This window comes from Samsonia erythrinae, from assembly GCF_004342665.1.
In the GTDB taxonomy this organism is placed as follows: Bacteria; Pseudomonadota; Gammaproteobacteria; order Enterobacterales; family Enterobacteriaceae; genus Samsonia; species Samsonia erythrinae.
In genome coordinates, this window is record NZ_SMBY01000001.1 from 530,621 (window position 1) to 645,963 (window position 115,343).

General features: G+C 54.4%; 92 protein-coding genes, 1 tRNA gene and 4 pseudogenes (1 of these 97 cut by a window edge). 58 read left to right on the top strand and 39 right to left on the bottom strand.

Annotated features, from left to right (window positions below; translation table 11 throughout):
- The 9 genes from EDC54_RS02405 to iolG all read left to right on the top strand — a co-directional run.
- A protein-coding gene (locus EDC54_RS02405) for a sugar phosphate nucleotidyltransferase (protein ID WP_132452864.1) crosses the window boundary here: on the top strand, positions 1-574 show its 3' portion. Its footprint begins 323 nt before the window's first position; 574 of the gene's 897 nt are visible here — the last part of the coding sequence; the start codon falls outside the window, past its left edge; its stop codon occupies positions 572-574.
- A 216-nt stretch (positions 575-790) separates the two neighbouring features.
- Positions 791-2,197 carry an NADP-dependent phosphogluconate dehydrogenase gene (gene gndA / locus EDC54_RS02410; RefSeq protein ID WP_132452866.1) on the top strand — a complete coding sequence of 469 codons (1,407 nt, stop codon included), beginning with the start codon at positions 791-793 and terminating at the stop codon, positions 2,195-2,197.
- Positions 2,198-2,622: 425 nt separating this feature from the next.
- Entirely contained in the window at positions 2,623-2,892 is a 270-nt protein-coding gene (locus tag EDC54_RS02415; RefSeq protein ID WP_132452868.1) for a hypothetical protein, read from the top strand.
- A gap of 75 nt (positions 2,893-2,967) precedes the next feature.
- On the top strand, positions 2,968-3,645 hold the full coding sequence (locus EDC54_RS02420; protein WP_196238429.1) for a YjbF family lipoprotein: 678 nt from the start codon (positions 2,968-2,970) through the stop codon (positions 3,643-3,645).
- A 9-nt stretch (positions 3,646-3,654) separates the two neighbouring features.
- Complete coding sequence (locus EDC54_RS02425) at positions 3,655-4,437, top strand: capsule biosynthesis GfcC family protein (protein ID WP_132452870.1); 783 nt, start codon at positions 3,655-3,657, stop codon at positions 4,435-4,437.
- Entirely contained in the window at positions 4,434-6,557 is a 2,124-nt protein-coding gene (locus EDC54_RS02430) for a YjbH domain-containing protein (RefSeq protein WP_132452872.1), read from the top strand. The genes EDC54_RS02425 and EDC54_RS02430 overlap by 4 nt, the downstream gene beginning before the upstream one ends.
- Positions 6,558-6,957: 400 nt before the next feature.
- The gene (locus tag EDC54_RS02435) at positions 6,958-7,536 is read left to right on the top strand and encodes a chorismate mutase (RefSeq protein ID WP_132453628.1); all 579 of its coding nucleotides are present in this window, start codon (positions 6,958-6,960) and stop codon (positions 7,534-7,536) included.
- 316 nt (positions 7,537-7,852) lie between these two features.
- Complete coding sequence (gene iolD, locus EDC54_RS02440; protein WP_132452874.1) at positions 7,853-9,784, top strand: 3D-(3,5/4)-trihydroxycyclohexane-1,2-dione acylhydrolase (decyclizing); 1,932 nt, start codon at positions 7,853-7,855, stop codon at positions 9,782-9,784.
- Between the two features lie 612 nt (positions 9,785-10,396).
- Positions 10,397-11,380 (top strand): inositol 2-dehydrogenase, encoded by a 984-nt coding sequence (iolG, locus tag EDC54_RS02445; protein WP_132452876.1) that lies wholly within the window; start codon positions 10,397-10,399, stop codon positions 11,378-11,380.
- A 16-nt stretch (positions 11,381-11,396) separates the two neighbouring features.
- On the opposite strand, the pseudogene EDC54_RS18215 reads toward iolG, so the two are convergent.
- A pseudogene (locus EDC54_RS18215) lies at positions 11,397-11,594 on the bottom strand (transposase); the annotation flags it as partial.
- A gap of 179 nt (positions 11,595-11,773) precedes the next feature.
- On the opposite strand from EDC54_RS18215, the gene iolE reads away from it, so the two are divergent.
- Entirely contained in the window at positions 11,774-12,664 is an 891-nt protein-coding gene (iolE, locus tag EDC54_RS02455) for a myo-inosose-2 dehydratase (protein WP_132452878.1), read from the top strand.
- A 72-nt stretch (positions 12,665-12,736) separates the two neighbouring features.
- Here the strand turns inward: iolE and EDC54_RS02460 are convergent, their stop codons facing one another.
- The 5 genes from EDC54_RS02460 to EDC54_RS02480 form a co-directional block, all read right to left on the bottom strand.
- On the bottom strand, positions 12,737-13,417 hold the full coding sequence (locus EDC54_RS02460) for an ABC transporter ATP-binding protein (protein WP_132452880.1): 681 nt from the start codon (positions 13,415-13,417) through the stop codon (positions 12,737-12,739).
- A 12-nt stretch (positions 13,418-13,429) separates the two neighbouring features.
- The gene (locus EDC54_RS02465; RefSeq protein WP_132452882.1) at positions 13,430-15,136 is read right to left on the bottom strand and encodes an ABC transporter permease; all 1,707 of its coding nucleotides are present in this window, start codon (positions 15,134-15,136) and stop codon (positions 13,430-13,432) included.
- Positions 15,120-16,166, bottom strand: a complete 1,047-nt coding sequence (locus EDC54_RS02470) for an extracellular solute-binding protein (protein WP_132452884.1) — start codon at positions 16,164-16,166, stop codon at positions 15,120-15,122. Before EDC54_RS02470 ends, EDC54_RS02465 begins: the two co-directional genes overlap by 17 nt.
- A gap of 273 nt (positions 16,167-16,439) precedes the next feature.
- The gene (locus EDC54_RS02475) at positions 16,440-16,727 is read right to left on the bottom strand and encodes a DUF1330 domain-containing protein (RefSeq protein WP_132452886.1); all 288 of its coding nucleotides are present in this window, start codon (positions 16,725-16,727) and stop codon (positions 16,440-16,442) included.
- Between the two features lie 2 nt (positions 16,728-16,729).
- Positions 16,730-17,407 carry a GntR family transcriptional regulator gene (locus EDC54_RS02480; RefSeq protein WP_132452888.1) on the bottom strand — a complete coding sequence of 226 codons (678 nt, stop codon included), beginning with the start codon at positions 17,405-17,407 and terminating at the stop codon, positions 16,730-16,732.
- A gap of 489 nt (positions 17,408-17,896) precedes the next feature.
- Here EDC54_RS02480 and EDC54_RS02485 point away from each other — a divergent pair, with 489 nt between their 5' ends.
- From EDC54_RS02485 to EDC54_RS02525, 9 genes are all read left to right on the top strand, one after another.
- The gene (locus EDC54_RS02485) at positions 17,897-18,499 is read left to right on the top strand and encodes an amino acid synthesis family protein (RefSeq protein WP_132452890.1); all 603 of its coding nucleotides are present in this window, start codon (positions 17,897-17,899) and stop codon (positions 18,497-18,499) included.
- A complete protein-coding gene (locus EDC54_RS02490) occupies positions 18,471-19,316 on the top strand; it encodes an alpha/beta fold hydrolase (RefSeq protein ID WP_132452892.1) in 846 nt (281 codons plus the stop codon). The genes EDC54_RS02485 and EDC54_RS02490 overlap by 29 nt, the downstream gene beginning before the upstream one ends.
- Complete coding sequence (locus EDC54_RS02495) at positions 19,303-20,223, top strand: flavin reductase family protein (RefSeq protein ID WP_132452894.1); 921 nt, start codon at positions 19,303-19,305, stop codon at positions 20,221-20,223. Before EDC54_RS02490 ends, EDC54_RS02495 begins: the two co-directional genes overlap by 14 nt.
- Positions 20,224-20,243: 20 nt before the next feature.
- Positions 20,244-21,281: an LLM class flavin-dependent oxidoreductase gene (locus EDC54_RS02500; RefSeq protein ID WP_132452896.1), complete on the top strand. Its 1,038-nt coding sequence runs from the start codon at positions 20,244-20,246 to the stop codon at positions 21,279-21,281.
- Positions 21,282-21,292: 11 nt separating this feature from the next.
- Positions 21,293-22,759, top strand: a complete 1,467-nt coding sequence (locus tag EDC54_RS02505; protein ID WP_132452898.1) for an aldehyde dehydrogenase — start codon at positions 21,293-21,295, stop codon at positions 22,757-22,759.
- A 194-nt stretch (positions 22,760-22,953) separates the two neighbouring features.
- Positions 22,954-24,348 (top strand): purine-cytosine permease family protein, encoded by a 1,395-nt coding sequence (locus EDC54_RS02510; RefSeq protein ID WP_132452899.1) that lies wholly within the window; start codon positions 22,954-22,956, stop codon positions 24,346-24,348.
- 119 nt (positions 24,349-24,467) lie between these two features.
- Positions 24,468-24,917 carry a peptidoglycan-binding protein LysM gene (lysM, locus tag EDC54_RS02515; RefSeq protein ID WP_132452901.1) on the top strand — a complete coding sequence of 150 codons (450 nt, stop codon included), beginning with the start codon at positions 24,468-24,470 and terminating at the stop codon, positions 24,915-24,917.
- Positions 24,918-24,976: 59 nt separating this feature from the next.
- Positions 24,977-25,372 carry a YidB family protein gene (locus EDC54_RS02520; protein ID WP_132452903.1) on the top strand — a complete coding sequence of 132 codons (396 nt, stop codon included), beginning with the start codon at positions 24,977-24,979 and terminating at the stop codon, positions 25,370-25,372.
- A 368-nt stretch (positions 25,373-25,740) separates the two neighbouring features.
- Positions 25,741-31,314 (top strand): DUF3320 domain-containing protein, encoded by a 5,574-nt coding sequence (locus tag EDC54_RS02525; protein ID WP_132452905.1) that lies wholly within the window; start codon positions 25,741-25,743, stop codon positions 31,312-31,314.
- 294 nt (positions 31,315-31,608) lie between these two features.
- Here EDC54_RS02525 and EDC54_RS02530 read toward each other — a convergent pair whose 3' ends face one another.
- Positions 31,609-32,529 (bottom strand): DMT family transporter, encoded by a 921-nt coding sequence (locus EDC54_RS02530; RefSeq protein WP_132452907.1) that lies wholly within the window; start codon positions 32,527-32,529, stop codon positions 31,609-31,611.
- A gap of 295 nt (positions 32,530-32,824) precedes the next feature.
- Here EDC54_RS02530 and EDC54_RS02535 point away from each other — a divergent pair, with 295 nt between their 5' ends.
- From EDC54_RS02535 to EDC54_RS02550, 4 genes are read left to right on the top strand one after another with little or no spacing between them, the layout of a single operon-like run.
- Positions 32,825-33,664, top strand: a complete 840-nt coding sequence (locus EDC54_RS02535) for an ABC transporter substrate-binding protein (protein ID WP_132452908.1) — start codon at positions 32,825-32,827, stop codon at positions 33,662-33,664.
- A 2-nt stretch (positions 33,665-33,666) separates the two neighbouring features.
- Entirely contained in the window at positions 33,667-34,374 is a 708-nt protein-coding gene (gene pxpB, locus EDC54_RS02540) for a 5-oxoprolinase subunit PxpB (RefSeq protein ID WP_132452910.1), read from the top strand.
- Positions 34,371-35,357, top strand: coding sequence for a 5-oxoprolinase subunit C family protein (locus EDC54_RS02545; protein ID WP_132452912.1), 987 nt, complete (start codon positions 34,371-34,373; stop codon positions 35,355-35,357). Before pxpB ends, EDC54_RS02545 begins: the two co-directional genes overlap by 4 nt.
- A gap of 10 nt (positions 35,358-35,367) precedes the next feature.
- Positions 35,368-36,138 (top strand): 5-oxoprolinase subunit PxpA, encoded by a 771-nt coding sequence (locus EDC54_RS02550; RefSeq protein WP_132452914.1) that lies wholly within the window; start codon positions 35,368-35,370, stop codon positions 36,136-36,138.
- A 238-nt stretch (positions 36,139-36,376) separates the two neighbouring features.
- On the opposite strand, the gene EDC54_RS02555 is transcribed toward EDC54_RS02550, so the two are convergent.
- The gene (locus EDC54_RS02555) at positions 36,377-37,579 is read right to left on the bottom strand and encodes a pyridoxal phosphate-dependent aminotransferase (protein WP_132452916.1); all 1,203 of its coding nucleotides are present in this window, start codon (positions 37,577-37,579) and stop codon (positions 36,377-36,379) included.
- Between the two features lie 362 nt (positions 37,580-37,941).
- Between EDC54_RS02555 and nac the strand changes: the two genes are divergently transcribed.
- From nac to EDC54_RS02585, 6 genes are all read left to right on the top strand, one after another.
- On the top strand, positions 37,942-38,865 hold the full coding sequence (gene nac / locus EDC54_RS02560; RefSeq protein ID WP_132452918.1) for a nitrogen assimilation transcriptional regulator NAC: 924 nt from the start codon (positions 37,942-37,944) through the stop codon (positions 38,863-38,865).
- 117 nt (positions 38,866-38,982) lie between these two features.
- Entirely contained in the window at positions 38,983-39,426 is a 444-nt protein-coding gene (locus EDC54_RS02565; RefSeq protein WP_230514450.1) for an acetyl-CoA carboxylase biotin carboxyl carrier protein, read from the top strand.
- A gap of 113 nt (positions 39,427-39,539) precedes the next feature.
- Positions 39,540-40,292: an SDR family oxidoreductase gene (locus EDC54_RS02570; protein WP_132452920.1), complete on the top strand. Its 753-nt coding sequence runs from the start codon at positions 39,540-39,542 to the stop codon at positions 40,290-40,292.
- Between the two features lie 23 nt (positions 40,293-40,315).
- Positions 40,316-41,011 (top strand): amino acid ABC transporter permease, encoded by a 696-nt coding sequence (locus tag EDC54_RS02575; RefSeq protein ID WP_132452922.1) that lies wholly within the window; start codon positions 40,316-40,318, stop codon positions 41,009-41,011.
- A 5-nt stretch (positions 41,012-41,016) separates the two neighbouring features.
- On the top strand, positions 41,017-41,778 hold the full coding sequence (locus EDC54_RS02580) for an amino acid ABC transporter permease (RefSeq protein WP_132452924.1): 762 nt from the start codon (positions 41,017-41,019) through the stop codon (positions 41,776-41,778).
- 9 nt (positions 41,779-41,787) lie between these two features.
- Positions 41,788-42,525, top strand: coding sequence for an amino acid ABC transporter ATP-binding protein (locus EDC54_RS02585; protein WP_132452926.1), 738 nt, complete (start codon positions 41,788-41,790; stop codon positions 42,523-42,525).
- Between the two features lie 473 nt (positions 42,526-42,998).
- On the opposite strand, the gene EDC54_RS17985 is transcribed toward EDC54_RS02585, so the two are convergent.
- Positions 42,999-43,229 carry a non-oxidative hydroxyarylic acid decarboxylases subunit D gene (locus EDC54_RS17985; protein ID WP_380895366.1) on the bottom strand — a complete coding sequence of 77 codons (231 nt, stop codon included), beginning with the start codon at positions 43,227-43,229 and terminating at the stop codon, positions 42,999-43,001.
- A gap of 17 nt (positions 43,230-43,246) precedes the next feature.
- Positions 43,247-44,038: pseudogene (locus EDC54_RS02595) on the bottom strand (UbiD family decarboxylase); the annotation flags it as partial.
- A 46-nt stretch (positions 44,039-44,084) separates the two neighbouring features.
- On the opposite strand from EDC54_RS02595, the gene EDC54_RS02600 reads away from it, so the two are divergent.
- Entirely contained in the window at positions 44,085-44,486 is a 402-nt protein-coding gene (locus EDC54_RS02600) for a MarR family winged helix-turn-helix transcriptional regulator (protein ID WP_132453634.1), read from the top strand.
- 36 nt (positions 44,487-44,522) lie between these two features.
- Here EDC54_RS02600 and EDC54_RS18170 read toward each other — a convergent pair whose 3' ends face one another.
- Positions 44,523-44,783: an Arm DNA-binding domain-containing protein gene (locus tag EDC54_RS18170; RefSeq protein WP_329957839.1), complete on the bottom strand. Its 261-nt coding sequence runs from the start codon at positions 44,781-44,783 to the stop codon at positions 44,523-44,525.
- A 394-nt stretch (positions 44,784-45,177) separates the two neighbouring features.
- Between EDC54_RS18170 and atzF the strand changes: the two genes are divergently transcribed.
- From atzF to urtE, 8 genes are read left to right on the top strand one after another with little or no spacing between them, the layout of a single operon-like run.
- Entirely contained in the window at positions 45,178-46,974 is a 1,797-nt protein-coding gene (atzF, locus tag EDC54_RS02610) for an allophanate hydrolase (RefSeq protein WP_132452928.1), read from the top strand.
- 2 nt (positions 46,975-46,976) lie between these two features.
- On the top strand, positions 46,977-50,594 hold the full coding sequence (gene uca, locus EDC54_RS02615; RefSeq protein WP_132452930.1) for an urea carboxylase: 3,618 nt from the start codon (positions 46,977-46,979) through the stop codon (positions 50,592-50,594).
- 9 nt (positions 50,595-50,603) lie between these two features.
- The gene (locus tag EDC54_RS02620; RefSeq protein ID WP_132452932.1) at positions 50,604-51,302 is read left to right on the top strand and encodes a GntR family transcriptional regulator; all 699 of its coding nucleotides are present in this window, start codon (positions 50,604-50,606) and stop codon (positions 51,300-51,302) included.
- Positions 51,303-51,329: 27 nt separating this feature from the next.
- Positions 51,330-52,598 carry an urea ABC transporter substrate-binding protein gene (gene urtA / locus EDC54_RS02625; RefSeq protein ID WP_132452934.1) on the top strand — a complete coding sequence of 423 codons (1,269 nt, stop codon included), beginning with the start codon at positions 51,330-51,332 and terminating at the stop codon, positions 52,596-52,598.
- Between the two features lie 55 nt (positions 52,599-52,653).
- Positions 52,654-54,216, top strand: coding sequence for an urea ABC transporter permease subunit UrtB (gene urtB, locus EDC54_RS02630; RefSeq protein ID WP_132452936.1), 1,563 nt, complete (start codon positions 52,654-52,656; stop codon positions 54,214-54,216).
- Positions 54,216-55,292 (top strand): urea ABC transporter permease subunit UrtC, encoded by a 1,077-nt coding sequence (gene urtC / locus EDC54_RS02635; protein WP_132452938.1) that lies wholly within the window; start codon positions 54,216-54,218, stop codon positions 55,290-55,292. Before urtB ends, urtC begins: the two co-directional genes overlap by 1 nt.
- On the top strand, positions 55,285-56,076 hold the full coding sequence (gene urtD, locus EDC54_RS02640; RefSeq protein ID WP_132452940.1) for an urea ABC transporter ATP-binding protein UrtD: 792 nt from the start codon (positions 55,285-55,287) through the stop codon (positions 56,074-56,076). The genes urtC and urtD overlap by 8 nt, the downstream gene beginning before the upstream one ends.
- A 1-nt stretch (position 56,077) precedes the next feature.
- A complete protein-coding gene (gene urtE, locus EDC54_RS02645; protein ID WP_132452942.1) occupies positions 56,078-56,776 on the top strand; it encodes an urea ABC transporter ATP-binding subunit UrtE in 699 nt (232 codons plus the stop codon).
- A gap of 137 nt (positions 56,777-56,913) precedes the next feature.
- Here urtE and EDC54_RS02650 read toward each other — a convergent pair whose 3' ends face one another.
- Positions 56,914-57,669 (bottom strand): SDR family NAD(P)-dependent oxidoreductase, encoded by a 756-nt coding sequence (locus tag EDC54_RS02650; RefSeq protein ID WP_132452944.1) that lies wholly within the window; start codon positions 57,667-57,669, stop codon positions 56,914-56,916.
- 165 nt (positions 57,670-57,834) lie between these two features.
- Between EDC54_RS02650 and EDC54_RS02655 the strand changes: the two genes are divergently transcribed.
- A complete protein-coding gene (locus EDC54_RS02655; RefSeq protein ID WP_132452946.1) occupies positions 57,835-58,725 on the top strand; it encodes an AraC family transcriptional regulator in 891 nt (296 codons plus the stop codon).
- Between the two features lie 325 nt (positions 58,726-59,050).
- Here the strand turns inward: EDC54_RS02655 and EDC54_RS02660 are convergent, their stop codons facing one another.
- Positions 59,051-59,971 (bottom strand): LysR family transcriptional regulator, encoded by a 921-nt coding sequence (locus EDC54_RS02660; protein ID WP_132453636.1) that lies wholly within the window; start codon positions 59,969-59,971, stop codon positions 59,051-59,053.
- A gap of 141 nt (positions 59,972-60,112) precedes the next feature.
- Here EDC54_RS02660 and EDC54_RS02665 point away from each other — a divergent pair, with 141 nt between their 5' ends.
- Together EDC54_RS02665 and EDC54_RS02670 are read left to right on the top strand one after the other, a co-directional pair.
- Complete coding sequence (locus EDC54_RS02665; protein WP_132452948.1) at positions 60,113-60,502, top strand: RidA family protein; 390 nt, start codon at positions 60,113-60,115, stop codon at positions 60,500-60,502.
- Positions 60,503-60,651: 149 nt separating this feature from the next.
- Positions 60,652-61,611, top strand: coding sequence for a quinone oxidoreductase family protein (locus EDC54_RS02670; protein WP_132452950.1), 960 nt, complete (start codon positions 60,652-60,654; stop codon positions 61,609-61,611).
- Between the two features lie 83 nt (positions 61,612-61,694).
- Here the strand turns inward: EDC54_RS02670 and EDC54_RS02675 are convergent.
- The 8 genes and pseudogenes from EDC54_RS02675 to EDC54_RS02710 form a co-directional block, all read right to left on the bottom strand.
- Positions 61,695-61,891 (bottom strand): annotated as a pseudogene (locus tag EDC54_RS02675) (Arm DNA-binding domain-containing protein); the annotation flags it as partial.
- A gap of 174 nt (positions 61,892-62,065) precedes the next feature.
- Positions 62,066-62,141: transfer RNA gene (locus EDC54_RS02680), tRNA-Asn, on the bottom strand.
- Positions 62,142-62,365: 224 nt separating this feature from the next.
- Positions 62,366-63,424: a ferric ABC transporter ATP-binding protein gene (gene fbpC, locus EDC54_RS02685; RefSeq protein WP_196238430.1), complete on the bottom strand. Its 1,059-nt coding sequence runs from the start codon at positions 63,422-63,424 to the stop codon at positions 62,366-62,368.
- Between the two features lie 5 nt (positions 63,425-63,429).
- On the bottom strand, positions 63,430-65,508 hold the full coding sequence (locus EDC54_RS02690) for an ABC transporter permease (protein WP_132452954.1): 2,079 nt from the start codon (positions 65,506-65,508) through the stop codon (positions 63,430-63,432).
- Between the two features lie 172 nt (positions 65,509-65,680).
- A complete protein-coding gene (locus tag EDC54_RS02695; RefSeq protein ID WP_132452956.1) occupies positions 65,681-66,715 on the bottom strand; it encodes an ABC transporter substrate-binding protein in 1,035 nt (344 codons plus the stop codon).
- A 301-nt stretch (positions 66,716-67,016) separates the two neighbouring features.
- A complete protein-coding gene (gene uhpC / locus EDC54_RS02700) occupies positions 67,017-68,342 on the bottom strand; it encodes an MFS transporter family glucose-6-phosphate receptor UhpC (protein WP_132452958.1) in 1,326 nt (441 codons plus the stop codon).
- 89 nt (positions 68,343-68,431) lie between these two features.
- On the bottom strand, positions 68,432-70,009 hold the full coding sequence (locus tag EDC54_RS02705) for an MASE1 domain-containing sensor histidine kinase (RefSeq protein WP_132452960.1): 1,578 nt from the start codon (positions 70,007-70,009) through the stop codon (positions 68,432-68,434).
- 3 nt (positions 70,010-70,012) lie between these two features.
- Positions 70,013-70,642: a response regulator transcription factor gene (locus tag EDC54_RS02710; RefSeq protein ID WP_132453638.1), complete on the bottom strand. Its 630-nt coding sequence runs from the start codon at positions 70,640-70,642 to the stop codon at positions 70,013-70,015.
- A 227-nt stretch (positions 70,643-70,869) separates the two neighbouring features.
- Between EDC54_RS02710 and EDC54_RS02715 the strand changes: the two genes are divergently transcribed.
- Positions 70,870-71,685 (top strand): MetQ/NlpA family lipoprotein, encoded by an 816-nt coding sequence (locus tag EDC54_RS02715; protein ID WP_380895363.1) that lies wholly within the window; start codon positions 70,870-70,872, stop codon positions 71,683-71,685.
- Between the two features lie 152 nt (positions 71,686-71,837).
- On the opposite strand, the gene cuyB (EDC54_RS02720) is transcribed toward EDC54_RS02715, so the two are convergent.
- Positions 71,838-72,554, bottom strand: a complete 717-nt coding sequence (cuyB, locus tag EDC54_RS02720; protein ID WP_132452964.1) for a cysteate racemase — start codon at positions 72,552-72,554, stop codon at positions 71,838-71,840.
- A 203-nt stretch (positions 72,555-72,757) separates the two neighbouring features.
- Between cuyB (EDC54_RS02720) and hypT the strand changes: the two genes are divergently transcribed.
- Positions 72,758-73,657: a hypochlorite stress DNA-binding transcriptional regulator HypT gene (gene hypT / locus EDC54_RS02725; RefSeq protein ID WP_132452966.1), complete on the top strand. Its 900-nt coding sequence runs from the start codon at positions 72,758-72,760 to the stop codon at positions 73,655-73,657.
- Positions 73,658-73,752: 95 nt separating this feature from the next.
- Here the strand turns inward: hypT and EDC54_RS02730 are convergent, their stop codons facing one another.
- From EDC54_RS02730 to EDC54_RS02740, 3 genes are all read right to left on the bottom strand, one after another.
- Positions 73,753-75,060 (bottom strand): dicarboxylate/amino acid:cation symporter, encoded by a 1,308-nt coding sequence (locus EDC54_RS02730; RefSeq protein WP_132452968.1) that lies wholly within the window; start codon positions 75,058-75,060, stop codon positions 73,753-73,755.
- A 613-nt stretch (positions 75,061-75,673) separates the two neighbouring features.
- Positions 75,674-76,567 carry a GntR family transcriptional regulator gene (locus EDC54_RS02735; RefSeq protein WP_132452970.1) on the bottom strand — a complete coding sequence of 298 codons (894 nt, stop codon included), beginning with the start codon at positions 76,565-76,567 and terminating at the stop codon, positions 75,674-75,676.
- Positions 76,568-76,678: 111 nt separating this feature from the next.
- Positions 76,679-77,992, bottom strand: a complete 1,314-nt coding sequence (locus EDC54_RS02740) for a CitMHS family transporter (protein ID WP_132453640.1) — start codon at positions 77,990-77,992, stop codon at positions 76,679-76,681.
- A 1,027-nt stretch (positions 77,993-79,019) separates the two neighbouring features.
- On the opposite strand from EDC54_RS02740, the pseudogene EDC54_RS02745 reads away from it, so the two are divergent.
- The 8 genes and pseudogenes from EDC54_RS02745 (at position 79,020) to EDC54_RS02780 (ending at position 88,907) form a co-directional block, all read left to right on the top strand.
- A pseudogene (locus EDC54_RS02745) lies at positions 79,020-80,704 on the top strand (methyl-accepting chemotaxis protein).
- A 483-nt stretch (positions 80,705-81,187) separates the two neighbouring features.
- Positions 81,188-83,092, top strand: coding sequence for an FTR1 family iron permease (locus EDC54_RS02750; protein WP_132453642.1), 1,905 nt, complete (start codon positions 81,188-81,190; stop codon positions 83,090-83,092).
- A gap of 118 nt (positions 83,093-83,210) precedes the next feature.
- Positions 83,211-83,738 (top strand): iron transporter, encoded by a 528-nt coding sequence (locus EDC54_RS02755; RefSeq protein WP_132452971.1) that lies wholly within the window; start codon positions 83,211-83,213, stop codon positions 83,736-83,738.
- Between the two features lie 148 nt (positions 83,739-83,886).
- Positions 83,887-85,284: a Fe-S-containing protein gene (locus EDC54_RS02760; protein ID WP_132452973.1), complete on the top strand. Its 1,398-nt coding sequence runs from the start codon at positions 83,887-83,889 to the stop codon at positions 85,282-85,284.
- Between the two features lie 2 nt (positions 85,285-85,286).
- A complete protein-coding gene (locus tag EDC54_RS02765) occupies positions 85,287-86,579 on the top strand; it encodes an ABC transporter permease (protein ID WP_132452975.1) in 1,293 nt (430 codons plus the stop codon).
- A 13-nt stretch (positions 86,580-86,592) separates the two neighbouring features.
- Entirely contained in the window at positions 86,593-87,705 is a 1,113-nt protein-coding gene (locus EDC54_RS02770) for an ABC transporter permease (protein ID WP_196238435.1), read from the top strand.
- A gap of 4 nt (positions 87,706-87,709) precedes the next feature.
- Positions 87,710-88,423, top strand: coding sequence for an ABC transporter ATP-binding protein (locus EDC54_RS02775; protein WP_132452977.1), 714 nt, complete (start codon positions 87,710-87,712; stop codon positions 88,421-88,423).
- Complete coding sequence (locus EDC54_RS02780) at positions 88,410-88,907, top strand: TlpA family protein disulfide reductase (RefSeq protein WP_132452979.1); 498 nt, start codon at positions 88,410-88,412, stop codon at positions 88,905-88,907. The genes EDC54_RS02775 and EDC54_RS02780 overlap by 14 nt, the downstream gene beginning before the upstream one ends.
- A 33-nt stretch (positions 88,908-88,940) precedes the next feature.
- On the opposite strand, the gene EDC54_RS02785 is transcribed toward EDC54_RS02780, so the two are convergent.
- Both EDC54_RS02785 and EDC54_RS02790 read right to left on the bottom strand, forming a co-directional pair.
- Complete coding sequence (locus EDC54_RS02785) at positions 88,941-89,918, bottom strand: DMT family transporter (RefSeq protein ID WP_132452981.1); 978 nt, start codon at positions 89,916-89,918, stop codon at positions 88,941-88,943.
- Between the two features lie 99 nt (positions 89,919-90,017).
- A complete protein-coding gene (locus EDC54_RS02790) occupies positions 90,018-90,851 on the bottom strand; it encodes an AraC family transcriptional regulator (protein WP_132452983.1) in 834 nt (277 codons plus the stop codon).
- Between the two features lie 359 nt (positions 90,852-91,210).
- Between EDC54_RS02790 and cbl the strand changes: the two genes are divergently transcribed.
- Positions 91,211-92,164 carry an HTH-type transcriptional regulator Cbl gene (cbl, locus tag EDC54_RS02795; RefSeq protein ID WP_132452985.1) on the top strand — a complete coding sequence of 318 codons (954 nt, stop codon included), beginning with the start codon at positions 91,211-91,213 and terminating at the stop codon, positions 92,162-92,164.
- A 400-nt stretch (positions 92,165-92,564) separates the two neighbouring features.
- Positions 92,565-93,872: a glutamate/aspartate:proton symporter GltP gene (gltP, locus tag EDC54_RS02800; RefSeq protein WP_132452987.1), complete on the top strand. Its 1,308-nt coding sequence runs from the start codon at positions 92,565-92,567 to the stop codon at positions 93,870-93,872.
- A gap of 90 nt (positions 93,873-93,962) precedes the next feature.
- Here the strand turns inward: gltP and EDC54_RS02805 are convergent, their stop codons facing one another.
- The 4 genes from EDC54_RS02805 to EDC54_RS02820 all read right to left on the bottom strand — a co-directional run bounded on the left by EDC54_RS02805 (position 93,963) and on the right by EDC54_RS02820 (position 97,963).
- Positions 93,963-95,066 (bottom strand): iron-containing alcohol dehydrogenase family protein, encoded by a 1,104-nt coding sequence (locus EDC54_RS02805; protein ID WP_132452989.1) that lies wholly within the window; start codon positions 95,064-95,066, stop codon positions 93,963-93,965.
- Between the two features lie 128 nt (positions 95,067-95,194).
- The gene (locus tag EDC54_RS02810) at positions 95,195-96,061 is read right to left on the bottom strand and encodes an ABC transporter permease (protein WP_132452990.1); all 867 of its coding nucleotides are present in this window, start codon (positions 96,059-96,061) and stop codon (positions 95,195-95,197) included.
- Complete coding sequence (locus EDC54_RS02815) at positions 96,021-96,887, bottom strand: ABC transporter ATP-binding protein (RefSeq protein WP_132452992.1); 867 nt, start codon at positions 96,885-96,887, stop codon at positions 96,021-96,023. The genes EDC54_RS02810 and EDC54_RS02815 overlap by 41 nt, the downstream gene beginning before the upstream one ends.
- A 53-nt stretch (positions 96,888-96,940) precedes the next feature.
- Entirely contained in the window at positions 96,941-97,963 is a 1,023-nt protein-coding gene (locus EDC54_RS02820) for an ABC transporter substrate-binding protein (RefSeq protein ID WP_132452994.1), read from the bottom strand.
- A gap of 317 nt (positions 97,964-98,280) precedes the next feature.
- Here EDC54_RS02820 and EDC54_RS02825 point away from each other — a divergent pair, with 317 nt between their 5' ends.
- The 3 genes from EDC54_RS02825 to cuyB (EDC54_RS02835) all read left to right on the top strand — a co-directional run bounded on the left by EDC54_RS02825 (position 98,281) and on the right by cuyB (EDC54_RS02835) (position 101,124).
- The gene (locus tag EDC54_RS02825) at positions 98,281-99,312 is read left to right on the top strand and encodes a malate/lactate/ureidoglycolate dehydrogenase (protein ID WP_132452996.1); all 1,032 of its coding nucleotides are present in this window, start codon (positions 98,281-98,283) and stop codon (positions 99,310-99,312) included.
- 85 nt (positions 99,313-99,397) lie between these two features.
- Positions 99,398-100,411, top strand: a complete 1,014-nt coding sequence (gene cuyA, locus EDC54_RS02830) for a D-cysteate sulfo-lyase (protein WP_132452997.1) — start codon at positions 99,398-99,400, stop codon at positions 100,409-100,411.
- On the top strand, positions 100,408-101,124 hold the full coding sequence (gene cuyB, locus EDC54_RS02835; RefSeq protein WP_132452999.1) for a cysteate racemase: 717 nt from the start codon (positions 100,408-100,410) through the stop codon (positions 101,122-101,124). The genes cuyA and cuyB (EDC54_RS02835) overlap by 4 nt, the downstream gene beginning before the upstream one ends.
- A 47-nt stretch (positions 101,125-101,171) precedes the next feature.
- Here the strand turns inward: cuyB (EDC54_RS02835) and EDC54_RS02840 are convergent, their stop codons facing one another.
- The 8 genes from EDC54_RS02840 to EDC54_RS02875 all read right to left on the bottom strand — a co-directional run bounded on the left by EDC54_RS02840 (position 101,172) and on the right by EDC54_RS02875 (position 113,293).
- On the bottom strand, positions 101,172-102,512 hold the full coding sequence (locus EDC54_RS02840; protein WP_132453001.1) for an anaerobic C4-dicarboxylate transporter: 1,341 nt from the start codon (positions 102,510-102,512) through the stop codon (positions 101,172-101,174).
- Positions 102,513-103,227: 715 nt separating this feature from the next.
- Positions 103,228-104,604 (bottom strand): TolC family outer membrane protein, encoded by a 1,377-nt coding sequence (locus EDC54_RS02845; protein WP_132453003.1) that lies wholly within the window; start codon positions 104,602-104,604, stop codon positions 103,228-103,230.
- Positions 104,605-104,606: 2 nt separating this feature from the next.
- A complete protein-coding gene (locus tag EDC54_RS02850) occupies positions 104,607-105,965 on the bottom strand; it encodes an HlyD family type I secretion periplasmic adaptor subunit (RefSeq protein ID WP_132453005.1) in 1,359 nt (452 codons plus the stop codon).
- Positions 105,966-105,976: 11 nt separating this feature from the next.
- Positions 105,977-107,872, bottom strand: coding sequence for a type I secretion system permease/ATPase (locus EDC54_RS02855; RefSeq protein ID WP_165904251.1), 1,896 nt, complete (start codon positions 107,870-107,872; stop codon positions 105,977-105,979).
- A gap of 219 nt (positions 107,873-108,091) precedes the next feature.
- Entirely contained in the window at positions 108,092-108,709 is a 618-nt protein-coding gene (locus tag EDC54_RS02860) for a heme acquisition protein HasA (RefSeq protein WP_132453007.1), read from the bottom strand.
- A gap of 112 nt (positions 108,710-108,821) precedes the next feature.
- Complete coding sequence (locus EDC54_RS02865) at positions 108,822-111,497, bottom strand: TonB-dependent receptor (protein WP_132453648.1); 2,676 nt, start codon at positions 111,495-111,497, stop codon at positions 108,822-108,824.
- A 259-nt stretch (positions 111,498-111,756) separates the two neighbouring features.
- On the bottom strand, positions 111,757-112,704 hold the full coding sequence (locus tag EDC54_RS02870; RefSeq protein WP_132453009.1) for a FecR family protein: 948 nt from the start codon (positions 112,702-112,704) through the stop codon (positions 111,757-111,759).
- A gap of 82 nt (positions 112,705-112,786) precedes the next feature.
- A complete protein-coding gene (locus tag EDC54_RS02875) occupies positions 112,787-113,293 on the bottom strand; it encodes an RNA polymerase sigma factor (RefSeq protein ID WP_132453011.1) in 507 nt (168 codons plus the stop codon).
- 275 nt (positions 113,294-113,568) lie between these two features.
- Between EDC54_RS02875 and EDC54_RS17840 the strand changes: the two genes are divergently transcribed.
- Both EDC54_RS17840 and patD read left to right on the top strand, forming a co-directional pair.
- Positions 113,569-113,739 (top strand): hypothetical protein, encoded by a 171-nt coding sequence (locus tag EDC54_RS17840; protein ID WP_165904252.1) that lies wholly within the window; start codon positions 113,569-113,571, stop codon positions 113,737-113,739.
- A gap of 117 nt (positions 113,740-113,856) precedes the next feature.
- The gene (gene patD / locus EDC54_RS02880) at positions 113,857-115,281 is read left to right on the top strand and encodes an aminobutyraldehyde dehydrogenase (protein ID WP_132453013.1); all 1,425 of its coding nucleotides are present in this window, start codon (positions 113,857-113,859) and stop codon (positions 115,279-115,281) included.
- The last annotated feature ends 62 nt before the right edge of the window (positions 115,282-115,343 follow it).

Genomic DNA, 115,343 nt, shown 5'->3' on the forward strand with positions numbered 1-115,343 from the left:
GGGGCTGGGGCATGCGATCTCCTGTGCCAAACCGATTGTCGGCGACAACCCCTTTGTCGTGGTATTACCGGACGTTGTTCTGGATGAAAACACGGCCGATCAGTCAAAAGATAATCTGGCGTTGTTGATCTCCCGCTTCGAAGAAACCGGGCGTAGTCAGGTATTGGTGAAACATCGTCCTTATGAGGTTCTGCCAGAATACTCCGTTGTGGAGACGGCAACCCAATTGACAAAAGCGGGTGATGCATCGGCCATTACCTCAATGATTGAGAAACCTGAGGCGCCTTCAGCCACAGGGTCCGATTTGTCTGCGGTAGGGCGTTATGTCTTGACGGCGGATGCCTGGCCGTTGCTGGAAAAAGCGGTACCCGGCGCGTGGGGGCGTATTCAGTTAACGGATGTGATTGCCGAGTTAATTCCTACCACGCAGGTTGATGCCGTACAGATGGCGGGCAAAAACTTTAACTGTGGGCGCAAACTGGGTTATGCGCAGGCCTTCGTCTCTTATGGATTGCGTAATCCAGAGTTCGGCGCCGAATTTAAAGAAAGCATTAAGGCGCTGCTTAAAAAGTAATACTGAGTATAACGAGTGATAAAACCGCAGATCGTTGAATCGATCTGCGGTTTTTTTTCCTGACCAGACGTTCCCATTGCGGGGATTTCCGCGATTAAACCAATCACTATTCACTCACGCAAAGCTGAGTTACCATGTCACCCTGTTTTTAATTGCCTGCAAGGGCGCAACATGCGCCGTTGCGGGTAGGTTATCCTTCAGACAGGAGTTGCTTTAATGTCCAAACAGCAAATTGGCGTTGTCGGTATGGCGGTGATGGGGCGCAATCTGGCGCTAAACATTGAGAGCCGTGGCTATAGCGTTTCCATCTTTAACCGTTCTTCCGATAAAACTGATGAAGTGATCGCGGAAAATCCGGGTAAGAAACTGGTGCCGAGTTACACCGTTGAAGAGTTTGTCGAATCCCTGGAAAAACCCCGCCGTATTCTGCTGATGGTGAAGGCCGGTGAAGCAACCGATAAAACGATTGAATCGCTCAAGCCTTATCTGGAAAAAGGCGATATTCTGATCGATGGCGGCAACACCTTCTATAAAGACACGATTCGCCGCAACCGTGAGCTGTCTGCTGAAGGGTTTAACTTCATCGGTACCGGCGTTTCCGGCGGTGAGGAAGGGGCGCTGAAAGGGCCTTCCATTATGCCGGGTGGTCAGAAAGAAGCTTACGAACTGGTCGCGCCGATTCTGGAAAAAATCGCCGCGCGCGCTGACGGTGAAGCCTGCGTGACCTATATTGGCGCCGACGGTGCTGGGCACTACGTCAAAATGGTGCACAACGGTATTGAATATGGCGATATGCAACTTATTGCCGAGGCTTACGCATTGCTTAAGCAAGCGTTGAACCTGAGCAACGAAGAGCTGGCTTCGACGTTCTCCGAGTGGAATAAAGGCGAGCTAAGTAGCTACCTGGTCGAAATCACGGCGGATATCTTCACGAAGAAAGATGAAGAGGGCAACTATCTGGTTGACGTGATCCTGGATGAAGCGGCCAATAAAGGCACGGGTAAATGGACCAGCCAAAGCTCTCTGGATCTGGGCGAACCGCTGTCGCTGATCACGGAGTCCGTTTTTGCCCGCTATCTTTCTTCGTTGAAAGATCAGCGCGTTGCGGCGTCCAAAGTACTGACTGGCCCGGCCGCTCAAACATACAGCGGAGATAAGGCTGAATTTGTTGAGAAAGTACGCCGTGCCCTGTATCTGGGCAAGATCGTGTCTTATGCTCAGGGCTTCTCACAGCTGAAAGCGGCATCCGATGAGAACAACTGGGATCTGAACTACGGTGAGATCGCCAAGATTTTCCGTGCCGGCTGCATCATTCGTGCACAGTTCCTGCAAAAAATCACCGATGCGTATGAGCAGAAAGCCGATATTGCTAACCTGCTGCTGGCGCCTTACTTTAAGAAAGTGGCGGATGAGTATCAGCAGGCGCTGCGTGACGTCGTCGCTTATGCCGTTCAGCAAGGTATTCCGACGCCAACATTCTCTGCGGCTATCGCTTATTACGATAGTTACCGTTCGGCAGTGTTGCCAGCTAACCTGATCCAGGCCCAGCGTGATTACTTCGGGGCGCATACCTACAAACGTACCGATAAAGACGGCGTATTCCACACCGAGTGGCTGGAATAAGTTCTATGCCGGAGTAGCAGGATTTGTTAATAAAACGCCAGATAAATGATTGTCTGGCGTTTTTTGTCTTAACGAACGAGGCCATCGTTATCATTCAGATAATGATGGCTTTTTTATGATAAACTGTAAGTTTAATTAAAAGAATATGCACTTTTAGTAAGAGCATGGCCTGTTTATTATTTCGGGATCTTGCTATTTTTAACAGTGTTGCAAAAATTGAGTTGTAGTTTTGCGTTCTGGTAATGCTTATCAGAGGTGGTTTCATCGCCATTTAACTGTAACTCATTACTGGGAGATCCCGGTAACAGCCGGTAACAAGGAGAAATGAGTCTATTTACCTTCAGCCGGCTGAAAAGAAGGAGGGAGTATGGTCTCTTCGACGGTACTCCACCCTGAAGTACTTCATGTTAAAAAAGGAAATCGTAATGAAGAAAACGTTAATCACGCTGGCCGCCGTTCTGGCCATGTCGTCAAATGCGTTTGCTGTTGATGGCGTTTCTAGCAGTAATGCTACCTCTACTACCGGCGCAAGCGCTGCCGGTGCGGCTGGTAGTGGTTTTGCGTCGGGAAGCACCGGTCTGGTTGCTGTTGGTGTTGCTGCCGCAGTTGCTGCTGGTGTGGCTATTGCTGTTGCTGAAAATGACGACAACGGTAGCGCAGGTACGGGAACGACGACGACGACGGGTACCCGTTAATTCCGTTTCTATCCTAAGGCCACTTCGGTGGCCTTTCTTTTTCCAGACTACGCTGTTCAACGAGAACTGCATTCCATGACAAAAATAAAACGAATGGCAAACGTGAACACACTGATTGCCATACCTCTTTTATCCATGCTGCTGGCGGGTTGTTCCCAAAATATGAATTCATTAGGGAAGACCTTCAAACTGGCTTTCATTGGACAGGATGATACCTACGTGACGGCTAAACAGGTGGCTGATACCCCTTACGCGTCCGCCTATCTGAAAGTTGGGAAGGCGCCACAGGCGTTTGTCGTGCTGGCTTTTGCCGAGCAGAACCAATTGAAATGGATTGGGGCCGATAAAAACATGGTTTCGACCCGGCATGGACGTTTGGTGAAAACGCAGGGCTTCGGTGAAGACATTACCTATGTGGATAATCTGGAGCAGGATCCTCTGGCATTGGGGTTGCTGAAACCATCCACGCCGATGACATGGCAAAGCCGGGTTGAGTGGGCTCAGGTCTTCCGGGGCGGTTACGATATCCGGTCCGTGTTTCAGGCGCGTGGTAAAGAAACGATAAAAATTCTGGATACCTCGCGTGAGCTGTTGCGTTTTGATGAGCGGGTTACCGTTCTTGGTCTGAATGAATCGTACACCAATCATTACTGGCTTGATCCGAATGACGGACAGGTGGTGCAGAGCCAGCAGTATATGGGTCCGGGTATGGCGTTGGTGACGTTCACCGTCTTAAAACCTTACGTACAATAAGGGGCTGTAATGTTGGTACTCAATCGTATCGTGACCTTGTTGATGCTGGTTTCCGGCGTCGCGACGGCAGCGCAGTTGACGGTGAAATCGCCGCAGCAAACGATCGCCGTCGTTAAACTGGATGACGGTACGCGTCTTGAAAAATTTTACGAACAGATTCCCTGGCCGCAGAATATAAACTGGCAAACGGCGTTTATTTCTGATTTTGCGACTACGCAAAAAGTGCGGGCACAGGGTGATGTTCTGTTACAAAAGCTGGCGGAGCTGGAAACGCGTTGGCGCAATTCAGGGGATGGCGAACTGGCGATTTCCGCCTGGCTTCTGAGAAAAACCCTGAACCCGATCAATGTTGCCGGGCGTCTTCCAACCGATCTGGATCCTGACCGCGTGCGTGTCCATATCGAAAATAATCGTCCTCTGGTCGGGGAGTATGCCTTGTATGTGGCGCCCCATGATGACCGACTGTCACTGATTGGTCTGGTGAATACCTCCGCTGATGTGGGCGAACTGGAAACGTCGGGAAAAGTGGCGTTGCGTGCCGGGTGGTCGGTCGAGAATTACCTCTCTGGTCGACGGCGCTTGGCTGGCGCGGATAATAGCTTCGGTTATCTGATTGGGGGAAACGGCGAGTGGCGCAAAGTGCCTCTGGCGCTGTGGAACCGCCGACATATTGAGCCCGCAGCGGGTGAAATGCTTTTTATTGGTTTTAACCCTTCGGTGTTACCGCAGGAGATGTCATCACTTAACGATCAGCTTGCTGACTACCTTGCTAACCGGACTCCACTCGAATGACAAAGAACAGAAACGTTAAACTAGGCTGTCTGTCGCTGGCGATTGGCAGTATCTTGAGTGCGCAGGCGATGGCGGCGGAAACAGAACGCAGCCGTACTGAAACAAATTTGAACGCGCGTTTCCAGCCAGCCGGGGTTTCGCAGTCAGACTTCGGCGGGACGGGGCTGTTGCAAATGCCGACGGCGCGTATGGCGGATACCGGCGAATTTAGCCTGAACTATCGTGATAACGAAGAGTACCGGCGTTATTCCGTGTCGCTTCAGCTCTTTGACTGGCTGGAGGCGACGGTCCGTTATACCGATGTCCGCACTCGCCTTTATAGTAACGATCCGGATTTTAGCGGTGACCAAACTTATAAAGACAAGGGATTCGACCTTAAAGCCCGCCTGTGGCAAGAGAGTTATTGGCTGCCGGATGTTTCTTTAGGCTTCCGGGATATCGCCGGAACCGGTCTGTTTGATAGCGAATATCTGGTGGCCAGCAAGCGGCTGGGGCCATTTGATTTCACGCTCGGCATGGGCTGGGGAAATATGGCCGAAAGCGGCAATGTTAAGAATCCGGCCTGTTCGCTGAAAGACAGTTTCTGCCGACGTAGTGACAGTTTCAAAACTGGCGGCGGGCAGTTTGAAGTCGAAAACTTTTTTCACGGTCCAGCCGCGGTGTTTGGCGGCATCGAGTACCAGACGCCGTGGGATCCGCTGCGGTTTAAACTGGAATATGACGGCAATGACTACAGCCGTGAAAGCGCGGGTCGAATTAATCAGGATTCCCCCTTTAACATCGGCGCGGTCTACCGCGTAGGCGATGTTCTGGATACCACGTTATCGTGGCAGCGTGGCAATACGCTGATGTGGGGATTGACGCTGCGCACCAACTTCGACACCCTGAGACCGAATCATGTGGATGATGCGCCGCCCGTGTATGCGCCGGTACGTGATGACAAAGGGACAAACTGGCAGTTGGTATCGAAGACGCTCAATGATAAAGCCGGCTTTAAGGATGCCGACATCTACGCGGACCAAAAACAGGTCACGATTGTTGCCGATCAGACGAAATATCGTGACAGGGATCTGGCGACACAGCGTGCTGCTACGATATTAGCAAACCATGTACCGGGCAGTATCGAGGAGTACCACATTGTTCAGCGCAGCCTGCGTTTGCCGATTGCCAGTACCGAAGTGGATGCCAACGCTTTCCATCAGGTTCAGCAGGCGGCGGTTCCGCTTGGTCAACCTGAGCCGGAAACGCATCGTGAAGAGCCCGTTTCCGCGGTGCGTGGGCAGCAGGTGTGGCGTGCGGATCCCGATCGTCTGACCTACTCGCTGGATCCGACCTTAACGCAGTCTTTCGGCGGAGCTGAATCCTTCTATATGTATCAGGTCGCCCTGAGAGGTAACGCAGACTACCGCCTGAGCGACCACTGGAGCGTAGGGGGAAGCGCGACCCTGAATCTGGTGAATAACTACGACAAGTTCAACTATAAAACGCCCCCCGCGGACGGTGCGGCGTTGCCGCGCGTGAGGACCTGGGTGCGTGAATACGTGACCTCCTCAGATCTGTTGTTGACCAATTTGCAGTTAACCCGTCGGGATAATCCGGCACAGGACTGGTATACCCAGGTTTATGGCGGCTATCTGGAAATGATGTATGCGGGTGTCGGGTCTGAGGTGCTGTACCGGCCATTCGGTAAAAGCTGGGCGCTTGGCCTGGATGTGAACTATGCCAAACAGCGTGATTGGAACGACACCATGAAGATGGCCGACTACGATGTCGTCACCGGCCACCTGACCGCGTACTGGGAACTGCCGTACGTCGAGGGAGCGGTGGCGAAAGTGAGCGTGGGGCGCTATCTGGCTGGGGACAAAGGGGTGACGGTCGATCTGTCACGCCGCTTTGACAGCGGTATCGTGGCGGGCGCCTTCGCAACGAAAACCGATGTCAGTTCCAGCGAGTATGGTGAAGGGAGCTTTACCAAAGGCTTCTACATTTCCATACCGTTCGATCTGCTGTTCACCGAACCCACGGTGAAACGCGGTGCTGTCGGTTGGGTACCGTTAACGCGCGATGGCGGTCAGATGTTGCAGCGCCGTAATCCGTTGTATGGCGTCACCGATCATTGATTAACGCCATCGGTTAATCGTGAATCAACAAGCCCGTCATGGCCGAGCGCGATGGCGGGCTTTTTTGTACCCGTTTCCCTTAATCGGCGAAAGCCGCTATTTTCCCCGATAGTCACCTACGTAAATTGTTTAATTTTGCGATGGTTTGTATCTTAAATCACAACGCGCCAACCACTCCACACTCAATCTCGTCCAGAAAACGGCTTGTTATTTAACATGTTAATTGCGCATGTCGCGGAAGGCGTGGCGGTGCTTCCCCATCAATGTTTCTCGCTGGTAACGGTGAAAAAATTTTTGTCATGGTATGTTCACACTGCCAATCTCTATTATTCCTTTAGCCGTGATGGCGAAAAAATATCTTTTGAACTTCATCGTGATGTTAACAAGAGAGAACAGTCGTATGAATTTACCCATTCCCGCAATTATCTCGTTAATGATGAGCGCTGTCTGGTGTGCTCCCCTGTATGCGGCGGCCCAGAACAATCCTCTTGATATCTACCAACTCATTGAAGAGAGGATGTCGCTGATGAAGGATGTGGCGGGCTATAAAGCGCGTCAGCACCTGCCGGTTGAAGATCAGAAACAAGAGGCGCGTATTTTGAGCAAGGTACGGGAGCAGTCTTCCGCCGTTGGTTTATCTCCCCAGAGTACGCAATCGTTCTTTATTTCATTAATGAATGGCAGTAAAGCCATCCAGTATCGTTATATGGCTGACTGGCTTGCAACACCTGAAAATGACTGGACGCCCTTATCATTGAACGACTCGATTCGACCTGCCTTATTCACGATTGATGAGCAACTGCTCACCAGTATCAAGCGCTACCTTGAACATGGCGGGCATTTTACGCCCCAGCAGGAGGCCGCCTTTCTCGCTTCGATCAATGTTGAGCACCTGTCACCGAGCGACAAACGTCAGATTTATGCGGCATTAAGTCAAATTAAACCCGATAACACAGGGACGGATGAACAAAAAAGATGATGGCTTCCCCCTTCTGGCAAGGGGGCGATGCGACCATTCCGGGGGAGCGCGGCAAGACAGGTTTCGAGGGGCTCGCCACGCTTCGCGGACCGTCGGCTTCTAGGCGACATAAAAATTCGCAGCGGATCACAATAATTAATATTTGTTTTGTTTTTTAATGAAATGAAATTTTCATTTCATATACTGTCATGAGGTATCAAGATGAAGAGGATGGCTGGCCCGGCGAAGAGGCGTCACCCCGTGGCAGGCCGCGTATTTCAATATTGCCGCAGGGATCGGTCATTTTCACTTTTCCTTACGTGAAGGAGTAGATCAAATGGATACGTGTCGCATCACCATGGCGCAGGCGCTGGTCAGGTTCCTTAACCAACAGTACATCAGCATTGATGGTGAGGAATCGCCCTTTGTGCAGGGGGTGATGACCATTTTCGGTCACGGCAATGTGCTGGGTATTGGGCAGGCGCTGGAACAGGAAGCGCACCGTCTCACCGTGCATCAGGGATGCAACGAACAGGGGATGGCGCATATCGCCGTCGGGTTCGCGAAACAGCACAAGCGGCGCAAAATCTACGCGGTGACCTCGTCGGTAGGTCCGGGGGCGGCGAATATGGTGACGGCCGCCGCGACGGCGACCGCGAACCGCATTCCCGTGCTGCTCCTGCCCGGTGACCTTTTTGCCTGCCGTCAGCCTGACCCCGTGTTGCAACAGGTCGAGCAATATCACGATTTGTCGATCAGCACCAATGACTGTTTTAAACCCGTCTCCCGCTATTGGGATCGAATTAACCGGCCTGAACAATTGATGAGCGCACTGCTTAACGCCATGCGCGTGCTGACCGATCCGGCCGATACCGGCGCGGTGACGCTGTGCCTGCCGCAGGATGTGCAGGCGGAAGTCTGGGATTATCCCGCGTCATTTTTCCGCAAGCGCGTCCATCGTCTTGAACGGCGTCCGCCGGATGCCGCGCGGCTGAGCGACGCCGCCGCGCTGATTGCGCGTAAGCGTCGTCCGCTGCTGATTTGCGGTGGGGGCGTTCGTTATTCCGGCGCGCATGAGGCGCTGGCGCAGTTTGTCGAGCAGTTTGCGATTCCGTTTAGCGAAACGCAGGCGGGTAAGGGGGCGATCGTTTCATCTCATCCGTTGAACTGCGGCGGCATCGGGGTGACGGGGGGGCTGGCCGCGAATCGGCTGGCGCAGGAAGCGGACTTGATTATCGGCGTCGGAACGCGGTTAACCGATTTTACGACCGGTTCCAAGTCGCAGTTTCAGAATCCAGACGTGGAGTTTTTATTGCTCAACGTTGCCGAGTTTGATGCGCTGAAACTGGATGCGCTGCCCTTGATCGCCGATGCGCGCGTCGGGCTGGATGCGCTGACAGAACGGCTTGCGACAGTGTCTTACCGCAGTGACTGGCAGCAGGCGGTGGAACAGGCTCGCGCGGAATGGGTGCGGGAGTTGCAGCGCTTGTTTAACGTGCAGGACCGGGGGGCGTGGGTTCCGGAAGTGGTGGATGGCCTGCAAGAGAGGCTGGATGAGTATCGCCAGACATTGAACACCCGCCTGACGCAAACGCGCGTGCTGGGGCTATTAAATGAGGCGCTGGAAGACAACGCGATTGTGGTGGGCGCGGCCGGATCGTTGCCGGGGGACTTACAGCGCGTGTGGCAGGTAAAAACCCCGGACAGCTATCATCTGGAATACGGTTACTCCTGCATGGGGTACGAGATTGCCGCGGCGATTGGTGCCCGTCTGGCCGCGCCGCAGCAGCCGGTCTACGCCATGGTGGGCGACGGCTCCTATCTTATGCTGCATACCGAACTGCAAACGGCGGTGCAGGAAGGCATTAAAGTGACGGTGTTGTTGTTCGACAACGCCGGCTTCGGCTGTATCAACAACCTGCAAATGAGTCAGGGAATGGGCAGCTTCTGTACGGAAAATCGCTACCGCGATGCGGCGTCAGGGCAACTGCGCGGCGCACTTGTTCCGGTGGATTTCGCCAGGAATGCGGAAAGCTATGGCTGCAAAGCATGGCGGGTGCATGACGAAGCGTCGCTCAGTCAGGCGCTGGCGGAATCACGTCAGCACCCGGGGCCGGTGCTGTTGGATATCAAAGTGCTGCCTAAAACGATGACACACGGCTATGAATCCTGGTGGCGCACCGGAACGGCGCAGGTTGCCGACAACCCAGCGATTGAGGCGGCGGCCAATAGCGTAAAAACGGCGCTCTCCCGCGCGCGGCAGTATTAGGTGATCTCCCCTTCGTGGCGGTCTTTTAGCTGCAAATAACCTGGGTCGCCAGTAGGATGGGGGGTTACCCGGCGTCAGAAATTAGGCTGGGAGATAACAGGCTTAGGATGAGCTGCATGGATGCGGCCCAGACTTGCGTCACGTCGGACAAAAAACGTCAGGGGCGTTTCGAACAGCACTTGCGCTGGCCCGGAAGGACGAGTCCCGTTTATGGGACGAGTACTCGCGTCACTGGCGGCCCGAACAGCGGTCATGAACGCCGAAAGTACCCTGAATAAGCAATCCAACTGAAATATTCATTTCATTTTAAACCGTGGTTTCATTTTCCTTCCTGCGATGTATCAGCACCTGCCCACCCCCTTTATTTGTCCTGTATGCCGCTTCAGAAGCGCTCACACGATGTGTGATTGTGATTACAGAAAACAGCGAAGATGTCATGAAAATGTTAACTAGTGCGCAAAAATATAATTTTCAGTTTTATATAAAACTGAAATAAATGTTTTATTATTGACTATCAGGATTTGCGGTAAAAATCGGGTGATGAGGTGAGTCGTTATCCCGTCACTTTTACAGTCTGGCGTTAAACGCCACTCAGATAGCAAGGGAGCATCTATGTTTAACATCGCTTTATTGGGAGCGGGCCGTATTGGGCAGGTCCATGCGGTGAATATCGCGGCGCACAAAGAGACTAACCTGTACGCGGTGGTCGATCCCAATCCAACCAATGCCGCGACGTTGGCCGAACGTTACCACACCAAAGTACAAACGGTGGATGAAGCCATGAACGATCCAGCGGTACATGGCGTCCTGATCGCCTCCGCGACGGATACGCACGCCGATTTGATTGAGCTGGCCGCCAGAAAGGGTAAAGCCATCTTCTGTGAAAAACCGGTGCATCTGGATATTGCCCGCGTTCGGGACTGCCTGACGGTCGTCAAACAGGAGAATGTACCGCTCTTTGTCGGCTTCAATCGTCGCTACGATCCGCAGTTCCGCCGGGTCAAAACGCTGGCCGCCGAGGGCAATATCGGCAAGCTGGAATCCCTTCTGATTATTTCCCGCGATCCGTCCCCGCCGCCAGCCGACTATGTCCGCGTTTCCGGCGGATTGTTCCGCGATATGACGATCCATGATTTCGATATGGCCTGTTTCATCATGGGCGAAGAGCCGGTGTCGGTGTTTGCACAAGGCAGCAATCTGGTCGATCCGGCGATTGGTGCGGCTGGCGATATTGATACCGCGTTTGTCGTGCTGAAATTTGCCTCTGGCGCAATGGCGACGATCGTCAACAGCCGCCGTTCCGGCTATGGCTACGATCAGCGTCTTGAGTTGCATGGCGAGAAGGGTGTGCTCACCGCCGGCAATGTTCGCGAAAATATGGTTGAGCAGTGGACTGACGAAGGGTGTCTGTCTGCGAAACCTGAATATTTCTTCCTGCAACGCTATCACGCGGCCTACGCCGCGGAGTGGCAGCACTTTGTCGATGTGCTGAATGGGCGTCCGCCGGCGTGTTCCGGGGTGGATGGCGAACGTGCGCTGAATCTGGCTGATAAAGCGCTGGCGTCGCTGGCTCAGGGGCGGGAGGTTGCCGTCTAAATAGCTTCTTATATTGCCGCTCCACTTTAGTCCGGCCAGGTTGATTGCCGGGAAGCGGTAAAGCTGCATTCATAAATTGCGTTACCTGTTTCAGTAACTGTCACATGTGCCGGCACTGAAGGTGTCGCCTTATCGTTTCGTGTAACGATAGCCATAGTCGCTCTATCGGATTCAGCCACGGCGAATAGGTCGGCAGAAACAGTGGCCGGAACTGAATCGGCACCGGTTATAGCGGGCGGGCGTCTCGCCGGCGCCGTGTAACGTTTCGGCTTGATAACAATCTTGATGGCGGCGAATTGACTGAGCAAGTGAGGCATCAGCGCCTGCACGCGATCGCCGTCTGGCGTCAGCAAAGTTAATCAGGTTCTATCTGCATGAATGAAGGAAAATCTTATGACGGTTCAACTTGGTATCAATCCACTTACCTGGACAAATGACGACCTGCCTTCTCTGGGCGCGGACACGCCGCTGGAAACCTGTCTGAGTGAAGGCCGACAGGCGGGCTTCGTCGGTTTTGAATTAGGCAACAAGTTCCCGCGTCAGGCGAGCGTGCTGGGGCCGATTCTGCAAGCGCACGATCTGCGTTTAGTCTCCGGCTGGTATTCCGGCGAACTGCTTACCCGCTCGGTAGAAGAGGAGATTGAGGCGGTGCAGGGACACCTGACGCTGTTACGCGAGCTTGGCGCCACCGTGCTGGTGTTTGCCGAAGTCACGGGGGCGATCCACGGCGATCAGCAGAAACCGGTACATCTGCGTCCGCATTTTCCCGCGGAGCGCTGGGCGGAATATGGCAACAAGCTGACGGAATTTGCGCGCTATACGCAAAGTCAGGGCGTACAGATTGCCTATCACCACCACACGGGAACCCTGATAGAAAGCGCGCAGGAGGTGGATAGCTTGATGGAGCATACCGGGCCGGAAGTCGGGCTGCTGCTGGATACCGGACACCTGACGTTCGCGGGGGCCGATCCGCTGGCCGTCGCCAGACGCTGGATTCGCCGTATCAATCATGTTCACTGTAAGGACATCCGTCCGGATGTCCTTAACGACGTGAAAAACCGTAAAACCAGCTTTCTGGATGCGGTTCTCAGCGGCGTCTTTACCGTTCCGGGCGATGGCTGCGTGGACTATCCGGCGCTGTTTAGCCTACTGAAAGCGAACGGCTACAAGGGATGGCTGGTTGTTGAAGCCGAACAGGATCCGGCGGTCGCGCACCCGCTGACCTATGCGACATTGGGCTACAATAACTTGCAGCGTTTTGCCCGGCAGGCTGGATTGATCTAATCCCGGCGAATAGGCATATCGGCTTCTTGGTGAAGCCGATTCTCCAGCGCGCATTTCCGTGACGCGCGGGCGTCAGGCTTCCTCCCGCCATTGCAGCGTCCCTTCTTTCAAATCACCAATGTGGCTGGCCATCAGCTCGGCTTCCTGTTCGCTGTGCGTGACCAGAAGCGCGGTTTGTCCGGCATCGCGCAGGATATCGCGCACATCCTGCCCCAGTCGTTTACGGCTGTCAGGATCGAGGCTGGAGAGCGGTTCATCCAGCAGCAGAACGGCGGGTTGCGGCGCCAGCGCCCGCGCCAGCGCGATACGCTGCTGCTGTCCGCCGGACATCTCGTGCGGGTAGCGGTGCGCCAGCGAGGTGAGGTCGATCAGCTCAAGCAGGGCGCGGACGCGCGATTGCTGGCGATCTTTCGGCTGTTTGCGCAGGCCAAAGGCGATGTTCTGTGCGGCTGTCAGATGGGGAAACAGGGCGTAGTCCTGAAACACCATGCCAACGTTACGCTGTTCCGGCGGCAGATGCAGATGCGGACCGGCCACGCAGCGGCCATTGACGTGTATCGTACCCTGTATGACGTGTTCAAACCCGGCAATCGCGCGTAACACGGTCGTTTTTCCGCACCCGGAAGCACCCAGCAGGCAGGACAGTTCACCGGCGGCAATCTGCATGGAAAAACCGTTTAAGACGTGATGCAGGCGATGCTTGTGCCCGTAGGCCACGTAGACATTATTCAGAACGAGCATTGCGTCAGACACCTTTCCACTTCCTCATGATGATCCTTGTTTTTCCAGCGGTGTTGTTAACTGGCTGCGCGCCAGCAGTACGACGGGGAGCGTCCCGGCGATAACAATCAGCAATGCGGCCAGCGCGCCTTCTTCATAGGTGCCTCTGGCGGCTTCGGCATAGAGGACGGTCGCCAGAGTTTCGAAATTGACGGGGCGCAGCAGCAGCGTCGCCGGGAGTTCTTTCATGGCATCTGCAAAGACCAGCAGGGCGCTGGTCGCCAGCGCCGGACGCAGCAGAGGGAGGTGCACGCGGCAGAAGGTCGCCCACTCGCTTTCGCCCAGCAGCCGCGACGCCTGTTCCATAACCGGAGGAATACGCGTCAGCCCGGCATCCAGCGCACCAATGGCTATTGCCATAAAGCGAATAGCGCAGCAAACCACCAGCAGGATCCCGGCAGAAAGCAGCGGCAATCCCTGATAGCCGATCAATCCGGCGAGAAAATTATCCGTCGCCATACCGGGCGTCAGCAGGCCAATCGCCAGTACCGTACCGGGAACGGCATAGCCCAGTGAGGCGATCCTCAATACAGTGCGGCGACGTTCCGGCGTGCGATCGGTCATGGCTGAATGGCGGGCATACCACGCAATAATCAGGCTGACGAACGTGACGACAACGGTGACGCCGACGGCCAGCATCAGTGAGTTCTGCAATGCCTGTAACAGGCCGGCGGAGATCGTGATGCTGTCGCCCAGTCGTTTGGCGCTTTCCCACGCCAGAAAAAGGGAGGGGGCGATGAAACCGAGCAGGATCGGTAGTGCGGTCAGGGTGGTCGCCAGCCAGGCGCGGACGCCGGTCAGCGGCGTGGGCAGGATGCCGCGCATTTGTCGGCTGGTGCCGTAGCGCTGATTTTTCCTGCCGTAGTATTCCAGCGTCAGTAACAGAATAACCACCGTCAGCATGGTGCAGGCAATTTGTGCCGCGGCGGGGAGATCCGAGCGGGTAACCCAGGTCGTGTAAACCGTCACGGTCAGCGTATTCACGCCAAGAAATTCGGACGCGCCGATATCATTCAGCGTTTCCAGCAGCGCCAGACTGGTGCCAACGGCCAGCGCCGGGCGCGCCATTGGCAGGGCGACATGCAGAAACGTGCCCATTGCGCTCAGCCCCAGCGTGCGGGCGGCTTCCAGCAGGTGAGCCGGTTGGCTGACGAACATCGCACGCATGGTCAGGTATACATAGGGGTAGAGCACCAGACCGAGCAGCACGATCGCGCCCGGCATCGAGCGCAGGTCCGGCAGACGGAACTGGCGCGGGCTGTCGTAGCCCAGCAGGCTGCGGATGACGTCCTGAATCGGGCCGATAGGGTGCAGCAAATCAAGCCAGGCGAAAGCGACGATGTAGGTTGGCATCGCCAGCGGCAATATCAGCGCCCAGCTAAATACTCGTTTGCCGGGGAAATCAAACGCGGTCACCAGCCAGGCGCAGCCTGCGCCAATGACCATGACGAATGCGCCGACGCCGACGAGCAGAATCAGCGTGTTGAGCGCCGCATCGGGCAAGACGTAGCGCATCAGGTGATCCCAATGGCCGACGCCCGCGCCCGCGGCTAACCACAGCAGGGAAACCAGCGGCGCCAGCACGCCCAGCGTAATGAGGACGGCAGCAATACGAAGTGGAGAAAAAAAGAAGCGCGGCCGCCCGGAGGCGCCGCGCATATCTGACGAAACGGTCTTATTGATCGAATCCAACTTTGTCTACCAACTGGCTGGCCTGTTTACGGAATTTAACAATGTCGGTCAGCGGAATGCTATCCACGTTAACTTCACCAATGGTGCTGCCGATGGTGGGATCCAGCGTCACGCCCTGGCGAACCGGGTATTCATAGTTGGCCTGCGCGTAAAGCTGCTGAGCCTGTGCGGAAACCAGATATTCCATCAGCTTCACGGCCTGGTCTTTATGCGGCGCATGGCGCGCGACCGCCGCACCACTGATATTGACGTGCGTGCCGCCTTTTTCAAAGGTCGGCTGGATAACTTTGATGGCATCGCCCCATTTACGGGCGTCGGTGCCTTCTTTCGCATTCTTCATGTGCCCGACATAGTAGGAGTTTGCCAGACCGACATCACAGATGCCGCCGAGAATATCACGGGCCACGTCGCGGTCACCGCCGGTGGCTTTGCGTGCCAGATTGTTTTTCACCCCGCGCAGCCAGTCTTCGGTTTTGGCTTCGCCGTGGTGGGCAATCATGGCGGCGACCAGCGCGGTATTGTAAGGGTGTTGACCTGCGCGGATGCACGCTTTGCCTTTCCATTTCGGGTCAGCCAGGTTTTCGTAAGTGATGCTGGTCAACGGCAGTGATTTCTCTGCATACAGCACGCGGGAGCGCATCGACAGACCAAACCACTGGTTGTCTTTATCGCGCAGCGCGGCAGGGATCACGTCGGTTAATACGCTGGAATGAATCGGCTGCGTGACGCCCGCTTCCACCAGATCGATGAGGTTACCGGCATCAACGGTCATCAGCAGGTCTGCCGGCGAGTTCTTGCCTTCCGCTTTCACGCGCTCCAGCATGCCGTCTTTAATGAACACGGTATTCACCTTAACCGCCGTTTCTTGCGTGAACGCCTCAAGCAACGGTTGGATCAAGCCGGGTTCACGCGTGGTGTAGAGGGTGAGAGAGTCCTGCGCGGTGGCCGGTAACGCATAGACCATTAACAGCGAGGAGGCCAGCGCAAGCCGGCGCGCTTTTTTGCGCAGAGCAGAGAGCGTCGTGGACATGTTGTTATTTTCTCCAGAGTAATAGAATGTGTAACCTAATAAAGTTAAGCGATATTTTCGGTAGGCAACAAAAACTATATATGATAATCACTCTTGTTTGCAATCTCATTTTGCTCGGTGATTAGGCACATAAAATGGATGGCGACAGCCCTCCATCGTGCAAGGCATGACGCTATTCGCGCATTAGGAACAGTAGGATATATCGGCGCGATTATCGCCTGACGCTATGCCAGGCCTCGCTCGATGACGGTATCGGTAACGATTGTCGCTGGATTACCGCTGACCATCGACAATGGTAATCATCGCTTCTGCGATATGTTGCCGTTCTCTGCGGGCGTTTTGATAGGCGTCTGAGTGGTAGCAGGCAAGCGCGTGCTCATAATCATCAAATTCAATCACGACATGTTTGTCGTAAACCGGACCTTCAGGGGATTCAGACTGTCCTCCCCGGGCCAGAAAGCGGGCATTGAATTGTTTAAATGCCGCCGGCGCTAAATCCATATACCGTTGATATTGTTCATGGTCGTGAATGGTAACGTGCGCAATCCAGTAAGCAGCCATAGTTACTCCTGAGTGGTTAGAATACGTTTCGCCAGCGCGGCGGCTTCTGTCAGATGTTCCATGACGGCCTGTTGTGCTTCCTCTGGCGCATTTTTTTCAATCGCCGCACATATGCGTGACATCCGTTCGAAGCCTGCGACCTCACGGTCAGGGTAGGCCAGCGTCATGGCGCGCAGTCGGCTGATGCGACTGTTAAGGCGCTGCACAATCTCCCAGGCGATGGTATGTTTCGCCACCCGGAAAAGCGTTTCATAAAAGGCCTGTGACGCATCGATTCGACTGACATCATTATGTTCTCTGGAAGCCTGGGCGATTTGCTGTAACTGTTTCTGGAGCAATGCTTTATCGCTCTTTTTGGCGTTTATGGCGCAGTCCCGCGCGGCTTGCTGCTCCAGAAGCATACGAATGTTATAAATTTGTTCTGCAATCTCCCATGTCAGGATGGCGACAATGGGCCCCTTGTTCGGCAAAATATCGATTAACCCTTCTGCCTCAAGATAGCGAATCACTTCTCTCACCACGCTGCGGCTGACCCCCAGCTCCTCGGTAAGGCGACGCTCAACCAACCGGTCTCCTGCCTGAAAATAACCGGTAATAATCGCCTGTCTCACTTTCTCCAGCGCCAGTTCACGCAGAGTAACCGGCGTATTTTCGATTCGTAATGAATGGGTTTCAGCCATCAGGGCCCTCAGTGGTTCATCCAGGTTAACGTAATCAGCTCAGTATAATGCAGTCACGGCATCAGGTTGTTATCCGTGTTTGGTTATCTTGATGCCGTTGCCTGTATGGCTGCATCACGCTTCTTCGCGTGCAAAATTTCATAATTCGCTCTGGTTCACATTTTTGCAAATTGCCTATCGCCCTGACGGCAACGCCGAAGGAATTCACTCTATGTGATTGTTCGTAAATAAAAAAATTCCCGTTAATGGGGAGCAAGTTCGCACTGTTTTCATCTCTTGACAAATTGCCGTGTTTATTCACGTATTTGCTAAAAAACATCTGTTAAATCAGCCAACTGAGATTTTTGAAACCTCATGTTTATCGAGTGATGCAAACTAAATGTCATACCGTATGTTGGTATACCATATTTTGACACGTCAATTTTTATAGTGCTATACCAAGTGCGAAACAATTTTTTATCAAATTATTTACGTTTAAAGGGAGTCGTCATGCATCAGGCAATTCGTAAAACGTTAGTCACAACAGAAACGACTTACATCGATGGCGGTAAAACCGCCGCTAAGCCACTGGTCATGATTGCCGCCGCCGCGGTGATTAAAAACCCGTGGGCAGGAAAAGGGTATGTGGATGATCTATCGCCAGAGATTCGGGAACTGGCGCCCGTGCTGGGCGAATTGCTGACGGGCCTCATCATTAAGGAAGCCGGCGGCGGGCAGAATGTGGAGGCCTTCGGTAAAAGCGCCATTGTTGGTCTTGATGGCGAATTGGAGCATGCTTCGGCGCTGATCCATACGCTGCACTTCGGCAATCACTATCGCAATGCGGTGCAAAGCAAAAACTACCTCGCCTTTAACAACACGCGCGGGCCGGCTAACTCGCCAATCTTTGTTCCAATGATGAACATCAACGATGAAGGTAGCCGTGAACACTACCTGACCATGCAGTTCAACATCGGCGATGCTCCTCACTCCGACGAGATCGTCGTGGCGCTGGGGGCCGGGTTGAGCGGTCGTCCGCATCACCGTATCGGCAATCGTTATTCAGACCTGAAAGAGTTAGGCCATGATGCGAAAAACCCAGCGGCTGTCTGAATTTCATTCTCCTATGCAGGTCAGCTACCTTGAGGCTGGCGTCGGCGACCCTTTGGTGTTGGTGCACGGCGTGGGGATGAACGCCGCATCCTGGTATCCGCAAATCGAGGCGCTGAGTCAGTATTTTCGGGTTATCGCCGTCGATATGCCGGGGCATGGCGAGAGTGAAGGGTTCAGGGAAGCGGCCACGCTGCCGGATTATGTGGCCTGGCTGGCCGCTTTTCTCCGCACGCGTCAGGAAACGCGTTTTGCCGTCGCCGGACACTCGATGGGCGCGCTGATCACCGCAGGGCTGGCGATCGATTTTCCCGCGCTTGTCAGCCATGCCGTGGTGATGAGCGGCGTTTACCGCCGTAGCGAAACGGCGCGTAAGGCTGTACAGCAGCGGGCGAGGGAACTGGCCGCCGGGAACGCGCAGTTGGATTCGCCGCTGGCGCGCTGGTTCAGCGATGAGGAACATGACGTCATGCTGCGTAATCAGGTTGGCGACTGGCTGCAACAGGTGAGCCTCGGCGGTTACGCCGCCGCGTATCAGGCATTCGCCAGCGGCGATGACGTGTACGCCGATCGGTGGGGGGAAATACGCTGTCCGGTGCTGGTGTTGACCGGCGAACTGGATGCCAATTCAAACCCGCAAATGGCTCAGGCGATGGCCGCCGCCGCGCCTCACGGTCAGGCGGTGATCATCGCCGGCGCACGTCACATGGTTAATCTGACTAACGCTGGACGGGTGAATACCGAGATGCTGAATTTTTTAACCGCATCCGCGGGATGCAAGACGAACGAACTGGCAGGAGTTTCTCATGCAGACAGATAAACGCAGACAGCTGCGTGACGCGTTCGGCGCATTTATGACCGGCGTCACGGTTGTCACCAGTCGCGATAAAACGCAGCAGCCCATTGGTTTTACCGCAAATTCATTCACCTCGGTCTCGCTGGATCCGGCGCTGCTGCTGGTGAGTATTGACAAACGCTCGGCGAATTTCGCCAATTTCACCGAGTGCTCTCACTTCGCGGTGAACATTCTGGCCGAACAGCAGAAAGAGACGTCGAATATTTTTGCCTCGAAGGTAGAAGACCGTTTCGGGTTGGTCGACTGGCACGCCAGTGAAAAGGGGACGCCGATAATTGATGGCGCGTCTGCGTGGTTTGATTGCACTCTGCATCAGGTCGTTGATGCCGGCGACCACGCTATCCTCATCGGCCGCGTGGAGGATTTTGAATCTCAGGCCACAGCGGGATTGGGCTATTACCGGGGGGCCTATTTTACGCCTTATCACAACGCCGAGACGTTGATCCACCGTCTGAGCGTGGAAGTGAGCGCGCTGATCGAGTGTAACGGACACGCGATCATGGTGCAGAAAGACGGCGCCGCCAGCCTGCCGACGCGCAGCGTAGAAAAAGGAAGCGTCAGCGACACGCTGGAGGCGTTGATTGCGGAACTGGGGGTAAACGCCAATCCCGGGTTTGTCTATTCCGTCTATGAAGATCGTCAGAACAATAAGCAGCACATCGTCTTTCTTTGTCCCTTACCGACGGATACCGCGCTTACCCCGCTTCATCAGGGAGAGTGGTTCGATCTGGATAGATTATCGTCATTATCGATGCGTGATTCCGCACTGAAATCGTTGATGAATCGCTTTGTCAGAGAGAACAGCGTCGGCAATTACAGCATCTATTACGGCGATGAAATCAACGGTTCAATAAAACAATTCGCCAGCTGAAACCTATACCGGAGTACCCTATGAAACTCTCATTGTTTATCCATATGGAGCGCATCTCCCCAGATGAGCCGCAGGACAAGCTGTATCGTGAAATGATGGCGCTGTGTGAAATGGCGGATAACGCCAACATGCATGCTATCTGGACCGGCGAGCATCACGGGATGAATTTCACCATCGCGCCCAACCCGTTTATCAATCTGGCCGATCTGGCGAGTAAAACCAAAAATGTGCGACTCGGCACCGGCACGGTCATCGCCCCGTTCAACCATCCGTTGCGTCTGGCGGGGGAGGCGGCGATGACGGATATCATTACCGACGGTCGTCTTGAACTGGGGATCGCGCGGGGCGCTTACAGCTATGAATATGAGCGTATGATGCCCGGACTGAATGCATGGGACGCCGGACAGCGTATGCGTGAGCTGGTGCCCGCCGTGCAAAAACTGTGGGAGGGTGATTATGCGCACGACGGGGAATACTGGCAGTTCCCACTCTCTACCTCTTCACCGAAGCCAAAACAGCAACCTCATCCCCCCATCTGGATCGCGGCTCGTGATCCTAACAGCCATGAGTTCGCGGTCAAAAATGGTTGCAATGTGCAGGTGACGCCATTGCATCAAGGTGAAGAGGAAATTGTACGTCTGGCGGAGTGCTTCCATGATGCGCGTCAGCGGCTGGCCCCGGAAAAGCCCCTGAAGATCATGTTGTTGCAACACGGATTTGTGGCAGAAGACGAAGCTGACGCGATGCAGGCCGCCGTTGAGCTTAATCGCTTCTATAACTATTTTGGCGCGTGGTTCAAAAATGAGCGTCCGGTCAGTCAGGGACTGATTCAACCACTGACGGACGATGAGATAGCGGCGAACACCTATTATTCCCCGGAGGCCATGCGTAAAAATCTGGCCATCGGCACCGCAAATGAAGTGATTACGCGTCTCAAACATTATGAAGCATTGGGTTACGACGAATTTGCCCTGTGGATCGACAGCGGTATGACATTCGAACGTAAAAAAGCCTCATTGCAGCGTTTTATCCATCAGGTCATGCCCGAGTTTCATTAACAGGTGCCAAAATGGAATCGTTCAAACTCTTTATCGATGGTGATTTTGATTCGGGCTCTGCCACGTTTTCTTCCCTTAACCCTGCCACCGGTCAGGCGTGGGCGGAGATAGCCGAAGCGCGGGCCGATGAGGTGAACCGCGCGGTAGAAGCCGCATATCGGGCATTCAACGCGCCGGAATGGCGCGATCTGACCGCGACGGCGCGCGGCAAGATGCTGATGCGGCTGGCCGATCTGGTGGAGCAGAACGCCGATGAGCTGGCGCGTCTGGAAACGTTGGACACCGGAAAGATCATCCGCGAAACCCGCGCCCAGATCGCCTATGTTGCCGATTACTACCGTTATTACGCCGGACTGGCCGATAAGCTGGAAGGCCGGGTTCTCAGTATTGATAAAGCCGATACCGAAACCTGGACGCGGCGTGAACCGGTTGGCGTGGTGGCCGCGATTATTCCCTGGAACAGCCAGCTGTTTCTCTCTGCGGTGAAAATCGGTCCGGCGCTGGCCGCGGGCTGTACGATCGTCGTCAAAGCCGCCGAAAATGCTCCCACGCCCTTGCTGGCGTTCGCTCGGCTGATCGCGGAGGCGGGGTTCCCGCCCGGCGTCTGTAACGTCATTACCGGCTTTGCCGAGTCGTGCGGTTCCGTGTTGACGACCCATCCCAAAGTCAGCCATATCGCCTTCACCGGCGGTCCTGATACGGCTCGCCATATCGTGCGCAACAGCGCTGAAAATCTCAGTAAAACGACGCTGGAACTGGGGGGGAAATCACCGTTTATCGTGTTTGACGATGCTGACCTCCAGAGTGCGGCTAATGCGCAGGTAGCGGCCATCTTCGCTGCATCGGGACAAAGCTGTGTGGCAGGCTCCCGGTTACTGGTGGCCGAGAGCATCAAAGATCGGCTGCTGGAGAAACTGGTAGAGCGGGTTGAACGCATCAGAATTGGCGGGCCGGAAGATCCTGAAACGCAGTTCGGCCCGCTGTGCACGCTGCGCCAGAAACAGCTGATTGAGGAAGTGGTTCAGCGTTCGGTTGAACAGGGTGCGAAGGTCGTGACCGGACATTACCCTATCGATCGGCCCGGCTTTTATTATCCCCCGACGATTCTGGATTGCTCCGGCGCAACGCGGGCGGAAAGTGTCGTCCGCGAACTGTTCGGGCCGGTGCTCTCCGTCGTGACTTTCCGCGATGAGGCGGAGGCTATCCGAATCGCCAACGACACGGATTATGGTCTGGCGGCGGGCGTCTTTACCAATAACCTTTCCAGAGCTCACCGGGTTGTCCGTCAGTTACGAAGCGGGGTAGTGTGGATAAATACGTACCGCATGGTTTCCCCGCTGGCCCCGTTTGGCGGTTATGGCCTGTCAGGCCATGGCCGGGAAGGCGGGATGGAAGCCGCACTGGAATTCACCACCACCAAAACGGTATGGCTGCGTACCAGCGATACCCCCATTGATGATCCCTTCATCATGCGATGAACCTCAGCGTTACAAGGCAACGCTATGGCAGGCGTTGCCGACAGAGATAGCCCCTGATTGCCGGTGTCGTTTCCGGCGTCATGGGTTATCCCATCAAGCCAGTTTGTGTCGTAACCGGGAAGGTTAACGGCAGGCAATAACGCTAACCCTACATATAAAAAATAGATGCTTCCCTGTCGTGGAGGAGAGATAACATGTCGCAAAAAATCGTGATTGAAGATAAATCGGTGGATTATGTGCCGGAAAATGAACGCCATGGCAAATCGCGCAGCTTATTCACCTTGTGGTTTTGTACCAATATTGCGCCGCTGGCTGTCGTGACCGGGGCCATCTCCACTCAGACATTTCATCTGAATATCGCTTCAGCGTTCACCGCCATCATCGCTGGCCATCTCTTCGGCGGATTATTTCTGGCGTTAACGTCCGCGCAGGGGCCCAGAATCGGCATCCCGCAGATGGTGCAGAGCCGGGCCCAATTTGGTCGCTACGGGTCGCTGCTGGTTATTGCATTCACCACCGTTATCTATCTGGGATTTTTTATTTCCAATATCACGCTTTCCGGTAACGTGATAAATAATGTCCTGCCTGAAATACCGCTCACTCACGCGACGATTATTGGCGCGTTTGCCGCGACACTCATTGGCATTATCGGCTACCGCTTTATTCACCGTATTAACAAGATCGGTGCATGGGTTATGGGCGGGGCGCTGGTGGCCGGCCTGTACGTCATGTTTTCTCAGCCGTTGCCCGCTGATTTCTGGCAGCGCGGATCTTTCAGCCTGAATGGCTGGTTTGCGACGTTTTCTATCTGCGCCGTGTGGCAAATTAGTTTTTCACCCTATACATCGGACTACTCTCGTTACCTTCCCGCGGAGGTCGGGGTCTTCAGGCCGTTTATTTGTACCTGGCTGGGCGCATGCAGCGGTACGATTCTGGCCTTTCTGTTCGGCGTTATTGCGGTGAATAGGGTTGGCGGAGAGATTGAGGCAATGGCTGCTGTGCGTCAGGCCAGCGGTTTCCTCGGCCCGACGTTGATGGTGCTTTTTTTGCTGAATATTATTTGCCATAACTCCATGAATCTTTATGGCACGGTCTTATCGCTCCTGACCGCCGTTCAGACTTTTCGACCGGCGTGGTTGCCGGGGGCAAAAGTCAGGGTCATTGTCTCCGCAATTGTGCTGGTTGGGGGCATTTGGGTCTCTGTCGCGGCGGCAGCGAACTTCGTATCCTTTTTCCTCAACCTCATCTGGGCGCTGATTGGCGTGCTTATTCCCTGGTGTGTCATCAATCTGCTTGATTTCTATGTTGTGAAGAAACAGAACTATGATATCGACTCGATTTTCAGCGCCGACGGCGGTCGCTACGGGCTGGTCAACAAGCCTGCCTTATTCATCTATTTCGGCGGCGTGCTGATACAGATCCCGTTCGTTGAAAATGCCTTTTTCACCGGCCCTTACGCCCATGTCGTTCCCGGCGCCGATATTTCCTGGGGCATCAGCATGATTGTCACCGGCGTTTCCTATTTGTTAGTGAATAATAAGCTCCAGCGCCCGTTAACCGCGACCGGCGAGCAGCAACGCGTTCAGTAAAACGGATAGACCAACGGCGCGGTTAACTGGCGCCCTCACCATTCGCGATTTATAGACTATGATTATCAGGAATGATGATCGTTATTCATCGTTATTTTCAATGATGGAGGAAGGGACCGATGGGCTTATTAAACTTTGTGAAAGAAGCGGGTGAAAAAATTTGGGATGCCGTCTCAGGCGGCGGTCACGAAGATCAGGCCGATAAGCTGAAAAAGCATATTGACGGCCTTAATCTGCCCGGCGCAGATAAAGTCAATATTACGGTTGCGGAAGATGGAACCGCGACGGTAGCGGGAGACGTTGGCTCGCAGGAAGAGAAAGAAAAAATTATTGTTGCGGTCGGTAATGTGACCGGGATTGCTCAGGTTAACGATAATGTGACGGTGACGCAAAGCGGGACAGAGAGCCGTTACTATACGGTAAAACCCGGCGACACCCTCAGCGCCATTGCCAAAAGCGAGTACGGTTCGGCAAATGATTATCAGCGAATTTTTGAAGCCAATAAACCGATGTTGCAGCATCCCGACAAGATCTATCCGGGGCAAGTGCTTATTATTCCGAACAAGTAAGACGTGATAACCGGCATTTATTGACCAATCAGACAGCGATTTTAGGTAGGGAGTTAGCAATGGGATTACTCGATCAACTCAGTGGCGCGCTTGGCGGGCAGGCGGGTAAATCGGAACAACTTCAGGCGATAATGGGCTGGATACAGCAACAAGGCGGTATTCAGGGGATCATCGAAAAGTTCCGCAGCGGCGGTCTGGGCGAAATTGTGGCGTCTTGGCTTAGTAAGGAGAGCAACATACCGGTTTCAAGCGATCAGGTGCTTTCCCTGTTTGGTATGACGGCACTACAGGAGCTCGGCACTAAGCTGGGGATCGATCCGCAGACGGCATCGTCATTGCTCTCGCAATATTTGCCCGGCATTGTGGATGCCTTATCACCCGACGGCGAAGCGCCTGCGCAACAGGATCTGCTGTCGGAGGGAATTAACCTGCTCAAAGGTAAATTTTTCGGGTAAACGCGGATAGCGTCTTAAACCCGGCGCAGGTAAATATTCGCTGGCGGCTCAGCGGGTGAGATAGACAAAATCATCGGTGACGTCTCCGGCAAATAGCTGAGAGTAAAAAGCCTCATCAACGTTGATGAGGCTTTTTAACAGTGTTTTCCAGATAATCAAGGGATTCTATCTTTTGATGGGGACCTGCAGATTGCTGATAGCGGGGAGCAGGTCAGAATAGGGATTTATTATCTCTGAATATCATTGAAATCGATTAGAAAAATCCTAAAAAAATGGCTAAGCTACTTGAATTCTGACGTTGAATACCTTTGTTACATCATAGACTGGGTATGCAATGATGATCTCAAGGAACCTATGGAATCCCAGCCATGAATGATAACGATAATTCACTATTTAAGAATAATAATCTTTCTCTTCAACAAAAATTAGAACGAGCTCGCATGGAGCTTCTTGACTTATCTGCGCGCAATAAACTCCTCAATATACCTCGGTCTAAGACTGCCAAACTTTTAGAAATCATTGATGAAAGGTCTACTGAGGTCTATCGTCTGCTCGTTAAAGAAGGAAAAGCGCTTACTTTTCTTCCGGGACGTGCAGGCAGAAAAGGGGAATTAGTTGATGATGAGGAGATGGAAACCGGGTCGGATGATGTTGACGTAGATGAGAGATTACTCATTTTTGATGACGATGTTGAGCCAAGTGCCATCCGAGCTGAGCATCAGGATACAAAATTGCAAACAAGGTTAACGCCGCAAGGTTTGCAGAAAAGATTATTGGATCTTTATCATGATTCGAGAACGTTAGAAGAAGAACAGGGAGTAAATATACTTTATCTGACATTAGGAACCTTAAAATGGATTGATCCTAATAATAAAGAAAACATCAGATATGCGCCTTTGATCCTTATTCCAGTCTCTCTTGAACGTGGAAACGTTGGTGAAAGATTTAAACTGCGTGCGAGACAAGATGAAATTATTGAAAATCTTTCACTGGAGTCTTATCTCCAACGAACGCATGAAATCTTATTGCCTAAGATCAATACGGATGAGGAGTTAGATCTTTCTAGATATATTGATGAAGTTTCTCAGGCTGTGCAGATAAAACCTGACTGGGGGGTTAAGGAAAACGATATTACTTTGGGTTTTTTTTCCTTCGCTAAATTCCTAATGTACCGGGATTTAGACCCGGAAAACTGGCCTGAGGACGACAATATTACAGATCAACCTCTTATACAGTCTCTTATGGTTGATGGATTTAATGAAAAAGATGAAAGACTCTCGGATGATGCGCCGATAGATCCTTTCATTCTTCCGAAAGATATGCTCCATATTATGGATAGTGACACCTCCCAAACTCTTGCTATCCACGATGTTCGTCAAGGAAAGAACCTTATTATTCAAGGGACTCCGGGTACAGGTAAATCTCAGACGATTGCAAACATTATTGCTTCTGCTGTGGCTGACGGTAAAACGGTCTTGTTTGTCGCGGAAAAAATGGCTGCTCTAGAAGTGGTTAAACGTCGTCTCGACCATGCTGGTGTGGGGGATGCATGTTTAGAGTTACACAGTAATAAGGCAAATAAAAAAGTCTTCCTGGAGGAATTAAAAAGGGTCTGGGAGCTGGGTTCTCCAAGGGGAGAATTTCCAGAAACCTTAGTTGAAAATTTAACGGATGCTAGGGATAGGCTTAATGCCCACCCAGCAAGGCTGCACAAAATATATCATCCTTCCTCTTTTACTCCCTATCAGGTTATGGGACATCTAGTCCGATTACGTCAGTCAGGCCAAGCTCCTACAGATTTTAGTCTCAAAAATTTTGAAAATTGGAATGCCAATGATCTTGAGAAACGTCTTGATCTCGTAAAAGAGATCGTTGAGAGAATTCGGGATATTGGCGTGCCAGATCGGCATCCGTGGAGTGGTGTTGGTCTTGAACAGATTTTACCAATGGATGTGGAAAAATTACTCCCACGTTTGCAACAGCTTGAAGACGATGTTGACCGTCTCACTACTGATATTGACTGTCTGTCGGGCAAACTTGAGGTGACTCCTGTACCAGATATATTCTCTTCAATTAATAAATTAGTCGAAGTTGCGGAATGTATTAATAAATCACCTGACTTATCAGAGAAAGCTCTTACTTCAACTGTCTGGCTCGATGAAGCGTCCGAAATTAAGAGACTTATTGAATCTGGTAATGAATATCAGCGAACCCGGTTAGATCTTGAAAAGGACATCATCTCCGAAGAAATTGAAACGCCAGTAACGGAACTTGAAGAGGCGCTGGCAACTCTTCCTAGGGATTTCCAAGTAAGCGGTTTTACCGCTGCTTATTCTCTGGCAAAACCCTTAGCTAAATTACGGCTCGATGCAGCCCGCTTACATGAAAAAGTTGGTACTCAGGAAGGATATTACACCGTTCAGGAAATAGAACGTCTCATTGCTTTGGGTGAAAGAATTGCAGCGGCCCCTAACGCCAGTCCCGATGCATTTATTGCATCAGTATGGGATCATGGAGTAGAGAGAGCAGCTGAACTTGTTCAGTCAATTGCTTCTTTCAAATCGATTAGTGGATCAATTGATTCTAAAATCAATCAGGTAGCCTGGGATACAGATGTTCTGGAAGCCCGAAATCTTTTGGCGAGCCATACTGGCGTCTTCCGTTACCTTAGCGGAAACTGGAGAAAAGCAAAGGCTCTTGTTGGTTCTTTACTGAGCGATCGTTCTATGTCTGTTGACCAGCAATTGGTGTTGCTGGATGAGTTAATTAAGGCGCAAGCAGAGAGGAAAAAAATCCAGGAAGGCAATGACTTTGGCCAATCTGCTTTTGGTAGCGATTGGCGCGGTGAAAAAAGCGATAGTTCTTCTTTAATGGCATTAGTTGAATGGATGAGAACGCTACGCGGAGTGGGGACTGAAGCCAGATTATTAGCCAGCCGGCTTATCGATCGTGAAGGCGTTAAGCTTCGTGCGCAGCAACTGAATCAGCTGTTGCTGCAGGTTCGGGTACAGTTAGACGCACTATGGAATGCGTTTGGTTTTTCACCTGAGGAGCATTTTTCCAATCAGGTATCTATAACCCGTGTATCACTCATATTCATTGAAGAAAAAATTCAACAGCTTATTAATATAGATGAGCAATGCGCTCGTGTAATGGTTGTCCCCCCCGCTCAAATCAATGAGCGTATCCAACTAATTATGCGTATGATCGATCTACAGAAACTCATTGCAGAAATACGTGCACGGGACCAGCTCGCTAAAAATGCTTTTGATGAACGTTGGAAAGTGTTGTTATCTGACTGGGATTATCTGGAGCAGGCTTATGCATGGCTGGAAGAAAATAGTGCATTGCGTTTTGTAGCTGCAAAACAGGTAAATAGACAAGAAACGGCTCAACATGCACGAGAAACATATCTATTCAGCCAACAGATTATGACTGAGCTTGAAAAAATTGCAGAAGAGTTAAGAGGAACTATAGAAAATCTTTTCGGTTCAGCATCTGAAAAATTAAAGATATCGACTGCACGAGAGAAACTTAAAGCATGGATTACGAATTCAGAACAACTCTCTAAATGGGTTGCTTATCAGCATCGCATAACTCAGGCTAGAAAATATGGGTTATCTGAGGTAGTAGAGAAACTGGCTAGTGGGGGGCTTGCGCTGGATTCTGCTATTTCAGCCGTAGAGCGCACCTATTTTGAGTCGTTACTTAAAATTATGGCTCATGAAGAACCTGATTTAGTTCGTTTTGATGGCGAGCTTCACTCTCGTCAGGTCAGGGGATTTGCAGAGCTTGATCTTAAACGCATTAAAGCAGCAAGCCTTGAAGTTGTCCGTGCCCACCATAGGCAAATCCCCGCCAGGAACGGAGGCGTGGGTCCTGTTGGGGTTCTACGTTCTGAAATGGTGAAAAAAAGAGGTCATTTGCCGATTCGTCAGCTAATGCTAAAGGCTGGCGTGGCTATTCAGGCATTGAAGCCGGTAATGATGATGAGTCCGCTATCGGTAGCCCAATTCCTTATCCCCGGAAAACAAAAATTCGATCTTCTTGTCATGGATGAAGCGAGTCAGATACAGCCAGTTGATGCTATCGGCGCGATTGCTCGCTGCAATCAGGTTGTTGTTGTTGGTGATGAACGACAGCTTCCTCCAACACGATTCTTCGCAAAAATGACAGAATCGGCTGATAACGATGATGATGAAGTATCTCAGGTCTCTGATATAGAGAGTGTTCTGGGCTTATTTGTTGCCAGAGGTTTATCTCAGCGTATGTTGAGGTGGCACTATCGCAGCCGCCATCAATCATTAATTGCGGTATCAAATAGCCAGTTCTATGAAAATAAACTTTTTATCGTACCGAGTCCTTACACTCAGGAAGCAGGTATGGGGCTGCAATTCCATTACATTCCTGATGGTGTGTTTGAATCAGGCGGTAAGGGAACGAATACTGTCGAAGCTAAGGCTATTGCTAAAGCAATTATGGAACATGCCCGTAAATATCCTGAACAATCGCTGGGTGTTGCAACATTTTCTGTTTCTCAGCGTAAGGCTATTCAGGATGAACTTGAGCTATTACGACGCCTGAACCCTGATCTGGAAGAGTTCTTTAGTGCTCATCCGAGTGAACCTTTCTTCGTTAAAAACCTGGAGAACGTGCAGGGTGATGAACGTGATGTGATTATGATTTCTGTTGGATATGCCAGAAATGCGCAAGGGTATATTGCAATGCGTTTTGGTCCTTTAGGTGCGGAGGGCGGTGAACGACGGTTGAATGTCCTTATCAGTCGAGCTAAGCGTCGATGTGACGTTTACGCTTCCATTACGGATGAAGATATCGATTTGGAACGAGCAAAAGGTAAAGGCGTATTTGCCTTCAAACTCTTCCTGCAATATGCACGCACGGGACGAATATCGATGGCTCAGCGTACAGAAAGAGAAATGGATAGCGTGTTTGAAGAACAAATCGCTGATGCGCTTCAGAAAGCTGGCTATCAAGTCCATCCTCAGGTAGGTATTGCCGGATTCTTTATCGATTTAGCTATCGCTGACCCAGATATGCCGGGACGATATTTAATTGGTATTGAGTGTGATGGCCGTGCTTACCACTCATCGCGCTCAGCTCGCGAACGTGATCGTCTGCGTCAGGCTGTACTGGAAGATCATGGGTGGATTATCCATCGAATCTGGAGCACTGACTGGTTCCATCGTCCTGAAGAACAGCTAGAGCGCACGCTTCAGGCTATAGCATCCGCTAAAAAAGAGTTGTCAGAAAGGACGGAACAATTACGACAGAGGGCGCGAGCAGTACCTGTTGAGATTGTTACTGTCGATAGGGGACCAGTTGTTGAAATAGGGCTTGTCGATTCAGATAATTCAAACGAATCGGAGAATATCTATGTGGAGGCGACCCCATCCGTTAATATGGGTTACGAATTACATGAAACTCCTTTGGGCATTCTCAGCGAAATGGTTGAACAGGTTGTTGAGGTGGAGTCTCCGGTACATGTGAGCGAGGTTATAACCAGATTACGAACTGCCTGGGGATTACAACGTGCTGGAGCTAGAATTGAGGCCATTGTTAACAGGGCCATTAATCTGGTATGTAATAAAGGTGACATTCTTCAGGATGGTCAATTTTTAATACATCAAAAGTCAAAAATTATTTTGCGGAATCGACAGAATGTTCAATCATCGGGATTACGTAAATCTGAGATGTTGCCTCCTCAGGAAATAGCTGTGGGGATTATCGACGTTGTGAAAAATAATTTTGGAGCCACGGAAGAGGAAATAGTGATGTCTATTTCCAGATGTCTTGGATTTAAAGCAACAAGTGGAGCTTTACGTAAAGTAATTACAGATGTAATTGAACAACTTCTCTTTAAAGGTATTCTTCTAAAAGAAGATACACTAATCGTTGAGAATAAAGAAACCATTACAGAGTAATTTTTTTAGGATGGACTCAAAGTATATTTTGAGTCCATCCTTTACTGAAAGTATTAGATGGTTTTGAATCGCCACATGTTTCGTAGATATTTCTAAGTCAGTTAAAGTGACTTAGAAATAACCTTTGAAGTTAATTATTAAAAATAAAGTGATAAATTTCCGTTTTTTGATTATGGGCAGTCATCCTGTTACCCGAACTCAATCTTTTCCTGCGCCACTTCCAGTGGCCGGAAACAGATGTTTAGACGCTTGACTCGAAAATTATCATTAAACGACTCGTATATTAATTATTAATCAGGACGAGGCGCGCACGACAGGCGTCCGCCGCTGCCGCTGGTCGCACCACAGGGTGAAGATCCCCGCCAACGCCACAATCCCCGCGCCTATCAGCGTTGACGAACCGGGCAGGCTATTTAAGAACAGGTAGCCAATCAGCATCGACCAGACCAGCGTGGTGTAATCAAACGGCGCCAGCAGCGAGGCGTCGGTAAAGCGCAGGCTTAGCGTCACCAGAATTTGCGCCATGCCGCCGAAGAAACCGCAGCCTACCAGTAACAGAATCTGGCCCGGCGTTGGCCGAGCCCAGCCGAACAGGCTGGTTGCCAGACCAATCAGGGTGGTCATCAGCGAGAAATAAAAGACGATAGCGCCGGGTTTTTCAAGGCCGTTGAGAAAACGGATCTGAATGTTGGAGGTCGCGGTGCAGAGCGCGGCCAGCAGAGCGAATACGACGCCGAGGGCCATCCCGGATTGAAGCTGGCCGCCGGCGAACAGGGAGCCGCTGGCGGTTAAGCTGGCGGAGAGCATAAACAAGATGCCGGAAAAGCCGACAATCACCCCCAGCCAGCGGGAAAAACGCACCCGCTCTTTTAACAGCAAGGCCGCCATGATAACGGTGAATAGCGGCGCGGCGTAACTCAGGGCGGTGGCGTCGGCGAGAGAAATCGACACCAGCGCCAGATAGTTGAAATACATTCCGCCGGTACCGGAAAGGCCGCGAATCAAATGACCGAAAAGATTTTTGGTTTTAATGCTCGCTAGCACGTTGCCTTGAATTTTTAACCAGATGAGCAGGGGGATCATGGCGATAAAGGAGCGGAAAAAAATCACTTCACCGGTCGGGATCGCGCCCTGCAATCCTTTGACGCAGGCCAGCATTAACGTCGCGCACAGCGCGGAGAGTATTTTTAGATAAATCCCAAGTCGGGCATTCATGTGACTACCTTTGCTTAACGGTTGCGGAGGGCGCGGCGTGGATGTGGCTCATGGCGTTACAGTAGAGGGAACGGCGGCTGGGGGGATAAGATAATTTTGTTCTGTCAGGATAATTTTTGCTTATTTCCCCGCTGGGGCCGTCATATAAATCCCCTATCACCCGACAGCGTTTCCCTCTTACCCAGCGCGTTAACAATGCCGATATAGTCGCAATAAGTGGTTAGTCATACTGGCGCAACGGATAACCTCTTACCGGGCGTCGGTATTCTTTTATCCAGACCGAGGGGAAACAAGAATGAAACTGAAGCGAAATGCGAGTTTAGCACTGGCTCTGACGCTGGCATCGGTGTCCGGCGTCGCGTGCGCCGACATGCTGGCGGATATTCATGCGCGCGGTGAGCTGAAGTGCGCGGTCTATTCCGACGTGCCGCCGTTTTCTGCCCCGGATCCGCAAACTCGCCAACTGGTCGGGATGGACGTCGATCTCTGTCATGCGCTGGGTAAACAGATGGGCGTCAAGGCGCGTCTGGTTCCGACCTCCGTAGAGGCGCGAATCGCCGTCATCGCTACCGGGCGCGCCGACGTGCTGATTGCCAACCTTGCCTACACCAAAACGCGTGGCCGCCAGATCCAGTTCAGCGATCCCTATTACGTCGCGAAAGAGATGCTGCTGGTTAAAGAGGCGAACGCCGATAAAACCCTCGACGATTTCAAAGGTAAGCGCATCAGCGCCACTAAGGGCACCACCTCGGAACAATCCATCGTGCTGAAGGGCGGCAAGCCGGTCACGTTTCAGGATGCGGCTTCGGCTTTCCTGGCCCTTGAGCAGAATAAAGCGGTGGGCTTCGTCACCAACACCATGACCGGTATTAAAATGATCGGTCAGGCGAAAAAGGATGGCATCAATCTGGCGATGATTAAGGAACCGATGGCGCTTGAGCCTATCGGTGTGGGGATGAAGCTGGGCGAACCGCAACTGCTGGCCAGCGTCAACGAAAGCCTGAAGATAATGGATAACGACGGGACGATCGACAAGATCTGGGATACCTGGATTGGGCCGGATACCGAGTACAAAATGGTCCGCGAAGAACGGGTGCAGCCGTTATCCAGTCTCAAGTTCGAACCGCTGGAATAAGTATGACGCCGACATCAAAAGCCTTGTTACCGGAGCGCCGCGTGGAGGTTCACGCTGACGCCCCGGCGCGGATCTCCATGATGGGCAGCCGGGCCTGGCTGATCGAAGCGCCCGGCGCTTTCGACCTTCCGACACAGCGGCGCATCTGGTCGCTGGCGCAGAGTCTGACGCAGTGGCCGGAGGTGGCGTCCTTGATCCCCGGCGTGACGAATTTACTGGTGTTGCTACGCGATACGCCGGAGGAGCCGATGGCGGTGGAACGCCGCCTGCACGCCAGCTGGCTGGAGGCACAGGCGCTCGATGTTCAGGGGCGGCAGATTGATATCCCGGTGTGCTACGGCGGGGAACACGCCACCGATCTGGACGCGGTTTGTCGCCACACCGGTTTTTCCGCCCGGGAGGTCGTTCGTCGTCATTCGCAGGGGCGGTACACCGTGGTTGCGCTCGGCAGCGCGCCGGGGTTCGGTTATTTACACGGTCTGGATCCGCGTTTGGCGACGCCGCGTAAAAAAGTCCCGTCGCTGAATATGCTCAAAGGAACGGTCACCATCGGTGGGCCGCAGGCGGGTGTCTCGGTGCTGACCGGGCCGAACGGCTGGAATGCCATCGGTTACGCGGAAATTGAGGTGTTCAATCCTTATGCCGCCATGCCCGCACTGATGGCGCCGGGCGATATCATTCGTTTTCTGCCTGAGAGGGTTGAACTGTGATTGAGATTGAGCAAAGCGCATCGCTAAATACGATCCAGGATTTAGGCCGCCCGGCGTGGCGTCACCTTGGCGTCTCAGTGAGCGGCGTGATGGATCCGCTGGCGCTGCGCGCCGGCAACACGCTGTTGGGAAACGAGGAAAACGCGGCGGCAATCGAAGTACAGATGTTCCCTTTCCGCGTGCGTTTTTTGGCGGACACCCACATTGCGCTCACCGGCGCCGATTGCCGGGCGAGGCTCGACGGCGTCGATCTACCTGCCTGGTGGGGCTGCGCGGTGCGCAAAAGTCAGGTGCTCGAACTGCGCTTTCCCCGTCGCGGCGCGCGCGGTTATTTATGCGTGGCCGGGGGCATTGATGTCCCGCTGGTGCTGGGGTCGCGCAGCACCGCCCTGCGTGGCGGCTTCGGCGGATTAGAAGGACGGCCATTGCAGCGCGGCGATGTACTGCCCTGCGGGGCGTGGCAGGGCGCGTCGCTTCCGGCGTCGGGGATCGGCATCGTGCCGCCGGAAATCGCCTTAAACGCTTTTTTCCCCTGTAATGCGCAGGGCGACGTGCAGATCCGCGCGATCCCCGCCGGCGAGTACCCGCTGTTTGCCGCCGACGCGCCGCGCTTCTGGCGCCAGACGTGGAAGATCTCGCTGCACAGCAACCGTACCGGCTATCGTCTGACGGGGGACCCCATCCAACCCGCCGAAACGGTTGAACTGCGCTCCTACGGCCTGCTCCCCGGCATCGTTCAGGTTCCGCCGGCCGGCGAACCGATTATCCAACTGAGCGATGCCAACACGGCGGGAGGGTATCCCAAAATCGCCTGCGTGATTGAAGAAGACCTCTGGCGCCTGGGCCAGTTGCAGGCAGGTCAATCCATTCAACTGGTACAGTGCGATACGCATACCGCCATCGCGGTGCGACAGGCGATTGAACGCTGGTTGCAGCGTCTGCGCGCCAGCATCGCGCCGTTGACCAGCGTTGTCGCGTTATAAGGAACTCAGCATGAAAATTGATGTGAACTCCGATATGGGAGAAGGTTTTGGCGTTTATCAACTCTGTGATGATGCGGCGCTGATGAATATTGTCTCTTCCGCCAACATTGCCTGCGGTTTCCACGCGGGGGATCCGGCAATCATAACCCGGATGGTGCGGCTGGCGAAGGCGCGCGGCGTGGGCATCGGCGCTCACCCCGGTCTGCCGGATCGGCAAGGATTCGGGCGCAAAGAGATGGCGTTCTCTGACGAGGAGATCGTCCAGCAGGTGATTTATCAGCTTGGCGCGCTCTCCGCCATTGCTCGCGCCGAGGGAACCCATGTTGCCCACCTGAGCTTTCATGCGGCGATGGGGAACCGGATTAACCGTGACGACGCGCTGGCGCTACAGGTGATGCAGGCGGTTGCCCGGATCGATCCGCGGCTGATTATCTTCTGTCAGCCGGACACCATTATCGAACGGGCGGCGCAGGCGGCGGCGTTGCCGACGCTGACGCTGTTTCTGGCCGACAGGGCCTACGACGATGACGGACAGCTGGTGCCGCGCGGCATTGCCGGTTCGCTGATCCAGGAGGAGGCGGCGGTACGCGCCAGAGTGCGCCAGTTTCTGCAACAGGGGACGGTAACGACCTTTCACGGCAATACATTGCCGGTGCGTGCGCGTTCGATTCTGGTGCATAGCGACACTCCGGGTTCGCTGGCGCTGGCGGCGCGGGTACGCAGCGAGATTGAAGCCTGCGGGGCGACGGTGGCGTCGGCGACGGAGGTGCTGGCGCAGTAAATTAACCTATCGCGAGGGGCGCGAAACCGCGCCCCGATCCCCGTCTGCTCTCCCTGTGCATTTCCGACTTCCCTTATCCTTCCCGCCCCCGTCCGCGACGCCTTTGCGTATTGTGGCGTCATGCGTTGGTCAATCCCGAAGACCGGGCGCATGCGTCTGTGTGCGGATAAAAAAATGCCTGCCGGTTATACGGCAGGCATTTCAGAGGGGTGAGTGCGCGAAACCTGCGCACTGACGCTTAACGGCAACCGGCGCAGAAGGCGGCGAGCCGATCGCAGCCGGTTTGCAGTCGCGCCATGCTGGTGGCGTAAGAGAGGCGGATATAGGGGCTCATGCCGTAGGCCGCACCCTGTACCGTCACCACATGCTGCTCTTCGATCAGCGCCATCACGAAATCGGCGTCATTGCTGATGAAATGCCCGCCGGCGCTGGTCTTACCGATAAACTCCGCGATGTTAACGAACAGATAGAAAGCGCCCTGCGGCTTATGGCAACGCAGGCCGGGAATTTCGGCAAGGCGGCCGAGAACGTAATCGCGGCGCTGGCGATAGATTTCCGCCCGCTCAGCCAGCAGATCCTGCGGGCCGTCAAGGGCGGCGATGGCGCCGGCCTGCGACAGCGTCGCGATGCCGCCGCTGTTTTGCGTATTAACGTTGCTCATGGCCTGAATGAGCGCGGACGGGCCGCCGCAAAAACCCAGCCGCCAGCCGGTCATCGAGTAGGCTTTTGAGACGCCGTTCACCGTCAACACGCGATCGTACAGCCGCGGCTCCACCTGTGCCAGCGTCCAGAATTTCACGCCGTCGTACAGCAGATGCTCATAAATATCATCGGTCATGATCCAGAGCTGTGGATGGCGCAGGAGCATCTCACCCAGCGCCTGAAGCTCGGCATGGGTCGCGACGGATCCGGTCGGATTGCTGGGATAATTCAGCAGCAGCCATTTGGTTTTCGGGGTAATCACCGCTTCGACAGCCTGCGGCAGCGGTTTAAAGCCGTGCTCTTCGTGGCAGCTCACCGGAACCGGCGTCCCGCCGGCGAAACGAACAATATCGGCGTAACTAATCCACGAGGGTTCGGGGATGACCACTTCGTCGCCGGGATTAATCGTCGCCATCATGGCGTTGAAGATAATTTGTCGGGCGCCGCCGGCGGTCAGGATCTGGCTGATGTCGTAGCGCAGTTCGTTATCGCGCAGAAACTTCCGCTGAATAGCGGCGCGCAGCGCGGGGGTGCCGTCTGTCGGCGGGTAGCGGGTATCTCCGGCGCACGCCGCGGCGTAGGCGGCATCGATCACATGGGGCGGCGTGGGAAAGTCCGGTTCGCCGGTCGAGAGACCGACGACGTCGATTCCCTGCGCGGCGAGATCGCGCGCTTTTTGCGTCATGACGACGGAGGCGGAGACGGTAACATGTTTGAGGCGGTCGGCGATATCAGGCATGGGGCAGCGGTTCCTGGTTACAAGGTCAGCACACCCGCACGCGGCGCAGAACGATCCGCCGCGTGCGGCGAGAGGGGGTCAATACACGCCAACCAGCATAGAGCGGGAAAAAGGCGAGGGGCTAATAGCGCTTTGTTGTGGGGACATAACCCAATGCGATGACTGACGAGGAACGTTCTCCTGACGGCCTGCGGACGGTCAGGGCGTACTGACGCGGCGCTGCCCCTTGACGGTGCAAACGCACGGGCGATGGAGGACAAACGGCCCGCCTATGCCGCGTTACCGGCGGTCTGCGGGGGCTTTGTGGTTATGGCATTGATTTTGCTTGTCATAGGCGTATGCATTGATAGGGGACTGCTACTATGAATCTTCGCCGCCTGAAATATTTCATCAAAATTGTCGACGTCGGGAGCCTGACGCAGGCCGCTGACATTCTGCACATCGCCCAGCCCGCGCTCAGCCAGCAACTGGCGACGTTGGAGGGCGAGGTCGCTCAGCAGCTATTGATTCGTACCAAACGCGGCGTGACGCCAACCGACGCCGGGAAAATTCTCTATACCCATGCTCAGGCGATTTTGCGCCAGTGCGCTCAGGCGCAGAGCGCCATTGACGGCGCGGGACTGGCCCTGAGCGGACAGGTTTCCGTCGGACTGGCGCCGGGCACCGCCGCCCAGCAACTGGCGATCCCGCTGTTGACCGAAGTGCGGCGCCAGCATCCGGGGATCGTGCTCTATTTCAATGAGAACTTTGGTATGACCCTCAGCGAGTTAATCATGAGCGGACGGATGGATATGGCGGTGATTTACGGTGACCGTGATATTCATGGGCTGCGTTTTCTGCCGCTGATGAAAGAGGCGCTCTTTTTCGTCTGTCCGCACGCGCTGGGACATCCCCGTCGTGAAATTCCTCTGGCGGAGGTGGCCCGCTACGATCTGTTCCTGCCGCGCATTTATAACATTATGCGTAAAGCGGCGGACGACGCTTTTACGCAGGCCGGGCTGAGCTACCGGGTGAAGTGCGAAATCGAATCGCAGACGACGCTTAACGCGGCGCTGGCGGCGGAGCTCGGCGGCACCATCATGCCGGAATCCGCGGCGCGCGCCATGCTCCAGCCCGCCAATGCCTGGATGGCGAGGATTGTCGACCCCGATGTGCTCACCTCGCTCTCTTTCTGTATGTCCGACCATCTGCCGCTTTCGCAGCCCGCGGAGGCGGTGAAGGGCGTGTTGCTCTCTCTGATGGCACAGCGGACCGAGGACAATCGGCCCTTAGCGCTGGTGGGATAATAAGTCTCCCTTATTACCTCAAAGCGAAACCCTCTTATCCGCTCGTCCGATACCCGCGCTAGAGTCAATGCTCTGGCGCGTGGCGCTGCCGCGATCTGACCCTTGCGCGATGGAATCATGATGGAAAAACAACAGATAGCCCTGAAGGACGTGCGCCAACTGGCGCAGAAGATGCACAACGCCGGACTACGGGAAATTGAGTGGCGCGGCGCGGACTGGTCGGTTCGCCTGCGCTATCCCGGCGTAAAAACGACGGCCAAACCGCCTCAGCTTCCGCCGCCAACGGCGACCGAAACCCGCCTGCTGCCGGTGTGTTCCCCCATGCCGGGACGCCTGCTGCTGAGCCACCCCAGCCAAGGGGAACCGTTCGTCAGCGAGGGGAAGCATATTGAGCCGCACGATATCCTCGCGCTGGTGCAGGTCGGGCCGCTCTATTTGCCGGTGCGCGGCCCGGTGGCAGGGACGATCGCACGCGTTGTCGCAACCGCGGGGAGCCGGCTGGAGTACGGCAGCGAGATCGCGCTGCTGCTGCCTGTGGACGCCGACTGCGTGACGTTATAAGGGCCCCTTATCGGGCCAAACTATTTATGTCTTATCCCCTGTGGAGATAACTGCATACAGTCAGAAAAACAACGTCAAAGGCAGATCGGTCTGCCGCAACAGGAGAAGCACATATGCCATTTTCAGATTATAAAGTGGCCCTGGTGACCGGCGCTTCCGCCGGGATGGGTGAAGCGATTGTCGAACGCCTTTGTCAGGAAGGGATTGTCGTCCACGCGGTGGCGCGTCGTCACGAACAGTTAGCCGCCCTGGCGGACAGAACCGGATGCATTCCCCACGCCATCGACGTCGGCGATCTCCCGGCGCTCACCGCGCTGTGCCGCGATCTCCCGGTTGATATTCTGGTGAACAACGCTGGCGTTTCGCATCCGGGATCCATTCTCGATGCGGATGCCGACCGGGTGAATACCCAGGTGGATGTCAACCTGCGCGCCGTGCTGCACCTGTGCCGTCTGCTGGTGCCGGGAATGGTGGCGCGCGACTGTGGCCACGTCATTAATATCACCTCCATCGCCGCGATTTATAACTTCAACGGCAACTCTATCTATCACGCCACCAAAGCGGGGGTACACGCGCTGTCGCGCCAGCTGCGCGTTGATTGCTACGGCAAGCGGGTGCGGATCACCGAAATCTGTCCGGGGCGGGTGGCGACGGAGATTTTCGGTAACGTTTCCGGCGACCACGAAGACGCGCGCCGCCGCTTTATCGACGGATTCGAGCTGCCGGAGGCACAAGACATCGCCGACTGCGTGGCCTTTGCGATTGCTGCGCCGGTGGCGGTCAACATAGGGAATATTGAGATCACCCCGACATTGCAGGTGCCCGGCGGACTGTCCACGATGCGTCCCGGCGAGCGCGAATCCTGAGTGACGACAAGCGAGGAGGGAATATGGTACTCGACTTCAGTCACGTGATGACTGGCCGCTACGGCCAGATGATTCTTGATGGCACCGTCGTCACTCTGGAACTGGCGTTGGGCGCATGGCTGCTCGCCATGTTGATTGCGCTGGTGTTGGTGATGATCCGCCTGAGCAACAAGCGCTTCGCGCAGCTGCTGGTGGCGGCTTACGTTTCCTACCATCGCAACGTACCGACGCTTATCCAACTGATGATGTGGTATTTCGCGATCCCGACGCTGTTGCCCGAGTCGTTGCAGATGTGGGTGAACGAAATGAATGCGGAATTTCTGTTTTCGCTGGTCGCGCTCGGACTGTGTCAGGCGGCCTACTTCTCTGAGGATATTCGCAGCGGTCTGCGCGCCATTCCCGCCGGGCAGAATGAAGCGGCGAGAGCGCTGGGAATGGGGTATCTACGCGCCATGTGGCTGGTGATGCTGCCGCAAGGGATCGGCAACGCGCTGCCGTCGGTGATTAACCACACCGTGCTGCTGTTCAAAAATACCAGCCTTGCCATGGTGATTGGCGTCGCCGAATTGACTTACGTCACGCGCGACATTGAAAACCAAACCTTCCGCACCTTCGAGGCTTATGTGGTGGCGACAGTGGGCTATCTGGCCTTCTCTTTGCTGCTGATGGGGGTGGGGGCGCTGCTGGCACGCCGCTTTCAGCGCGCGTATGCGAGGTAATCAGTATGTTGGATTTTTTCACGATTCTTCACGATAACGGCTTGCTGCTGCTAATGGGACAGTATCCTGATGGCCCGCTGGGCGGGGTGCTGTGTACCCTGTTGGTGTCGCTGCTGGCGGTGCTGTTCGCCTTTCCGGTCGGCGTGTTGCTGTGCCTCGCTCGCCTCTCGCCGTGGCGCTGGCTGAGCTGGCCGGCGACCTGCTGGATCTATCTGCTGCGCGGCATCCCGCTGATGATGGTGGTGTTCTGGACCTATTTCTGCGTACCGCTGCTGATCGGCCACAATATCAGCGGCTTCAGCACTATGCTGTGCACGCTGATCATCTACGAGAGCGCCTATATTGCCGAAATCGTGCGGGGCGGGATCCAGTCGCTGCCCGCCGGGCAATATGAGGCTTCCCGTGCGCTGGGAATGGGGCACATCAGGGCGCTGGGTTTGGTGATCCTCCCGCAGGCGCTGTACAACTCGCTGCCGAGTCTGGTCAGCCAGTTGGTTTCAATTATCAAAGACAGCACCCTCGGCTACGTCATTAACGTTCCGGAACTCACCTATGCGGCCAATCAGGTCAGCAACCAACTGCTGACGAAACCGTTCCAGGTCTTCGCCATTGTGGCGCTGAGCTACTACATCATTAACTTTAGCCTGACGTGGCTGGCCAACCGTCTGGAGCGACGTATCGCCAGCAGGAGGCAATGCGCGCTGCCCGCGACGGGAAAGCCGGCCACGCCGCTGGTTCTTGACCAGTCGCCATCACAAACGCAATAAGGAGCAACCATGCGACCGATGATTCTGTTCAATCAGGTGAATAAATGGTACGGGGAATATCAGGCCCTGACCAACGTCAGCGCCGAAATTAAAAGCGGCGAAGTGGTTGTGGTGTGCGGCCCGTCCGGATCCGGGAAGTCGACGTTAATCCGCACGGTCAACCGTCTTGAACCCATTGAGCAGGGGCAGATTCTGTTTGACGGCATCGATATTCATGGCTCCAGCACCCGGCTGAACCAACTGCGGACGCGAATTGGCTTCGTCTTTCAAAGCTTCAACCTGTTTCCGCACGTTTCGGTGCTGGAAAATATCATGATGTCGCCGGTGAAAGTCCTCGGCGAAAAGCGCGCCGAAGCCCGGCGCCATGCCGGGGAACTGCTGGAACGCGTAGGGCTGTCGCACAAGGCTGACGTTTACCCGGCGCAGCTTTCCGGCGGCCAGCAGCAGCGGGTGGCCATCGCCCGGGCGCTGGCGATGAAACCGCCGGTCATGCTGTTTGATGAACCGACATCCGCGCTCGACCCGGAGATGGTCGGCGAGGTGCTGAGCGTGATGCGCGGGCTGGCGCAGGAGGGGATGACCATGATGTGCGTCACCCATGAAATGAACTTTGCTCGCGACGTCGCGGATACGATCTGGTTTATGGATCAGGGGCAAATACTGGAAAAGTCCACGCCGGATAAATTCTTCACCGCGCCGCAGCACGCGCGCGCACGACGTTTCCTCAATGATTTACTGGTTCATTAGCAACCGAGCTAAACGAGTATCGCGCCCGGATGCATCGTCCGTTGAACCGATTATCCGCAACGAAGTCCAACATGTCTTTTCATGCCGGATGACCTTCTTTTTAAGGAAGAAAGGCCGAAAACTCTACTTTAGGCCGGTACTGAACAAAGGGAAGAGATCGCGATTATTGCAGGCATCATAGATGATAGATGAATGAGCAGGATTTTGGGTCAGGGCACTTTCGTGGTGAGGCCAATCCAGACCTGACATTCCAGGAACTTGAAATCAAATCATCCTTATATTGGCTCATATCTCATATAGAGAGAAGCCGCCATAGCATTCTGGCGGCTTAACTTTATGAGGAATGCTCAGATACTCCCTTCTCCAACTAATCAGGTTTACTCGCCTCGCGCAGGAGAAAGAGTATCGACCTTAGCGCAGAAAGCCTGTTCTGACATAAAACAAACTGCACTCCCTCTTTATAAAAGACATGACTACTTTAACAGATCCGGTATGGCAGGAATCGCTGGTGCGTCGGCAATGTCTTTTGAGTCCATACGAAACGCCTGTGGATAATGGCTGCGGTCGGAACGGCGCGGCGGTTCTGTCGAGCGCCACGTATAGATGCATCGATCGCATTGATATACCGTCCATATGCCGGAAACAGGGCTATGGGCCATTTCGTTTATGTGGTCATGACCACAGCGAGGACAAACTATGTTCATTTTTTCTCCAATAATCTTTAGCGCTTTGCGTGAATGAGATCGGTGAGCTTTTTGATCCAGGCTGACGTTTCAGGCAGATCCCGTGCAGGCTGACTGAAATGTCCGCGATCGTCAGGCGTAACTGGCGTCGTTGCGTCTATTACTAGCTTATCCGTAATACCAGAGGGAGATGAGCTTGGATCGAGTGCAACAACTGACATGTTATGCAACTGAACCAGGTCTCCAGCGGCATTAACCTTTGTTGACAGCGCCCACATTACCTGTGGCAAATTAAACGGGTCCACATCTTCATCGACAACAATCACCATCTTGAGATAGCCCAGACCATGAGGTGTGGTCATAGCTCGCACACCAACCGCTTTAGCAAATCCCCCATAACGTTTTTTGGTCGAAATAATGGCTAATAATCCATGGGTATACATCGCATTTACGGCCTGGACCTCAGGAAATTCAGCTTTAAGTTGTTTGTAGAGAGGGACACAGGTCGCGGGGCCGATAAGGTAATCGACCTCTGTCCAGGGCATACCCAGATAAAGTGTTTCAAAAATAGGCTGTGTGCGATAAGACACCTTATCTATGCGGATAACGGGCATGCTGTGACCACCGGAGTAATGGCCGGTAAACTCGCCAAAAGGTCCTTCTAATTCCCGCTTACGACTCTCAATCACACCTTCAATAACCACTTCTGAGCCCCATGGAACGTCAAATCCGGTAAGCGGAGCGGTGGCGATAGGATAGGCCGAACCGCGTATCGCTCCGGCCATTTCGTATTCGGATTGATCATAGCGTAAAGGGGTCGAGGCCATCACGTACATAAAGGAGTATTTTTTGTTCGATAACACTTTATTTCATGTTATGCGTGTTTTATTGCAGGAACATACCGCACGATGGACGACACTCGTCCCGGATCTCACGAAGCCTCAATATGCGGTACTGGAAGCATTGATGATATCCGGAGATTTGGATCAGATTGCTCTTGGGCATGCGAGCGCGACGACAAAAGCGACACTGACAGAAATGCTGGGCCGAATGGAACAGCGCGGACTCATTGAGCGTCAAAATGATAAAACAGACAAGCGAAGAAGAATTGTCCGTCTTACCGCGGTAGGCGAAGCAAAGCTGGTTGCGATTCGCCCGTTTGCTGAGAGCATTACTAACAGCATGATGACGGGCTTGTCAGCTCAGGAGCAAGAAACACTCATCGCACTGCTGGCTAAAGTTAGAAAAGGGGTAGCGGCGACTCAGGAACAATGTTAATCGAGACAAAACAATTACTACTTGTACGCTGTACGCTCAGAACAAGTCGTCTGCATTCTTGCATTTTTGGACTGTCCCCGAACCCGTAGACAAATCTGCCCTGCGGGTTTCCTTGCCACAAAAATAGTATCTGAAGAACCAGAAACGTGAACCAGTCGGTTTAACGTGAAGGTACAGACCGTGTGAATCGGATCGTTTTATGGGGGTAACAGGTGGTTGTAAGTTGCGGATTTTTGAGGCGCTGCGACAACCCCATCGGCCCATGTCGTCAATCGTTGAACGGAAAAAAATCAACATCGAAAGATGAGATTGCCGGTGGGGGAATGGCGTCAGCAAAAGGCGTGCATCAACCGCGCAAATATCCGTTGTGGCGGCTGCACTTACCGTATCGGATAGGGCGGAAGATCATGCTGACGAACGGCATCGCCGCGTGCCGGTATCGGGGATGTTATGTCATTGAGGGACACCGCCGTATTCTCTTTTCTTTTGACGTGAGATTTGAATGCGGTTCGACGTCACCTCTGCTTTACATAACCTCTGCTTTAAGGTAGAGCAACATTGCACCAATTCAAGTCAGGCGAGGATGATACAGAACTTCACGAGAAAAAATACTCATTAGATTCATTGTGTTAAAAAATGGCATGTGTCTTGCTTTAGGTATTCCATCTTGTATACCAGTTGGAATTCACACATGGCATCAACCTTCGGATTCACACTTCAGGATTGGCAACACCGCTATCGGCAGGACCCCCAATGCATCAGTTCATTGCTGGCGGCGCATCTCGACGCTATCGACCGGCAGGATAATGCGTGGATCTATCTCGCCACACCCGCACAATTGCAGGCACAAATCGAACCGCTGCTGACGCGTTACCAGCGTAATCCGGCGGCGCTGCCGCTGTTCGGCGTCCCTTTCGCAGTGAAAGACAATATTGATGTGGCAGGCTGGCCAACCAGCGCAGCCTGTCCGGCCTCGACTTACACCGCCGAAGCGGATGCGTTTGTGGTGGCTCAGTTGAAAGCGGCGGGGGCGGTAGCGATCGGCAAAACCAACCTCGACCAGTATGCGACAGGGTTAGTCGGTACGCGCTCCCCGTTTGGGGCGGTGAGAAATACATTTAACCCTGACTATGTCAGCGGCGGTTCCAGTTCGGGGTCCGCTTCGGTACTGGCGCGTGGTCTGGTGGGATTTTCACTCGGAACCGACACGGCCGGTTCCGGGCGCGTACCGGCGGGCTTTAACAACATCGTGGGACTTAAGCCGACTAAAGGCTGGCTGTCTGCCAGCGGTGTAGTGCCCGCCTGCCGCCTGAATGACACCATTTCCGTATTTGCCTTAACCGTTGAGGATGCCTTTGCGGTCGCGACTGTTGCAGGCGGCTACGATGCCGGAGATGCCTACTCACGCAGCAACCCCTATACCGCGCCAGCCAGCTTCAAGGCGCAGCCGGATTTTGCGATTCCGGCCACGCCGGAATTCTTTGGCGATAAGCAGGCCGAAACGGCCTGGCTGCATGCGTTGGAGCAACTGCAAGCGGGCGGTGCCACATTGCACCCTATCGATTTCACCCCATTCCACCGACTCGCTGAACAGCTCTATTACGGCCCGTGGGTCGCTGAGCGTACCGCCGCGGTCGGCGAGATGATCAAGCGCCCTGAAGATATGGATCCGGTGGTGTACGGCATAGTCAGCGGCGGCCTGAAATATACCGCCGTAGAGGCTTATCAGGCCGAGTACCTGCGTGCGGAGCTGGCGCGTCAAATCCAGCAAACGCTGGCGCAGTTTGATGCCGTCGTGGTGCCGACCTCGCCCACGATTCGTACGCTGGAGGAGATGACGCAAGAACCGGTGCATTACAACTCGCAGTTCGGCACCTACACCAATTTCACTAACCTCGCCGACCTTAGCGCACTGGCACTGCCTGGACCATTCCGTGCCGATGGTCTGCCAGCGGGCATCACGCTGATCGCGCCTGCCTGGCACGATCGCGCACTGGCCAGTTTTGGCCTGCGTTGGCAGCAGCAGATGGCGTTGCCCTTGGGTGCCACCGGCAAACCGCAACTCGCGCAGCACGCGCCATTACCTGTCTCAGCCGAACACGTGCGCGTGGCGGTGGTCGGCGCGCATCTCACCGGTATGCCGCTCAACTTCCAGCTGACTACCCGCAATGCGGTATGGGTGGAAGAGACGCAAACCGCCGGCAACTATCGTCTGTTTGCCTTGCTGGAGGGGCCGATTAAGAAGCCGGGCCTGTTGCGCGGCGACAGCGGTGCAGCGATCACCGTCGAATTGTGGGATATCCCCTTAGCGCGTTTTGGTGAATTCGTGGCTGAAATCCCGGCACCGCTCGGTATCGGTTCACTGACGCTGGCCGATGGCCGCACGGTGAAAGGATTTATCTGCGAACCGGCGGTGTTGACGCAAGCGCTGGAAATTACTGAATTCGGCGGCTGGCGTAACTGGCTGGCCTCTCAGGAGGGGAAATAATCATGTTCAACACTGTTTTGATTGCCAACCGTGGCGAAATCGCCTGCCGTGCCATTCGTACCCTGAAGCGCCTCGGCGTGAAAAGCGTTGCCGTTTACTCAGATGCCGATCGCAATGCTCGTCACGTCACAGAAGCCGATGTGGCGATTGCGCTCGGCGGTGATAAAGCCAGCGACAGCTATCTGTGTATTGATAAAATTCTGAGCGCCGCCAAAGAGACCGGTGCAGAAGCCATCTGGCCTGGCTACGGCTTCCTCTCTGAAAGCCTGCCGTTTGCCGCGGCCTGTGAAGATGCGGGCATTGCATTTGTCGGCCCGACAGCGCAGCAGATCGGCGAGTTTGGTTTGAAACACCGCGCACGTGAGCTGGCGGCCAATGCCGGTGTGCCGATGACACCCGGTACGTCATTACTGGATTCACTGGAAGAAGCAATCAGCGCCGCGAAAAACATCGGTTACCCTGTGATGCTGAAAAGCACCGCGGGCGGTGGCGGGATTGGTTTGAATCGCTGTGCCGATGAAGACGCACTGCGCAACGCCTGGGAAAGCGTGCGCCGTCTTGGCGAACATTTCTTTAGCGATGCCGGGGTATTCTTAGAGCGCTGCATTGATCGCGCCCGTCACATCGAAGTACAGATTTTTGGCGATGGCAGCGGCAAAGTGATTGCCTTCGGCGAGCGCGACTGTTCAGTGCAGCGTCGCAATCAGAAAGTCGTGGAAGAAACGCCCGCGCCCAACCTCCCGCAGGTGACACGTGAAGCGTTACTGGCCTCAGCCGTACGCCTGGGTGAATTGGTCAACTACCGTAGCGCTGGCACCGTTGAATATATCTATGACGTCGAACAAGATGCGTTCTACTTCCTCGAAGTAAATACCCGTTTGCAGGTGGAGCATCCGGTCACGGAGTGTGTCACCGGTCTCGATTTAGTGGAGTTAATGCTGAACGTCGCGGCGGGGGATGCTATTGACTGGGCGCGCCTACAGCAGGAGCCTAGAGGCGCATCCATTGAAGTGCGTATCTACGCTGAAGATCCGCTGAAAAATTTCCAGCCAAGCCCTGGCGTGCTGACCAACGTCACCTTCCCGGAAAATGTGCGTGTGGATGGCTGGATCGACACCGGCACCGAAGTTTCCGCGTTTTACGATCCGATGATCGCCAAACTGATTGTTCACGCAGATACGCGTGAAGCCGCACTGGTGAAGATGCAGCAGGCGCTGGATGCGACCCAACTGCATGGCATCGCCACCAACCTCGACTATCTGCGTCAAATCGTGGCGACCGATGCTTTCCACAGCGGCAAGGTATGGACTCGCTTCCTCGACAACTTCACTCCATCTGCCTGCGTGATCGAAGTGATGCAACCGGGTACTTTCAGCAGCATTCAGGATTTCCCTGGTCGCCTCGGTTATTGGGATATCGGCGTTCCGCCTTCCGGCCCAATGGATGACTTTGCCTTCCGCCTTGCTAACCGAATTGTGGGCAACCACGACAGCGCAGCCGGACTGGAATTTACTCTGCAAGGCCCTACGCTGCGTTTTCATAGCGATGCGGTGATTGCCCTGACCGGTGCCGATTGCCCGGCAGATTTGGATGGCGCCAGGCTGGCTTACTGGCAGCCGATTAGCGTCAAAGCCGGGCAAACCTTGACCTTAGGCCGCGCGCAGAGCGGTTGTCGCACCTATTTGGCCGTGCGCAACGGTTTTGATGTACCGGAATACCTTGGTAGCCGTTCTACCTTTTCACTCGGTCAGTTTGGTGGTCATGCCGGACGCACTCTGCGCGTGGCTGATATGCTGCCGATCTCCCAACCGCTGCTGGCGGCCTGCACCACGCCAGCGCCCGTCAGCGAGCCTCAGGCGCTGGATCATGCGTTGGTGCCACATTATGGCAACGAGTGGCGCATCGGTGTGTTGTACGGACCACACGGTGCGCCAGACTTCTTTACTCAGGCCGCTATCGATGAATTTTTTGCCAGCGACTGGACGGTACACTACAACTCCAACCGCCTTGGTGTGCGCTTAGCGGGCCCCAAACCGACATGGACGCGTGCCAACGGCGGCGAGGCCGGGCTACATCCCTCCAACGTACACGACTGCGAATACGCCATTGGCGCGGTGAACTTTACCGGTGACTTCCCGGTGATCCTGACGAATGACGGGCCAAGCCTCGGCGGTTTTGTCTGTCCTGTGACCATTGCCAAAGCCGAGCTGTGGAAAGTTGGTCAGGTTAAGCCCGGCGATCGTATTCGCTTCCATCCGATCAGCGTGGAAGAGGCGGTTGCGCTGGAAAAAGCGCAGGCGGAGTGCGTGACTACGCTCCGCAGCTATCACGCGACGACGTTTGACGTACCGTCACTGGCGGTCACTGCGTTTGGTTCCGCGACATTGCTGGCGTCGCTGCCCGCCACAGAAACAACACCCGCCGCCGTTTATCGTCAGGCCGGTGACAAATATGTGCTGATTGAATACGGCGATAACGTGCTCGATTTGGCGCTGCGTCTGCGCGTGCATTTACTGATGAGTGCGCTCCGCGAGCGTGCGGTGCCTGGCGTGGAAGAGTTATCGCCGGGTGTGCGCTCTCTGCAAGTGCGCTATGACAGCCTGATCCTCAGCCAGCGGCAACTGATGGAGCTGCTGCTGGAATTGGAAGCCGGCTTGGGTGATGTCAGTCAGCTGAAAGTGCCGTCACGCATTGTCTGGATGCCGATGGCGTTTGAAGACAGCGCCACTCTTGGTGCCGTCGAACGCTATAAAGAAACCGTGCGCGCCAATGCGCCATGGCTGCCGAATAACGTTGATTTTATCCAGCGTATTAACGGGCTGGAGAGTCGCGAGGCCGTGCGCGATACCCTCTTTGACGCGAGCTATCTGATCCTCGGACTGGGCGACGTGTATCTGGGAGCACCCTGTGCAGTGCCCATCGATCCGCGTCACCGCTTGCTCAGTTCTAAATATAACCCGGCGCGGACATTCACCGCGGAAGGCACGGTGGGCATCGGCGGCATGTACATGTGTATCTACGGTATGGACTCGCCCGGTGGTTATCAACTGGTGGGGCGCACGTTACCGATCTGGAACAAATTCCTCAAAAACGATCAGTTCGCGCAGAACGAGCCATGGCTGTTGAAATTCTTCGATCAGGTGCGCTTCTATCCGGTCACCGAAGATGAGCTTACCCAACTGCGCGACGATTTCCGCGAGGGCCGTGTCAATCTTCGTATTGAAGAAACGCTGTTTGATTTCGCGCAACACCAGCAGTTCCTCTCTGAAAACGCGGCGTCTATTCGCGCCTTCCGCCAGCGTCAGGCAGCCGCGTTCGAACAGGAAGTCACGCTTTGGGAACGGGATGAAGAACCCGAGCCCACACTGATGACAGAAACAGCGTTAGACGACATCGACAATCAGGCGCTTGTTCCTGTCAGCGCAGATATGAACGGCAACATCTGGAAAGTGTTGGTGCAGCCGGGTGATGAAGTGGAGAGCGGTCAGACGCTGGTCATTGTGGAAGCAATGAAAATGGAACTGGCGATTGTCGCCCCGCAGGGGGGAACGGTGAAACGCATTGCGTGTCAGGCTGGGCGTCCGGTGAGTCCGGGCGACCCCCTATTGTGGTTGGAATAAGGAGCGGAAATGAATCACAACCTGCGTAGCAGAGGGCGTCCTGAAGCTTTGGCGGAGAAGGTGTATCAGGCCCTGAAACAGGACATTTTTGATTACCGTTTAATGCCCGGCGACCGCTTTAGCGAAAACGAAATCGCCGAGCGGTTTGACGTAAGCCGTACGCCGGTGCGTCAGGCGCTGTTCTGGCTGGAGCGCGAGGGCTATGTCGAAGTGTGGTTTCGTAGCGGTTGGCAGGTGAAGCCATTCGACTTCGAATACTTCGAGGAACTGTACGACTTCCGCACCGTACTGGAACGCGAAGCCGTGCGCCGTCTCTGTGCGCTGCCGCCGCTTACCTGCGCTGAAGCGCTCACCGCGCTGAAAAGCGTTTGGATTGACTCTCCACGTTTGGAGGACGGCAAAGCGGTATCGGTTCAGGACGAAGCGTTTCATATGGCACTCGTGGCGACCGCCGGCAATAAAGAGATCGCGCGCATCCACGCGGAGTTGACCGAAAAAATTCGCATCATCCGACGTCTCGACTTTACGTGTGACGATCGGGTGGAGGCGACATACCGCGAACACGCTCAGATTTTACAGGCGATTTTCCAGCAACAAACCGAGGAGGCTCTGCGCATTTTAACCAACCATATTGCCGTGAGTAAGGCAGAGGTCCGCAAGATTACCTTACACATGTTACAGCAGGCGCGGCTTCAGCCAATTGAATAAAAAACTTACACATTAAGAGGGTTAACGATGAAAAGACGTTCGTTGCTTAAAGCTTTTGCACTCTCCGCCACCGTGGTCAGTTTGGGTTTTGCCTTCAGCGCACAGGCCGCGGACACCATTAAAGTCGGCATATTGTCTTCGCTTTCCGGTACGATGGCGATCTCAGAGACGCCGCTAAAAGACGTAGCCTTGATGACCATTGATGAGATCAATGCCCAGGGCGGCGTACTGGGTAAGAAGCTGGAGCCGGTGGTGGTGGATCCGGCATCAAACTGGCCGCTGTTCGCAGAGAAAGCGCGCCAATTGCTGACGCAGGACAACGTCGCTGCGGTATTTGGCTGCTGGACATCGGTATCGCGTAAGTCGGTGCTACCGGTGTTTGAAGAGTTGAACGGCCTGTTGTTCTATCCGGTGCAGTATGAGGGTGAAGAGATGTCGCCGAACGTGTTTTACACCGGCGCCGCACCTAACCAGCAGGCGATCCCCGCCGTACAATACCTGATGAGCGAAGATGGCGGCAGCGCTAAACGCTTCTTCCTGTTGGGCACCGATTACGTCTATCCCCGTACCACGAACAAGATCCTGCGCGCCTTCCTGCACAGCAAGGGCATCCAGGATAAAGACATTGAAGAAGTCTATACGCCGTTTGGTTACAGCGATTACCAGACCATCGTGTCTAACATCAAGAAGTTCTCTGCCGGTGGTAAAACCGCGGTGATCTCCACTATTAACGGTGACTCCAACGTACCGTTTTATAAAGAGCTGGCGAATCAGGGCATCAAAGCCACCGATATTCCGGTGATCGCCTTCTCAGTCGGCGAAGAGGAACTGCGTGGTATTGACACCAAGCCGCTGGTCGGCCAGTTAGCCGCTTGGAACTACTTCGAATCGGTTGAGAATCCCACTAACGACAAGTTTGTTGCGGATTATCGTGCCTATGCCAAAGCGCACAACCTGCCGAACGCAAGTACCGTGGTGACAAACGATCCAATGGAGGCCACCTACGTCGGTTTGCATATGTGGGCACAGGCGGTAGAGAAAGCGGGCACCACCGATGTAGACAAAGTCCGTGCGGCAATGGCCGGGCAAACCTTCAAGGCACCCAATGGTTTCACCCTGACAATGGATCAAACTAATCACCATCTGCATAAACCGGTGATGATTGGTGAAGTGGAAGAGAACGGTCAGTTCAACGTGGTGTGGCAGACCGAACAGCCAGTCCGTGCGCAGCCGTGGAGCCCGTATATCGCCGGTAATGATAAAAAGCCTGATCATCCAGAGAAATCTGCGAAGTAAATCATGCCCTTCAGGATGCTGAAGGGCGCTTAGCGATACTCAGAAGGCTGTATTGATGAACTTCAAACTTTATATTTGTTGTCTGCTGTTCTTACCCTGGTTCGTCAGGGCGGGTGATGGCGCTGATTTCGCCGCCGCCAGCCGCACCGAACAGGCGACGCTGCTGCAACAGTGGGCCGCCGCGCCGCAGACCAGCCGCTTACCGCTGCTGCAAGCGCTGCGCAATGAAAGCGTGGTCATTGACCAGAACAAGCAGCCGTTCAGCAAACAGGCTGACAAGTTTACCCCGCTGGACAGCGCCCGGCAGCCCGACGGAGAAACCAAAAAGCTTTTTATGAACAATCGGTTGCGCATGTTGATCGCCAGCGCGCTCGCGGCACATCAGTTAGTGAGCGACGATCCCGGCCTCCGCCTGCGAGCCGCTCAACAACTGCAAAGCGACGGTGCTGCCGCTCCGTTGCCCCTGATTGAACAGCGCCTCGTCGAAGAGAAAGATGCGCAGGTGCATGCCGTTTTGGCTATGGCGGCCGCTAACCTACAACTTGCCAGCCCTGATGCCGCAGTGCGACTCAACGCCGTCACGTTGTTAGGGGAATCGAGCGACCCCAATATGCAGGCCCGTCTCAGTCACCTGACGCAGGCCAGCAATGAACCTAATGCGCAGGTACGTGCCGCCGCCGCCGCCAGCCTGAAACAGATAAAGCATCGTCTGATGTGGGGTGACCTGCTTGGTCAGGCCTTTACCGGCCTCTCTCTGGGATCGATCCTGCTGCTGGCTGCTCTCGGTCTGGCAATCACCTACGGCCTGCTCGGCGTGATCAACATGGCGCACGGCGAAATGCTGATGCTGGGTGCTTACGCCACCTGGTTTGTGCAGAACCTGTTCCAGCAGTTCGCACCGCAATGGCTGGCGTGGTATCCGCTGTTGGCAATGCCCATCGCGTTTCTGATCACCGCCGGCATCGGTATGTTGCTGGAACGTACCATCATCCGCCATCTGTATGGTCGTCCACTGGAAACCCTGCTCGCCACCTGGGGTATCAGCCTGATGCTGATCCAACTGGTACGCATGCTGTTTGGCGCACAAAATCTCGAAGTCGCCAACCCCCACTGGCTCTCTGGTGGCTTGCAGGTACTGCCGAATTTGGTGCTGCCGTACAACCGTATTGCGGTGATCCTGTTTGTGTTTGTCGTGCTGGGTCTCACCTGGCTGCTGCTGAACAAAACGCGTCTGGGTCTTAGCGTACGCGCCGTAACGCAAAATCGTGCCATGGCCGACTGCTGCGGCGTGCCGACCGGGCGCATCGATATGCTCGCGTTTGGTCTCGGTTCCGGCATTGCCGGACTGGGCGGCGTGGCGCTGTCGCAGCTCGGCAACGTCGGCCCTGAACTGGGCCAGGGTTACATCATCGACTCCTTCCTCGTGGTGGTGCTGGGGGGCGTTGGCCAACTGGCGGGTACTGTGGTGGCGGCCTTTGGTTTGGGTATTCTTAACAAAGTGCTGGAGCCGCAGATTGGTGCGGTGCTGGGTAAAATTCTTATCCTCTTGCTGATTGTCCTGTTCATTCAAAAACGTCCACAGGGCCTGTTCGCCTTTAAAGGGAGGGTAATAGACTGATGAACCAACCCCTGACCTTAACGCTGGTACGAAAGGCGCCGCGTCTGACCTTCAGCCTGGGCGTTATCATTACCGTCCTTCTGTTGGTGCTGCCGTTCTGCGCCTTGCTGTCCGCAACGCATCCGTTGGCGATCTCGACTTACACGCTGACATTGATCGGCAAAATCCTTTGCTATGCGATTGTCGCCGTGGCCTTGGATTTAGTGTGGGGCTACGCCGGGTTACTGTCGCTCGGACATGGTCTCTTTTTCGCGCTCGGCGGCTATGCCATGGGCATGTATTTGATGCGCCAGGCTGCAGGCGAAGGATTGCCGTCGTTTATGTCCTTTCTGTCATGGAGCGAACTGCCTTGGTTTTGGGCGGGCACCCAGCACTTTGTCTGGGCGTTATGTCTGATCATACTTGTGCCGGGTTTGTTGGCGCTGGTGTTTGGCTTCTTCGCCTTCCGCTCAAAGATCAAAGGCGTCTATTTCTCGATCATGACGCAAGCGCTGACCTACGCAGGCATGCTGCTGTTCTTCCGTAATGAAACCGGATTTGGCGGCAACAACGGCTTTACCGGCTTCACCACGCTGCTCGGCTTTAATGTCACCGCGACCGGCACACGCATCGGATTGTTTATCGCCACCGTGCTGTTGCTACTGCTCAGTCTCGGCATTGGCTTCGCGCTGGCGCGCAGCAAGTTTGGCCGGATACTGACCGCGGTGCGTGATGCGGAGAACCGCCTGATGTTCGTGGGCTATGACCCCAAAGGCTTCAAGCTGCTTGTCTGGACGCTTTCTGCGGTGCTATGCGGGCTGGCTGGCGCGCTCTATGTACCGCAGGTCGGCATCATCAACCCGAGCGAAATGTCGCCCACCAACTCGATTGAAGCGGCCATTTGGGTGGCGCTGGGTGGGCGCGGCACCTTGGTTGGCCCAGTATTAGGGGCGGCGATTGTGAACGGCGCCAAAAGCTGGTTTACGGTAGCCTTCCCGGAATATTGGCTGTTCTTCCTTGGGCTGATGTTTATCCTTGTCACGCTGTTCCTGCCGCGTGGTGTGATTGGCCTGCTGCGCCGGAGGCGTGATGACTGAGCAACTGTTTACCCAACCCCAGCCTGCCGATCGTCATCGCGATCAGAGCGATCCGGTGCTTCAGTTAGAGAAGATCAACGTCTCGTTTGATGGTTTTCGCGCATTGACCGATCTGTCACTGAAGATTGGCGTTGGTGAATTGCGTTGTGTGATTGGTCCGAACGGCGCGGGCAAAACTACGCTGATGGACGTGATTACCGGCAAAACCCGTCCCGATAACGGACAGGTGATCTACGATCAGGACTCCGACCTTACCCGTATGTCGCCTGTTGAGATCGCGCGGGCGGGGATCGGCCGCAAATTTCAGAAACCCACGGTATTTGAAGCCCTAACGGTATTTGAAAATCTGGAGATTGCGCTGAAAAACAATAAATCGGTGTGGGCCAGTTTACGGGCACGGCTCAATGGCGAGCAGCATGATCGCATTGATGAAGTGCTCAAACTGCTACGCCTTGCCGGTGAACGACAGCGTAACGCTGGCCTGCTGTCGCACGGACAGAAGCAGTTTCTCGAAATCGGCATGTTATTAGTGCAGGACCCACACCTGCTGCTGCTTGACGAACCGGCAGCGGGCATGACCGATGCCGAAACCGAGTACACCGCCGAGCTGTTCCGCAGTTTGGCGGGCAAGCATTCTCTGATGGTGGTCGAGCACGATATGGGATTTGTTGAAACCATCGCCGATCACGTCACAGTCTTGCATCAGGGCCAGGTGCTGGCTGAGGGATCGTTACGCGAAGTTCAGGCAGACGATCGGGTCATCGACGTTTATTTGGGGCGCTAAGATGCTGCATGTATCCGAACTGAATCAATATTATGGCGGCAGCCATATCCTGCGCGGCCTCTCCTTTGAGGCGAAACCGGGCGAAATTACCTGCTTACTTGGACGCAACGGCGTGGGTAAAACCACGCTGTTGAAATGCCTGATGGGATTGATCCCGGTGAAATCCGGCGAGATTCGCTGGAATGAAAAAGTGATCAACAACCGAAAACCACACCAGCGCGTGCAATCGGGCATTGCCTATGTGCCACAGGGGCGTGAAATTTTCCCGCGTCTGACGGTTGAAGAGAATTTACTGATAGGCCTTGCCCGCTTCTCCGGATCTCCGTCCAAAACGGTGCCTGAAGAAATTTATAAGCTGTTTCCCGTGTTAGAGGAGATGAAAGCCCGACGCGGCGGCGATCTTTCGGGCGGGCAGCAGCAGCAATTGGCCATTGGCCGGGCACTGGCGTGTAAGCCGCAATTATTAATACTGGATGAACCCACGGAAGGAATTCAACCGTCTGTGATCAAAGAAATTGGTGAGGTCATTCGGCAACTAACCTGCAAAGGAGACATGGCTATTCTGCTCGTTGAACAGTTTTATGATTTTGCGGCCGATTTGGCAGACAGTTATCTGGTTATGTCCCGCGGCGAAATTATACAGCGCGGTGCCGGAGCCAATATGGAAATAGACGGTGTCAGAAATCTTGTCGCTATCTGAGGTGAGATTCGGCGGAAGGGGATTGGTGGCGTTACGGCAATTCGAGGAGGAGTTATCCGCTGAAATTACGCATGATTAAGAGAAATACGCCATAAGAGAATGGCGTATTCTTTAATATAGATGGATAGTCGTCAGTATCAGATTGTCTGCCCGCCTGACACTTCAATGCGCTGCGCCGTCACCCAGCGATTTTCTTCACGCAACAGGCTGGCCACCATCGGGCCTATGTCATCGGGAACGCCGACACGCCCGAGAGCAGTCATCGCGGCAAACTGAGCATTCACATCCGCATTGTCCCGCACAAGCCCGCCACCAAAATCGGTTTCGATCGCACCGGGTGCCACGGTATTGACAGTGATACCCTGTGAACCCAGTTCACGGGCCATATAGACACTCAGCATTTCCACTGCGGCTTTTGCTGCGGAGTAGGCTGAAAAACCAGGATAGGAAACGCGGGTCAGGCCGGAAGAAAAGTTAATGATGCGCCCGCCATTGGCCAATAGCGGCAAAAGCGCCTGCACCAGGAAAAATACTCCCTTAACATGTACATCAAACAGTCCGTCAAACTGTGCCTCTGTAGTCTCTGCCAGCATGGCAAACTCCCCATGGCCTGCGTTATTAACTAGATGGTCGAATGTGTCGCGGCCCCAGACTTCTGAAAGTTGGGCGCGCAACATGTCAGCAAATGTCGGGAAGCTCGCGCTGTTCGCCAGGTCAAGCTGAAGTGCAACAGCTTTACGTCCCAGAGACTGGATTTCAGCCACCACCTCTTTTGCCTGTTCTTCGTTACCTCTGTAGGCAACAACAACATCGCCACCTCGCTCTGCGATGGATATAGCGGTATTGCGACCCAGGCCACGGTTGGCCCCGGTTACGAGAGTGATTTTGCTCATGATATGTCCTTACTGTTGCTGTCTTGTCGGTGCATATACAGTAAGGTAATTAATGAGTACGGCATTGCCTGATATTGGGTATTTTTTGCCTGATAATATTTTTATGGTCCTCCCGGAGCGAGAAAAGTCATAATACTTGTATCCGTTCTTGCCTGAAAAAACGCTATGAATACCGAACTGTTGAATCTCTGCCGTCACTATGCTGATACGCGCGCGGCTCTTAACGGTGTTGCTGCCACGCCTGTTCCTGGACTGACTATCGTACGCACTCTCCATCCGGGAGAGTTGCAGGTGGCCGTGTCAAAGCCGCTGGTCGCCATGCTGTTACAGGGGCGTAAACGTGTCATAACAGGCTCTGATAGCTTCGAATACGGCCCCGGAGAAGCGATGGTTATATCCGCTGATATCCCGACAGTGAGCCAGATAACGAAGGCCAGTGCCAGTTACCCCTATTATTCACTGGTACTGGAGCTGGATATTGCGGTTCTGCGTGAACTCAAGACTGCCATGCCGGTTGAGAGAAGCCACTCTTCGAACAGTATCCATGTTGAACCTATTCTGACCGATGTGGCTGATACCGCATGCCGTCTGGTAAAGCTCTTTGAAGAGCATGAGGCGATTAACATTCTTGGTAAGGGGTTAATACGTGAACTGCATTACTGGTTGCTCAGGAGTGAACATGGTTCAGCCATCCGGGCACTCGGCGCGGTGGACAGTCACGCAGCGCGAATCAGCCGCGCAATAGCAATACTGCGGAAAGATTTTATGCGCCCAATAAGAATCAGAGAACTGGCCAGCGCAGCAGGGATGAGTGTGTCGGTATTTCATCAACATTTCCGGTCGCTCACCACACTGACCCCGCTGCAGTTTCAAAAACAGCTCCGACTGATTCATGCCAGAAATCAGATGCTGACCATGGGCGTGGGTATCATGCACGCCGCTTCTGCTGTTGGTTATAGCAGCGTATCGCAGTTCACCCGCGAATATGCGCGAATGTTTGATATTCCACCAGGGCGAGATATCAGGCGGCTCCGAGAGAGCTCTCCTCAGGAATGAAAGGGAAATAGTATCTGGAATCATATGAAATAATGAGTCGACGCTATTAACGTACTTTCGTTCCGTTGGCGCTTAATCCCCGACCTTTTGGTTTTTCTCATTCGTAATTGATCTTACCCAGTAATGGTGGACACGGAACTTAGTGAATAAACTCTCAGCCAGAGGTGGCTAACATGACAAATCCGTATCAACCGACAAAAAACCCCGTCAGCAACCCGCCCCCGAATTTTGCACCGAACCCCTGAAGCTGGCTGAACAGTACGGATGAAGAGGGACTAACTTGCGGCTTTTTGCGTCGTTAAGAGACAATCAGGGGCTGGGGCTGTTACTTATTGTTGGAATTCGGGGCAAGCTGCTGCATCAATTCAACGATCCAATCAATAAACACTCGCAGTTTGGCGTTGACATGGCGGTTCGGCGGAAACGCCAGGTGCAAGGGCATTGGCTTAATACGCCATTGTTCAAATAACGGAATTAAGGCGCCACTTGCCTGATGTGCTGCCGCCATATAGATTGGCAGCGCTATCACGCCTAACCCGGCTAACCCAGCTTCGAGGTAAGCATTACCATCATCCACAGCGAGCACATAGCTGCTCTTGATTTCAATATGTTCACTCTCACTGCGCAGTACCAGAGGATCAATCTTACCGGTGCGTGAGGACAAGAATCCCACTATGCGATGGTCGGTGTTTTCCAGCTCTCGCGGGTGCGCAGGGGCGCCAAGGCGTTCCACATAACTGGGGGCGACGTAGACGCCGATTTGCAAATCGCCGACATGGCGTGCGATCAGGGACTGGTCGTTGATTTCGCCACCGCGCAGAACGCAATCCACGTTGTCGCCGATCAGATCCACCACCCGGTCGCTCACGCCCATGTCGAACTGGATATCAGGGTAGCGTGCGTGGAAAGCCGGTAGCGCCGGCACCAGGACGAGGCGGGCCAGCGGACTGGGCACATCCATCCGTAGCCGTCCCCTGGGCGTAATCGCCGCACTGGACAGGCTGTTTTCAGCATCCTCCATGTCCGCCAGCAGGCGGATGACGCGTTCGTAGTAGACCGCGCCATCGGGAGTCACACCGAGCTTGCGGGTGGTGCGATGGAGCAACTTCACGCGTAGGCGCGCTTCCAGCTGCTGAATGAGTTGCGTCACCGTGGTTTTGCTCATATGAAGCGTTTGGGCAGCCTTTGTGAAGCTACCTGCCTCCACCACGCGAGCAAAGGCGCGCATCGCATCGAAACGATCCATTCCTTCTCCTCTCTTTTCACCGATTGTTTGGATTTTACAAACAATGATGAACAAAGTCGCTTGTTTATCCATCCGATCTCGCACCTGTAAAGTGTCTTTATGTTCATTGGGCAGATTTCGCCCCATTGCAAAGGTGCAAACATGACGATACGCGAAGCAGTTTTTCCCTCCGGCCGGCAGGCGCTCTATGAGCGCAATCGGTATTCACCGGCCATCAAATCTAACGGCTTCTTGTTTGTTTCGGGGCAGGTTGGTAGCCGCGAGGATGGTTCGCCTGAGCACGATCTAAAAGCGCAGGTCAGGCTGGCATTCGATAATCTTAATGCTGTTCTCGCGGCTGCGGGCTGCACATTTGATGACGTGGTTGATGTAACCCTCTTTGTCGTCGATCCCGAGTCAAACCTCGACGCTATCTGGAGTATCTTGCCAGAATATTGGGGGGAAGCGCCTTACCCTACATTGACCGGGATCGGCGTGACGTGGCTTTACGGATTCAAGTTTGAGATTAAGGTGATTGCCAGGCTGCCCTAAGCGTTACGGGTCTTTTCGCCAGTCGAAAACTCAACAGGGCAGCCCGCGCTGCCTGTAGAGGCAACAGAGAGATTTCTGACGTGCTATATGCCGGATCGGGATGGTTTGCCAGACTGGTCTGGATTTACTGATGAGACAGAGGAAAATTTATGAAAGCAGCGGTTTATGACGTGGAAGGCGCTCCCGGTGTTCTGAAATATGTCGATATCCCAGATCCGGTCATAGGGCCTGACGACATCCTGATTTCTGTCGAGGCTATCTCGATTGAAGGTGGAGATCTGATCAACCGCCGTTCAACTCCGCCGCCTCTTCCTTCATGGGTCGTCGGCTACGCGGCCGCGGGCACAGTTGTTGCAGTCGGATCGAAAGTCCGTAGCCGTACGGTTGGGGACAGAGTCGCTGCTTTTAACATGCAGGGATCACATGCGGAGCTTTGGGCTGTGCCCGCGGAACGAACCTGGCTTATACCAGATGGGGTGGATACGGCAGAAGCGGCGGTGTTACCGATTTCTTTTGGAACCGCGCATCATTGCCTTTTCACACGAGGCATGCTCCGGCACGGAGAAACCGTCCTTATTCAGGCAGCGGCTGGTGGCGTGGGGCTCGCGGCTGTTCAACTTGCCTCGCAAGCAGGCGCAACGGTCATCGCCGTGGCAAGCGGAACGCAGCGAAGAAGCCGGTTGCTTGAACTTGGTGCCGATCATGTCGTGGATCGTGCAGAGAATAACGTCGTGGACAGTGTCCGACAGTACACCCATGGCACCGGTGTTGACCTCGTCATCGATCCGGTGGGGACGACGTTGCCTGCTTCGCTTTCTGCACTTGCTCCGGAAGGACGTCTCGTCTTCGTCGGTAATGCGGGCGGTGGCAGTCTGACTGTCGACTTGTGGCCGCCAATGCAGTCTAACCAGACACTCATGGGGGTATTCATGGGACCCCTTTTTGAAAGGCCCGGAGTTCGGGCAAGTGTGGACGACATATTGCAGGCTGTAGCAGCAGGGCGCATCAGGGTTGTCATTGACCGCATCTTCCCCCTGGCTAACGCTGCCGTGGCCCACGAATTCGCCGAGACAGCGAAACCGCTTGGCCGCATCGTTATGAAGCCATGAGGCGCGTTTGACCACTATGAGTGCGCTGGACTAATTACTTGGTTCTGGTGTTAAGGCTAAGTTCAGGGGGGACTACAGCAATGCTGGCGGGCGTCGGCCAGAGAGACATCAGGGTAGGCACCTAAGCCGAGGCGTGATTCTTTTCTTTGATGCGATATTTGAGATACCAGAGACGTGAACCGCCTGGATTGACCAAAAGGTACAGGCCGTGAGAATCAGAAACTTTGAAGGGCTTTGCGGATGATTTTAAGTTGCGGATTTTTGAGTCGTTAAGAGACATTTGGGGGTCACTCCGTCATCGAACCCACCTGACCCCAAATCTGACCACCAAATTCTCCCGATGCGGAGGGGACACTGAAAATGTATCGGGAACGCTTTGTTCCTGAAATTATTCAATAAAAGGATGAAAAGCAAAAATCCCGCTTAAGCTTCCTTAAGCGGGATTTTCTAAATCTGGCTCCTCTGACTGGACTCGAACCAGTGACATACGGATTAACAGTCCGCCGTTCTACCGACTGAACTACAGAGGAATCGTGTGAACGGGGCGCATGATAACGGCGCGTGCTACGTATGTCAAAGGCGGAAACCACTAAATCACACCGTTCGGTGAGAGAATGTGCAATTTGCCGATATTTTTGGCAATGATCGACGGTTGTTCGTGTCTTCTGTTTTCATTGCGTGGCAACAATGACCGCATCCCGAAAGTAGAACCGGGAGCAAACGCTCCCGATATAAACGGATCCGTTGGCAGAATTTACCGCTCGGACAGCACAAACATGCCGTAAGGGTGGATTTGCAGGTAGTAACTGTCACCCGGATTCGGCTGAAGCTGGGTAGCGTTAACCTGCAACAGCAGCGACTGCCCGTGCCAGTCCACCTGCACTTCATATTGTGGCCCCATGTAGGCGACCTGTGTGATGGTGCAGCGCTGGCTTTCCTCACCCTGATGGCTGAGCGTGATGGCTTCCGGGCGAATTCCGACGGTGGATTCGTTTAACCCGGCGGCAAACCCGTCGGGACGCGGAATGAGGTAGCCATAGATGTTCACGCTCTCGGCGGTGAAGGTGGCGGGGAAGATATTGGCGTCCCCCATAAAACTGGCCATGAAGCGGGAAGCCGGCTGGCGGTAGAGCGCCTGCGGTGCGCCTAACTGCATGATTTTGCCTTTGTTCATCACCAGAACCATGTCGGACACCGCAAAGGCTTCGCTCTGGTCGTGCGTGACGTACAGCGAGGTGATGTTGAACTGCTGCTGAAGCTCGCGAATTTTCTCACGCATACTACGGCGCAGGTTGGCATCGAGGTTACTCAACGGCTCATCGAACAGCAGGACTTTAGGTTTGAGGATCAGCGCGCGCGCCAGAGCGACACGCTGTTGCTGCCCGCCGGAAATCTGGTCGACGTAGCGATCTTCAAACCCTTCCAGATCGACCAGCGCCAGCGCTTCTTTTACCCGCTGATGGATTTCCGCCTTCGGGCGACCGAGCATTTTCAGCCCGTAACCGATGTTTTCTCCCAGCGACATATGGGGGAAGAGGGCGTAAGACTGGAACACCATGCAGATATCGCGCTGTTGAATGGAACGGTCCGTGACGTCTTCGCCGTCGATGAAAATCTGACCCTCGGTAGGTTTTTCCAGCCCGGCGACCAGTCGGAGCACCGTGGTTTTGCCACAGCCAGACGGCCCCAGCAGCGTGACCATTTTCCCCTGTGGGATCGCCAGATTCAAATCGTCAATGACGGTGTTGTTGCCGAAACGTTTAGTGACGTGCTTCAGTTCAACAAAGTTTTTTTCTGTATTCAAGGTAATCACTCCGCTTAGTCACTATTCTTGGCTTTTGAGCGGGAAACCCGCGCTTCGCCGACCAGATAATCGAACAGGAAAATAATGGCCAGCATGACCACAATCAGGATGGAACCGTAGGCAATCGCCATACCGTATTCGCCATCTTCCACGCGGTTGAGAATATAAGACGTGGCGACGCGGGTATCTGGGGTGACCAGAAAGATGATGGCGCTGACGGTGGTAATGGCGCGCACAAAACTGTAAATCAGCGCGGACAGAATGGCAGGACGCAGCAGCGGGAGCAAAATATAGAACACCGTGCGCATCGACCCTGCCCTCAGGCTGAGCGACGCCTCGTCCAGCGATTTATCCAACTGCCCCAGCCCGGCGATACCCGCGCGAATGCCGACCGGCACGTTGCGCATCACCATCGAGATGATGACGATCGCCGCCGTTCCTGTTAAGTAAACCGGCGCGCTGTTAAAGGCCAGAATGTAAGACACACCGGCAACGGTGCCCGGTACGGCAAAGCACAACATGGTGGTGAACTCGATGGCTTTCTTGCCGTAGAACTGCTGGCGCACCACGATGTAGGCGATAAGCAGCCCGAACAGGGCCGTAATCGGCGCGGCGATGCCCGCGAACAGCAGCGTATCCAGCAGGGAAGGCCAGGCGCCGTCGCTAAAGCCTTGTCCGAACAGCTTGCTGAAGTTCGCCAGCGTCAGGGTGTAATCCACGCCCCAGTTAACGGTGAAGCTGCCGTAGAAAATGCTGCCGTAGAGTAGAACGTTAAAGGCAATCCAGACATAGAGCAGAATGCTGACGATCCACACCAGCGAAACAGGCAGCGGCTGCACGTCGCCGCGGTAGGATTTACCGGAAATCGTGACGTAAGAGCGTTTACCGATCCACAGATATTGCACGCAGAACACCGCCAGCGAGAACAGCAGCAAAACAACGCCGAGCGTGCTGGCCGACTGGTAATCCAGCTGCGCTCCGGTGATGTAGAAGTAAATCTGGGTGGCGAGCACGTCGAAGTTGCCGCCCAGCACCAGCGGGTTGCTGAAATCGGCCAACGACTGGACGATCACGATCAGAAACGAGTTGGCCAGCGCCGGTTTCAGCAAGGGCAGGAAAATCCGCTGAAAGGTCTGATAGCGGTTGGCACGCAGCGTGTATGAGGCTTCTTCCAGCGACGGATGAATGGTCTTCATCGCGCCTTCCAGGATCATAAACGACATGGGCGTGAAGGCGAGCACCTGCGCCAGCCAGATACCAGTAAACCCATACAGCCAGTTGGTGTTCGTCAGGCCGAACCAATCCACCATCAGTTCTGTGACATAACCGGAGCGGCCCATCATCAGCGTCACGCCTAACCCAACCACAAACGGCGGCGTAACGATCGGTAGTATGGAGAAAATGCGGCCAATAATTGCGGAGCGACGGGCGATGCGCGACGTGTAGATCGCCAGCACCATGCCGAAGAACGTACAGCCGATACCGACGGCGACCGACAGCAGGAAGGAGTTCCAGATCACCCGTAAAATGTGCGTCTGACCCAGAACCTGCATAAAGGCCAGCGGCGCGAATTCACCGCTGTCGTTGGTGAACATCGGGATAAAGATGGCAATGCTGGGATAAAGAATAAACACGCCAATCAGCGCGATGATGCTGATGAGCGAGCCGATGACGAAGCGATCGCCACCCAACCAGTCCAGCCTAGAGAGCGCCAGCGTAATAATCGCGCTCAGCGCGATAAACAGCACGATAGTGCCATAGCCCATTCCGCGCCCTTCTACCGTGGCACTGATGACCACAAAGAGGGCGCAGAACAGGGCGTAAATGGCATCAAAACGGTGGCGACTACGCTGTTTCCGGCCGGGCGTAAACAGCGGACGCGCCAGCAGCCCCAATGGGAACAGGAACCAAAGCAGGCTGATATTCAGGTTCGACCAGCTGTAGGCCGCCAGCAGTTCATCGTGTGAGGCATCAAACAGGCCGTAATCCAGGCTCCACGCTGGCAGCAGCAAAAATGTTGCCGCAATCAGCGCCAGCCACAGGAAAACAGGATCCCGCTCAGGCGTGGGTGAAAGCGTTCGTGTGTGTGACATAGGGTTCCCTGGTACATGCAATGTTGTTTTATGAGATTGAATCGCCGCCGATATGGAATGGAGACTCATCGTGAGCCATGGTCAGGCAGCGATGCTGGGAACACGGCGTTAAGCGACATCCCCATGCGCTTTTCCGCCGTGTTCCCGAGTGAATCTAGGGTAATGACGGCGATTATTTCCCCATTTTCACTTCGTTAACCCACTTGGAAATCAGCGCTTTACGCACGTCTGCCGCGCCGTATTTATCCATGTCGTAGTTGATCAGCTTCAGATCCTGCAACTTCAGCGACAGCGGGGACGCTTCGGCAGTGGTGTTGGTCAGGATCTGGTAGGACTGGCCTTTCTTCCAGGAGAGTTCCTGCGCTTCTTTCGACAGCGCCCAGTCAACGAACAGTCTGGCGTTATCCATGTTGCGCGCGCCTTTCAGGATGCTGACGCCGCCGATTTCGTAACCGGTGCCTTCACACGGGGAGACCAGCGTCAGCGGCGCGCCTTTTTCTTTTTCCAGCGAATAGTCATGCAGGAAGCCGATGCCGATGGCGGTTTCCCCTCGTGCGGCGTTGCGTGCCGGGGCGATGCCGGACTTGGTGTACTGCGACACGTTGGCGTTCAGTTTCTTCAGATAATCAAAGGCCTGATCTTCGCCCCAAAGCTGGGAGAAGGTTGCCAGCGCGGTGTAAGCTGTACCGGAGCTTTGAGGGTCGGCAATCTGGATCTCGCCTTTATAGATAGGGTTAGTCAGATCTTTCCAACATTGCGGAACCGGCAGATTTTTCTCTTTCAGGCGGTCGGTGTTGACGCCGAAGCCAAGAATGCCGAGGTAAACCGCTGACGAGTAGTTACCTTTACGTTTCGCTGGGTCGCGGAACTGCGGCATGATCTGCTCTAGATTCTTAGACTGATAGGGTTCCAGCAGATCCATTTCGCCCGCCTGAGATTGCGGATCCAGCGTACCGCCGTACCAGACATCGGCCTGCGGATTTTTCTTCTCCGCGTCGACTTTTGCCAGCGTGCTGCCGGAACCGTTGCGGATAAAGGAGGTTTTCACGTTGTATTTTTCACCGAAGGCTTTGGCTTCTTCCTCACAGAAGGCATTGGTGGCGCTACAGTAAATGACGAGACGACCTTCAGCGCGCGCGGTGGTGGTGGTCACTGCGGCAACGGTCAGTCCAGCGGCGATGAGGGTCGTTAAGGTATTCAATTTCATGATGTTTTCCTTAGTATATTCCCGTCATACTTCAAGTTGCATGTGCGTTGGCTGCGTTCACTCACCCGAATCACTTACTTGAGTAAGCTCATCGGGATGAAATGAGAGACATCCTGTCTCTCACCGAAGGCCAGCCGCTGGCTGGTCAAATTCGTTCCCGACAAATTTGTCCCTCGCTTGCCGCATTACGAGGCGCATAAATGAGCCTCGCCCTAGCGGGCCAACGCTTGGCGTTGTTCAAAACGCTAACGTTTTGTCCTGAAACTCGAATTATTTAGGGTAGAGTTATCGATTGTTATCGCTATGGTGATGTCTTCAAACGTTCCCGGCGGTTGACGCCTGCCATCAGCAGCGGCATCAATAACAGTCCGATGCAGGCTGAAGCCAACGCCAGAAGAGTAAAAAATCCCGACCATCCGTAGTGTTGCAGCACCTGTGCCAGCGGCCAGCCCGCCAACGCCGCCCCCAGATAGGCAAACAACGCCAGAAAACCTGTCACCGTGGCGGCGGCATCCTTATGGCTGTATTCCGTCGCAGCCAGACCAATCAACATCTGTGGCCCAAAAACAAAAAAACCGATACTGAAAAAACAGGCCGCGAGCAGCGAATAGTGGTGGATCGGCGCCAGCCACAGCGCGGTCATGGTTAAAAACAACCCGAGGGCAAACAGTAAAATCATCGGCGCGCGCTGGCCGCGAAACAGCAGGTCCGAGCCCCAGCCGGCAAACAGCGCTCCCAGCAATCCCCCCAGTTCAAACAGCGACAGCGTGGCGTTCGCGCTGAGCAGGTTGAAGCCGTGGCTCTCCGACAGCCAGATGTTCCCCCAGTCATTCAGTGCGATACGGATCAGGTACACCAGAATGTAGGAGAACCCGAGCAGCCAGAGGGTGCGGTTACGCAGAATCGCATCGCGCAGAATCTGACGCATCGGCATCGGCGGACTCTGCTGCTCCTGACGAATCTCCAGCGCATCGCGTCGCCACTGCCCGACGCTTGGCAACCCCTGTTGTTGCGGTTTGTCGCACAGTTGCCGGCACAGCCACAGCCCGATAACAATGCCGATAATGCCCGGTACCAGCAGCGCCGCCTGCCATCCCCATTCGGAGGCCAGATAGCCCGCGAGCAGCGGGACCGCTGCGCCGCCGATATTGATCGACGTATTCCAGCATCCCCACCAGAGGCCGCGCTCATTGCGCGAATACCAACTGCTCAGCAGTCTGGCGCAGGGGGGCCACCCCCAGCCCTGAAAGAACCCGTTCAGCGCCCAGACAATCAGCAACCCCGTGAGCGACTGGCAGTATATGAACAGAATGTTCAGCAAGCCGGTTATCATCAGCCCGACGCCCATAAACCAACGCACCTGACTGCGATCGCACACCATGCCGGAAATAAACTTGGATGCGCCGTAACAGAGGTAAAACAGCGTCCCCAACAGACCGATATCGCCTTTACTTAATCCCAACTCCAACTGCATCACCGGCATCACGAAGTTGACGCTTTTGCGCGTCAGGTAAAACGTGGCGTAGCCGATGACCATGGAAATCAGCAGCCGAGGCCGCCAGTAGCGATAGCGCTGGCTGATTTGTGTGGGTGAAAGCTGTCCCGTTGGAAACATGGGTGCCTGCATGGGATTCTCCGTCGCGTTAAGAGAAGAATAGGGGGAGGCCGGGCAAAAAGGATGAGACAAGGTTTTAGGCGACTAGGAATAATTCTTAGCTAATCGTCTTTTTGTTTAAATTTTGTGGGCAGGTTAACAATGATGTGCGTTCCGCGCGGCGCATCGTCGTCTGCACGGGTGGCGGCCTTCACCAGCCAGTGACCGCCCAACGCCTGTACGCGCTCCTCAATGCCCCGCAGGCCGAAACCGCCGCCTGCCGGATTGTCTCTGTCTTTTTGCGCAATGCCGATGCCGTTATCAATGACCTCAAGCGTAATCAGGTCATCCTGTTGGGAAAGACGAACGGTGATCTGCGTGGCGCTGGCGTGTTTGTTGATATTGTTCAGCAACTCCTGCACCAGTCGATACAGAGTGAAAATCACCACGTCATCCTGAGGCGGTGTGGGAAGTTGATAATCCAGTTGGAACTGGATACCGCGCGCGGTGAAAGCGAATTCACCCGCCAGATGATGCAGCGCTTTGTCCAACTCCATTTCATTGAGTACCGGCGGACGCAACTGGCGCAGGAGCTGGCGGGTGGTGTGATGGATGCGCCGCGACAGCTCGCTGATTTGTCCGGCGGCCTGCTGCGCCGCATCGGTGGGCGCGCTGTGTTTCACCAGCATTGCCTGAATCTGAATGGCGGTAATGTTTTGACCGATATCATCGTGCAGTTCGCGCGCGATATCTTTGCGCACGGCCTCTTCGGTATGGATGATGCGTGCCATAAGTCGCCGCCGGGTTTTGAGCTCCTGCTCTAACTGCTGACGATAGCGCTGGAGCCGTTGCGCCAGCTGTTGCTGGCGGCTGATGGCGATCCCCAGTCCGATGCCGAGCAGCGCCTGTGTAGAGATAAACAGCTCCAGTTCGCGCAGATCGTTGAACGCGCCGTTTACCTGGCGGGTAGCGGTGATCATCAGGCTGCCGAGCACGGCGGAAAGCACACCGCCTTGCCAGCCGAATTTATACGCCATCACCACGTTGGGCAAAAAAACGAAGATCAGCAGCAGGCGCTCCATCTCGGGTGTGAACGCCATTTGCAGGCAAACACCGATGGAAAAAAACAGCGAACACCAGATCAGCAGAGAGGTACGCAGCGGCGGATCGGGGATCGCCTGCGCCAGCAAGGTCTGTAAGTGCTGCTGCTTGATGTATTCGTACAACAGATAAATGAACGGGATCAGCAGGACGCCGCCGGTGAAGGTGGCCAGCAGCGTCTGCGTTATCGGCGAGGGTAGCCAGGGGCCGATGGCGATACCGTGCAGAATCGTGTTGAGCGTCAGCGTTGCCAGCAACAAAATGAGCCGTTGCCAATAAAGCGTATAACGATGCCAGATTTTATGGGCGGCGATGGCCGGTATCAGGCTGAGGAACGGGGAAATCAGCAGCAGCGAGCGCGTCATAAGCTGCTCGCTGATAAGCCAGCTCTGGAGGGCGATCTCCGCAAGCAATAACGTCGGCCAGTATTTGCGCGGCAGCAAAATCATCAACGCCAACCGCAGCCCCTGCGGCAACAGCAGCGTCGCATGCTGACCGTTGTTGCTCAAGTAGAAACTGATGGTCCACAGCGCCAGCCAGGTCAGGCTGTAGAAAAAGGCCAGAAACAGCGTCATGCCGATAGCGTGCAGCCGTCGCATGTGCTATTGCCCCGTCAGCAGTTGGTGTTGCAGCGCGAAATGCACCAGCTCTACTGTGGATTCGCACTGCAATTTACTGAGAATATTCGCGCGGTGGACGTGAACGGTTTTATGGCTGAGATCAAGCTGTTCAGCGATGCTTTTCACACTCATTCCGTTGATCAACAGGCTGAAAATTTCCCGCTCGCGTGGCGTCAGCGCCAGCAGCGCCTTGGGCGGCTGCTGTTGATTGCGGATGGCGTGCAGCGCGTCGGCACACAGGTAAAGCCCCCCGCTGCTGACCACGCGAACCGCTTGCACTAACTCTTCCGGGCCACAGCGTTTCGTGAGATACCCGCCAGCGCCTGCATCCAGCGCGCTTTGTACAAATGCGGTGGTGTCATAGATGCTCAGAATAATGGCGCGAAAATCGGGACGCTGCTGGCGCAGACGGGTTAATAAGGACAGCCCGCTTTCGTCCGGCATGGCGATATCAATCACGGCAACGTCAATGGGCTGTTTGAGTAAATGTGACCACGCCTGCGTCGCCGTGGCATATTGCCCAACGACCTGAATGTCGTTTTCTAATGCCAGAAGCTGTGCAAAGCCAGACCGTACAACGATGTGATCGTCAACTAAAGCCACATTAATCATGGTTTCGCCGTGTGAATCCAATGTCATTAAAGTGTCATCATGAGCGGGAATCGTGGGGCGAGCAACAGCAGATAAGTAAAATGGAATCGGCTTAACAATATACCGTTATATTTATTGATCACAGGGGGAATTGCATATTGATAGAACGCGGAGTTATTGGACTCGATGAATCGAGAGACATACTGTTTTTTTCTTAATCGATATATTCACGATATCAGAGAATCAGAGTGATGAAGAAATGGCGTATAGCGCTGGTGGCGGGAATGGTTACGGCGACGATGGCGTTGACCGCGTGCGATAACACAGATCATTCTGCCAACCGCATTAAAGTCGGTGTGATTAACGGCGCGGAGCAGGATGTCGCCGACGTTGCGAAGAAAGTGGCAAAAGAAAAATATGGTCTGGATGTTGAGCTGGTTGGCTTTAGCGGTTCGCTATTGCCGAACGAGGCGACGGATAAAAGCGAACTGGACGCGAACGTATTTCAGCATCGTCCTTTTCTGGAACAGCAAAATCGCGAACACGGTTACAAGCTGGTGGCGGTAGGAAATACTTTCGTTTTCCCGATGGCGGGTTATTCGAAAAAGATAAAAAATATCAGCGAACTGAAAGAGGGCGACACGGTTGCGATTCCTTTCGATCCCACCAATCTGGGACGCGCGCTATTATTGCTGGAAAAAACCGGATTAATCACCCTGAAACCCGGGACGGGTTTATTACCGACGGTGCTGGATATCACCACTAATCCGCACAACCTGCGTATTATCGAAGTCGAAGGCGCGCAATTACCGCGTTTGTTAGACGATCCGAAAGTGACCGTAGCGGTTATTAGCACGACATATATTCAGCAAACGGGCCTAACGCCAACGCATGACGGTATTTTTATTGAAGATAAAGAATCCCCCTATGTGAATATCATTGTGACCCGCGAAGAGAATAAAGACGCGGAGAATGTGAAAAAATTCATCAAATCCTATCAGTCTGACGAGGTTGAACAGGCGGCTGATCGTATTTTTAATGGCGGTGCGGTGAAAGGATGGTAGTAATAGTAATTTGATGGCTATGTAGCTGCCGTGGCGAGTAAATCGCCTGCGGCTAAATGGACGGCTGAGTCTACCTTTCTATGCCACTCGGCGAATAGGTAATGCCGAGTGGCATCTTTATTGAAATATATTCATTGAAACGTTAAGCGTACTTAAGCGGCGATAGGTTTTTTCGGACTGTGCGTAAAATACCATTCGACCGTTTTCTTAATTAACGCTTCCGTCGCATCAATATAGTGCTGCGGCGAGGTTTTCGCTTCTTTTTCCAGAATCAGGGGGAGCTCGGTGCAACCCAAAATAATTTTTGTTACGCCCGCTTGCAACAGACGATCTTTTACCGGTGATAATAAGCGATGGGCTCCGGTTATATCACCGGATTTATAAGCGTAGATACTTTCCATTACCTGTTGTTGGTCCGCCTCATCCGGGATGTCGCAATGAATATGATCCGCCGCTAAATTGTCCTGATATATTCTTGCCTTGACCGTTGCCGTTGTTGCTAATAAGCCGACGCGTGTCGTTTTTGCTTCCCGAATGGCCTGACAGGTCACATCGATAATACTGATCATTTCCACACTGCACTGCTGTTTTAATTCATTAAACCAGTAATGCGCCGTATTGCACGGAATAATGATGCACTCAGCGCCTGCATTTTCGAGAATTTTCATGTATTGCAGCATTTTCTTCAGCGGTGATGCGCTGTGTTGAAGAATGCATTGCGTTCTGTCAGGGATATCAGGAATCGATACCGCAATCATCGGAATGTGATCCTGATCCCGGTACGCCGGCGTGTTTTTGATCAATTTTTGCATTGCATCAACGGTAGCGCCCGGCCCCATGCCGCCAAGAATTCCCACGAGACTGTTCATGCTGTTAACCCTGTAGCATTATGAAATTAAAAGAATAATCGCACACTACCGGGCAATGTGAATTGCTAAATTCCCATCTGCTATGTATGATCTGCATAGCTACTGCCATCTCTATGCTTTTATTGGGTTTGTCGGGATGGCGTGATGCGGCTGCATGGGTGATGTAATAACGAAACAGGGCGCTGAGCGTTTAGTGAGGAGTGATGTTGAATAATATCGAAACCAAATGGCTCTATGATTTTATTGCGCTGGAAGAACACCGCAGTTTTACCCTCGCCGCTGAGAAACGGAATATTTCTCAGTCATCATTCAGCCGTCGAATTCAGGCGCTGGAAGCCGCCGTCGGGTTTGATATTTTCGACCGTAGCGCCCAGCCGCTGCAATTAACCGAACAAGGGCGTGTATTCCACGTTTATGTCCGTAATACGCTGGACGATCTGGAGTATCAGCTCAATAAGTTGCAGGGGGGAAATCATTATAAAAATAAAATCACCATTGCGGCGGCACATTCGTTATCGGTATTTATCATGCCGGAGCTGTTAAAGGCTGTCCCGGAACCGCAGGAAAAGATTTTCTATGTTGAATCTATCGATGTGGATGAAGCGGTACTGAACTTAAAAGAAGGGCGTAGCGATTTCATTTTCTCGTTTTACAACGAGGAACTGATGGCGGAGCCCTTTATGCATGAAAAGATCCTGGAATCCCGGCTTTATCCGGTGTGCGCGTGTGACAGCAAGGGAAAGCCGCTGTTTGACGTGAGCGCGTCCTCCGTGCCGTTACTCAACTATACCGAAACCAGCTACATGGGTCGGCAGGTGAGTCGTTATCTGTCCGGCGTCGATAGCGATAAGTTTACCGTCAACTTCGTCTCTTCCATGAGCGACTTGCTCAAACGTATGACGAAGAAAGGCTATGGGATCGCCTGGCTGCCGGACTACTCCATTCAGGAAGAGCTGAAAAACAAAGAGCTGACGATCCTGAGTATGGAACATGCCGTGATCCGCATGGGGGTCTATCTGTATCGGCTTGATGCGCGGCTGAACATGGCTTCTGAAAAGTTCTGGCGCTATATGAAAGGGCTCTCATCGACGTCCGGCTTGTAAGCGTTGCAAGATGTGGGATGTACGACGGGGGGGATTGTACGACGAGGCAGATAAAAAAATAGCGGCCCGCAGGCCGCTATGTGCATTGCCTCGCATCAGCTATTGTGCGTGGCCTGCTGAGGTTCTTTATAGGCGACGACATCGTCGGCTACCTCTTCTTCATCATCATCGTGGATGTCCTTTTCCAGACTGGCCACCACGGCGGTAGAGATGCTGTTGCCGATGACGTTAGTGGCAGTGCGCCCCATGTCCAGGAACTGGTCGATACCGATAATCAACAAGATACCCGCTTCCGGCAGGCTGAACATCGGTAGTGTTGCTGCCACCACGACGATAGAGGCACGCGCGACGCCCGCCATCCCTTTACTGGTGAGCATCAGCGTCAACAGAATCAGGATTTGCTGGGTGATGCTCAGATCGATATTGTAAGCCTGCGCGATGAACAGAATCGCAAAAGACTGATACATCATGGAGCCGTCAAGGTTGAACGAATAACCGAGCGGCAGCACAAAGCTGGTGACTTTTTTCGGCACGCCGAATTTGGCCAACGCTTCCATGGTTTTCGGGTAGGCGGATTCGCTGCTCGCGGTAGCGAACGCCAGTATGGTGGGTTCACGGATCAACTTCGCCAGCGTAACGATGGCTTTGCCCAGGAACAGGTAGCCAACCAGAAACAGCACGCCCCACAGCACGGCCAGACCGAGGTAGAACTCACCGATGAGTTTACCGAAGTCGTAAAGCAACCCCAGCCCTTGTGTCGCAATGGCGGAAGCGATTGCGGCAAAAACGGCAATAGGCGCCAGCGCCATCACATAGTCGGTCACGCGGAACATCACTTTGGTCAGCTCCTCGATCATCGCAATCATCGTGGTCGCGTGCTTGTTTTTGCCTTTTACATAGGCAAGCGCGGAACCGAAGAACAGGGAAAACACCAGAATTTGCAGGATTTCATTGTTCGCCATCGCTTCTGTGATACTTTTCGGGAAGATATGGCTGATGAAGCTCTTAAGCGTAAACCCGTCGGTATTCAGGCCTGTCGCCACCTGCTGTGCCGGGATATCGAGATTCATGCCTGAACCCGGTTGGAACAGGTTCGCGAAGAGCATACCGATAAGCAGAGAAATGAACGATGCGCTGACAAACCAGATCATCGCTTTCATACCGATACGACCAACGGCCGAGGTGTTTCCGCCCATACTCGCCAAACCGGAAACCAGCGTAGCAAAGACTAACGGCGCGATGATCATCTTAATCAATCGCAGGAAGATATCGGTGACCATATTGAAATAAGACGCCACTTCCTTTGCCCGACCACCATCAAGGTATTGGTGGCACGCCCATCCGATTAATATCCCCAAGACGATAGCGAAAACTATCTGTATAAGTAATTTCTGCCTTTGCATATAAACCTCATGTTGATGAATTGATTCAGACAACACAATATTATTATTGTCGTACGATGGCCGATGCGTTTCCCGAAACGCACTCATCCTCGTCCTGATTTTTCATTGGGGTGTTGTGTCTGCTCGCCGATATTACAACGATTCTTGTGTTTTACATTTTTTTTCTGCGGAAGGTTATGTAATTGTGACCTTTATCATGCAAAACATGCATACTTTCATCGGGTTTAATGACAAACGGGGATATGTCAGTGGGACGCGCATCAAACGGAAATTGTTTAATAGTTTTTATTAAACAATAAGTTATGGTGTTTTTCTATGCGGATGGATGCCTGCGAAACGTGTTGGATTAGTATTACTAATGATCAGGGGCGGGATATCAATAAAACCTATTCCCCGCAGGTTAAAAGTCAGATAAAAATAATCAACGAAATGATGATAACCACTTTGTTTTTCATTTACATTATTTTTTAAATTATTTTAACTGAGACTTTGTTTGTTTATCTATGATATGTGGCATGTAAAAAGCGCAATTTTTAATCAACAGGTTGCGATTTGAAAGAACAGGGGCGTAATACGGTGATGAGGGTTATTTAAAACCGTATTGTTGATGATTTCAACGAAACAGATCGATGCTCACTTTGTCGTGACGTGCTTTCTCAAGATGCTTCCTCATCCTGTCTGCTGCGGTTGCCATCTCTCCCCGCTGTAAAGCGTCAATGATCGTCAGGTGTTCTGTAATCTGTTCCAGCCGCTTGGGATGAAACCCCAGACTGCTTTGTCGGTATTCCACCAGACGCCGTAACTGATTGATCCGCTGCAAACTGGCGTGGGCAAAGCGGTTACCGCTACAGGCGAGCAGCGTTTCATGAAAATGCGTATTGGCATCGAACATTTCATGAGGGGTCATTGTCCGATAACCGCCGTTGAGAATCGCTTCCTGTTGTTTACGGCAGGCGTTGAGGATTTGCGGCTCGATATGAAACTGCGGCGATAGCAGGCTGGCGGGTTCGATCAGAAGACGATAGGTAAAACTTTCCTCATAAGCGGCGACGGAATCAATAATCGGCGTGGTTCTCCAGCCCTGACCGGTGCGAAATTCCAGCCAGCCTTCCTGCTGAATGCGCGTCAGAACGTTACGCAGTACCGCGCGAGAAACCTGACATTCCCGCATCAACTCCACTTCTGAAAACTGCGCCGGCAGCAGACGGGCAAGGCGCATATCGACAATCTTCTGATAAAGCGGTTCCTCGCTACTGGCGGCCAGTTCTGTGACCAACTGGCTTAACTCGTCGGCATGGCGCTCAAGATAAAATCCCCGATTGCGGTGATAATTCAGCATCCCTTTTTCCGTCAGATACCGCAGCGCGGCCTTGACCGGCGTGCGTGACGCGTTCAACACCTGCGCCAATGAGGATTCGATCAGGTGAGCGCCGCGAGGTAGCTGCTCGCGGCGGATATAGGCGACAATTTGCCTGACAATCCTTGTCTGTAACGGGGTTAACGTCATGGCTATCCTGCTATGTCATATAGGGTACTGCGGTCGCGTCTTAATTTTCAGGTCATGTATAGAAGATGCTGGCCGTGGCGTTTGCTCCGGTTTCACCGGAGCAAACCCGATTTACCGGTGATAGAACGGAAACGCGCCGAAAAGAATTCCGCCAACCATCAGCGACAGGCTGACAACAATCGCCCATTTCATGGCGAAGCGCTGGTGATCGCCAATGTCTACCTTTGCCAAACTGACCAGCAGGTAGAGTGAGGGGACCAGCGGGCTAAGCAGGTGAAACGGTTGTCCGATAATTGACGCGCGAGCAATCTCCTCTGGCGTAATACCATAGTTGACCGCCGTCTGCGCAATAACGGGTAAGATTCCGAAATAGAATGCATCATTGGACATCAGGAAAGTGAACGGCAGGCTAATGAGCGCGGTAAACACCGCCAGATAGGGGCCGAGGCTCTCCGGGATCACCTGCAACAGGCTTTTCGCCATGGCTTCCACCATGCCGGTGCCGGATAGGATCCCGGTGAAAATCCCAGCGGCGAAAATGAGCGAGGTGACGGCCAATACGTTAGCGGCATGTGAGCCGATCCGCGCTTTTTGCTCTTCCAGCTTGGGGTAGTTAAGCATGACGGCAATGGCGAAGCCGAGCATAAACAGCACCTGAATAGGCAGAGTACCCATCACCAGGAACACCAGGAGCAGGGTGGTCAGAATAAAATTCGGCCAGAACATGTTAGGGCGTCGGTTGGTGTCACTCTCTTCGTCGCTGCCGTTACCGAGGTTGATCGCGGCGTTCTGAAAATCACTGATATCAATAATCCCCAATCGTTTACGTTCCTGTAGGCCGAGATAAACGGCGACGCCGACCAGCGTCAGGCTGGCTAAAATAATCGCGGGCAGCATGGGGAGGAAAACGTCCAGCGCGTCGACCCGGAGTGCGGCGGCGGCACGTGCCGTAGGGCCGTCCCAGGGAGAAAGATTCATCACCCCGCTGGCGATATTCACCAGACAGGTCAACCCCAGCACGCTCATGCCCAGGCGTTGATAAAGCGGCAAGAATGCGGCGATGGCAATCATATACGTGGTCGTGCTGTCGCCATCCAGCGCCACCATCAGCGTCAGAATGGCGGTTCCGACCAGCACTTTCAGGGGGTCGCCTTTGACCAGACGGAGAATGAACCGCACCAGTGGGTCAAACAGTCCCGTATCGATCATGATACCGAAATAAAGTATGGAGAAGGTGAGCATGACGCCGGTCGGGGCCAGCGTTTTGATGCCCTCCAGCATCATGGCGCCCAGCCCCTGATAAAAACCTGCCGCCAGCGCGAAGAGTGTCGGCACGAGGATCAACGCGATGAGTGCGGACATCCGTTTGGTCATGATGAGGTACATAAAGCAGATGACCATGGAGAAACCGAGAATTGTAAGCACCATTAACCTCCTGTTTTCATTTCTTGCTTTTATTTCTCGCGCTATTGCGAGCGTTGTACCGCTGTCCTCTTCCTGAGTGAATTGAGGAGGCGGGGATCATGCCGTTTTGCGTCACGGAATAGAGAAAGGCGTTGAATAGCGTTATTTCCTGATGTTGGTGACGTTCAGGAAATGAATAAATGAAAGGACGTCATCAGCCGCCGGGGTCAAAACGAATAATAAATACCCGATAATGAGGAAAGTGCGGGGTTGCGATGATCGGTAACATAAATGGCCTCTATGCGAGCGATGATAATATGCCTTTTATCCCTGTCGTCCGATGATAAACGATTGTTTATCTGTGGTTTATCTGCAAATCTTTGGCTGATTGATCATGGTTTTCAGGTGATTGTTTTGTTAAAAACAAATTAAATCATTGTAAAATGAAACGCAAATTGCGCTTTTTTGGAAGAAAAAACAATTTGCCGTTGAGACGACGATAACCAGTAGGAAAATTTTAAAAGATAAACGGTGATGTAAAAAATGCATGGCGGCGTAGAAAATTATTATCAAGTTATGGGAATTTTGCCGTTTTTATTAATACTTGTTTACAAGTAGAGCGGAAATAAAATCTTCCGTCGGGCACAGCCCACCTAACGACGGTGTGTGTTGTGTCGCGCAACGGCTTTTTCCATCGGGCATTTGCACGGAAAATAACCCCAGGCCGTATTCATCCTCTTTATTTGTTAATGCCTATACTGTTTTTGACGATACTAACTCTAGATGTCAGCGATAAGGTCGCATCTTGATGCCTGTCGGCAGGGTTACCACAATGGATTTGGTGTATCAGGGAAGGTAACACATTCTATTTATTGTTTTTTAATTTCCCAGACAATGGGAATGAATCAGGGAATTCCAGTACGTCCGTCCTGGCATGCCGTTTTCAGGGGCATGATAGGACGGGCGGCACCGTTATGAACAAAACAGTCAATACTTTTCCGGCTGAACGTACAGGCGGGAAAGAGTGATTAACGTCGCGGAGTGCATTATGGAGTTTCTAAAAAATGTCAGCATCAAACTCATGGTGCTGATGATAGTCGTTTCCCTATTGGCTGTGTGGGGCGTGGCATCCGGGTTTAGTCTTTATTCGCTTTATAAAGTGACGAATTTACTTGATAAAAGTGAGACCCAGCAAAAAACCTATTCTCATCTGGTCTATGGTACCGACCAATATTTTCGTGCAGTGACTCGCATGGAAAGAACCATGGATTATTTACAAAATAACGAGGTGGCAAACGCGAAACAAACGTTAGATCTGGCACAGGTTGCGATAAAGAATACCAAGGATTCGCTGGAGAAATTCCAGACCGCGGAGCACATCGGCGTCGATCAGGCTACGGTTGATACGGTGAAAGAGACCTGGAATACGCTGGTCACGTCTTCGATCGATCCCATGAATGCGGCGTTGCAGCGTAACGACCCCGAGGCTTTTCGCCAGATTTTCCGTTCCACCTATCCCCCTGTCAGCCTGAAATTTGGCGATGACGTCAAACGTTATTCGGACAGTATTACCTCTTCTGATTTGATTCCAACCGTCAGCGAGCACAATGAGAAAAACCGTAACGCGCTCATTGCCGCGATGGTCATCGGCGTTATCGTGGTGATTTTCACCGAATATTACCTGAGAAATTATCTGGTGATACCGATAGCCGTGCTGAAATCCCATCTGTCGCAGCTCACCGCGGGGCGTTTAGGATGCGAACTGGCCGAGTTTGGTCGCAACTGTGCGGGACGCTTGATCCCCGATATTAAACAGTTGCAGAAAAGCCTGCGTGATACGGTGAGGGTCATCCGGCAAAGTGCGTCGGAAATCAGTTACGGCACCTCAAATATCAAGGATGGCAACAACGACCTCTCCAGTCGAACGGAGGAGCAGGCGGCCGCGCTGCAACAGACGGCCGCCAGCATGGAGCAAATTAGCTCCACGGTGCAGCAAACCGCCGAAAACGTGCATCAGGCGCGTAAGCTGGCGCAGGAGGCGGCCAGCATGGCGCAGAAAGGCGGAAATATCAGCACCAACGTGATGACGACGATGGAGGGCATCAGCGCCAGTTCTCGGCAGATTTCCGATATCACCTCGGTGATTAACGGTATCGCGTTTCAGACTAATATTCTGGCGCTGAACGCGGCGGTAGAAGCTGCGCGCGCGGGGGAACAAGGGAGAGGGTTTGCCGTGGTGGCAGGGGAGGTTCGTACGCTGGCGCAGCGCAGCGCAGCGCGCAGGCGGCGAAAGAGATTGAAGCATTGATTGGGAAATCGGTTTCGCGGGTGGAGGCCGGGGCAGGGCTGGTGAAGCAATCCGGTGACGCGATGACGGCGATCATCGATTCCATCGCTCAGGTCAATGATTTAATTAGTGAAATCGCCGCGGCAACGGATGAACAAACGCGCGGTATTACGCAGATTAGCCAGGCTGTGCATGAAATGGATAGCGTCACGCAACAGAATGCGTCTCTGGTGATGGAATCGGCGGGGGCCGCGGCCCGGTTGGATGAGCAAACTAATGAGCTGTTGGCCGTCGTTGATGTGTTCGAACTTGATTCGGCGAGCGACCCGTCAAACACATTTACCCGCCCGGTAGGGGTTGTCCCCGCTGACCGGACTGCGGGCACAGGGACAACACCACTGTTGTCGGGGCATGGGCGTAACGGCGAAGGCTGGGAAAAATTTTGATCCGCTGCGGTCTGGCCCTCGATAACAACGGTCTGGGCAAAGGATAGCAACAGGGTGCTGACGAACAGGGCGGAAAGGCGTCGTCCATGTTCTGTCGGTGCGCCATTCCTCGTGAAGCGGGATGGGGAATTTACCGCCAGACATGTTCAGTGACAGGGAGTCAGGCCTTTTTTCTGTCAATCAGGCTCCGAAAAATGTAAAGAAACGATATTTTTAACGAGAGAGGTGAAGCGTTTAACGCAAGATTTTATTTATTGGTATATTTATTGCATTGTTTGTTTTTGTCGGTTTTATGTCCTAAACCCCCTGTTTTAATGGGTGGATGGCCAGGAAATGGGCTTTGTCTGAGGTTATATTTGAACTGAAATTGTTTGTTACAAACTAAAGTCACTGTTGCCCACCTTTTCGTGACGTAAATCAAGACAGCCTGTCGCTTAAGAGTGATTATAAGAATAACTATCATTTCTGCTTTCTCATATGACTATGTCTATCTGGCAAAAAACGTTTTGGTTGCTGTGTTGGTTATTGAGCTGCTCAACGGCGTTGGCGACGAGCGATTACGCTTCATTTATCAAAGATATTGAAACCCGGCTGGATACCACGGCGCGGCTTTACGCAGAGCAGCAACCGCAAGAGGCCCGGACGGAAGTTCAGATGGCCTATTTTGAGGTGTTTGAAAACCTTGAAGGTCCTATTCGCATCAATATCTCCGCGCAGAAAAGCTATCAACTCGAAGCGACCTTCGGTGAAATTCGCCGCATGATAGGCGAAGGAAAACCGCAGGCCGAGGTGCAGGCAAAAATTTCGTGGCTGAAGGGCGAGCTGGATGCCGTTCTCCCCGTGCTGTCGGGCGGGCACAAGCTGGTGGCGCAGGAGCAGCACGGCGCTTATGACAATGCCGAAATAGCGCCGTACTGGCAGCAAAGCTTTAAAATCATTGATGACCAACTGGCGCAGGCCGTAAGTGAGTATCAGGCTGGGGACTACAAGAAAGCCAGCCAGAGCGTGCAGCAGGCGCATTATCAGGGCTTTAAAAATTCCGAGATGGAAATGTCCGTGCGGCAGAACCGCTCAGCGCAGCAGGCCGCCGCGATTAATCAACAATTTTCCACGCTGATCGCGCTAGCCAGCCAACCCGACCAACTTACGGACGTCGCGTATCGCGTTACTACGCTCTTGCAGGATATTGAAGATACGTTGCCCGGGTTGCCGACGACGCGAGACAGCCAGCAGGCGATGGCGACACAGGATGCCAATGCGGATGCCGGTGCAGCGCCGGATACCAACTGGGCGAAGGTCGCTGACGATATCAATCAGGCTATTGCCGGCGCCATTGCGCAATACCAGCAGGGGCAGGTGAAACCCGCCGTCATGGCCGTGCAGGACGCCTATTTCGATCTGTTTGAAGCCAGCGGCATGGAGAACAAAGTCGGTTCTCGCGATGCGGCGTACAAATCTACGCTGGAGGGGTATTTTACCCGTTTGGTGAGTCTGATGAATGCCAAACAACCTGTGGAATCGCTTCAGGTGCAGGCGGATGCGCTACGGCAGGGGCTGGCGAATGCGGTCACAATGTTGGGCGAAGGCGGCGAAACGCACTGGAGTCTGTTGATTTACAGCCTGCTGATCATTGTGCGCGAGGGGCTGGAGGCCTTACTGATCGTGGCGGCGATCGTGGCCTATCTGGTGAAAAATAATCAACAGGATAAGCTGCCATTGATTCGCCAGTCGGTGTACGTCGCGCTGCTGTGCAGCGTGGTGACCGCCGTGATTTTCCAACTGCTGTTCACTAATGCCGGCGCCAGTCGTGAACTGTTGGAAGGCGTAACGATGCTGATCGCCGTGGTGATGCTGTTCTTCATGAGCTACTGGCTGTTGTCGAAAGTGGAAGCCCGACACTGGAAAGCCTATCTGGAAGGCAAGTTGTCCCATTCGCTGAGCAGTGGTTCGATGATCGGCCTATGGTTGACCAGCTTTCTGGCGGTGTACCGCGAAGGCGCGGAGACGGTGCTGTTCTATTATGCGCTGGTTGGCGATGCCAGCAATGTGGCGGGGCATCTCGCCATTCTGGCGGGGTTTGCCATCGGCTGCGTGATCCTATTTATCGCCTATCTCCTGATGCGCTATACCGTGGTTAAACTGCCGCTTAAGCCGTTTTTCATGTTTACCGGCTGCTTTATGTACCTGATGGCGTTTGTGTTTGCGGGTAAAGGCGTTCTGGAACTGATCGAAGGCAAGCTGTTTGAACCGACGTTGCTGCACGGCGTGCCGGAAATCAGCGGGCTGGGAATTTATCCTTATGTGGAAACGCTGATGCCGCAGGGAGCGTTGATTATCGCGGCGCTCATCGCCCTGTGGGTAATGCGTCGCAGGGCGTCTGACGCCTGATCGCGCAACGATGATGTTAATTGAAGACTGAAAGCAATGAGAGCAGGAAATAACCATAACAACCCCAATTGATGAGTGAACCAGACTGGGGGAAACGACTGAAATGAGGATGGGTTTGATGAATATGCAAAAAAGTCTGATTGCCGCGGCCGTGATGGCCGGTATTTTTACGGCGCCTGCCGCGCTGGCGTTTAAAGAGTACCCGGCGGGTGAACCCGTCTCCATGAATGAAATGGAAATTGCCGCCGTTTATCTGCAACCCATTGACATGGAGCCGCGTGGTATGGGGCTGCCTGCGGCGAAAGCCGATATCCATTTAGAGGCGGATATTCATGCTGCGGAAGGTAACAAAAACGGTTTTGGCGCCGGCGAATGGATGCCGTTTCTGACCATCGCTTACACGCTGACCAACACGGATACAGGGGCGAAGCAGGAAGGAACGTTCATGCCGATGGTCGCCAGCGATGGCCCTCACTATGGCGCGAACATCAAAATGATGGGGGTGGGCAACTATAAAGTGACGTACCACATCGATCCGCCATCCAAAGCGGGTATGCACCGCCATACCGACAGCGAAACGGGCGTGGGCCGCTGGTGGAAACCGTTTGATGTCAGCTTTGATTTCAAATACGTCGGTTTAGAATAAGGTCTTCCGTCCGCGACGTTCTGTCGCGGCGATGTTCAGTTTACGCCTCAGCGGGTACGCGTTGCTGCCCGCCGGGGCGTAGGTTTCCCCACCGGAGCGTAGACGGTTGCGCCGTTAACACATGCAGCCTGAAGTACGACGGGTATATATGAGTTATTTTTTTACGACAACGTTGCAATCCTTCCTGCCGATAGCACTTTTGCTCGGATTGAACTGGAGCCACCGCGCCAAACCGGAAATCCGGTCGCTGGGTTGGACTACGCTACTGGCGCTGGTCTTCGGCACGTTGATTGGCGTTCACTTTCCCAACGGACAAGCGTTTCTGCTGGGGACGACGGTACTTCAGACGTTTGCCCTGATCCTGTTTCTGGTCTGTCAGTGTTTTTCTCATTCGCGCATCGGTTATCTGTGGCTGGCGCTTCTAGTGGCGGGCGCGGCGGCGCATTGGGGCCGCGATCCCAACCTGAGCGCGCTAACCACCACTCACGTGGTCAATACCGATCTGATACTGAATCTCAGCGCCGTGGTGCTGGCGTTTGGCTGGCTGGTGTTCTGTGCCGCGCTGTGCGGCATGATTGTACGGCGGATTCGTCTTCTGCGCTGGCCGCTTCTGGTGCTGCTGGTTGCGCTTCTGCTGGTGCCGATAAGCGGCAACCTGCTGCTTCTCTTGATGAAATTACAGGTGCTGGGTTTAACCAAGCCGCGCCTGAGCTACGTGGCGCATGTCACCAACAGCGCGTATTTATTCAATTACCTCAGCGCCTTGTTGATGGCGGTATTGGTGGCCGGGTTGGTTTGGCCGCTGCGGGAGGCGCACCGCAAGCAACAGGCTGCGCATGGGGCAATCGAAAAGCGCAAAGCGACGGCAGGTTACCGCACGGTCCGGCGCACGCTGCTGGCGACGACGGCCGCGTTGCTGGTTGTCGTCTTCGTTCAACTCTATTGGGACAAGATCGCATCGCAGCCGCCGCGTCTTTCCGAAGCGCAGCCGGTGACGCTGGCAGCCGATGGCAAGGTGCACATTCCGATTGAGCAGGTGCGCGACGGCAAACTGCACCGCTTCGTCTGGATTGCCGATGATGGCAAAGCCGTGCGCTTTTTCGTCATTAACCGCTACCCCGATCGTCTGCGGCTGGGCGTGGTGTTTGATGCCTGCCTGCTGTGTGGCGATCAGGGCTACGTGATGGAGGGGAATCAGGTGATTTGCGTGGCCTGCGGCGTGCACATTTTCATTCCATCCATTGGGAAGGCGGGGGGATGTAATCCGGTGCCGATCGAAGGCTGGAGCAATGACGACCACGAGCTGGTGATTGCTCAGGCCTCGCTGGCGGCAGGCACGAACTACTTTTCGACGATAGTGGCGATGGACGTGACCGATCCGGTTGACGGCACCCGGCTGACCAACGTCGACGCGGAGCATAAATATCGCTTCGGCGGCAAAACCTACTTCTTCTCGTCGGAAGCAAACTATAACCGCTTTCGCGAAAACCCCGCGAAATTTGCCACTGCCAATGCGGTGGCGGGTGAGCAGGCGGAGGGCGAATAATCATGCTGTGGCGACTGTTGCGCCAGTCCTGGCGCAGAAACCTTCGGCGTAAATCGCTGGCGGTGCTGACCGTGTTTTTGGCTGCCGGGCTGATCTCCGCGCTGCTGGCGGTGTCTATCGATATTGGCGATAAAATGGCGCGTGAGCTGAAATCTTACGGCGCGAACATTTTGATTGAGCCTGCGGCTCAGGCGGCGCTGCCTGCGCTGTTCGGCGAGCGCAGTAATCCGCTGGAGGGGCAGGATTTTCTTGATGAAGCCGAGCTACCGAACATCAAGGATATCTTCTGGCGCAATAACATCGTCGGTTTTGCACCGATGTTAAGCGGTGACGTTGAGGTCAATGGCCAGCCGGTGGCGGTGCTGGGCACCTTCTTTTCTCAGCCTGTCGCCGTACCGGATGAAGAGGATTACCGCACGGGGCAAATCACCGTGAGTCCGTACTGGCAGGTGAACGGGCAATGGCCGCAGGAGCCGGTAGCGGCGAATAATACGGCGCAGACGCTGGTCGGTAAACAGCTGGCGGCGCAAACGGGCTGGAAAGTGGGCGATAAACTCACGCTGCACGGCGCGAAAGGCGAGGCGACGGTCGCGGTGAGCGGGATACTGAGCAGCGGCGGTGAGGAAGAGGGCCGTCTGGTGCTGCCGCTGGCGACGGTGCAATCGCTGCTGGGATTGGACGGTAAAATTCAGGCGATTCGCGTGTCGGCGCTCACCGTGCCGGAAAATGAACTGTCGCGCCGGGCGCGTGAGAATCTGGACGGGTTGAATGCGGAAGAGTACGACCTCTGGTACTGCACTGCGTATGTCTCGTCCATCGCGCACCAGTTGGAAGAAGCGATTTCCGGTTCGGTCGTGCGTCCTATCTGGCAGGTGGCGGCCTCGGAAGGCGTGGTGATTGACAAAATTCAGTTGCTTCTGGCGGTCGTGACGTTTGCCGCGTTGGTGGCATCGGCGATGGGGATCGCCTCGCTGATGACCAGCACGATTATGGAACGCGCGAAAGAGATCGGGTTGATGAAGGCGCTGGGCGCTCGTCAGTGGCAGATTATGCTGCTGTTTTATCTGGAGGCCGCGCTGAGCGGGCTGGCTGGCGGCCTGGCAGGGTGCGTAGCGGGCTGGGGGCTGGCGAAAGCGATTGGGTTGATGCTGTTCGGCGTCCCGCTGAGCTTCGCCTGGATCGTGATCCCCTGCGTTCTGGTGATATCCATACTGATTGCCCTCATCGGGACGTGGTTCCCTGCGCGGCGCATCGCCAAACTGTATCCGGTGGAGGTGCTGTATGGGCGCGAATAGTGGGATGAACAGCATGTTCTGGCGTTTGGTGTTGCGCGCGTTGCGGCTGCGCGCGCAGCGCGTCAGCGTCGTCTTTGCCGCGCTGATGGTCGGCGCGGCGATCGTGACGGCGATGTCTGCCGTCTACTTCGATATTAATGCCAAGATGAGTCAGGAATTGCGTACCTTCGGCGCAAATTTTTACATCGGCCCGGCGCGGGGTAACACCCTTGCGCAAAGCACGTTTCAGTCGATTGTCGATAGCGCGCCAGCCGGGTTAATTAATGCCGCCAGCCCCTATCTTTACGGCATGGCGCGCACGGAACTGGAGAAAGTGGTGTTGATGGGCGTGGGGTTCGAATCGCTGCGTCAGCTGGCTCCGTACTGGCAGGTTTCGGGCAACTGGATTGGCGTCAACTTTGACGACCGCAACGCCATGATTGGCGTAAAACTGGCGCAGCGGTTGAATGTTAACGTCGGCGATAGCGTTACGCTGGTCGGCGACGGCGGAAGACAGCGCTTGCAGATCAAAGGCGTGGTGGAATCCGGTGATGCCACGGACAACATGCTGATTGTGAATCTGCAACTGGCGCAAACCTGGCTGGATAAAGACGGCGCGATTAGCAACGCTCTGCTGAGCGTCCGTAACGATCTGGGGCAGGTCGATCGCTTTGCCGCGCGGCTTCAGCAGGCGTACCCGCAGTTGGAGATCCGCCCGATCCTCAAGGTGTCGGCCTCGGAAGGTCAGGTGCTGGATAAAATCAAAGGGCTGATGGGGCTGGTTTCGGCCGTCATCCTCGTGCTGTCTTCGCTGTGCGTCAACACCACGCTGATGGCGATTGTCGGCGAGCGCTCGCGTGAGTTTGCGCTACAGAAGGCGCTGGGCGCGAGTGGGCGGGACATCATCCGGCAGATGCTGGCGGAAACCGGCATAATCGCGCTGGCGGCCATTGTCTGCGGGTTGCTTCTGGGATACCTGCTGGCGCAAGTGCTGGGCATGGCCGTCTTTAATGCGACGATCTCGCTGCGTTTACCGGTGTTCCCGCTGACGCTGGGGCTGTCTTTATTGGTGGCGGCGGTTGCCGCTGTGGTTCCCACCCGGCGGGCGATTTTTGTTGAACCCGCCAAGGTGTTGAAAGGAGAGTAGTGCGATGTCTGTCGAGAATGTACAGAAAATGCCGCAGGCAGCGGAAGCGGTGATTGAGACTCGCCAGCTCTATAAACGCTTTGGTCAGGTGACCGCGCTGGAGAATATCAATATTCGTATTGCGCGCGGCGAGTTCGTCGCCATCATGGGCGCGTCGGGTTCGGGTAAAACCACGCTGATGAATATCCTCACCTGTCTGGACACGGTGAGCGAAGGGCAAGTCTTGCTGGACGGTGTGGATGCCGCCGGGCTGGACGAAGAAGGGCGACGCCAATTCCGAGCCGATAAAATTGGGCTGGTGTTTCAGCAGTTCCACCTGATCCCGTTTCTGACCGCGCTGGAGAACGTGATGCTGGCGCAGCATTACCACAGCGTAGTGGATGAGGCGGCGGCACAGCGCGTGCTTGATCAGGTTGGTCTGGCGCATCGTGTGAACCATTTACCCAGTCAGCTCTCCGGCGGCGAGCAGCAGCGCGTGTGCATCGCCCGTGCGTTAGTGAACGAGCCCCCGGTGATCTTTGCTGATGAGCCCACAGGTAATCTGGATGAGGAAAACGAACGGCGGGTGCTGGAACTGCTGAAAGATCTGCACCGGCAGGGGCGTACCATTGTGATGGTGACGCACAATCCTGAATTGGGGCAGTTTGCTGACCGTATAATCCGCCTGCAACATGGCAAGTATCTTGGTGAAGAGGTGAAGCATCATGAATTGGCGTAACGGTATTACCGCACTTTGCCTGCTGGGTCTGGTGGCGCTGAGCGGTTGTCAGGAAGAGCAGGTTCGCATCGGAGCGCAGGCGCCTGCGCTGGCTGCTTACGATCTGGCCGGACAAGAGGTCGGGCTGTCACGCTGGCAGGGGAAGAGCGTGTATCTGAATTTCTGGTCGTCGGGCTGCGGCGGTTGCATGGCTGAAATGGGAACGTTGGAAAAACTCAGTCAGCAGTATGGCGATAAGATCGTGGTCGTGGCGGTCAACACCGATCCTGACGGCGTGGATATCAACGCGATGCTGACGCATCACCATGTGACTTATCCGGTGGTGCGCGATCAACTGGGGATAACCAAAGAGCGCTATCAGGTCACCGGTACGCCAACGTCATTCATTATCGATGGCAGCGGCAAAGTGGTTGAGCAGCATCAGGGCGCGCGTAATGAAGCGGAGCTTTCCGCGCTGTTCCAGCAGCTAGCAAGCCGGACATAAAGACCGGCCTATGTTCGCCGTCGGCGTGTGCGCTTACTCTGTTGGTGAAACCGGCGTCTGTACTTCTATGATGACAGGTTCCGGTTTTACCCGTATGGCATAGATGACGCCGACAATCAGGCAACTGATGCCGCATAGCGTCAGCAGCGGCGGCCAGGATTGCCGGATGATAAAGGCATAGGCCAACCCCGCCAGCGTTTCAAATACAATCAGCGGCCCTACCAACACGGTAGGCAAACGCTGGCTGGCCTCATTCCAACATAGCGTCCCGATCCACGAGCAAAACAACCCGATCGCGATCATCAGCGGGATAAATACCTCAGGCCGTGGGCCGAACGGTTGCGCAAAGGCGCTATTCGTTAATGCCAGATGGCCGCATACCAGCAGATAGCCCAGCAGCGCCAGCGGCAGCGTGACCAGCCCTTGTGCGGTCGCCCAGGTGGTCGGCGTATTGTCTTTGTGGTCGCGGAGCCAGCGGGCGTTGCGCAGGGGATACCAGGTCCAGCACATCACCGCGAAAAACGCCATCGCAATGCCGCTGGCATAACGCCATAAATCGAATTCAACGGTCGTTCCTTTCAGTTCCGCAATGTTGACGCAGACCAGACCGGCCGCAATCAGCAGCAGCGAGGGCAGCAGCCGACGCCAGGCCACGCGGCCATCATGCTTGCTGTATAACACATTGGCGGTAACGGAAATCACTACGGGAAGGGTACCGATAATCATCGTCGAGATCGGCGCGCCGGTACGCTGGATGGCGCTGGCGAGCAGGAAGTAGTACAGCAGATTACCAATAACCGTGAGTTTCGTGGCTTCCAGCCAGTCGCGACGGGTTAACTGACGCAGACGACGGCGATCGAGCCACGCCAGCGGTAAGGCTATCAGTCCAAAGGCCAGATAACGTCCGGTGGACTGCAAGGCGGCGGGGTAGTCCGGTACAATCAGCGGCCCAACGAAAATCAGCCCCCACATGAGGCCGGCGGCTAGCGCAAATAAAACACCAATTAACATGATAAACCCATTTTTTCACAATAGTGCATCGCGCCAGTCTAGGGAGAGTCGGCGGTGAATTATTGTAGAATATTGCTGTTTATTATTCGAGGGAGGAGGTTAGCGCCGAACCGGATAAACCTGTTTTTGGTAGCGAATGGGCGTGACGCCATAGCGCTGAGCGAAGGTGCGGGTCAGATGTGCTTGATCGGTTAGCCCGACGGCGATGGCGACATGAGCGGCCGCCATACCGCGCGTCAGCATCTGTTTCGCCTCATACAGCCGAATTGCCATCAGCATCTGATGCGGAGTGACGTGATACTGGGCTTTGAACTGGCGCAGGAAGTGATATGGGCTCAGGGACACCAACGCCGCCAGATCTTTTAAGGTAACGGGATGAGCGAAGTTCTCCCGTAGATAGGCTTTCACTCCATCAAAGCGGTGCAGCGGTTCAATCATCTGGCGTTGCGCGATGTGCGCGTGTGGTCGGAAAAGTTCAATCAACGACAGCAGCAGGCTTTCACTTGCTAACGGGTCGGTTGTCTGCCACATCGCGGCCAGCGTCATCGCCAACTGACGTGCCGTTGCGGGATCGTGGCGCACGACATCGGTAAACCACCAGCCTTTCTCACCGGAGACGTTCTCCAGCACATCGGGCGGGATATAAATCATACGATAGCGCCAGCCGTCTTCCGTCGCTGATTCCCCCGTATGCAGTTCATCAGGGTTCATCAACACGAGTGAATCGACAGGCGCTATATGCTTGGCGCCACGATAGCGGAATTGCTCTGCGCCGTCGTCAATGGTTCCAATACCAAACGCCTCATGCGTGTGTGGTTCAAAGGCATAACGACAGATGTGCGCGTGATAAAGCTCAATGCCGGGCAGCGTCGGCAAATGCCGGAACTGGGCATAGTCTCTCTCATCAGTAAACTGTTCCGGTACACCCTGCATGTTGTCACCTTGTCTCCCATTCTGATTTCCATCATAGCAGCGATAGCTCGTCAGCTTGAAGTCATGTGGCCTATTTAGCGTGAGGGGAAATGCTGTAAAAGGGAATAAAAACGTCGGGATAAATAGATCAGAAAGGCATAAATCATAGCGAAATGGTTGATTGACGACGCGCGTGTGACAAAAGTAGCTTTATCTAACTTATTGATTTTAAAATTTATGTCTATTTCTTGTTAGGTAAGGCTGTGTGGCAGACATACCGTTAGTATAAAAAAATATAATCAACTCCATTTGTTTATTTGTTCAACCTCTCATTACTTGGATCAATGTTGCCATGTGTAATCGGGACAAGGGAGTGGAAGGTGAACTTTCAGCAATTAAAAATTATTCGTGAATCAGCGCGGTGCAATTACAACCTGACCGAGGTGGCGAATACGCTGTTTACCTCTCAATCCGGCGTGAGTAGACATATCCGCGAGCTGGAAGAAGAGCTGGGGATTGAAATTTTTGTCCGCCGCGGCAAGCGGTTGCTCGGCATGACCGAGCCGGGTAAAGAGTTGCTGGTGGTTGCTGAGCGTATCCTGAACGACGCCAGTAACATTCGACGCTTGGCGAATGTGTTCACCAACAACGATACCGGCCAGTTGGTGATCGCCACGACGCACACACAGGCGCGCTACAGTCTGCCGCCGGTGATTAAAGCGTTCCGTTCTCTGTATCCGCAGGTACGGCTGGTGCTGAATCAGGGGACGCCGGATGAGATCGTGGCGATGCTCAATTCCGGCGAAGCGGATATCGGTATTGCCACCGAACAGCTAATTAATGATACCTCGCTCGCCGCATTCCCTTACTATCGCTGGCACCATTCGGTGATTGTGCCGGAGCACCATCCGCTGACGGAAAAAAGCGTGATTACGCTGGAAATGCTCAGTGAGGAGCCGTTGATTACCTATCGTCAGGGCATTACGGGGCGATCGCGTCTGGATCGCGCTTTTCAGGCCGCGGGAATGACGCCGGATGTGACGCTGAGCGCACAGGATTCCGACGTCATTAAAACCTATGTTGAACTGGGGCTTGGGGTCGGGATTGTGGCCGATAAGTCTTACGATCCGGTGCGGGACAAAGGGTTGGTACGACTGAATGCGGAACATTTGTTTGAGGCAAATACGGTCTGGCTGGGGCTGAAAAAAGGCCAGTTACAGCGTAACTACGCCTGGAAATTTATTCAGCTGTGCAACACGGAATTGTCGCTGGATGAAATTAAGGACAGGGTGTTTTCGGATAATGATGAAGCGGTGATTGATTACCAGATTTAAGGGATGCCACGGTTTCCTCACCAGATACCCAGCCAGAACTCTTCCGGCTGGGGCGCACTTTTTTTCCTACCTCGACCCTGTCCGCGCTCCGTGCTGGATTCAGCATAATTATGTCTTATTACGCCGATAATCCGCTTGATCTCATCGTGGTGGGATAGTAGCATCCTCGCTATAACAACAACTTATATCTGATTTTTGTTAATCGATACAAATACTTGTGCGTTTTTATTGAATAATTATGTTGACGGTTTTTGTATCGGAGCAGAAAAATTAACGGTAACAGCCCATCAGATATCCTTGATATTCACCTCTCTCCACGTTGATTTTTCGGTTCACGTTGAATCGGAGTCGCGCCAGCGCCATGTCTGTGATGGCGGGGAGTTTAAAACGGAAAGTAACGATGAAAGTACAAAAAATCAGCCTTGCATGGCAAATTCTTATCGCCTTGATCCTGGGAATCGCACTGGGTGCGGTGTTACATGAACAACAAGAAAGCCGTCAGTGGCTGATCGTTAATATCCTGAGTCCGGCCGGTGATATCTTCATCCGCCTGATTAAAATGATTGTCGTCCCCATCGTCATTGCCACGTTGATTGTCGGGATTGCGGGCGTCGGCGATGCGAAAAAGCTCGGTCGTATCGGTTTCAAGACCATCCTCTATTTTGAAATCATCACCACGGTGGCGATTATCCTCGGCATTACGCTGGCAAACATCTTCCAGCCGGGACACGGCATTGATATGTCGACGCTGACCGCCGTGGATATCTCGCAGTATCAAAAAACCACCGAACAGGTGCAGAGCGGGACACACAGTCTGGTCGGTACGGTGCTGTCGCTGATCCCGCCGAATATCTTCGCCGCGATGGCGCACGGGGAAATGCTGCCGATTATCTTCTTCTCGGTGCTGTTTGGCCTGGGGCTGTCGTCATTGCCGAAAGAACATCGTGAGCCGTTGCTGAACGTCTTTCGCGGCGTGTCGGAAACCATGTTTAAAGTAACGCACATGATCATGCGCTACGCGCCCGTCGGGGTGTTCGCGCTGATTTCCGTCACCGTTGCCAACTTCGGCTTTGCCTCGCTGTGGCCGCTGGCCAAGCTGGTCATGCTGGTTTACGCGGCGATTTTTTTCTTCGCGCTGGTCGTGCTCGGTATCGTCGCCCGCCTGTGCAAGCTGCGCATCACGATATTGATCCGCATCCTCAAAGATGAACTGATCCTCGCGTACTCCACCGCCAGTTCGGAAACCGTGCTGCCGCGCATTATTGAAAAAATGGAAGCCTATGGCGCACCGAAGTCGATCACCAGCTTTGTGGTGCCGACCGGCTACTCCTTTAACCTTGATGGATCTACGTTGTACCAGAGTATTGCGGCGATTTTCATCGCGCAGCTGTACGGCATTGAACTGTCGATTGGGCAGGAAATCGTGCTGGTGTTGACGCTGATGCTGACGTCCAAAGGCATCGCGGGCGTACCGGGGGTATCGTTTGTTGTGCTGTTGGCCACGCTGGGCAGCGTCGGGATCCCACTGGAAGGTTTGGCGTTTATTGCGGGCGTCGATCGTATTCTTGATATGGCGCGTACGGCGTTGAACGTGGTGGGCAATGCGCTGGCCGTCTTAGTGATCGCCAAATGGGAACGCCAGTTCGATGAGCAGAAAGCACAGGCCTACGAGCGTGAAATCAAAGGGATTAGCACGCACCCCGCTTAGCAGGGGTAATCTCGTCATCCCTTAAATGACACGAGCAACGGGCGCACCGATTCTTCGATGCGCCCGTTTCTTTTCATGGGTATGCGCTCACTATGCCGCGTGGCTGCCGAACGTCTTCTCGTCTAGCGTTTGCGTGCGCCACAGCGCCTGTTGGATTCGTTCGGCATCTGTTGCGAAGGGCAGGCGAGCGGCAATTTTCGGCGCAATCCTGACGTTCTGTGCAATATCGTCGACCCGTTGCGGGCGCTCGTTGAGACCGAGCGCGCTCAGCGTTAACGGACTACCATAGCGGCGCAACTGCGTGAGAAGTTCTATGCGGTCGGCATCGTTATCGTGTTCCAGAAAAGCCTGTACGGCTAATCCAAATCCCACTTTCTCACCGTGTAGCCAGTCATGCAGTTCCGGCAGTCGCGTCATACTGTTGTGAATGGCATGGGCAACACCGATGCGCGGCACCTCGTCTTTCATGCTGTTCGCCACGCCCGCCAGGGCGATAACGGCATCAATCACACGACGCAGTGCCGGTGTAACCCGACCTTGTACGTTATCCGCGATAGCCTGTTCGCCATTGCGGTTAAACGTCTCCACCGCCAGCCGCGCCGCCTGTGCCTTGAGCGCTAGCGCCAAACCGTCATCGCCGTGGCGTAAATAAGGTTGAAACTCATACCATTTCGCCAGCGCATCCACGATACCGGCTTTCAGATAGCGCACCGGGCTGCGGACGATGATCTCGCTGTCCACCAGCACCCAGACCGGCAAACGCGTCAGCGCATAGGCGCCGTTGTGCGCACCGCTGTCGCTGTATATCACGCTGATGGGCGACCAGGCGGCGCAGGTGGCCGCGATGGTCGGCACGGTAATCACGGGAAGCTGTCCCAGAATGTCGCCGACGGCTTTGGCGACATCCAGCACGCGCCCGCCGCCAATGCCTAAAATCAGTTCCGCGTTGAATGCACGCGCCTGAGCGGTCAGCACTTCTATCGCGGGTTTCGTGCAATCGCCGGGCAAAAATGCGACCTGATACCGTAATCCGTGTTCGCTGAGGCTGCGTTCGACGGCGTCCGACGTCGCTTTCCACGCCTGTGAACTGGTAATAATCAGTAATGTGCGGGCGTGGGGCGCTGCATATTCGCCGACAGAACGAATGACGCCATCACGATTCAGATAGGTTTGCGGCGCTTGTATTGCAATCATGTTCGCGATCTCTCATCTCTGCGGGAAAATATAAATCAGTTTTAACAGCGATAGAGAACGCCGCAAAAGAATAATTCTGGCTATGAATGGGCGGATTTCGCATAACCTGAAAGGTCGCAAAACGCCGCCTAACGCTGCATTCCCCAGCGTTTCACCGTGACTTTTTCGAGCGTGGAAAATACCAGTCCTTCAACCAGCAGCCCGATGATGATGACGGACGCCAGTCCGGCAAAAACACGGTCGGTGTAAAGCTCGTTACGGTTTTGAAAGATGTACCAGCCCAGACCGCCGTCACCGCTGGAGGCGCCGAATACCAGTTCCGCGGCGATCAGGGTACGCCAGGCAAACGCCCAACCGATCTTCAGGCCAGAAATAATCGACGGCAGCGCGGCAGGGATCAGAATGGCATTGATGTAGCGAAAACCGCTCAGGCCGTAGTTGCGACCGGCCATACGCAGCGTTTCCGAAACGCCGAGAAAACCCGAGTAGGTATTCAGCGCCATTGGCCACATCACTGAATGGATCAGGACGAATACCAGGCTCTTTTCCCCCAGACCAAACCACAGCAGCGCCAGCGGCAGTAACGCAATCGCGGGCAGCGGGTTGAACATGGACGTTAATGTGCCTAAGAGGTCGCGCCCGAAACGCGTGGAAACCGCCAATGCGCTGAGGGCGAGCGCCAACAGGCTACCGATGACATAGCCTTTTAACAGCGTACCGAGCGAAACCACCATCTTATGCGGCAACTCGCCGCTGGCGATATCGTCGCGAAAAGCCTGAAAGGTTTGCAGGAAACCGGGCAACATCAGATCGTTGTTTTGCCAGCGTGCGGCAAATTCCCACAGAACAAGCAACCCGGCCAGCAGTACCAGCTTGCGCAGCCAGGTCTGATTCCACAGGCGTGCCGCCAGTGGAAGAGGCTGATTAAGCGTGAAATCTTTCAGCGGCGCCAGTTCACGCTGATACTCGGGTCGCAGGGGGGGCTGAATGCGCATAGAGTTGACCTTGTGTTGCGGTGACGGGTGAGGACGTATCGACATCGGTTGGAAAAAGAAGATGGTGAATACGCTGTGCGGTAGTCTGGAAGGCTTCACTGCCTTGATCGCTCAATGCAAACTGATGGCAGTTGATTTCCGCCCGGACGCGGCCCGGATGTGGCGAGAGCAGCAAAATCCGGCTGCCGACGATCAGGGCTTCCTCGATCGAGTGGGTGACAAACAGCAGCGTGAAGCGCACCTCTTCCCACAGCGCCAGCAGCTCTTCCTGCATTTTGCGTCGGGTCAGCGCATCCAGCGCGGCGAACGGTTCATCCATAAGCAACACTTTCGGCTGCATGGTCAGCGCCCGCGCGATGGCGACCCGCTGCTTCATCCCGCCGGACAGCGTATGCGGGTAGGCATCGGCAAATTTCGTCAGTCCGACTTTATCGAGAAAATAGCGGGCGCGCGCTTCCGCCTCGGCGCGCGTTGCCTGACGGCTGGCAACCAGCGGAAATAGCGTATTTTCCAGCACGGTTTTCCACGGCGGCAACTGATCGAACTCCTGAAAGACCATGATGCGATCCGGGCCCGGACGCGTAACCGGCTGACCGTCGAGACGGATTTCGCCGTCGACCGGCGCGAGAAAACCGCCGATGGATTTCAGCAGGCTGGATTTGCCGCAGCCGGAAGGCCCTAATAGCACAAAGCGCTCGGCGGGAAAAACGTCAAAACTCACATCATGGGTGGCGCGTACCAGACTGCGCCGGGTTCGGTATTCCAGCCCGACGCCGTCCACCTGCAACAGCGGTTGGGCGACGGTATCGTAAGCGTCTTGTGTCATGCTTGTTCTCCTGCGTTGTGGCGAGGGATGTCGTCGAATGCGTTTGAGTCTGGTTAGCTGCCCGGCTGTTCATGGATTTCAGCAAAGAAATAGTCTTTCCAGGAGGCGGCTTTGTTTTTCAACACGCCAAGCTGTTGCAGCTTTTCAGCATAAACGTAGGTGCGTTCAGGGGTGATCGTGAAATCGATCTCGGGATCGGCGACGATGCGTTTCACCAGTTCGGGATCCAGTTTCGATTTCTCGACCCGGATATAGGTTTCAGCCGCGGCGGCTTTATCCGCCTTGATAATTTGCGACGCTTCCTTCAACGCCTCATAGAAGGCGCGGTAGGTTTTCGGGTTCTCGTCATGGAATTTCTGCGTGGTATAGAGCACGTTGAACGTCGCCTGACCGCCCAGCACGTCATAAGAACTCAGAATCTTGTGGACGTTGGCATGTTCCAGCGCCTGATATTGGAAGGGCGGGCTGGAGAAGTGGGCGTTGATTTCAGATGCGCCGGCGATAAGCGCGGCGCTGGCGTCGGGATGCGGCAAGCTGACGGAAATCTTATCGAAGCGTTTGAAATCCTCTGCGCCGTAGAGTCTGGCGGTTTCGATCTGTAGCGTGCGGGACTGGAAGCCAACCCCCGCAGCGGGTACGGCGATACGGTCTTTGTCGCTTAAATCACGAATTGTTTTCACCGCCGGGTTATTGCTGAGTAAATAATTGGGCATAGAGCCGAGCGAGGCGATCGCTTTCACATTCTGGCGACCCTGTGTGCGATCCCATACGGTCAGCATCGGCGGAACGCCAGCGGAGGCGACATCCAGCGCGCCGGACAGCAGCGCTTCGTTGATCGCCGTGGCGCCGGAGAGCGTGCGCCAGTCTACTTTGATATCCAGCCCTTGCTGTTTGCCGTGTTTTTCAATCAGCTTCTGGTCGCGCACGACATCCAGCATCAGGTAACCGATGCCGAACTGTTGTGCAATGCTGATATTCCCTTCCGCACTGACGCCGAAGGCGTTGAAGGTCAGCCCTATCATGGCGGCAACGCGGGTGAGACGCGTCAATTTTTTCGCAGGTGTTGAGTGCTTCATTCTCATTTTCTCTGGTTATTAAACGCTGAACGATTCGGGCGACAAAAAAGGAAAAACGACAGGCGACTATCTCAATAAATAACGCGTCGTAATGAATGCTCCAAACCAATATCCTATTTTTTTGACGCCGTGCAAATAAAGTGTTTTTTGTAATAACTTAGAATAAAGGTGATGTTAATTAACGTATTATTCGAGAAAATAAGTCAATAACCGCTTTAGCTAAATATTCACTATGGATAGTTTTATTTTTCAGTTAAGGATAAAAACCCGCGCGTTATAGTGGCGCTACATATTCATTTCGCTACATAGAGAATTATATGCCTGTTTTTAGCCATCATTATTTACGTGATTATTTGCACGACCGGCTGACGGATAAAGACGTCAACACGGCGATTGCGAGAATTGTGGCGGATAATCTTGTCGAATCCAGCCTGAAAGGGCATGACTCGCACGGCGTGAGTATGCTGCCGCGCTATATTGACGCCATCCGGGAAGGCGGGCTTTCACCCCATGCGCAAGCGGAAAAAACGTTGGATTTCGGCCCGCTGATTTCGTTTGACGGGCAGCAGGGTTTTGGTCAGGTGGTGGCCAAGCAGGCACTGGACGAAGGCATTGCACGTGCGCAGACGCATGGCCTGGCGGTGGTGAGTTTAGCCAATGCGCACCATTTGGGGCGCATTGGCGCGTGGGCGGAGCAGGCCGCCGAGGTCGGACTGGTGTCGTTGCATTTTGCGAATGTCTATACCGGTAGACCCGTGGTGCTGCCGTGGCAGGGGCAGCAGGCGCGTTTTGGCACCAATCCGTTTTGCGCCGGTATTCCGGTGGCGCAGGACGATCCGGTGATTCTGGATTTCGCCACCAGTGTGATTGCGGGGAACAAAGCCCGCATCGCATGGAATGAAGGCAAGTCGGTGGCGCCCGGCAGCATCGTGGATAATGAAGGCAATCCGACCATCGATCCTCGCTGGTTGATGGAGCAACCACTGGGGGCGTTATTGCCTTTTGGTGAACATAAAGGCTCGGGGCTTTCGCTGATTTGCTCGCTGCTTGGCGCCGCGTTGACCGGCGGAAAAACCGAGCGCATAGCGAAAAGCGAAGGTAAGCAAATTATTAACAGCATGCTGTCGATTTTAATCGATCCGCAAAAATTAGGCGGCGCCGAAACCTATCAACAGGAAATTCCGGCGCTATTAGCGTGGGTGCGCCAATCCCGCAATGACGGTGAATTATTGTTGCCCGGCGATAAAGAAAAACAATGTTGTCGCCAGCGACGGGAAAGAGGTATTTTTGTCGATGATGTCAGCTGGGAGCAATTATCTTATTTAAATAAAAACGTGGCCGCTTTTTAACAGAACGACGCCGCGACTTTTATATCGCGAGCGTAACGATGCACGGCATCACCTCAATCTGTCATCCGTATTCCAGGAGAATATTATGCACCTTGCCCGATTCCCTCGTTTATCGCTGGGCCATTTTCCTACGCCGCTGGAGGCGTTGCCGAACCTGTCTGCCTATCTGGGGGGGCCGACAATTTATATCAAGCGTGACGACGCCACGGGGCTGGCGACCGGCGGCAATAAAACCCGCAAGCTGGAGTTCCTGTTGGCCGATGCGCAGCAGCAAGGGGCGGATGTCATCATTACGCAGGGCGCGACGCAATCTAACCATGTTCGGCAAACCATTGCCGCAGCGGCAAAGCTGGGGTTGAAAACCAAAATCCTGTTGGAGAAACGGGTTGAAGACTACGGTGAAGACTATCAGCGCTCCGGCAACGTCCTGTTGGATAATCTGCTGGGCGGTGAGATTGTCGATCATCTGCCGGCGGGGACGGATATGCAGCAGGCGATGGAAACGCTGGCGGCCTCCCTGCGTAAAGACGGGCTCAGACCGTATGTCATTCCCGGCGGCGGCTCCAGTCCGGTCGGCGCGCTGGGCTATGTCGCCTGTGCGGAAGAGCTGCTGTACCAGTCCAGCCAGCAGCGCCTTCGCATCGATCATATCGTTCACGCCACCGGCAGCACCGGGACGCAGGCGGGCCTGGCCGTCGGCCTGAACGCGACGCACAGTCAGATTCCGCTGTTAGGCATCAGCGTCAGAGCGCCTAAAGCGAAGCAGGAGGAGAACGTTTATGCGCTGGCGCAGCGTACCTGGCAACAGTTGGGGATCCCAGGAGAACTGCCGCACAGCGTCGTGCAGGTCAACAGCGACTACGTCGGTAAAGGCTATGGCATTCCCACAGAAGGGACGCTGGAAGCGCTCAGGCTGCTGGCCCAACTGGAAGGCATTCTGCTCGATCCGGTCTATTCCGGGAAAGGGATGGCGGGGCTGATTGATCTGATCCGTCAAGGGCATTTTCATCCCGATGAAAACATCGTCTTCATCCATACCGGCGGCTCGGCCGGTCTGTTCGGCTACCGTCAACTGTTCGAACAGACGGCTGCCCAATGAGTACGACGCTGATTGGCGTGTTGGGCGGCATGGGACCGCTGGCGACGGTCGATCTGTTGCATAAAATCGTTGAGGAAACGCCCGCCAGCCGCGATCAGGACCATGTGCCGGTGGTCGTCTGGAATGTGCCGCAGGTTCCCGACCGCCAGCAGGCGCTGGCTGGCACCGGTGAATCGCCGTTACCGATGCTATTGCACGCCGTTCGACAGCTTAATCGCTTGTCGGTTAGTCATATTGTGGTGCCGTGTAACACGGCGCACCATTGGTTTGATGCGTTGGCTGAGACAAGCGATGCGCCGCTGGTGCACATGGCCGACGCCACCTTGCATGCACTGACTCACGCGGCAGAGATAAAGGCATCGCCGCGCAAAATCGGGCTGATCGCGACTCACGGGACGCTTAACGCCGGGTGGTATCAGCAGCGCTTTGCCACACGGCTCTGCGCTGAAACGGTGGTGCCGGACGAGCAGGAAATGGCTACGCTTTTTGTGCCGGGGTGTTATGCGGTGAAACGCGGCGAGCTCTCGCTGGGCGGACAACTGTTGGATCGACTTGCGGCACAGCTGGTGGCGCGGGGTGCGGAGTCTCTGGTTTTGGCCTGTACGGAAGTGCCTCCGGCGCTGCACGCTGTGGCGTCACGCTGGCGGACGATCAGTATCGATCCGACACGGGCGCTGGCGCAGGCCTGCGTTCGTCTCTGGCAGCAGCGATAAAAAGCCGCCCATTTTTGTTGGGCGGCTTTTGCATGCGGAGAACGGAATTACAGGAAGCCGTACATCGCGGCAAACACCCAGCCAAAGATACAGGAGGTGGTTACGCCAATGAGTCCCGGCAGGATAAAGCTGTGGTTGATAACGAAACGTCCGATCTTGGTGGTGCCGGAACGGTCAAACTGAATCGCCGCCAGGTCGCTTGGGTAGGTCGGCAGAATATAGTAACCGTAACAGGCAGGCGCAGACGCCACGATATACGCCGGATCGACGCCAATCGCCAGCGCAACGGGGACAATGGCCGCCAGTGCCGCTGCCTGCGAGTTAACAAACTTCGATACAATCAGCAGGATAATGGCGTAAGCCCAGGGATAGACTTTCACCAATGAGCCGAGCGTGGATTTGATCTCTTCCAGATGCGCGCCGAACATGGTTTCGGCCATCCAGGCGATACCGTATACCGCGACGATGGCGATCATCCCTGAACGGAACACTTCATTTTTCGAGATCGATGCCGGATTGGTTTTGGTCGCAATAATGATGATGGCACCAGACAGCAGCATAAACATCTGAATAACCAGCACCATCGACAGGGGTTTTCCGTTAAAGACCGGACGCAGCGCTTCATCTGCGCCCAGAAGCGCAACGGAAGCGATGGTTGCCAGAAAAATCCACATCGCGACCCAGTTACTGCGCGGCAGTTTTTTGTCCAGCAGCGTGGCGGTATCGCCATAGACATATTGTTTATTTTCGGGGTCGGCGATGAATTTCTGGAAGTCAGCATCCTCGTCCAACTCTTTACCGCGGAACCAGCTGAAAATCCCGATCGCCAGAATGCCCAGCAGGGTAGAGGGGATGGTAATTGACAGCAGGTCAAGGAACCCCAGATGCTTACCCTGGAAGGTGAAGTTAGCCAACATCGCGACCAGCGACACCACGGCAACAGACACCGGGCTGGCGATGATCCCCATTTGTGCGCCGATTGAACTGGCGGCCATCGGTCTTTCTGGTCGGATATTATTCTTGATGGCGACATCGTAAATAATCGGCAGAATGGTATAGACCACGTGACCGGTACCGCACAGGATTGTCAGAATACAGGTGACGAACGGCGCGATAATCGAGACGTATTTCGGGTTACGTCGCAGCATGCGCTCCGCGAGTTGCAGCATGACATCCAACCCACCTGATGCCTGAAGCGTCGCGGATGCCGCCACCACGGCAATAATGACCAGCATGACATCTACCGGTGGTTTACCTGGCTGTAGTTTAAAGATAAAGACCAGAATCACAAGCCCAATCCCGCCTAATAAACCCAGCGCGATCCCACCTTTTCTTGCACCATAAAAAAGGCAGATAAGGACAATGACTAATTGAATGATGAAATCCATAGTAGCCCCATTGCATTGCTATATAAGATGAACGGATGTCGTTAAAATTAAAATAAATACGTTGTTACTGTCGGTACTATATGGACGGGTTGTTATTTGTTTTTTTGATCTAAATCTATTAATTTTTATCTTTGCGTTATTTGCTGAAAATAGAAGATCTCGATCGCAATAATGATGTTTTTGTGGTTTATTTAGTTTATTAACTGTAAGATTAATTTAGTAATGAGTTGCTATGGCGCTTGATTGTGTTTTTGTTAATTCTATTGGGTGTTTTCTTTAAAATTATTGAATGCTTGTTTTTGTTTTGTTGTTGTTAATTTTATTTTAATTTCTATTTCGGTTAATTTTTTTCGCAGGAAAAACCAATTTAATTTCAGCCTGGCTACTCATAAAGGGTTGTTTTCATTTATTGTATTGTTTTTCAATAAGTAGCTTTATAAAGATGGCGTGAATCCCCATTCTGCCTGAAAGTCAATGTTGGCTGGTGGATGATGAGGTGAAAATAAGGAGATAGGCGTGGGCTGTGGCATTGAGGTCAGGCGCATCGCTATCTTTTGTTTTATTCTTTTTCTCCTTAAATACAGAGGGAATGTATTTTTTTAGCGTAATCGGTTATTAGTATGAAATCCTTATAAATATTTTAGAATATATGGCGAATTATTTCCCCGACGCGCCACGCGTGCGGTCTGATGCTGACCGCGATAACGCCATTGGCTCAATCGTGCCGTGGTACGCCCTTGGCAGGGATAAAATAGGCGGCTAACTGGCGCAATGTCTGCTCGTCCAGTGTACCGGCGTAGTAACGCAGCTGTAGCCAGGCCGTCAGCCAGGTATAACGCGCTTCGGTAAGGTCGCGTCGGGCGCCGTAAAGCTGCTGTTCGGCATTCAATACATCGAGGTTGACTCGCTCTCCGCCCTGAACGCTTTTCTGTGTGGCGGTGACCAGCGCCAGCGCTGACGTCTCCGCCAGTTCATAGGCGCGAATTTTTGCCTGGCTGCTAGTAAGCAGATTAAATTGGCGGCGCAGCTCAGTCTGGATGGCCGCCGTCTGTTCATCTTTTTCCTGTGCGGCCTGCTGATAACGTTCCTTAGCCTGACGCGTTGCCGCAGATACGCCGCCGCCGGAAAAAATAGGTACGCTGACGCGAAGGCCAATTGAGCGCGTATCGTATTTCTGGTTATAGCTGTTTTCGGTATCGGACTGCGTATTTCGCGCGCTGGCGACCAGTGTGACCTGTGGCAGGTGACCCGCCCGGTTACGCTCAATGCTGTATTTCGCCACGGCCAGCGACTGGTTTAGTGCTAATAGCTGAGCATTGTGGCGCATCGCCAATGATTGCCAATGTTGGTAGCCCGCAGGCTGAAGCGGTTGCGGCATGAAGCGTGGCGTTAGCGTCGCAAGCTGATCCACACCAACGGGCATCCCCAGCAGTGTCTCCAGTTCACGCAGGCTGATATCCAGATTGTCCCGCGCTTCGATGAGCTGCGCTTCCGTCAGGTTGACCCGTGCTTCGGTTTCCAGCATATCCGTGCGGGTGCCTTCGCCTTGCTGAAAGAGGCGTTGATTCAGTTGGTATTGCTCGCGATAGGCGCGCTGCTGAGCCTGAACCAGCGCAATCTGTTCACGGCTAAACAGCACGTTAGTGTAGGCCTGAAACAGACGTACCAGCAACTGCTGACTGGCATCGCGCAACTGTTCGTCGGCCAGCACGGCGCTGGCTTCACCCTGCTGATAACGCGACCATGCTGTATAGTCGAACAGCGGCTGTTGCAGGGAAAAGCTGGAGGCGCGGCTGGTGTACTCGCGTTCGCTTTGATGACCGCTCGCCGTGACCGTGGAGTCGTTGCGGGACTGACTGTAGTCATAGGTGACTTTCGGTAAGAGTCCTGCGCGTCCGATGTTCCGCTCTTCGCTTTCGGCGTTACGGGCATGCACGGCAGCCTGAAAAGCCGGGTCGTGGGTTAGCGCATGCTGCCAGGCTTCCATTAGCCCCAGTGCCTGAGTCGGTGCGCTGTAGTACAGCGTGAGAACAAGGGGGATGGCATAACGGGAGCGGATTGCCGCGCGATAAACGGATGAAAGGCGCAGCATAATTACTCCTCGGTCAGCGCCAGATGCAGGCGATCGAACAGTGGTTTAAACAGGTAGTTGAGCAGGGAGCGCTCACCGGTACGAATAAAGGCTTGCACCGGCATACCGGGACGAACATCCAGTCCGGCGAGCTGCTGTTTACCCTGTTCATCAACGCGAATACGCAGTGCGTAATAGGGTTTTCCCGTCTGTTGTTCGACGAGTTGGTCGGCACCGATCAGTGCGACAACGCCGGAAATACGAGGGGTAGTGCTTTGGTTGAACGCAGAAAACAGCAGCTCGACCGGTAACTCGTTGTTGACTCTGTCTACCAGCTCGATAGGTAGCTGAGCGTCAATTAATAACGGTTGCCCATCGGGAACAATCTCCATCAGCATCTGTCCGCTATTTACCACGCCGCCTTCAGTGTGCAGCGCCAGCCCAACCACCGTACCGCTGGCGGGCGCGCGAATGTGCGTGTGCTGGAGTTCATATTCCGCTGTTTTTAGGCGCTGGGTGAGGTCCTGAATGGAACGCTGGGTATCGGCGAGTTGGGCGCGTACCTCTTTCTGGTATTCGTTCTGACGCTGCTGAATTTTTTGCTCCAGCTCGACAACCTGCTGCTGGAGCTGTACCTGATTATTTCGTTCCTGCGCAATCGCGCCAGCCAGTTGGGCGGCCTGTCGCTCGACGTCCAGCAGGCGGTTGCGGGCGATATAGCCTTCCTGCGCCAGCGGACGCAGCCCGCGCAGCTGCTCGCTGATAATCTGGAATTGCGTTTGACTGCTGGCAAGCAGCGCCTGTGACCCCTGCGACTGCGCTTTTGCCCCGATGATGGCAGCCTGCATTGCCGTACGTTCCTGTTGCAGCGCGGCGCGACGGCTGATGAAAAGCTGCTGCTGGGCGATCTGAATTTGCTGTGTGACGGTACTGTGCTGCTCTGTAGAGGCGGGGAAGACAATCGTACTCAGATCGTCGCGTTCCGCCAGCAGGCGCGCTTCGCCCGCGTGCGCTTCCTGAAGCTGGGTGACGAGATTGTCACGTTGTGCCTGAGCGGGCGTTTGATCCAGCGTGGCAAGAACTTGCCCGGCCTGCACGTGGTCGCCATCCCGCACGGTGAGCGAAGCGATGCGTCCGCTACTGACAGGCTGCACGGCTTTACGATTGTCCGCGACAATGACCCGACCGGATACGGCGACGCCTTTATCCAGCGGCGCGATTCCCGCCCAGAGCAATAGCCCTCCGAAACCGATCAGAACCAGCCAGACACCGCGCGATAAATAGCGCCCGGCATCAGTATGCAAGGGCATCGTGGTGACATTCTCCTCAGCCAGATGAGCGGGGATTGCCGGTGAGGCTGTGATTTTGCGTAACGCGGACATAATTACCCTCTTTACCCTGTCATGTTATCGAAGCCCTGACGGCTGACGCCGTTGTCAGTGTGCTGAGCGTTATTGGCCCGACGCGGCGTCGACACGTTGTACACCTGCTTTAATCCTGCCGAACCGGGTGTCGTCGGGCTAAATTCGTTAGCTGTCTTGAGCGGTGTCGTACCGCTGACGGGGGGACTGGCTGGTTTGGCTCGCTGGAGCGCTTTCAGTACCAGTTCTGTAGCGCCGAAATACTGTATATGCCCGGCGCGAAGAACCAGCAGTTTGTTGGCGCAAGAGAGTAGCGCGGGCTTATGTGTGATCAGGACCTGTGTACTGGTGTTTTCCTTCAGTGTGGCGATCGCCGCCAGTAAAGCCTGCTCGCCGTCCTCATCCAGACTGGCATTCGGCTCATCCATGACAATCAGTCGAGGGCGGTTGTAAATGGCTCTGGCGAGGGCCACTCGCTGCTTCTGACCGCCGGATAGACCGGCTCCGCCTTCGCCCAACGGGGTATCGTAACCTTGCGGCAGTCGCAGAATCATCTCGTGAACACCGGCGGTAACGGCGGCGTCCACGATTTTTTCCGCTTCCGGCTCACCGAAGCGCGCGATATTTTCGGCAATGGTGCCGCTGAAAAGCTGCACATCCTGCGGCAGGTAACCAATGAAACGCCCCAGATCGCTTTTATCCCATTGGTGCATATCCGCGCCGTCCAGCCGGATTTTGCCGCTGAGTGCGGGCATGGAGGCAACCAGCAGGCGGGCGAGGGTGGATTTACCGGAACCGGAAGGGCCTAACACGCCGAGTACGTCGCCGGGAGCCAGCTCAAAGGTGATATTGGCGAGGAGAGGCGCACGCGAGTAAGGGGCGCAGGCGCTGAGTTGTTCAGCCTGAAGTTTGCCGGTTGGCGCGGGGAGGGCCATACCCGAAGGTCTCACCGGGTGACTATCGAGCAGCGTGTTGATGCGTTGCCACGCGAGTCTGGCCTGCGTCCACTGTTTCCAGACACCAATGATCTGATCGATCGGGCTAAGTACGCGACCCACCAGAATGGATCCGGCAATCATCATGCCGGGGGTGATGTCGCCGTTGACGGCCAGCAGTGCGCCCAGCCCCAGCATCAGCGACTGGAGCGCCAGTCGGGTCGTCTTCGACAGTGATGTGATATTGGCGCTTTTTTCACTGGCAACGTTTTGATAATAAAGGAAATTTTTATGCTGGGTCAGCCAGCGCTCACGGAGTGCGGGCAGCATGCCCATTGCTTCGATGGCGTCGGCATTGCGCAGGTTCGCATTGGCCTGCTGCGTAGCCTGAACGGTGATTTTCGCCGCTTGCGCCAGTGGTTCACGGATACATTGCTGATTCAGCCACGCCAGTAAAATCAACACAGCAGCTCCTGCCAGCGCCATGACGCCCAGCCAGGGATGTAGTATAAATATGACCAGAAGGTAAACCGGAAACCACGGTGCATCGAAGAAGGCAAAAAGGGCGTGACCGGTGGCAAACTGGCGCAGCGCGGTAAGATCGTTCAAGGCTTGTCCTGCGCTAGCGGCCCCCTTTTTGAGGTTGCTTTCAAATGCGGCATTGTAGACGCGCTGGTTGAGCCGCATGTCCATCTTCGTACCGAGGCGGATCACCACGGCGCTGCGTATCCATTCCAGCAACCCCATTAATAAAAACAGGCCCAGCGTGATGACGGTCAGCATGGTCAGCGTCATGATGTTGCCGGAAGGCAGGACGCGGTCGTAAACCTGAAGCATATACACGGCGGGCGCCAGCATCAGCAAATTGATAACGGCGCTGAACAGGCCAATTCCCCAGAATCCCTGGCGATAGGCGGCCAGCGCATCAAAAATCTCCCTGCCAGAAGACGCCGGGCGGGATGCGGGCAGAGGATGTTCTTTCTTTAATAGCATCGTCGGTATACTCACACTACGAAAGCGGGAAAAGGGGTAAGTCATACCGCTATTTACGCCCCTTCGCAAGGGTTATTACACTCAGTAGACCGTCGCGGTGCCTTGCCCGTCATACTTCACGCCGCATCCGTGCAGCGTGAAGTATTTAGGGTATGACTCTCTCCGTACCGCGACGGTGTTCACTCAAACGGCTAAAAGCGTCATCTTTTGGCCGTTTTCTTATGCCGCCAGCAGATCGGCCGTTTCGGCGACGCCAACCACGTCAACCACGGGATCGGCAGAAAGCGCAGCATCGGAGGTCGCTGTTGCGAAGCTCAGGCTATCCAGGCTGGCGTTAATATCGATACCCGCGTTAGTCAGCGCATCCAGCAGCGGCTGAACCTGACCGCTCATCAGGCCGTAAATCACGTCATGAACGACACCGCGATCGCTAACGGTCAGGTTGGCAACGTCCGTGGAGAGATCCAGTCCGCTGAAGGTGACTTCCGGCTCAGCAAGAGAGTACGTGGTGCCCGCGGTGGTACCACCTTGCAGGACGTTCCCGAAGGACAGGCTGTCCAGATCGCCGTACAGCGTGTGGGCTGGAGGCGTGAAGAGGCTGTAGGTCAGATCGCCGCCGGCAATGAGCGCGGAGAAATCGTTCTGCGTACTCGTGATCGCATATTGAGTACCGTCTATAAAGGTATCGCCGCCGTAAAAGCCCCCGGTATTATTGCCACCGACTTGGGTATTACCTGCGGTATGGTTAACGTCACCAAACGCTGCCGACCATTCAGTCAGGTAGCTGGTAATGCTGTAATTGGCATAGTAGGCATCGTAGGTAATTGCAAAACTCATAATAGATTCCTCATTAACTAACGATCTACAGTCACGGTCATCCGTGTCTGTCGTGAAAGAGGATGAGCCATCCCCTTTGTTTTCCTGCCTCCCGCGTGGGGAAACAGAGAAATTAGAATCGGTACTCCACGCCAGCCTGCACCGTTCTTCCCCGGCTTGGCGTGTAACCCAGTGATTCGCCATAGCTCACGATGTACGTACGGTTAGCGATATTCTCGACGGAGCCGCGTACCGTCAGGCTGTCGGTCAGACGATAGCTGGCGTACAGATCGTAAACTTCATATTTGGGCCAGTCGGCTAAATAGGCGGAGTTGGCTGGTGCGGCAGCGTCCTGATAGCCGGGAGCGAAGCGCATCGTGACGCCCATATCCAGCTTGCGATCGAAGATGCGTGTCCCCAGCGTGACGGAACCGCGGTCGCCCGGCAGATAGGCCGCGTTGCTGAGTAACAGCGTTTTCTGGCAAGTGAAATCACTGGCCGTGGTATCGACAGGCGTAGAGTAGTAGTTTCTTCTGGTGCCGCCGACGGTCGTGACGCCGCCCATCCAGGCCATTGGCGCACAGAAATCGTTATTGCCGATCATGTGGGTGTAGGTGGCATCGACATACAGAAAGCCCGCGTCGTAATTAAGCTGGTATTCCATGCCGCGGAAACGGCTCTTTGTCAGGTTGTTTTGGAACACGGAATTGCTGAGGGAATAGCCGTTATAGCCCGGCTTAGTGCGCGCGCCGTTCAGGCTGATGTAGTTGTTTATCCGAGTGTCGAAGTAGGACACCTTGCTGACCAGCCTGTCGCCATCGACGAGCAGGTCGGGCTGCTGAATATTGAACCCGACTTCCCAGGCGCGGGAACGCTCCGGCTTAAGGTTGGGGTTTGGATAGAGGTAATAGTTACCTGCGCTGTAGGTGCCGTTGGCAAAGGTTTCGCTGACAGATGGCGGCCGCCAGGACAGACCATAGCTGGTGAACAGCTGTAGCCATTCAACGCCGGGGCGGACGCCCGCAAACAAGGTGGGGGAAAGTTTGCCGTGTTCGTCATCGACATTCCAATCCTGCGTGGTGGTGACAGCAGGGCAGCGTAAGATTGAGTTTTCCCGACAAGGGTTGGCTACAGTATAGGGAATTTCCCGATAGCTGATACTGGTGGTGCCGCGTAACCGGTAGCGATCGTAACGCAGGCCGCCTTGCAGCGTTACCCATTCGTCGTAGGCGTAATTCAGGTTCGCGAACAGGCTGGCCATCGCACGGTTCCCTTCCGGGGTGGCGTTACTGGCCGTGCTATTGGTGCTGTCCGTCGTGATCTTGTCGTAATAGAAATCCAGTCCGTAGTCGGCTTTCAGATCGTGCGCGCCTTGCTGCCACAGCGTAGAGGTATTCTGCGCTTGCGCGCCATAGGTGCGCAGTCGCGTGCTCTCCTGATAGGCGCTGTTATTAGAAGTAGCATAGTTGTCGGTGTCGTTATTGGTATCGGCGTAATAAATCTTGGCCTTAAAATCCAGCCAGCGCTGATCGTCCGGCTTCAGGCTGTAATCCAGCGCAGTACTGCGTGCCATAATCTCGCTGTGTCCGCTGGCTTTCCAACCCAGTTCGGTATTGGAAAGATTGGACAACGTCCCTGCGTTTTCAGAAGAGGTTTGCGTTTGCATATAGCTGAGCTGGAAGCGCTGATTGGCAGGCAGATTCCAGCCGACTTTCGCCAGTCGCGAGCGCATGGTGTAGGCCGCACTGGTCACTTTCTGATGCTTTAAGTTATTCGCCCACTCATCGTAATTAGTTGAATTTCCGGGAATACGGATATTACCGAGGTTGCCATCATTTCCCGGCCAGTAGTCGCCCAGATGACGCTCGCTGGCACCGACCAGAATATCGCCGCGTTCGTTACCCAGCGCGAGCACGCCGCTGCCGATAAAATGCGTGCCGTTGTCGCCCGTGCTGGCGTGCAATTTTCCGCCTAGCTCTTTACCCGGCGCCAGAAAATCGTGGGCGCTAACGGTGTTAAACGTGGCGACACCGCCCAGCGTACCTGCGCTGCCCATCACGTTTGTCGCGCCTTTTTCAATGGTTGCGCCGGAGAGCAGCTCCGAATCGATATACATCTGACCGTTACGCTGACCGTAGCCAGTTTTTTGAAAATTCTGCCGCACGCCGTCGATGTTCATATTCACGCGGCCAAAATCCTGTATGCCGCGAATGTTCACCGACAGCGAAGGATCCTGCTGGCTGACGCTGGAGTAAACGCCAGCGGATTGTTCCAGCAGGTCGGCGGCATGGCGGGAAGGGCGGTTATCCATCTGCTCGCGTGAAATAACGCTGATTGCGCGCGGCTGTTCGTAGATCCAGTCACCGGGATTGGCGACGGTAAAGGCGCGTACCGTGATCACATCGTCTATTTTGGCCGTATCGACGTTGGTTGAACGAGGGCGCAGGGTAATGACGCCGTTGCTGCCGATCTGGAAATCGACTGGGTTAGTGCCGATCATCCTGCGTAGCCCCTGCTCTGGTGTGAAGCGCCCCTGGAGGGAGGTGGCCTGCATATTTTCCAGTTTGACGTCCGCAAAAAAGACCTGTAACCCCGCCTGTTCAGCGAAACGCAGCAGCGCGCTGCTTAACGGCTGCGAGTTGATGGAGAAGACGACGCCCTGACGAACGGGGCCCTGAACGTTGACGGGCGGTGTCTCTGCTTGTGCCTCCTCATGGACGCCGCACAGCGAGAGCGCGATGCCGACGGCAAGAAAAAGGGGGGTAGGTTGTAATAAGCGGGTGTTCTGCTGTGATGTTATTTTAAACATTTTGCCCAGTCTGCCGTCTGCGATGTCATCAATAAGCATGAATAAACAAAGGGATAACCAATCCATTTCCCCTTAATGAAAATGATAATAAAAATCATTACCCAATTATAAAGACGGCTGAGATGACAGAACCCGTAAAAAATAGTTAAAAATTTTTCGCCGACGCATTGCGGTTTGTGAACGTTAGAGGGGCTGATAAAAAATGGTCACGCCTGAGCAAGCCGTCAGGCGTGGGAAAGAGAACGTGAAAAGAAAGCGGTTAGTACAGGATTGTGACGCCCGGCAGCGATATCACTTTCGCCCCCAGCTCGGCGCTCATGGTTTGCAGGGCGCTATCCAGCGCGTGCAGCGAAAAAATGCCGCTGACCCGGCGTTGGCGCAGCGCTGAACTGGGGATGACGATCGTGTCGGAACGGTAACGATTGAGACGGGCGATGACGACAGCCAGCGGCTGTTGATGAAACACCAACAGGCCGCGTCGCCAGTCGTCGTGCTCGCGACGCTTCCATCCGGGGACGCGCGTTATCCCCTGTTCGCTATAGCGTGCGGCCTGCTCTTCATCAAGCCGCAGCGTTTTCCCTCCGGCCGTGACTTCAACGCGGTGCTCCAGCACGCCAACGGTGGTTAGCGGCGACGAATTTTGCACAATAAATTGCGTGCCCAGCGCCCGCGTGGTTCCTGAGGCCGCGTCAACCAGAAAGGGGCGCGTTTCCCGTGGGTTCGTCGGCGTGACGGTAAACCAGACTGTACCTTGCAACAGCTTGACCCGTCGTTCATACGGCGTATAGGCGAGCGTAATGGCACTGCCGGCATCCATATCGACCTGGCTACCGTCCGGGAGCGTGACGTGTTTGACCTGATGCCCGGCGCGATAATCCGAGCGCAGCATGAGAAGCGCGTCTGAAATCCACGCCGTGCCGATGGTGACGGCCAGTAGCAGTATGGCCGCGATTTTCCATTGTGTGGCCCGATGAACATGGGGGGTTAAGCGCTGACGTAACGGTAGCAACACCTGTTGCTGTTCGGTATTCAGCGATCCCAGACTGTGCCAAAGCATCCCCGCTTGTTCCAGCGCGTGATGATGGCGGGGATCCTGCGCTAACCAATGCTGGAATGCCTGTTCCTGTTCCTCGTCCAACGGGGCTTCGGCCAGACGTACTGCCCATCGCGCCGCCTGCTGCCGGATGTCAGCGGGATAATCGTTCATGCTGTAGGCCTGATGTGATATAGGGGTTCTGAATATGTAGACGTCTGACAACAATAATCCCGTAAAAAAACTGTGATTATTTTCATGATAAGCGAATTGCCATCATGGTATGCAGGGCCAGAGCAAGGTGTTTCTCAACGGTGCTGAGCGAAATATCCAGCTGTCTTGCAATGTGCGCCTGAGTCATATGCTCGAAGCGGTGCAGACGAAATATCTGCTGTGTGCGTTCAGGCAGCGTCGCCAGTACGTCAGCCAGCCGCTCCAACTCCTGTCTGGCGATGGTCGTCCGATCTGGCTGTGCGGCCATATCCGGCAGCGCTTCCAGCGTCGTGGCCGCGTCGTCGGTTGCAGCCAGCTGCCAGCGGCGCTGATGGCGTACATAGTCGAGCAGCAGGTGATTGGCCGTTTTGTAGAGATACGCCTTTTTGTCTTCTACATCATCATCCTGTTCCAGCCGTTGCGCCAGGCGTAAAAAACTTTCTTGCACCAGATCCGCGGCGACATGAGGATCGCGCAGTTTATGATTGAGGTAGCGTTCTAACCGTTCTGCATAGTGGTTGAACAGCATTCTGAGCTCAGACTCTGACATGCCAACGTCCCGTCAGGTAACCTTCCCGCCGACGCAACGGCAGCAGACGCCTTTTTCTTGTCCACGGCGCCATCTTTAATACCGGGGCGGAACCGCCCGTTGACGTCGATGAGGTCAGGTCCTGAATAATAGATACGATGTAATTGATAATTATTATCACATAAAGCGAGCCGGAAAGAAGCGGTAAATCATCTTTACATGGGCGAGAAAGTGGCGAATTTTCGTCGTCGACTACACTTATCTTTGTCGGCTTATTTTCAATTTGAGGTAGAAAGATGACCACGCATGATGCACCAGATGACCCTAAAGCAGTAACCGTTAATGAAGGACTGGCGAAAGTTCATGAAGCGGCAGAGCAGTTGACGGAAGAAGAGGTTGAAGCATTGGCGGAAGAAGCCAGACAGGCCGCCACACAGACGCAGAAAGATCCGGGCAATAAACCCTAGCGAGATGCCGCCGTTGTGAGCCTTTCGGTTATCCACCATAAGTGGCAGGTTTTTTGCACAGACATTTTGCGGATATAGAGGAAAAACATCTCAGCTTTCTTTCTGTAAGGAAAATGTATGCATGACAAATTACTCATAGCGGGCAAGCTGGTTGCGGGGAACGGCGAAACGCTGGCGGTATTCAACCCTGCGACAGGCGCGTCCATCGCCACGATTGCCCAGGCCGATCTGCACCAGATTGATGCCGCCGTGCTCGCCGCGGAGTCGGCATTTGCACTCTGGGGGCAGACCTCGCCTAAAACGCGCGCAACGCTGCTGCTACAGATTGCCGAGGCGATTGAAGAAAACGCCGAAGCCTTTGCGCAGTTGGAGACGTTGAACTGCGGTAAGCCCTACCATGCGGTGTTGAATGATGAAATACCGGCCGTCGCGGATGTGTTTCGCTTTTTTGCCGGCGCGGCGCGCTGCCAGAACGGTCTGGCGGCGGGAGAGTATCTTGAGGGCCACACATCCATGATTCGGCGCGACCCGGTCGGCGTAGTTGCGGCCATCACGCCGTGGAATTATCCGCTGATGATGGCCGCGTGGAAACTGGCGCCTGCGCTGGCGGCAGGGAATTGCGTGGTATTAAAACCGGCTGAGCAAACCCCGTTGACCACGTTTTATCTGGCGCATTTGCTGGCGGAAATCCTGCCCGTTGGCGTGGTGAATATTTTGTTCGGGCGCGGCGCGGATATCGGCAATGCGTTGACGCAGCATGAGAAGGTCAACATGGTGTCGCTGACCGGCTCGATGGCGACCGCGACGCAGATCCTGACGAATACCGCCGTGAGCATCAAGCGAACGCACATGGAGTTGGGCGGCAAAGCGCCGGTTATTGTGTTCGATGACGCGGATATTCGTCAGGTGGTTGACGGTATTCGCAGTTTCGGTTTTTACAACGCGGGGCAGGATTGTACCGCCGCCTGTCGGCTGTATGTACAGCGAGCGATCTATGATGAGGTCGTTGAGGCATTAGGAAACGCCGTAGCGACGCTGAACATGGGCGATCCGCACGATGAGGCGACAGAGCTGGGACCGTTGATTACTGAAGCGCAGTTTGAACGTGTCATCGGCTTTGTCGATCGGGCCAAAGCGTTACCGCACATCACGGTCGTAACCGGGGGAGAAAGAGGAAATGGTCCGGGGTTCTACTTCCAGCCCACGGTGTTGGCGGGTGCGAAACAGGAAGATGAGATCGTACAAAAAGAGGTCTTTGGTCCGGTGATTTCCATCACGCCCTTCGACGATGAAAGTCAGGTGATTGGCTGGGCCAATAGCTCGCATTACGGGTTGGCGTCCTCCGTGTGGACGCGTGATATCGGGCGAGCGCATCGTCTGGCGGCGCGGCTCCAGTACGGATGTACCTGGGTGAATACCCACTTCATGTTGGTCAGCGAAATGCCGCACGGCGGGCAGAAACGCTCCGGCTATGGCAAGGATATGTCCATGTATGGGCTGGAAGATTATACCGTGGTTCGGCATATCATGATCCGTCACTGATCGGCGCGCAACAGGGGCGAGCAGCCAGTTCTATCCCGGCGCGTCCTAAAGGGTTCGCCGGG

What these genes read in the sequence shown, in the direction of transcription:
- gndA (WP_132452866.1), top strand. Translation starts at nt 791, where the DNA reads ATGTCCAAACAGCAAATTGGCGTTGTCGGTATGGCGGTGATGGGGCGC.
- EDC54_RS02415 (WP_132452868.1), top strand. Translation starts at nt 2,623, where the DNA reads ATGAAGAAAACGTTAATCACGCTGGCCGCCGTTCTGGCCATGTCGTCA.
- EDC54_RS02420 (WP_196238429.1), top strand. Translation starts at nt 2,968, where the DNA reads ATGACAAAAATAAAACGAATGGCAAACGTGAACACACTGATTGCCATA.
- EDC54_RS02425 (WP_132452870.1), top strand. Translation starts at nt 3,655, where the DNA reads ATGTTGGTACTCAATCGTATCGTGACCTTGTTGATGCTGGTTTCCGGC.
- EDC54_RS02430 (WP_132452872.1), top strand. Translation starts at nt 4,434, where the DNA reads ATGACAAAGAACAGAAACGTTAAACTAGGCTGTCTGTCGCTGGCGATT.
- EDC54_RS02435 (WP_132453628.1), top strand. Translation starts at nt 6,958, where the DNA reads ATGAATTTACCCATTCCCGCAATTATCTCGTTAATGATGAGCGCTGTC.
- iolD (WP_132452874.1), top strand. Translation starts at nt 7,853, where the DNA reads ATGGATACGTGTCGCATCACCATGGCGCAGGCGCTGGTCAGGTTCCTT.
- iolG (WP_132452876.1), top strand. Translation starts at nt 10,397, where the DNA reads ATGTTTAACATCGCTTTATTGGGAGCGGGCCGTATTGGGCAGGTCCAT.
- iolE (WP_132452878.1), top strand. Translation starts at nt 11,774, where the DNA reads ATGACGGTTCAACTTGGTATCAATCCACTTACCTGGACAAATGACGAC.
- EDC54_RS02470 (WP_132452884.1), bottom strand. Translation starts at nt 16,166, where the DNA reads ATGTCCACGACGCTCTCTGCTCTGCGCAAAAAAGCGCGCCGGCTTGCG.
- EDC54_RS02475 (WP_132452886.1), bottom strand. Translation starts at nt 16,727, where the DNA reads ATGGCTGCTTACTGGATTGCGCACGTTACCATTCACGACCATGAACAA.
- EDC54_RS02480 (WP_132452888.1), bottom strand. Translation starts at nt 17,407, where the DNA reads ATGGCTGAAACCCATTCATTACGAATCGAAAATACGCCGGTTACTCTG.
- EDC54_RS02485 (WP_132452890.1), top strand. Translation starts at nt 17,897, where the DNA reads ATGCATCAGGCAATTCGTAAAACGTTAGTCACAACAGAAACGACTTAC.
- EDC54_RS02490 (WP_132452892.1), top strand. Translation starts at nt 18,471, where the DNA reads ATGATGCGAAAAACCCAGCGGCTGTCTGAATTTCATTCTCCTATGCAG.
- EDC54_RS02495 (WP_132452894.1), top strand. Translation starts at nt 19,303, where the DNA reads ATGCAGACAGATAAACGCAGACAGCTGCGTGACGCGTTCGGCGCATTT.
- EDC54_RS02500 (WP_132452896.1), top strand. Translation starts at nt 20,244, where the DNA reads ATGAAACTCTCATTGTTTATCCATATGGAGCGCATCTCCCCAGATGAG.
- EDC54_RS02505 (WP_132452898.1), top strand. Translation starts at nt 21,293, where the DNA reads ATGGAATCGTTCAAACTCTTTATCGATGGTGATTTTGATTCGGGCTCT.
- EDC54_RS02510 (WP_132452899.1), top strand. Translation starts at nt 22,954, where the DNA reads ATGTCGCAAAAAATCGTGATTGAAGATAAATCGGTGGATTATGTGCCG.
- lysM (WP_132452901.1), top strand. Translation starts at nt 24,468, where the DNA reads ATGGGCTTATTAAACTTTGTGAAAGAAGCGGGTGAAAAAATTTGGGAT.
- EDC54_RS02520 (WP_132452903.1), top strand. Translation starts at nt 24,977, where the DNA reads ATGGGATTACTCGATCAACTCAGTGGCGCGCTTGGCGGGCAGGCGGGT.
- EDC54_RS02525 (WP_132452905.1), top strand. Translation starts at nt 25,741, where the DNA reads ATGAATGATAACGATAATTCACTATTTAAGAATAATAATCTTTCTCTT.
- EDC54_RS02530 (WP_132452907.1), bottom strand. Translation starts at nt 32,529, where the DNA reads ATGAATGCCCGACTTGGGATTTATCTAAAAATACTCTCCGCGCTGTGC.
- EDC54_RS02535 (WP_132452908.1), top strand. Translation starts at nt 32,825, where the DNA reads ATGAAACTGAAGCGAAATGCGAGTTTAGCACTGGCTCTGACGCTGGCA.
- pxpB (WP_132452910.1), top strand. Translation starts at nt 33,667, where the DNA reads ATGACGCCGACATCAAAAGCCTTGTTACCGGAGCGCCGCGTGGAGGTT.
- EDC54_RS02550 (WP_132452914.1), top strand. Translation starts at nt 35,368, where the DNA reads ATGAAAATTGATGTGAACTCCGATATGGGAGAAGGTTTTGGCGTTTAT.
- EDC54_RS02555 (WP_132452916.1), bottom strand. Translation starts at nt 37,579, where the DNA reads ATGCCTGATATCGCCGACCGCCTCAAACATGTTACCGTCTCCGCCTCC.
- nac (WP_132452918.1), top strand. Translation starts at nt 37,942, where the DNA reads ATGAATCTTCGCCGCCTGAAATATTTCATCAAAATTGTCGACGTCGGG.
- EDC54_RS02565 (WP_230514450.1), top strand. Translation starts at nt 38,983, where the DNA reads ATGATGGAAAAACAACAGATAGCCCTGAAGGACGTGCGCCAACTGGCG.
- EDC54_RS02570 (WP_132452920.1), top strand. Translation starts at nt 39,540, where the DNA reads ATGCCATTTTCAGATTATAAAGTGGCCCTGGTGACCGGCGCTTCCGCC.
- EDC54_RS02575 (WP_132452922.1), top strand. Translation starts at nt 40,316, where the DNA reads ATGGTACTCGACTTCAGTCACGTGATGACTGGCCGCTACGGCCAGATG.
- EDC54_RS02580 (WP_132452924.1), top strand. Translation starts at nt 41,017, where the DNA reads ATGTTGGATTTTTTCACGATTCTTCACGATAACGGCTTGCTGCTGCTA.
- EDC54_RS02585 (WP_132452926.1), top strand. Translation starts at nt 41,788, where the DNA reads ATGCGACCGATGATTCTGTTCAATCAGGTGAATAAATGGTACGGGGAA.
- EDC54_RS17985 (WP_380895366.1), bottom strand. Translation starts at nt 43,229, where the DNA reads ATGAACATAGTTTGTCCTCGCTGTGGTCATGACCACATAAACGAAATG.
- EDC54_RS02600 (WP_132453634.1), top strand. Translation starts at nt 44,085, where the DNA reads ATGCGTGTTTTATTGCAGGAACATACCGCACGATGGACGACACTCGTC.
- EDC54_RS18170 (WP_329957839.1), bottom strand. Translation starts at nt 44,783, where the DNA reads ATGTTGATTTTTTTCCGTTCAACGATTGACGACATGGGCCGATGGGGT.
- atzF (WP_132452928.1), top strand. Translation starts at nt 45,178, where the DNA reads ATGGCATCAACCTTCGGATTCACACTTCAGGATTGGCAACACCGCTAT.
- uca (WP_132452930.1), top strand. Translation starts at nt 46,977, where the DNA reads ATGTTCAACACTGTTTTGATTGCCAACCGTGGCGAAATCGCCTGCCGT.
- EDC54_RS02620 (WP_132452932.1), top strand. Translation starts at nt 50,604, where the DNA reads ATGAATCACAACCTGCGTAGCAGAGGGCGTCCTGAAGCTTTGGCGGAG.
- urtA (WP_132452934.1), top strand. Translation starts at nt 51,330, where the DNA reads ATGAAAAGACGTTCGTTGCTTAAAGCTTTTGCACTCTCCGCCACCGTG.
- urtB (WP_132452936.1), top strand. Translation starts at nt 52,654, where the DNA reads ATGAACTTCAAACTTTATATTTGTTGTCTGCTGTTCTTACCCTGGTTC.
- urtC (WP_132452938.1), top strand. Translation starts at nt 54,216, where the DNA reads ATGAACCAACCCCTGACCTTAACGCTGGTACGAAAGGCGCCGCGTCTG.
- urtD (WP_132452940.1), top strand. Translation starts at nt 55,285, where the DNA reads ATGACTGAGCAACTGTTTACCCAACCCCAGCCTGCCGATCGTCATCGC.
- urtE (WP_132452942.1), top strand. Translation starts at nt 56,078, where the DNA reads ATGCTGCATGTATCCGAACTGAATCAATATTATGGCGGCAGCCATATC.
- EDC54_RS02650 (WP_132452944.1), bottom strand. Translation starts at nt 57,669, where the DNA reads ATGAGCAAAATCACTCTCGTAACCGGGGCCAACCGTGGCCTGGGTCGC.
- EDC54_RS02655 (WP_132452946.1), top strand. Translation starts at nt 57,835, where the DNA reads ATGAATACCGAACTGTTGAATCTCTGCCGTCACTATGCTGATACGCGC.
- EDC54_RS02660 (WP_132453636.1), bottom strand. Translation starts at nt 59,971, where the DNA reads ATGGATCGTTTCGATGCGATGCGCGCCTTTGCTCGCGTGGTGGAGGCA.
- EDC54_RS02665 (WP_132452948.1), top strand. Translation starts at nt 60,113, where the DNA reads ATGACGATACGCGAAGCAGTTTTTCCCTCCGGCCGGCAGGCGCTCTAT.
- EDC54_RS02670 (WP_132452950.1), top strand. Translation starts at nt 60,652, where the DNA reads ATGAAAGCAGCGGTTTATGACGTGGAAGGCGCTCCCGGTGTTCTGAAA.
- EDC54_RS02690 (WP_132452954.1), bottom strand. Translation starts at nt 65,508, where the DNA reads ATGTCACACACACGAACGCTTTCACCCACGCCTGAGCGGGATCCTGTT.
- EDC54_RS02695 (WP_132452956.1), bottom strand. Translation starts at nt 66,715, where the DNA reads ATGAAATTGAATACCTTAACGACCCTCATCGCCGCTGGACTGACCGTT.
- uhpC (WP_132452958.1), bottom strand. Translation starts at nt 68,342, where the DNA reads ATGCAGGCACCCATGTTTCCAACGGGACAGCTTTCACCCACACAAATC.
- EDC54_RS02705 (WP_132452960.1), bottom strand. Translation starts at nt 70,009, where the DNA reads ATGCGACGGCTGCACGCTATCGGCATGACGCTGTTTCTGGCCTTTTTC.
- EDC54_RS02710 (WP_132453638.1), bottom strand. Translation starts at nt 70,642, where the DNA reads ATGATTAATGTGGCTTTAGTTGACGATCACATCGTTGTACGGTCTGGC.
- cuyB (WP_132452964.1), bottom strand. Translation starts at nt 72,554, where the DNA reads ATGAACAGTCTCGTGGGAATTCTTGGCGGCATGGGGCCGGGCGCTACC.
- hypT (WP_132452966.1), top strand. Translation starts at nt 72,758, where the DNA reads ATGTTGAATAATATCGAAACCAAATGGCTCTATGATTTTATTGCGCTG.
- EDC54_RS02730 (WP_132452968.1), bottom strand. Translation starts at nt 75,060, where the DNA reads ATGCAAAGGCAGAAATTACTTATACAGATAGTTTTCGCTATCGTCTTG.
- EDC54_RS02735 (WP_132452970.1), bottom strand. Translation starts at nt 76,567, where the DNA reads ATGACGTTAACCCCGTTACAGACAAGGATTGTCAGGCAAATTGTCGCC.
- EDC54_RS02750 (WP_132453642.1), top strand. Translation starts at nt 81,188, where the DNA reads ATGTCTATCTGGCAAAAAACGTTTTGGTTGCTGTGTTGGTTATTGAGC.
- EDC54_RS02755 (WP_132452971.1), top strand. Translation starts at nt 83,211, where the DNA reads ATGAATATGCAAAAAAGTCTGATTGCCGCGGCCGTGATGGCCGGTATT.
- EDC54_RS02760 (WP_132452973.1), top strand. Translation starts at nt 83,887, where the DNA reads ATGAGTTATTTTTTTACGACAACGTTGCAATCCTTCCTGCCGATAGCA.
- EDC54_RS02765 (WP_132452975.1), top strand. Translation starts at nt 85,287, where the DNA reads ATGCTGTGGCGACTGTTGCGCCAGTCCTGGCGCAGAAACCTTCGGCGT.
- EDC54_RS02770 (WP_196238435.1), top strand. Translation starts at nt 86,593, where the DNA reads ATGTTCTGGCGTTTGGTGTTGCGCGCGTTGCGGCTGCGCGCGCAGCGC.
- EDC54_RS02775 (WP_132452977.1), top strand. Translation starts at nt 87,710, where the DNA reads ATGTCTGTCGAGAATGTACAGAAAATGCCGCAGGCAGCGGAAGCGGTG.
- EDC54_RS02780 (WP_132452979.1), top strand. Translation starts at nt 88,410, where the DNA reads ATGAATTGGCGTAACGGTATTACCGCACTTTGCCTGCTGGGTCTGGTG.
- EDC54_RS02785 (WP_132452981.1), bottom strand. Translation starts at nt 89,918, where the DNA reads ATGTTAATTGGTGTTTTATTTGCGCTAGCCGCCGGCCTCATGTGGGGG.
- EDC54_RS02790 (WP_132452983.1), bottom strand. Translation starts at nt 90,851, where the DNA reads ATGCAGGGTGTACCGGAACAGTTTACTGATGAGAGAGACTATGCCCAG.
- gltP (WP_132452987.1), top strand. Translation starts at nt 92,565, where the DNA reads ATGAAAGTACAAAAAATCAGCCTTGCATGGCAAATTCTTATCGCCTTG.
- EDC54_RS02805 (WP_132452989.1), bottom strand. Translation starts at nt 95,066, where the DNA reads ATGATTGCAATACAAGCGCCGCAAACCTATCTGAATCGTGATGGCGTC.
- EDC54_RS02810 (WP_132452990.1), bottom strand. Translation starts at nt 96,061, where the DNA reads ATGCGCATTCAGCCCCCCCTGCGACCCGAGTATCAGCGTGAACTGGCG.
- EDC54_RS02815 (WP_132452992.1), bottom strand. Translation starts at nt 96,887, where the DNA reads ATGACACAAGACGCTTACGATACCGTCGCCCAACCGCTGTTGCAGGTG.
- EDC54_RS02820 (WP_132452994.1), bottom strand. Translation starts at nt 97,963, where the DNA reads ATGAAGCACTCAACACCTGCGAAAAAATTGACGCGTCTCACCCGCGTT.
- EDC54_RS02825 (WP_132452996.1), top strand. Translation starts at nt 98,281, where the DNA reads ATGCCTGTTTTTAGCCATCATTATTTACGTGATTATTTGCACGACCGG.
- cuyA (WP_132452997.1), top strand. Translation starts at nt 99,398, where the DNA reads ATGCACCTTGCCCGATTCCCTCGTTTATCGCTGGGCCATTTTCCTACG.
- cuyB (WP_132452999.1), top strand. Translation starts at nt 100,408, where the DNA reads ATGAGTACGACGCTGATTGGCGTGTTGGGCGGCATGGGACCGCTGGCG.
- EDC54_RS02840 (WP_132453001.1), bottom strand. Translation starts at nt 102,512, where the DNA reads ATGGATTTCATCATTCAATTAGTCATTGTCCTTATCTGCCTTTTTTAT.
- EDC54_RS02845 (WP_132453003.1), bottom strand. Translation starts at nt 104,604, where the DNA reads ATGCTGCGCCTTTCATCCGTTTATCGCGCGGCAATCCGCTCCCGTTAT.
- EDC54_RS02850 (WP_132453005.1), bottom strand. Translation starts at nt 105,965, where the DNA reads ATGTCCGCGTTACGCAAAATCACAGCCTCACCGGCAATCCCCGCTCAT.
- EDC54_RS02855 (WP_165904251.1), bottom strand. Translation starts at nt 107,872, where the DNA reads ATGCTATTAAAGAAAGAACATCCTCTGCCCGCATCCCGCCCGGCGTCT.
- EDC54_RS02860 (WP_132453007.1), bottom strand. Translation starts at nt 108,709, where the DNA reads ATGAGTTTTGCAATTACCTACGATGCCTACTATGCCAATTACAGCATT.
- EDC54_RS02865 (WP_132453648.1), bottom strand. Translation starts at nt 111,497, where the DNA reads ATGTTTAAAATAACATCACAGCAGAACACCCGCTTATTACAACCTACC.
- EDC54_RS02870 (WP_132453009.1), bottom strand. Translation starts at nt 112,704, where the DNA reads ATGAACGATTATCCCGCTGACATCCGGCAGCAGGCGGCGCGATGGGCA.
- EDC54_RS02875 (WP_132453011.1), bottom strand. Translation starts at nt 113,293, where the DNA reads ATGTCAGAGTCTGAGCTCAGAATGCTGTTCAACCACTATGCAGAACGG.
- EDC54_RS17840 (WP_165904252.1), top strand. Translation starts at nt 113,569, where the DNA reads ATGACCACGCATGATGCACCAGATGACCCTAAAGCAGTAACCGTTAAT.
- patD (WP_132453013.1), top strand. Translation starts at nt 113,857, where the DNA reads ATGCATGACAAATTACTCATAGCGGGCAAGCTGGTTGCGGGGAACGGC.